This window comes from Leptospira kanakyensis (assembly GCF_004769235.1).
GTDB lineage: Bacteria > Spirochaetota > Leptospiria > Leptospirales > Leptospiraceae > Leptospira_A > Leptospira_A kanakyensis.
The window spans coordinates 1-115,343 of the sequence record NZ_RQFG01000001.1 but is presented as its reverse complement, the minus strand read 5'-3'; the positions used below and the strand labels follow the sequence as shown (position 1 = coordinate 115,343).

At 39.0% G+C, this 115,343-nt stretch carries 100 protein-coding genes, 1 tRNA gene, 1 other RNA gene and 2 pseudogenes (1 of these 104 running past the window's edge); 45 read left to right on the top strand and 59 right to left on the bottom strand.

Going from position 1 to position 115,343, the window contains the following annotated elements; translation table 11 throughout:
- Nucleotides 1-1,820 carry the 5' portion of an efflux RND transporter permease subunit gene (locus EHQ16_RS00520; protein ID WP_135637570.1) on the bottom strand. The gene continues 1,300 nt to the left of window position 1, outside the view, so only the first 1,820 of its 3,120 coding nucleotides appear in the window; the start codon lies at nt 1,818-1,820; the stop codon falls past the left edge of the window.
- Nucleotides 1,820-2,773: an efflux RND transporter periplasmic adaptor subunit gene (locus EHQ16_RS00515; RefSeq protein WP_135637569.1), complete on the bottom strand. Its 954-nt coding sequence runs from the start codon at nt 2,771-2,773 to the stop codon at nt 1,820-1,822. The genes EHQ16_RS00520 and EHQ16_RS00515 overlap by 1 nt, the downstream gene beginning before the upstream one ends.
- A gap of 141 nt (nt 2,774-2,914) precedes the next feature.
- Here EHQ16_RS00515 and EHQ16_RS00510 point away from each other — a divergent pair, with 141 nt between their 5' ends.
- The 7 genes from EHQ16_RS00510 to EHQ16_RS00480 all read left to right on the top strand — a co-directional run bounded on the left by EHQ16_RS00510 (nt 2,915) and on the right by EHQ16_RS00480 (nt 9,307).
- Entirely contained in the window at nt 2,915-4,027 is a 1,113-nt protein-coding gene (locus tag EHQ16_RS00510) for an MBL fold metallo-hydrolase (RefSeq protein ID WP_135637568.1), read from the top strand.
- Nucleotides 4,028-4,266: 239 nt separating this feature from the next.
- On the top strand, nt 4,267-5,295 hold the full coding sequence (locus EHQ16_RS00505) for a beta propeller repeat protein (RefSeq protein ID WP_135637567.1): 1,029 nt from the start codon (nt 4,267-4,269) through the stop codon (nt 5,293-5,295).
- An 83-nt stretch (nt 5,296-5,378) separates the two neighbouring features.
- Nucleotides 5,379-6,266 (top strand): hypothetical protein, encoded by an 888-nt coding sequence (locus EHQ16_RS00500; protein WP_135637566.1) that lies wholly within the window; start codon nt 5,379-5,381, stop codon nt 6,264-6,266.
- Nucleotides 6,267-6,420: 154 nt separating this feature from the next.
- Complete coding sequence (locus EHQ16_RS00495) at nt 6,421-6,954, top strand: hypothetical protein (RefSeq protein ID WP_135637565.1); 534 nt, start codon at nt 6,421-6,423, stop codon at nt 6,952-6,954.
- Nucleotides 6,955-7,081: 127 nt separating this feature from the next.
- Nucleotides 7,082-7,570 carry a hypothetical protein gene (locus EHQ16_RS00490; RefSeq protein ID WP_135637564.1) on the top strand — a complete coding sequence of 163 codons (489 nt, stop codon included), beginning with the start codon at nt 7,082-7,084 and terminating at the stop codon, nt 7,568-7,570.
- Nucleotides 7,571-7,645: 75 nt separating this feature from the next.
- Nucleotides 7,646-8,704 (top strand): alkaline phosphatase D family protein, encoded by a 1,059-nt coding sequence (locus EHQ16_RS00485; RefSeq protein ID WP_135637563.1) that lies wholly within the window; start codon nt 7,646-7,648, stop codon nt 8,702-8,704.
- A 36-nt stretch (nt 8,705-8,740) separates the two neighbouring features.
- Nucleotides 8,741-9,307: a TetR/AcrR family transcriptional regulator gene (locus EHQ16_RS00480; protein ID WP_135637598.1), complete on the top strand. Its 567-nt coding sequence runs from the start codon at nt 8,741-8,743 to the stop codon at nt 9,305-9,307.
- Between the two features lie 77 nt (nt 9,308-9,384).
- Here the strand turns inward: EHQ16_RS00480 and EHQ16_RS00475 are convergent, their stop codons facing one another.
- From EHQ16_RS00475 to EHQ16_RS00455, 5 genes are all read right to left on the bottom strand, one after another.
- Nucleotides 9,385-10,191: a DUF4349 domain-containing protein gene (locus EHQ16_RS00475; RefSeq protein ID WP_135637562.1), complete on the bottom strand. Its 807-nt coding sequence runs from the start codon at nt 10,189-10,191 to the stop codon at nt 9,385-9,387.
- A 48-nt stretch (nt 10,192-10,239) separates the two neighbouring features.
- Nucleotides 10,240-11,988 (bottom strand): N-acyl-D-amino-acid deacylase family protein, encoded by a 1,749-nt coding sequence (locus EHQ16_RS00470; protein ID WP_135637561.1) that lies wholly within the window; start codon nt 11,986-11,988, stop codon nt 10,240-10,242.
- A 105-nt stretch (nt 11,989-12,093) separates the two neighbouring features.
- On the bottom strand, nt 12,094-13,278 hold the full coding sequence (gene leuA2 / locus EHQ16_RS00465) for a 2-isopropylmalate synthase LeuA2 (RefSeq protein ID WP_135637560.1): 1,185 nt from the start codon (nt 13,276-13,278) through the stop codon (nt 12,094-12,096).
- 192 nt (nt 13,279-13,470) lie between these two features.
- Complete coding sequence (locus tag EHQ16_RS00460) at nt 13,471-14,904, bottom strand: sodium:solute symporter (protein WP_135637559.1); 1,434 nt, start codon at nt 14,902-14,904, stop codon at nt 13,471-13,473.
- A gap of 8 nt (nt 14,905-14,912) precedes the next feature.
- A complete protein-coding gene (locus EHQ16_RS00455) occupies nt 14,913-15,512 on the bottom strand; it encodes a CBS domain-containing protein (protein ID WP_135637558.1) in 600 nt (199 codons plus the stop codon).
- A gap of 119 nt (nt 15,513-15,631) precedes the next feature.
- Between EHQ16_RS00455 and EHQ16_RS00450 the strand changes: the two genes are divergently transcribed.
- From EHQ16_RS00450 to EHQ16_RS00435, 4 genes are read left to right on the top strand one after another with little or no spacing between them, the layout of a single operon-like run.
- Nucleotides 15,632-17,533 (top strand): AMP-dependent synthetase/ligase, encoded by a 1,902-nt coding sequence (locus EHQ16_RS00450; protein ID WP_135637556.1) that lies wholly within the window; start codon nt 15,632-15,634, stop codon nt 17,531-17,533.
- On the top strand, nt 17,530-19,104 hold the full coding sequence (locus EHQ16_RS00445) for an acyl-CoA dehydrogenase family protein (RefSeq protein WP_135637554.1): 1,575 nt from the start codon (nt 17,530-17,532) through the stop codon (nt 19,102-19,104). The genes EHQ16_RS00450 and EHQ16_RS00445 overlap by 4 nt, the downstream gene beginning before the upstream one ends.
- Before the next feature lie 3 nt (nt 19,105-19,107).
- Nucleotides 19,108-20,373, top strand: coding sequence for a sensor histidine kinase (locus tag EHQ16_RS00440; protein WP_135637552.1), 1,266 nt, complete (start codon nt 19,108-19,110; stop codon nt 20,371-20,373).
- Nucleotides 20,357-20,779 carry a MaoC family dehydratase gene (locus tag EHQ16_RS00435; RefSeq protein ID WP_135637550.1) on the top strand — a complete coding sequence of 141 codons (423 nt, stop codon included), beginning with the start codon at nt 20,357-20,359 and terminating at the stop codon, nt 20,777-20,779. The genes EHQ16_RS00440 and EHQ16_RS00435 overlap by 17 nt, the downstream gene beginning before the upstream one ends.
- Here the strand turns inward: EHQ16_RS00435 and EHQ16_RS00430 are convergent.
- Nucleotides 20,763-21,128 carry a DUF1292 domain-containing protein gene (locus EHQ16_RS00430; RefSeq protein WP_135637548.1) on the bottom strand — a complete coding sequence of 122 codons (366 nt, stop codon included), beginning with the start codon at nt 21,126-21,128 and terminating at the stop codon, nt 20,763-20,765. The two genes, EHQ16_RS00435 and EHQ16_RS00430, sit on opposite strands and share 17 nt — an antisense overlap.
- Nucleotides 21,128-21,421 (bottom strand): HNH endonuclease, encoded by a 294-nt coding sequence (locus EHQ16_RS00425; RefSeq protein WP_135637546.1) that lies wholly within the window; start codon nt 21,419-21,421, stop codon nt 21,128-21,130. Before EHQ16_RS00425 ends, EHQ16_RS00430 begins: the two co-directional genes overlap by 1 nt.
- A 49-nt stretch (nt 21,422-21,470) precedes the next feature.
- Between EHQ16_RS00425 and EHQ16_RS00420 the strand changes: the two genes are divergently transcribed.
- Nucleotides 21,471-22,586 carry an acyltransferase family protein gene (locus EHQ16_RS00420; protein ID WP_135637544.1) on the top strand — a complete coding sequence of 372 codons (1,116 nt, stop codon included), beginning with the start codon at nt 21,471-21,473 and terminating at the stop codon, nt 22,584-22,586.
- Nucleotides 22,587-22,588: 2 nt separating this feature from the next.
- Here EHQ16_RS00420 and EHQ16_RS00415 read toward each other — a convergent pair whose 3' ends face one another.
- Nucleotides 22,589-23,965: a flavin monoamine oxidase family protein gene (locus EHQ16_RS00415; RefSeq protein WP_135637542.1), complete on the bottom strand. Its 1,377-nt coding sequence runs from the start codon at nt 23,963-23,965 to the stop codon at nt 22,589-22,591.
- 104 nt (nt 23,966-24,069) lie between these two features.
- Here EHQ16_RS00415 and EHQ16_RS00410 point away from each other — a divergent pair, with 104 nt between their 5' ends.
- Nucleotides 24,070-26,184, top strand: a complete 2,115-nt coding sequence (locus EHQ16_RS00410; RefSeq protein ID WP_135637541.1) for a 7TM diverse intracellular signaling domain-containing protein — start codon at nt 24,070-24,072, stop codon at nt 26,182-26,184.
- On the opposite strand, the gene EHQ16_RS00405 is transcribed toward EHQ16_RS00410, so the two are convergent.
- From EHQ16_RS00405 to EHQ16_RS00335, 15 genes are all read right to left on the bottom strand, one after another.
- Entirely contained in the window at nt 26,181-27,107 is a 927-nt protein-coding gene (locus EHQ16_RS00405; protein WP_135637539.1) for a 50S ribosomal protein L11 methyltransferase, read from the bottom strand. The two genes, EHQ16_RS00410 and EHQ16_RS00405, sit on opposite strands and share 4 nt — an antisense overlap.
- A gap of 2 nt (nt 27,108-27,109) precedes the next feature.
- Nucleotides 27,110-27,733, bottom strand: a complete 624-nt coding sequence (locus EHQ16_RS00400) for a helix-turn-helix domain-containing protein (RefSeq protein ID WP_135600852.1) — start codon at nt 27,731-27,733, stop codon at nt 27,110-27,112.
- Nucleotides 27,734-27,772: 39 nt separating this feature from the next.
- Nucleotides 27,773-28,459, bottom strand: a complete 687-nt coding sequence (rsmI, locus tag EHQ16_RS00395) for a 16S rRNA (cytidine(1402)-2'-O)-methyltransferase (protein WP_135637538.1) — start codon at nt 28,457-28,459, stop codon at nt 27,773-27,775.
- A 6-nt stretch (nt 28,460-28,465) separates the two neighbouring features.
- Nucleotides 28,466-29,293 carry an HAD family hydrolase gene (locus EHQ16_RS00390; RefSeq protein WP_135637536.1) on the bottom strand — a complete coding sequence of 276 codons (828 nt, stop codon included), beginning with the start codon at nt 29,291-29,293 and terminating at the stop codon, nt 28,466-28,468.
- A gap of 6 nt (nt 29,294-29,299) precedes the next feature.
- The gene (locus tag EHQ16_RS00385; protein ID WP_135637534.1) at nt 29,300-30,085 is read right to left on the bottom strand and encodes a M23 family metallopeptidase; all 786 of its coding nucleotides are present in this window, start codon (nt 30,083-30,085) and stop codon (nt 29,300-29,302) included.
- 253 nt (nt 30,086-30,338) lie between these two features.
- The gene (locus EHQ16_RS00380; RefSeq protein ID WP_135637533.1) at nt 30,339-31,580 is read right to left on the bottom strand and encodes a sterol desaturase family protein; all 1,242 of its coding nucleotides are present in this window, start codon (nt 31,578-31,580) and stop codon (nt 30,339-30,341) included.
- 19 nt (nt 31,581-31,599) lie between these two features.
- Complete coding sequence (gene rsmA, locus EHQ16_RS00375; RefSeq protein ID WP_135637531.1) at nt 31,600-32,475, bottom strand: 16S rRNA (adenine(1518)-N(6)/adenine(1519)-N(6))-dimethyltransferase RsmA; 876 nt, start codon at nt 32,473-32,475, stop codon at nt 31,600-31,602.
- A complete protein-coding gene (locus EHQ16_RS00370) occupies nt 32,429-34,258 on the bottom strand; it encodes a ComEC/Rec2 family competence protein (protein WP_135637529.1) in 1,830 nt (609 codons plus the stop codon). Before EHQ16_RS00370 ends, rsmA begins: the two co-directional genes overlap by 47 nt.
- A gap of 43 nt (nt 34,259-34,301) precedes the next feature.
- Nucleotides 34,302-35,270 (bottom strand): tryptophan--tRNA ligase, encoded by a 969-nt coding sequence (gene trpS / locus EHQ16_RS00365; RefSeq protein ID WP_135637527.1) that lies wholly within the window; start codon nt 35,268-35,270, stop codon nt 34,302-34,304.
- The gene (locus EHQ16_RS00360) at nt 35,267-37,240 is read right to left on the bottom strand and encodes a hypothetical protein (RefSeq protein ID WP_135637525.1); all 1,974 of its coding nucleotides are present in this window, start codon (nt 37,238-37,240) and stop codon (nt 35,267-35,269) included. The genes trpS and EHQ16_RS00360 overlap by 4 nt, the downstream gene beginning before the upstream one ends.
- Before the next feature lie 2 nt (nt 37,241-37,242).
- A complete protein-coding gene (locus EHQ16_RS00355; RefSeq protein ID WP_135637523.1) occupies nt 37,243-37,824 on the bottom strand; it encodes a LolA family protein in 582 nt (193 codons plus the stop codon).
- 22 nt (nt 37,825-37,846) lie between these two features.
- Nucleotides 37,847-38,806, bottom strand: a complete 960-nt coding sequence (locus tag EHQ16_RS00350; RefSeq protein WP_135637521.1) for an electron transfer flavoprotein subunit alpha/FixB family protein — start codon at nt 38,804-38,806, stop codon at nt 37,847-37,849.
- A gap of 10 nt (nt 38,807-38,816) precedes the next feature.
- Complete coding sequence (locus tag EHQ16_RS00345; RefSeq protein ID WP_135600841.1) at nt 38,817-39,578, bottom strand: electron transfer flavoprotein subunit beta/FixA family protein; 762 nt, start codon at nt 39,576-39,578, stop codon at nt 38,817-38,819.
- Nucleotides 39,579-39,645: 67 nt separating this feature from the next.
- On the bottom strand, nt 39,646-39,945 hold the full coding sequence (locus EHQ16_RS00340; protein ID WP_135637519.1) for an LIC10362 family protein: 300 nt from the start codon (nt 39,943-39,945) through the stop codon (nt 39,646-39,648).
- Between the two features lie 16 nt (nt 39,946-39,961).
- Complete coding sequence (locus EHQ16_RS00335) at nt 39,962-40,792, bottom strand: hypothetical protein (protein WP_244241857.1); 831 nt, start codon at nt 40,790-40,792, stop codon at nt 39,962-39,964.
- An 81-nt stretch (nt 40,793-40,873) separates the two neighbouring features.
- Between EHQ16_RS00335 and EHQ16_RS00330 the strand changes: the two genes are divergently transcribed.
- Nucleotides 40,874-42,223, top strand: a complete 1,350-nt coding sequence (locus EHQ16_RS00330; RefSeq protein ID WP_135637517.1) for an adenylate/guanylate cyclase domain-containing protein — start codon at nt 40,874-40,876, stop codon at nt 42,221-42,223.
- On the opposite strand, the gene EHQ16_RS00325 is transcribed toward EHQ16_RS00330, so the two are convergent.
- Nucleotides 42,220-43,695 carry an HD domain-containing phosphohydrolase gene (locus EHQ16_RS00325; protein ID WP_135637515.1) on the bottom strand — a complete coding sequence of 492 codons (1,476 nt, stop codon included), beginning with the start codon at nt 43,693-43,695 and terminating at the stop codon, nt 42,220-42,222. The genes EHQ16_RS00330 and EHQ16_RS00325 overlap by 4 nt on opposite strands.
- A 371-nt stretch (nt 43,696-44,066) precedes the next feature.
- Here EHQ16_RS00325 and EHQ16_RS00320 point away from each other — a divergent pair, with 371 nt between their 5' ends.
- The 3 genes from EHQ16_RS00320 to thrB are packed head-to-tail and all read left to right on the top strand — an operon-like array spanning nt 44,067 to nt 47,814.
- Nucleotides 44,067-45,251, top strand: coding sequence for an acyl-CoA dehydrogenase family protein (locus EHQ16_RS00320; RefSeq protein ID WP_135637513.1), 1,185 nt, complete (start codon nt 44,067-44,069; stop codon nt 45,249-45,251).
- 54 nt (nt 45,252-45,305) lie between these two features.
- Nucleotides 45,306-46,826, top strand: a complete 1,521-nt coding sequence (locus EHQ16_RS00315) for a phytoene desaturase family protein (RefSeq protein WP_135637511.1) — start codon at nt 45,306-45,308, stop codon at nt 46,824-46,826.
- A 34-nt stretch (nt 46,827-46,860) separates the two neighbouring features.
- Complete coding sequence (gene thrB, locus EHQ16_RS00310; protein ID WP_135637509.1) at nt 46,861-47,814, top strand: homoserine kinase; 954 nt, start codon at nt 46,861-46,863, stop codon at nt 47,812-47,814.
- 1 nt (nt 47,815) lies between these two features.
- On the opposite strand, the gene EHQ16_RS00305 is transcribed toward thrB, so the two are convergent.
- The gene (locus EHQ16_RS00305; RefSeq protein ID WP_135637507.1) at nt 47,816-48,454 is read right to left on the bottom strand and encodes a hypothetical protein; all 639 of its coding nucleotides are present in this window, start codon (nt 48,452-48,454) and stop codon (nt 47,816-47,818) included.
- Between the two features lie 2 nt (nt 48,455-48,456).
- Nucleotides 48,457-48,774, bottom strand: coding sequence for a hypothetical protein (locus EHQ16_RS00300; protein ID WP_135637505.1), 318 nt, complete (start codon nt 48,772-48,774; stop codon nt 48,457-48,459).
- A 163-nt stretch (nt 48,775-48,937) separates the two neighbouring features.
- On the opposite strand from EHQ16_RS00300, the gene EHQ16_RS00295 reads away from it, so the two are divergent.
- The 3 genes from EHQ16_RS00295 (at nt 48,938) to EHQ16_RS00285 (ending at nt 53,456) form a co-directional block, all read left to right on the top strand.
- Nucleotides 48,938-49,987 carry a DsbA family protein gene (locus tag EHQ16_RS00295; RefSeq protein ID WP_135637503.1) on the top strand — a complete coding sequence of 350 codons (1,050 nt, stop codon included), beginning with the start codon at nt 48,938-48,940 and terminating at the stop codon, nt 49,985-49,987.
- A 31-nt stretch (nt 49,988-50,018) separates the two neighbouring features.
- Nucleotides 50,019-51,002 (top strand): malate dehydrogenase, encoded by a 984-nt coding sequence (locus tag EHQ16_RS00290; protein ID WP_135637501.1) that lies wholly within the window; start codon nt 50,019-50,021, stop codon nt 51,000-51,002.
- A 351-nt stretch (nt 51,003-51,353) separates the two neighbouring features.
- A complete protein-coding gene (locus EHQ16_RS00285) occupies nt 51,354-53,456 on the top strand; it encodes a hypothetical protein (protein WP_135637499.1) in 2,103 nt (700 codons plus the stop codon).
- 60 nt (nt 53,457-53,516) lie between these two features.
- On the opposite strand, the gene EHQ16_RS00280 is transcribed toward EHQ16_RS00285, so the two are convergent.
- A complete protein-coding gene (locus tag EHQ16_RS00280) occupies nt 53,517-54,368 on the bottom strand; it encodes an alpha/beta fold hydrolase (RefSeq protein ID WP_135637497.1) in 852 nt (283 codons plus the stop codon).
- 170 nt (nt 54,369-54,538) lie between these two features.
- Here EHQ16_RS00280 and EHQ16_RS00275 point away from each other — a divergent pair, with 170 nt between their 5' ends.
- Nucleotides 54,539-54,952 carry a MarR family winged helix-turn-helix transcriptional regulator gene (locus EHQ16_RS00275; RefSeq protein WP_135637495.1) on the top strand — a complete coding sequence of 138 codons (414 nt, stop codon included), beginning with the start codon at nt 54,539-54,541 and terminating at the stop codon, nt 54,950-54,952.
- 5 nt (nt 54,953-54,957) lie between these two features.
- Here the strand turns inward: EHQ16_RS00275 and prmC are convergent, their stop codons facing one another.
- From prmC to fusA, 7 genes are all read right to left on the bottom strand, one after another.
- The gene (prmC, locus tag EHQ16_RS00270) at nt 54,958-55,842 is read right to left on the bottom strand and encodes a peptide chain release factor N(5)-glutamine methyltransferase (protein WP_135637493.1); all 885 of its coding nucleotides are present in this window, start codon (nt 55,840-55,842) and stop codon (nt 54,958-54,960) included.
- A gap of 7 nt (nt 55,843-55,849) precedes the next feature.
- Nucleotides 55,850-55,922 (bottom strand) — tRNA-Arg (locus EHQ16_RS00265).
- Between the two features lie 2 nt (nt 55,923-55,924).
- Nucleotides 55,925-56,557 carry a Crp/Fnr family transcriptional regulator gene (locus tag EHQ16_RS00260; protein ID WP_035983956.1) on the bottom strand — a complete coding sequence of 211 codons (633 nt, stop codon included), beginning with the start codon at nt 56,555-56,557 and terminating at the stop codon, nt 55,925-55,927.
- Between the two features lie 11 nt (nt 56,558-56,568).
- Nucleotides 56,569-57,621: a tetratricopeptide repeat protein gene (locus EHQ16_RS00255; RefSeq protein ID WP_135637492.1), complete on the bottom strand. Its 1,053-nt coding sequence runs from the start codon at nt 57,619-57,621 to the stop codon at nt 56,569-56,571.
- 25 nt (nt 57,622-57,646) lie between these two features.
- A complete protein-coding gene (locus tag EHQ16_RS00250) occupies nt 57,647-58,876 on the bottom strand; it encodes an amidohydrolase family protein (protein ID WP_135637490.1) in 1,230 nt (409 codons plus the stop codon).
- Complete coding sequence (locus EHQ16_RS00245; RefSeq protein ID WP_135637488.1) at nt 58,876-59,517, bottom strand: LIC_10271 family cell wall hydrolase; 642 nt, start codon at nt 59,515-59,517, stop codon at nt 58,876-58,878. The genes EHQ16_RS00250 and EHQ16_RS00245 overlap by 1 nt, the downstream gene beginning before the upstream one ends.
- 102 nt (nt 59,518-59,619) lie before the next feature.
- Nucleotides 59,620-61,737, bottom strand: a complete 2,118-nt coding sequence (gene fusA / locus EHQ16_RS00240) for an elongation factor G (protein ID WP_135637486.1) — start codon at nt 61,735-61,737, stop codon at nt 59,620-59,622.
- A 126-nt stretch (nt 61,738-61,863) separates the two neighbouring features.
- On the opposite strand from fusA, the gene EHQ16_RS00235 reads away from it, so the two are divergent.
- From EHQ16_RS00235 to EHQ16_RS00215, 5 genes are read left to right on the top strand one after another with little or no spacing between them, the layout of a single operon-like run.
- Nucleotides 61,864-63,390 (top strand): TrkH family potassium uptake protein, encoded by a 1,527-nt coding sequence (locus EHQ16_RS00235; protein ID WP_135637484.1) that lies wholly within the window; start codon nt 61,864-61,866, stop codon nt 63,388-63,390.
- 45 nt (nt 63,391-63,435) lie between these two features.
- The gene (locus EHQ16_RS00230; RefSeq protein ID WP_135637482.1) at nt 63,436-64,470 is read left to right on the top strand and encodes a hypothetical protein; all 1,035 of its coding nucleotides are present in this window, start codon (nt 63,436-63,438) and stop codon (nt 64,468-64,470) included.
- Nucleotides 64,467-65,366 (top strand): decaprenyl-phosphate phosphoribosyltransferase, encoded by a 900-nt coding sequence (locus EHQ16_RS00225; protein ID WP_135637480.1) that lies wholly within the window; start codon nt 64,467-64,469, stop codon nt 65,364-65,366. The genes EHQ16_RS00230 and EHQ16_RS00225 overlap by 4 nt, the downstream gene beginning before the upstream one ends.
- A 6-nt stretch (nt 65,367-65,372) precedes the next feature.
- Entirely contained in the window at nt 65,373-65,882 is a 510-nt protein-coding gene (locus EHQ16_RS00220) for a TlpA family protein disulfide reductase (RefSeq protein WP_135637478.1), read from the top strand.
- Nucleotides 65,883-65,899: 17 nt separating this feature from the next.
- Nucleotides 65,900-66,673, top strand: a complete 774-nt coding sequence (locus tag EHQ16_RS00215; protein WP_135637476.1) for a hypothetical protein — start codon at nt 65,900-65,902, stop codon at nt 66,671-66,673.
- 7 nt (nt 66,674-66,680) lie between these two features.
- Here the strand turns inward: EHQ16_RS00215 and EHQ16_RS00210 are convergent, their stop codons facing one another.
- The gene (locus tag EHQ16_RS00210) at nt 66,681-67,544 is read right to left on the bottom strand and encodes a hypothetical protein (protein WP_135637474.1); all 864 of its coding nucleotides are present in this window, start codon (nt 67,542-67,544) and stop codon (nt 66,681-66,683) included.
- A gap of 58 nt (nt 67,545-67,602) precedes the next feature.
- Here EHQ16_RS00210 and EHQ16_RS00205 point away from each other — a divergent pair, with 58 nt between their 5' ends.
- The 5 genes from EHQ16_RS00205 (at nt 67,603) to hemH (ending at nt 73,093) form a co-directional block, all read left to right on the top strand.
- Nucleotides 67,603-68,151, top strand: coding sequence for a polyhydroxyalkanoate synthesis regulator DNA-binding domain-containing protein (locus EHQ16_RS00205; RefSeq protein ID WP_100720313.1), 549 nt, complete (start codon nt 67,603-67,605; stop codon nt 68,149-68,151).
- 45 nt (nt 68,152-68,196) lie between these two features.
- Nucleotides 68,197-69,084 (top strand): HEAT repeat domain-containing protein, encoded by an 888-nt coding sequence (locus EHQ16_RS00200; RefSeq protein ID WP_135637472.1) that lies wholly within the window; start codon nt 68,197-68,199, stop codon nt 69,082-69,084.
- Between the two features lie 66 nt (nt 69,085-69,150).
- Nucleotides 69,151-70,065: a cysteine synthase A gene (gene cysK, locus EHQ16_RS00195; protein WP_135637470.1), complete on the top strand. Its 915-nt coding sequence runs from the start codon at nt 69,151-69,153 to the stop codon at nt 70,063-70,065.
- Between the two features lie 57 nt (nt 70,066-70,122).
- A complete protein-coding gene (gene topA, locus EHQ16_RS00190; protein WP_244241861.1) occupies nt 70,123-72,018 on the top strand; it encodes a type I DNA topoisomerase in 1,896 nt (631 codons plus the stop codon).
- A complete protein-coding gene (hemH, locus tag EHQ16_RS00185; RefSeq protein ID WP_135637466.1) occupies nt 72,008-73,093 on the top strand; it encodes a ferrochelatase in 1,086 nt (361 codons plus the stop codon). Before topA ends, hemH begins: the two co-directional genes overlap by 11 nt.
- Here hemH and EHQ16_RS00180 read toward each other — a convergent pair.
- Genes EHQ16_RS00180 through EHQ16_RS00150 form a run of 7 tightly spaced genes read right to left on the bottom strand, consistent with a single transcriptional unit; the run spans nt 73,067 to nt 81,282 of the window.
- Complete coding sequence (locus tag EHQ16_RS00180) at nt 73,067-74,278, bottom strand: protoporphyrinogen/coproporphyrinogen oxidase (protein WP_135637464.1); 1,212 nt, start codon at nt 74,276-74,278, stop codon at nt 73,067-73,069. The two genes, hemH and EHQ16_RS00180, sit on opposite strands and share 27 nt — an antisense overlap.
- Nucleotides 74,275-75,615 (bottom strand): oxygen-independent coproporphyrinogen III oxidase, encoded by a 1,341-nt coding sequence (hemN, locus tag EHQ16_RS00175; RefSeq protein ID WP_135637462.1) that lies wholly within the window; start codon nt 75,613-75,615, stop codon nt 74,275-74,277. Before hemN ends, EHQ16_RS00180 begins: the two co-directional genes overlap by 4 nt.
- Entirely contained in the window at nt 75,612-76,655 is a 1,044-nt protein-coding gene (locus EHQ16_RS00170; RefSeq protein WP_135637460.1) for a uroporphyrinogen decarboxylase family protein, read from the bottom strand. Before EHQ16_RS00170 ends, hemN begins: the two co-directional genes overlap by 4 nt.
- Nucleotides 76,655-77,935, bottom strand: coding sequence for a glutamate-1-semialdehyde 2,1-aminomutase (hemL, locus tag EHQ16_RS00165; protein ID WP_135637458.1), 1,281 nt, complete (start codon nt 77,933-77,935; stop codon nt 76,655-76,657). The genes EHQ16_RS00170 and hemL overlap by 1 nt, the downstream gene beginning before the upstream one ends.
- Nucleotides 77,932-78,885, bottom strand: a complete 954-nt coding sequence (gene hemB / locus EHQ16_RS00160) for a porphobilinogen synthase (protein ID WP_135637456.1) — start codon at nt 78,883-78,885, stop codon at nt 77,932-77,934. The genes hemL and hemB overlap by 4 nt, the downstream gene beginning before the upstream one ends.
- Nucleotides 78,882-80,417 (bottom strand): hydroxymethylbilane synthase, encoded by a 1,536-nt coding sequence (gene hemC, locus EHQ16_RS00155; RefSeq protein ID WP_135637454.1) that lies wholly within the window; start codon nt 80,415-80,417, stop codon nt 78,882-78,884. The genes hemB and hemC overlap by 4 nt, the downstream gene beginning before the upstream one ends.
- Complete coding sequence (locus tag EHQ16_RS00150) at nt 80,410-81,282, bottom strand: Rossmann-fold NAD(P)-binding domain-containing protein (protein ID WP_135637453.1); 873 nt, start codon at nt 81,280-81,282, stop codon at nt 80,410-80,412. The genes hemC and EHQ16_RS00150 overlap by 8 nt, the downstream gene beginning before the upstream one ends.
- Nucleotides 81,283-81,388: 106 nt before the next feature.
- On the opposite strand from EHQ16_RS00150, the gene msrB reads away from it, so the two are divergent.
- Nucleotides 81,389-81,769 (top strand): peptide-methionine (R)-S-oxide reductase MsrB, encoded by a 381-nt coding sequence (gene msrB / locus EHQ16_RS00145; protein ID WP_135637451.1) that lies wholly within the window; start codon nt 81,389-81,391, stop codon nt 81,767-81,769.
- Nucleotides 81,770-82,174: 405 nt separating this feature from the next.
- On the opposite strand, the gene EHQ16_RS00140 is transcribed toward msrB, so the two are convergent.
- Nucleotides 82,175-82,621 carry an LEPBI_I1174 family sigma 54-regulated protein gene (locus tag EHQ16_RS00140; protein WP_135637449.1) on the bottom strand — a complete coding sequence of 149 codons (447 nt, stop codon included), beginning with the start codon at nt 82,619-82,621 and terminating at the stop codon, nt 82,175-82,177.
- Nucleotides 82,622-82,724: 103 nt separating this feature from the next.
- On the opposite strand from EHQ16_RS00140, the gene rnpB reads away from it, so the two are divergent.
- Nucleotides 82,725-83,073, top strand: an RNA gene (gene rnpB, locus EHQ16_RS00135) — RNase P RNA component class A.
- 1,151 nt (nt 83,074-84,224) lie between these two features.
- Here the strand turns inward: rnpB and EHQ16_RS19670 are convergent.
- Nucleotides 84,225-84,614, bottom strand: a pseudogene (locus tag EHQ16_RS19670) (nuclease-related domain-containing protein); the annotation flags it as partial.
- A gap of 43 nt (nt 84,615-84,657) precedes the next feature.
- On the opposite strand from EHQ16_RS19670, the gene EHQ16_RS00125 reads away from it, so the two are divergent.
- Nucleotides 84,658-85,263: an LBF_1134 family protein gene (locus EHQ16_RS00125; RefSeq protein ID WP_208742212.1), complete on the top strand. Its 606-nt coding sequence runs from the start codon at nt 84,658-84,660 to the stop codon at nt 85,261-85,263.
- Here EHQ16_RS00125 and EHQ16_RS00120 read toward each other — a convergent pair.
- Together EHQ16_RS00120 and cobA are read right to left on the bottom strand one after the other, a co-directional pair.
- On the bottom strand, nt 85,260-85,853 hold the full coding sequence (locus EHQ16_RS00120; RefSeq protein WP_135637447.1) for a precorrin-2 dehydrogenase/sirohydrochlorin ferrochelatase family protein: 594 nt from the start codon (nt 85,851-85,853) through the stop codon (nt 85,260-85,262). The two genes, EHQ16_RS00125 and EHQ16_RS00120, sit on opposite strands and share 4 nt — an antisense overlap.
- A 1-nt stretch (nt 85,854) precedes the next feature.
- Nucleotides 85,855-86,634 (bottom strand): uroporphyrinogen-III C-methyltransferase, encoded by a 780-nt coding sequence (gene cobA / locus EHQ16_RS00115; RefSeq protein WP_135637445.1) that lies wholly within the window; start codon nt 86,632-86,634, stop codon nt 85,855-85,857.
- 165 nt (nt 86,635-86,799) lie between these two features.
- Here cobA and EHQ16_RS00110 point away from each other — a divergent pair, with 165 nt between their 5' ends.
- Both EHQ16_RS00110 and EHQ16_RS00105 read left to right on the top strand, forming a co-directional pair.
- Complete coding sequence (locus tag EHQ16_RS00110) at nt 86,800-88,566, top strand: diflavin oxidoreductase (RefSeq protein ID WP_135637443.1); 1,767 nt, start codon at nt 86,800-86,802, stop codon at nt 88,564-88,566.
- 7 nt (nt 88,567-88,573) lie between these two features.
- Nucleotides 88,574-90,241, top strand: coding sequence for an NADPH-dependent assimilatory sulfite reductase hemoprotein subunit (locus EHQ16_RS00105; RefSeq protein ID WP_135637441.1), 1,668 nt, complete (start codon nt 88,574-88,576; stop codon nt 90,239-90,241).
- Here EHQ16_RS00105 and EHQ16_RS00100 read toward each other — a convergent pair.
- The 9 genes from EHQ16_RS00100 to EHQ16_RS00060 form a co-directional block, all read right to left on the bottom strand.
- Nucleotides 90,238-91,146 carry a bile acid:sodium symporter family protein gene (locus EHQ16_RS00100; protein WP_135637439.1) on the bottom strand — a complete coding sequence of 303 codons (909 nt, stop codon included), beginning with the start codon at nt 91,144-91,146 and terminating at the stop codon, nt 90,238-90,240. The two genes, EHQ16_RS00105 and EHQ16_RS00100, sit on opposite strands and share 4 nt — an antisense overlap.
- The gene (locus EHQ16_RS00095) at nt 91,147-92,217 is read right to left on the bottom strand and encodes a TauD/TfdA family dioxygenase (protein WP_135637437.1); all 1,071 of its coding nucleotides are present in this window, start codon (nt 92,215-92,217) and stop codon (nt 91,147-91,149) included.
- 68 nt (nt 92,218-92,285) lie between these two features.
- Nucleotides 92,286-93,518, bottom strand: a complete 1,233-nt coding sequence (locus EHQ16_RS00090; protein WP_135637435.1) for a sulfate adenylyltransferase subunit 1 — start codon at nt 93,516-93,518, stop codon at nt 92,286-92,288.
- Complete coding sequence (gene cysD / locus EHQ16_RS00085; protein ID WP_135637433.1) at nt 93,518-94,426, bottom strand: sulfate adenylyltransferase subunit CysD; 909 nt, start codon at nt 94,424-94,426, stop codon at nt 93,518-93,520. The genes EHQ16_RS00090 and cysD overlap by 1 nt, the downstream gene beginning before the upstream one ends.
- A gap of 7 nt (nt 94,427-94,433) precedes the next feature.
- Nucleotides 94,434-95,159: a phosphoadenylyl-sulfate reductase gene (locus EHQ16_RS00080; RefSeq protein ID WP_135637430.1), complete on the bottom strand. Its 726-nt coding sequence runs from the start codon at nt 95,157-95,159 to the stop codon at nt 94,434-94,436.
- Between the two features lie 67 nt (nt 95,160-95,226).
- Entirely contained in the window at nt 95,227-96,291 is a 1,065-nt protein-coding gene (locus EHQ16_RS00075) for a sulfate/molybdate ABC transporter ATP-binding protein (RefSeq protein WP_135637428.1), read from the bottom strand.
- Entirely contained in the window at nt 96,281-97,096 is an 816-nt protein-coding gene (gene cysW / locus EHQ16_RS00070; protein ID WP_135637426.1) for a sulfate ABC transporter permease subunit CysW, read from the bottom strand. Before cysW ends, EHQ16_RS00075 begins: the two co-directional genes overlap by 11 nt.
- On the bottom strand, nt 97,093-97,920 hold the full coding sequence (gene cysT, locus EHQ16_RS00065) for a sulfate ABC transporter permease subunit CysT (RefSeq protein WP_135637423.1): 828 nt from the start codon (nt 97,918-97,920) through the stop codon (nt 97,093-97,095). The genes cysW and cysT overlap by 4 nt, the downstream gene beginning before the upstream one ends.
- 3 nt (nt 97,921-97,923) lie before the next feature.
- The gene (locus EHQ16_RS00060) at nt 97,924-98,961 is read right to left on the bottom strand and encodes a sulfate ABC transporter substrate-binding protein (RefSeq protein WP_135637421.1); all 1,038 of its coding nucleotides are present in this window, start codon (nt 98,959-98,961) and stop codon (nt 97,924-97,926) included.
- A gap of 179 nt (nt 98,962-99,140) precedes the next feature.
- On the opposite strand from EHQ16_RS00060, the gene EHQ16_RS00055 reads away from it, so the two are divergent.
- The 6 genes and pseudogenes from EHQ16_RS00055 (at nt 99,141) to EHQ16_RS00030 (ending at nt 108,298) form a co-directional block, all read left to right on the top strand.
- Nucleotides 99,141-100,781, top strand: coding sequence for a flagellar hook-length control protein FliK (locus EHQ16_RS00055; RefSeq protein ID WP_135637419.1), 1,641 nt, complete (start codon nt 99,141-99,143; stop codon nt 100,779-100,781).
- A gap of 45 nt (nt 100,782-100,826) precedes the next feature.
- Nucleotides 100,827-101,369: pseudogene (locus EHQ16_RS00050) on the top strand (flagellar hook capping FlgD N-terminal domain-containing protein); the annotation flags it as partial.
- Nucleotides 101,370-101,437: 68 nt separating this feature from the next.
- On the top strand, nt 101,438-102,832 hold the full coding sequence (flgE, locus tag EHQ16_RS00045; RefSeq protein ID WP_135570415.1) for a flagellar hook protein FlgE: 1,395 nt from the start codon (nt 101,438-101,440) through the stop codon (nt 102,830-102,832).
- A 97-nt stretch (nt 102,833-102,929) separates the two neighbouring features.
- Nucleotides 102,930-105,275 (top strand): tetratricopeptide repeat protein, encoded by a 2,346-nt coding sequence (locus EHQ16_RS00040; RefSeq protein ID WP_208742211.1) that lies wholly within the window; start codon nt 102,930-102,932, stop codon nt 105,273-105,275.
- Nucleotides 105,272-106,267 carry a hypothetical protein gene (locus EHQ16_RS00035; RefSeq protein WP_135637412.1) on the top strand — a complete coding sequence of 332 codons (996 nt, stop codon included), beginning with the start codon at nt 105,272-105,274 and terminating at the stop codon, nt 106,265-106,267. Before EHQ16_RS00040 ends, EHQ16_RS00035 begins: the two co-directional genes overlap by 4 nt.
- Nucleotides 106,268-106,318: 51 nt before the next feature.
- Nucleotides 106,319-108,298 (top strand): HD family phosphohydrolase, encoded by a 1,980-nt coding sequence (locus EHQ16_RS00030; RefSeq protein WP_135637410.1) that lies wholly within the window; start codon nt 106,319-106,321, stop codon nt 108,296-108,298.
- 44 nt (nt 108,299-108,342) lie between these two features.
- On the opposite strand, the gene murD is transcribed toward EHQ16_RS00030, so the two are convergent.
- On the bottom strand, nt 108,343-109,737 hold the full coding sequence (gene murD / locus EHQ16_RS00025; RefSeq protein WP_135637592.1) for a UDP-N-acetylmuramoyl-L-alanine--D-glutamate ligase: 1,395 nt from the start codon (nt 109,735-109,737) through the stop codon (nt 108,343-108,345).
- Nucleotides 109,738-109,797: 60 nt separating this feature from the next.
- Here murD and EHQ16_RS00020 point away from each other — a divergent pair, with 60 nt between their 5' ends.
- From EHQ16_RS00020 to EHQ16_RS00010, 3 genes are all read left to right on the top strand, one after another.
- The gene (locus tag EHQ16_RS00020; RefSeq protein WP_002971981.1) at nt 109,798-110,130 is read left to right on the top strand and encodes an STAS domain-containing protein; all 333 of its coding nucleotides are present in this window, start codon (nt 109,798-109,800) and stop codon (nt 110,128-110,130) included.
- A gap of 9 nt (nt 110,131-110,139) precedes the next feature.
- Nucleotides 110,140-110,898 carry a beta/alpha barrel domain-containing protein gene (locus tag EHQ16_RS00015; RefSeq protein ID WP_135637408.1) on the top strand — a complete coding sequence of 253 codons (759 nt, stop codon included), beginning with the start codon at nt 110,140-110,142 and terminating at the stop codon, nt 110,896-110,898.
- A gap of 131 nt (nt 110,899-111,029) precedes the next feature.
- Nucleotides 111,030-112,712, top strand: a complete 1,683-nt coding sequence (locus tag EHQ16_RS00010; protein WP_135637406.1) for a sensor histidine kinase — start codon at nt 111,030-111,032, stop codon at nt 112,710-112,712.
- A 29-nt stretch (nt 112,713-112,741) separates the two neighbouring features.
- Here EHQ16_RS00010 and EHQ16_RS00005 read toward each other — a convergent pair whose 3' ends face one another.
- Nucleotides 112,742-114,970 carry an ATP-binding protein gene (locus EHQ16_RS00005; RefSeq protein ID WP_135637404.1) on the bottom strand — a complete coding sequence of 743 codons (2,229 nt, stop codon included), beginning with the start codon at nt 114,968-114,970 and terminating at the stop codon, nt 112,742-112,744.
- Nucleotides 114,971-115,343: the final 373 nt, after the last annotated feature.

Genomic DNA, 115,343 nt, shown 5'->3' with positions numbered 1-115,343 from the left:
TTTCTACCCGATTGAGTGATGATTACTTTTGCTTCCGGAAATTCTCCTACAACTTCTCTTAATAAATTGGCAACGTTGGCCGTTCTGTCTAAATGAATTCCTGTGGGAAGTTTACATCGAAAGTTGATGGCTCCTTCATCCAACTCAGGTAAAAATTCTGTTCCCAGACCCCAAAATATAAAACATAATAGTACTATGACTACGATATAGATTCTAGAAATTATTTTCTGAGAGTGTTCTAAAAAGGAATGAAGAAAATCTATAAAATAGGATCTAGCATGTGTTAGAATAAAAAATTCTTTTGTTTGGCGGCGGTGTTCTTCTTGGAAAAAACGAGAAAAAATAACCGGTAAAACAGTTAATGAAAAAAGTAAGGCTCCAATTAAGGTAAAGGCCAATCCAAATGCCATTGGTTTGAATAGTTTACCCTCCACACGTTCGAATAAAAAGATGGGAAGATAAGCACAAAGAATAACGGCAATAGAAAAAAAGACTTCTTTTTCCGTATGGCCAGAGGAACGAAGGATGAGCTCATTGAGAGAAGATTTTTTTTTGGTTAATGAAGAAATCGTTATGGTGGCTATGATCCCTTCGATGATGACAATCGAACTATCAACGATAATACCAAAGTCAATGGCACCTAATGAAAGTAAGTTTGCCGGGATTTCTATCAAATGCATTAGGCAAAAAGAAAATAATAAAGAAAATGGAATCGTAAGGGCAACTGCCAGTGCCACCCTATAATTTCCTAAAAGAAAAATAAGGACAATCATTACGATTGTGATTCCTTCCGTCATGGTGCGAACCACAGTTTTTAGTGTATTTGATACAAGCTCTTCTCGATCATATAAAATCCTAATTCTGATTCCTTTGTTCTTTAAAAAACCTTCCAAACTTTTTATTTTTTCTTTTACGAGTTTGAGAACCTCCGATGGGTTTTCTCCCTTTCGCATCATGATGATGCCTTGCACACCAGAATTAACTTCTTTCCCCGATTTCAAACGATAACCAAGGATTCCTTTCGGTGGATGGGGAATGACTCTTACTTTTCCAATGTCTTTTACATAGATTGGAACATCTTTTTTTTCCGTAACAATGATGTTTTCGATGTCTTTTTCGTTTTCAATGGCACCTAAGGCTCTTACGGGAATGGCCTGGTTTCCATGTTTGAAAATATTACCACCTGTATTGGCATTGTTTTCTTCGATCGCAAATACCAAGTCTCTTAGAAAAACATTGTATTTGTCTTGGTTGATTGGATTGATTTCAATTTGGTATTCTTTGATATCACCACCAAAGGTAATGACGTCGGCAACACCTTGGATTTGTTGGATGCGGGGAGCAAGTTCCCAATCTTGAATACTCCTAAGTTCCATCGTTGGCATTCCATCACCTTCAACAGCATACCGAAGGATTTCTCCCACAGGAGAAGTTAAGGGGCCTAATTCGGGAACTTCGGTACCTTCTGGTAATTGAATGGATTTTAATCTTTCGTTTACTTGGTTCCTTGCAAAATACTCATCGGTATGATCTTTAAACGTCAAACGAATCACGGAAAGACCAAAAATACTTTGAGAGCGAGTCGTTGTAAGCCCTGGAATACCGGTTAACGCACGTTCCAAGGGAATGGAAACTAACTTTTCAACTTCAGAAGAGGCGCGACCATCAAATTTAGTAATGACTATGACTTCTGTATCGGAAACATCCGGATACGCATCTATCTTGAGATGGGTGACGGAATAAATTCCAAAAACACAAATCATTATAAATCCAAATAATACGATTGGTGAATTCTTAAGTGAAAAATTAATGAAACCCATTAGTAACCGAAACTAAGTCCTTTTAATAATGTTGATCCATGGGAAACCACTCGGTCATTCATTTTAAGTCCAGATAAAATTTGGGTGTATTCTTCTGTTTCGATTCCCGTTTCCACTTGGATCCTTTGGAAACTAGAGGAGTCAATTTGTTTGAAAATATAACTGGTATCACCAATTAAAATAATTGCTTCATTAGGAACAGAAAGTGCTTCAATATTTTCTAACTCAACCTGGCCCGTTCCAAACATTCCTGGTTTGAATTGGTTGTCCGTATTTTTTGTGATGATGATGACTTTGACGGTTCGGCTGACAGGATCAATCACATCGGAAATGGAATCAATCCGAGTTTCGAATCTATCTCCAGGGAATGCAGAAAATTTAATATATAGTCTGGATTGTAGTTTGACTCGGTTTAATTTTGTCTCAGGAATATCTCCTACAATCAAAATATTTCCTGGTTTCAGTTTGGATAATTTTTCAATTGGTATTCCTTGCATTCGTAATCGATTTAGATTTTCTTCCATCGATGCCGCCATTTGTTGCAATTGGACTTGGGCATCATTTAGTTCTTTACCGGCTGCTGCTTGGTTCTCTACCAGATACTTCAAACGCGAATAGGATTTTTTAGCCCCATAGAGAGCCGCTTTACTTTTGAGGTAATCAGAGTAGATGATTGATTGTTCTTCCGTTTCAAAATGATAGGAAAAGTTTGCTTCCTTTGAAGAAACACAAACAACGGAAATTCGAACTGGAACGGAAAGGCCGGCACCTAAGTTGCGATATTCGGCATTTGCAAGTGAAATTGTGGAAGGTAATTCCCCTTCCGATTTTTTGATGATCTCCCCATCTTGAATGGCATGGAAACTGGCGATCCGCGGTCGATTTTCTTCAGGTTTTGAATTACAGGAAAAGAAAAAAAAGAACAGAAGAAAAAATGCGAGATATTTGAGCATATCGAATCCTTTTTTCAACCTAGTGGATGGGAGGGTGAATGCAACCGGAAAAAGGTTCTGCCCTTTCTAAAAAGTTGGATTCCCTTTATATGATCCTATGAGATCAGTCTAAAGAAAGTTACACTTAGAGGTAGGAACGTTTTGAAGAAATTTACATTTATTTTATTATTATTTTTTGTCGTCACACAATTCCATTGCCGAGCCTTCGGCAAAGATCCGGATGGGGATCATTATGAAAAAATCAAAACATCTACGCATTTTGATAAGGATAGGGATCAGTTTGTCAATCGCCGGCCTGATGTGATTGAGAAAATGCGGGAAAATCAAAACTTTGTTTCGCTTCTTTTTAAGTTTCTGTTTGGAGGGGATCAACACCAAAGGCCCGATGTGCAGTTGCCAGAAGAAAAACCAGATTTTGCAGAGTTTTTGAAACCAGATGAAAGTATTAAATTCATTTGGTTTGGACATTCCACGTTCCTTGTGAACATTGAAGGTAAAATTTTATTTTTTGATCCGGTGTTTTCTGGATCCGCAGCCCCTTTTAGTTTTATGGTGAAACGATTTCAGGATGCCGTCGTGAAGTTGGAAGAATTACCAACAATTGATTATATCATCATTTCTCACGATCATTACGACCATCTTGATATGCAAACCATTGAATTTTTTAAAACAAAAAATACAAAGTTCATCACCCCACTAGGTGTCACTTCTCATATAAAAGCATGGGGTGTTCCGGAAGATCGTCTAACGGAACTTGATTGGTGGCAAACTTTGGATTTAGGAAAAATCAAAATCGTTTGTACACCTGCACAACATTTTTCGGGAAGGAGTGGGACAAATGGAAATAAAACCCTTTGGTCTTCTTGGACAGTGATGGGAGAAAAAGAAAAATTTTATTTCAGCGGTGACTCAGGTTATGATGTACACTTCAAAGACATTGGTGATAAATTTGGCCCCTTTGATCTGACCTTTATTGAAAACGGTCAATACAATCCGATGTGGGAGGCGGTGCATGTTTTACCTGAACAAACGGCAAAAGCACATTTGGATTTAAAAGGCAAAAGACTGGTTCCTGTTCACTGGGGGATGTTCGATTTGTCCTTACACAGTTGGTACGAACCTGCCGAATCTCTAGAGAAACAAGCAGAGATTTATAAGATTGATCTTCTCACACCCAAGTTTGGGCAAATTGTCAAAATTCGTGAACCCAACCTAATGGAACGTTGGTGGAAAAAATTCATCCAATCGGAATGATTCTAATCCAAATCATGTAAGAAAACACCGGTTCGTTTATTTGAGGCAATGGTTAAGGAGGTGGGAGCCCCGCCTTTTTAGCCATCTGTAGCAAAATTTTAGACAAAACAGACAAACATTTGTAGTAAAAAATGAATCTTCCCCATTTTTCCTAATTTATGTTAAATGGAAATTTGCGATTTGACACTGCATTAGAATATTCAAATAATGAACGTTAAATTTCATATTGGTGTTCTTAAATGAGAAAATTTTCCTTATCTGTTCTTTTATCAGTTTTGTTTATTTTTTCCGCAATTGGCTGTGAACCGAAGTCAGACAATAATGATTCGCTTTCTTTGCTTTTGCTCGGGGCAGCGGCAAATAACTCTGGAGAAAACTTAGCTTGTCAAAATAAAACACTGAATTGGATCATCCGAACCACTCCGGAAGCAAACCCATGGATATCCGTAACTTACGGGAGCAACCGTTTTGTGGCAATAGCTAATTCTGGAACCAATCAAGCGATGAGTTCTCCAGACGGGATCACTTGGACGGCAAGTAATGTCTCGGTTCCTGGATCTCTTGCTTCTATTACCTATGGAAACGGTCTTTTTGTGACTGTTTCTCCTTCATCAACCGATCAGGTAATGAACTCTCCCGATGGTATCACCTGGACGACTAGATCTGCTTCTGTATATCGTACTTGGTTTAGCATTACATTTGGTAATGGAATGTTTGTTGCAGGTTCGGGTTCTTCTGCGGATCCAATAATGTCTTCTCCTAATGGAATCACTTGGACGACACGTCCTGTACCAACTGCTTCAACTTTCCCAACAGTCTCTTATGGCAATGGAACTTTTGTGGCATTGTCAACGACTACGGGGAAAGTGATGACCTCTCTGGATGGAATTACTTGGACTGCCCGTGCGGATGTTGAAAATATTTCTTGGAACTCAGTTGTATATGGCAACGGCCAATTTGTGGCAGTTGCCTCAACAGCAGGAACTAATCGGGTGATGACCTCTCCTGATGGAATCACTTGGACGAGACGAACTCCTGCTGAAGGTAATAATTGGTATTCCGTTACTTATGGGAATGGACTGTTCGTGGCTGTGTCTCTAAATGGAACCAATCGGATTATGACATCAGAAGATGGAATTACTTGGAAAGGGCAAGTTGCCCCAGCGGAAAAAACATGGAGAGCCGTTACTTTCGGAAACAATCGTTTTGTGGCGTTATCTTCTGAAACTACTGGATCTTCCGCGGTAATGACTGCTGATTGTAATTGATTCCCTCTACATAAAATAAAACTTTAAGTTTTAAAACCAAGACCTATCATTTTCGACCCCTCTCTCTTGTAGAGGTGGTCAAGATGACAAAAAAAATAATTCTCTTTCTATCTTATAAGATTGGTTTGTTCGTTACATCTTTTCTTATTTTGCATAGTTGTTCGGCCAAAGATCCAAACTCAGATGGATCGTGGATGGTGAGTTTACTTGGTCTGATTTCGCCGGCCGTTGAAAGCCAGACAACAGTGGAGGAACCTGGATTAAAGCCAGCGAGTTTATATTCCGTTGATTCGGTTTCCCCAAGTGTGGTAATGGAAAATTCTAGTTTTACCATTGAAGGTAAAAATTTAGAAAACGTCACAGCAAAACAAATGTTTGGTGAATGGATTTTCAAATTATTAAAATTTACAGAAGTGACAAATACTAAAATTACAGTGTATGTGACTTTTTGTTCCGACAAACCGTTTCAGATTGTTCCATCGGGGAGCCAATCAGGAAACCAACAAATATCCATTCCCTGTCTCGGTACCTTTCGTTATATGCCTAGGTCCTTGTCATTTCTGTTAGGAATGTCCATCACACCAGTGGCTCCCAATTTTTCAGAAAATTCATTGAAGGTTTTAAAATCCTTGGGAGAAGTTGAATTTGTTTCCGAATCAAATTTTCCTGAAGGAATTTACTTGGATAAAAATTCTGGAGAAATCAAAGGAATTCCTACGGAAACAACAGGAAATGAATATCGATTTTATCCGATTCGTGCGGAGTTAAAATCTAATCCAACATTAAAGCTCCAATCTCAGGTAAAGATGATTGTTCTGACAGAAGAAGAAAAATTAAACAGAACCTGCCGTGCCTTTGTCGAAACGTCAACTTGCAGAGGCCCTTCCCCCTATAGGTGTTCGAATTCAAATATTTGTTATACGAACCAATTTGCTTGTGAGATGGATTTAGAATGTGGGTTTACAGAATGAATCCATGCGCCAGCGATTGGAGCGAAAATCCTTTTGCTTAAGCAAAAGATTGTAGCGGAAAGCGCGGTCGTTTCGAGGCGCCCAAAATTTTCATAAAATGGAACCAGACAAATGATTTGGTAACCTACTACAAAAAACGATCAGTAGGTTACCAATGTTGAATAAGTTAATTTGGATTTTTGTTCTTTCCATCTTTATGTGGAGTTGTGCAAAAGAGAAAGAAGAGGATCTCATTTCTGGGTTGAAACTCACCGGGGATAAAATGGCGGATGCCTTAGTTCTTGCCGCCCTAACGGCACCTACATGTCAGTTCCTGACAAATGAGAATGCGAATACTCCCTTTGAACTTGGTGAAGGTTCCATTTCTATTTGTAGTGTGGTTGCGGCCAGTGGTTCTTTTTCTGTTAAAACGAGTGGCTCTTACGAAGTTTCAGGGAATTCGGGAAGGCAAACCTTAACATCTAATAACTGTAATTCGAAGCAGTTTGATTTTATCGTGGCCTTCAAGGATGGGAATACGGAACTTTATTCTTCCTCAGGAGGCATGAACAAACAGATGACTTTAGAAACGGGAAAAATATATACCATTCAGTCTTCCGGGTTAGCGGATCCTAACAATTACAAGTGTTCAGGTTTGGCGGTTTCTTCACATATCAGTGCTTACCGATTGAATGTAAAAAAACTATAACTTATTTTTACCGATGGGAGCTGTATCTTTGTTTTGGATGAGGATCGGTTCCTTTTGTTTTAGGTAATTTCCGCAATTGCGGAAACCTCCCATCGCATATCTGTTAGATTTTGATTAAAATGAAAACATGAAACTTGTTTTGAGTGTCATGTTAGTTTTGTTACAATGTACGGCTGTGGATAAAAAGACCTATTTAAAAGGATTTTATGTAACCATAGACAAAAGGCCCCATGGCCAATTGGCATACGCTGAAAAATATGGATATAATTCGGAGTGTTTGGTTCTTATGGAAGGACCGGTGCCGAGTCGGATGGAACCTTGTGCGATTGGGGATAGAAGGTCAGCGAGAGATATGTATCAAGAAACGGAGGTCATGGTGACTGGAGATTTTTTTGAGACTGAATGGCCCATTGCAGGTTATAACTATGCCTTACATGTAAACAACGAATACTATCAAAGTTTTATATTATTTTCCAGTGCTTTTCATAGAAGGGGTCCTTCCCGATTTTCCCCTTTTTATTACCGAAAAGATTTTTATAGTTCGGATGTCAGGCAACACAACATCGGCTACCCTTACCGCCCATCGAATTATGGTTTTTATAGAGTAGGTCGTTAGGAGATTTCCGGTTGACGAGATAAGTAAAATTAGGAAAAATTTTAAGAATCTTTCCTGAAAACTTCTGGATTCTTTATGAAACAACCGTTCGCTTTCATTTTGTTTTTTGCCTCTATCATTTCTTTTTTCTTAAATCCATTGCCAGTTTTGGGTAAGGATTCTAATCGTTTACGGATTGGGTTCGGATCATGTTTGCATCAGGACAAAGAAAGCCCAGTTTTAAATCAGTGGAAAAAAGAATCTTTCGATCTCATCCTTCTGTTAGGTGATAATATCTATTTGGATCATTTGGTCGCCGAAGAAAAAATCCCTGCTTACAAGAAACAATTCTCTCGACCAGAATGGAAAGCCATCCGTTCTGAATCTAAAATTCTAGCCACTTGGGATGACCATGATTATGGAATCAATGACAGTGGTGCTGAGTTTGAAGATAAGGAAAAAAGTCGGGAAGTTTTTATCAAACATCTGGGTTCTCTGATGCCAAAGGGTAGGAAGTTTGGAACCAAAGAAGGAAAGGGGATTTTTCATTCTTACTTTTTAGAATTCAAAAAGAAAAAAATTCACGTTGTGATTCCTGACACTCGGTTTTTTCGATCACCTTTAAAACGAAAGTTTTGGTCTTATTTTACGGGAAAAAGCCAATACGGCCCAACATCTAACGAAGATGCGACTATGCTTGGAGAAGACCAATGGAAATGGTTAGAGGAGGAATTGAATTTACCTTCCGATTTACTAATTTTTGTTTCTAGTGTTCAAGTAATTCCCACCGAACAACCGTTTGAGAAATGGGGAAACTTCCCAAAAGAAAGGGAAAGGTTATTTCAAGTTTTGAATTCTGCCAAAACTTCTGATTTGGTGATTCTTTCTGGGGATCGCCACATCGCGGAAATATACGAATATCCATTTTCGGAAACTCGCAAATATGTTGAAATGACTTCGAGTTCTTTAAATTTACCTTTGCCTTTTTTACAATTAGAATATGATTCTGAATACAAACTTGGTTCTGCATTTCGAGAGGAAAACTACGGAACCTTGGAGATCCAAATGTTAGAAGGAAAATTGGTTTGGCGTTCTTTCATCAAAGATAAAAATGGAAATGTAGTCCTTTCTTATCCTAAAAATGATTCTAATTAATTTTTTATAAAAGGAAATTTCGGGAGTGTGTCTATTTTGAAACCCAAACAAAAAATCTTAGAAAGTTCCTTCGCTTTGTTTCGGGAAAAAGGTTTCCAAGCAACGGGCATTGCCGAGATCTTAGAAAAGGCTGGCGCCTATAAAAAAACTCTCTACGACCATTTTCCTTCAAAAGACGATATCGGTTTCGAATATCTAAATTATCTTTCCGAACAACAACGTGTTGTGATGTTGAAGGTACTTGCCAAGGCGAGTGATATGTCCGACTTCATTGAAAAGTGGGTCAACTTCATTGTTCGGAACCAAAGGAATACTTCTAGAAAGGATTGCCCCATTGCCTTATTTTCTGGTGAAATTTCTCATTTGAGCCAATTTGATTCGTACAGAAATAAAGCCGTCCATCATGTTCTGGAAACTGTAGAAACTTGTATTTTAAACTTTGCTCCTAGTTTACGTTCTGATCAAGTACGGGCTCTCAGTTATGAGTTGTATATGAGTTATCTGGGCGGACTCCGGTTGTATGCTTTAACCAAAGATCGTAAGGTCATTGAAAGAATGAAATCACAGATGATTGTATCCGCAGAACGTATCATTAAAAATTAATTTATGATACATTCTGTCCGTGGTTTCGGCTGCACTAACCCAGTTTAATCAAAACTAGGTTAGTTAAACTAAATTTCTTAGTCCGGAATTTCTGTTTTTTCCTTGGGGATTTCTTGGACAAAAAGCCAAAGGACTCCATCTTTCACTTTTCCTAAACCAATGTAGAGATAATAAAAAGGGTACCCAAGCGGTCCTGGTTTGTATTCTTTTTGGACAACAGGTTCCCATTTTTGACGAACTTGTACATGAACAGAAGATAGTTGGATTGCACTCGAAAGATATTTTAATCTTCCTTCAAATCTCTCGATGGATTCAGAAATTTTATTTAACTCGGCTTCTACTTTTAAAGTTTCTTCCAAAGTTTTTGCTGTTTTTAAAATTTCTAAAAGCCGAATTCGCATTTTAAGAGCATTTTCCATACGGATTTCTGTATCCGTATAATCTTCCGTTACATCTTGTGCGGAGACTTCTTCCGAATAATTCTGGGATTGGTTTCGTAAGGTAAATAAAAACTGTTTTAGTTTTTCTGCAGGGATTTTTAAGTTAACACTCCCGTTCGAACTGTATTGGAGCGCATAACCTCCGAACGACTCGGCAAGTTTGATTACTTCTGTAACCTTGGCTTCAATTTCTTTTGACTGCAAATTCACATTCACAGAATACACCATCATTCGTTTTAATGGTTTTGTTGTATTTTGTGAGATTTCTCCTGATGGGGCAGCCTTGGGTGCTGCAGCAACAGAAGGTGCATAACCCTCAGCTTCATCGTAAGAGAAATTTTTCTGACTTTCTCTTTTCATTCCTTTGGCAGAGGAACACTGGGTAAAACTAAAGGTTAGGCCGAGGAAAATTACGGATGTGATTAATTTTTTAGAAATTTCCATGTCGGATACTTAGACGAATTTCGTAAAGGCATCCGACAGGAAATATTTTTATCTACCGATGGTGGAGGCGAGAAAACTACCGTATCCTTTTTCTTTTCCGAGTCCCGATACTGGTTTTCCCTGATCGACTGCTAGTTTTCCATTGATAAAAACTTTTTTTACAGTGTCATCGTTACGGCGAACCCAACGTTTGAAATCTTCCATAAATGGCATAGGTGCTTCCACATCCTTTGCAAGGGAATCATCTAATTTTGTAGGATCAATAAGGACAAGGTCTGCTCTTTTTCCTTCTTTGATATAACCGGCATCAATTCCAAACCAATCTCCAATCTCTCCTGTTAGACGGTGTACTGCTCTTTCCATTGTCATAAACGGTTTTTTCTCTAGTTCCGCATCGCGTACAAGTTTTAACATACGAAGGGGAAAGTTATAATGTGCCATACCACGTAAGTGAGCGCCGGCATCAGAAAAACCGATAAGGATGTCTGGATAAGAAACTATTTTTTGTAACGGCTCTTTTCTATGGTTGGCCATTACAGTGTACCAACGCACTTTGTTTCCATGTTCGGATACAAGATCTAAAAATGCAGTTACGGAATGTACACCTTTTTCTTTGGCAACATCATCAATTGATTTTCCAATCAATGATTTGTCTGGAGCATCCACAATTTTTGTTTCTTTGAAGTTCCTATGAAAAACACGAGGTAAAAACCAATTTGTCCATTGGCGTTTGAACCACGACCGGTAAGTTGGATCTTTCATCAGTTGTTTTCTTTCTAACTCATCTTCAATATGATTGGCTTTGGCACCGGCTGCAAATTCTTCAAAGACAACCACATCCATTCCATCAGCATACAAATCAAATGGTTCCGGAAGTGCCTGAAATTTAAAATCAGATCGAAAGATTGTATTTGTGATTCTACCAATGATATTAAGAAGTTTATACAAACCTGGATCAAACTTCACATCCATAAGTGAGATCACAGTTGTTTTTAGAGGTTTACGAAAAATACCAAATGCTTCTTTTAAAAACATTAACACGTTGATTTTTGTAGAAACGTTCGGAACCCCTTGGAAAATTTTTCCTCTTTTTCTTAAGGTTTTGTTTAGGTATTCGTATTCGCTCCAATTGGCGTAAGTAGAAGGGAGTGGTCTTGATCTAAATCTAGACCCATCCATTTTATCCCATACTAAGGTATTAATCGATAAACCCATAAAACCAGCATCTAGTGCTTCTTCTAGGTGTTGGTTCATTTTCTCTAACTCTTGTTTTGTGGGGTTTTCTCCTTTTGTTAAGGAACGTTCGAGACCCATCACATGGGCACGGATAGCCGAGTGTCCCGCAAAGGACGTGACATTGGGACCGAGAGGCATTGCATTTAAGTGTTTTTTATATTCGGAGGCGGAGTTCCAATTTTTTTTACTTTCTAAAATGGATAAAACATTCTTTCGGGGAATGGCTTCCACTCGGCTGAACATATCAGCAAGGTCTGTCGGATCACCCACAGCCAAACTGAGAGAACAACTTCCGAGAGAAATGGTTGTGACACCATGGCGTACCGATTCAGAAAGATCCGGTGCCATTTCAATCTCTGCGTCATAATGAGTATGAAAGTCTATAAACCCTGGTGTAAGCCAAAGTCCTTTGGCATCGATCACAGTTTCTCCAGAATTTGGATTTAATTCTGTTTTTGAAACGGTTTGAACCTTACCGTCTTTGATTCGCACATCACCCACAAAAGATGGATTTGTACTTCCATCAAAAATTCTTGCCTGTTTGATGAGAGTGTCTGCCATAATACCTCCGGAAAAACCAAACAAAATTATGGCAGATTGACAAAGATTTGTCAATGATTCAGTAGGATTTACCCCAGAGATTCTCTGGACGAAACTCCCTCTTGTTCAGAGGGAAACTGTCATACTGCTCGCTAAATCCACTAACTCTGCTTCGGTGATTTCTCGATTGTTTTCTTTTGAGGAGATAGTTTTGGCTATTTCAAACAAACGGTGGATTTCTTCTGTAGGTATTACGATCCCTCGTTTTTCTAACAAAAACTGGATGGCTCTATGTCCAGATTGGTTCGTAAAAGAAATGGTTTCGGAATCATTTCTTCCCACAAATTCAGGAGAAAAAGTTCGGTAAGCACCTTTGGATTGTTTGATGGTCTTGGCAACTCCATCTTGGTGGATCCCTGATCTATGTGAAAAAATATCTTCACCAATGATGGGCGTTTTTTCTCCAATCGGAATTCCTGTCATCTCTGCAATTCGTTTGGCCGTTGGATAAATTCTTTCGAAGTTGATTCCTAAGTTTTCGCCATTTTGGTGTAATGCGATGACGGTTTCATATAAATTTGTGTTTCCCGCTCTTTCACCCAATCCGTTGAGCGCCACTTCAATTTGTTCTGCACCAACATACACACATTCTACGGACGTTGCCGTAGCCATTCCTAAGTCATTATGAGTGTGGACAGATACTTTGGAACGTTCTCCAATAAAATCTTTCATCTCTTTCACCATATTGACAAATATCATCGGACGGTATCTTTCGACTGTGTTGGGTAAGTTGATGATATTGGCACCTGCTTCAATCGCCGCTAAAAATGCTTCTTTGGTGAACGCAAAGTTTTCAATGGCATCTCCAAAATGTTCGCCAGAAAATTGGATCTCAACCTCAGGTCCTACAATGGATCTGGCAAAAGAAACGGAGTTATGAATCTTTTGGATGACTTCTTGTTCTGAAATTTTCAAAACATGACGGATCGAAAAATCACTGACTGGATAGACAATATGCATTCTAGGATTCTTTGCAAATTGGATGGCTTCCCAGGTTTTTCTGATTTCCGTTTCGTTGGCCCGAGAAAGTCCCGCAATGGGCATTCCCTTAGGTGCTCGTTCCGCTAAGGTTTTACTTGCGACAAACTCTGTTTCGTTGGAAGAGGGAAATCCCACTTCGATCCCGTCGACACGCAATGCGACTAACAAATCGAAGACTTCGATTTTTTCCTCCAATGTCCATGGTTTTCGTAAAGCTTGGTTTCCGTCCCTTAAGGTAACGTCTTGGATTTTGATTTGTTTTGGTTTCATGGTTCCTCCGTATCCGCTCAAACTCTCGACCGGGAGGACCAAAATAAAAAAAGCCCACTTCCCGGTTGGGAGTGGGCTTTGTCACACAGCGCTGTCTCCCTCGATCTATACTAGTTCGAGGAGGAGGAGCAACTGAATGTTAGCAGATAATTTCATTGTTAACTTTTAGACGAACTGAACCAAGAATTCCTGTCAATTTTTTTTATAAATGAATCGAGAAATTTGAACAAGGCACACAAGGGTTCCAAATCCGATGGGGATGAGAAGGGTAAAGGAAATTTTGAATCCCACCCCAATTGCTACGGTGCTAAGGATGCTCGTAAGGAAAAATCCCGAAAAAACTCTACCGGAAACGGGTAAGTCCTTGTTTGCTTTCGCCAAATAGAAAACGGCAATGGAAGGCCCGAGAGTATAGGAAAAAATAGTGAGACCCATTTCTAAAAGTCCCTTTTCCCATGTTTGGATGAGAAAGTAAGGGATGAGGCTGGAAACAAATAGAGTGATTCCGAAAAACAAGGACAAGGCTTTCGGAGAAAACCATTGGTCCATTCCCCAATCTCGTGCCCAAGTGAGGGAAAGTGAATTGATGGTGGAACTGAGTGTGGACATAGCACTGGCAAGGATGGCTGCCACAAGAATTCCGAGAATCGGTGAGGGAACTTCATTCACAATGAATTGGCTAAATACTTTGTCGGGTGCCATGGTTTGGCCTTGGTAAAAAAGATAAAGAAGAGATCCGATCAGAAGAAAAAGTATGAATTGAAAGATAACAAGGATTCCACTTCCAATCAAAATCTTTTGGCCAGAAATTAAATTTTTTGTGGCAATAACTCGTTGGACTAACATTAAATCGGTTCCATGAGATCCAATCGAGATAAAGGCTCCACCTATCAGAGCAAATACGATAAAATAACTATTGTCACCTTCGGCAAGGTAATCCAATACAAATAAATTCCATTTTCCTAAAGTTTGGAGATTTGTGATCCCTTCGCCCATAGGAATTTCTAATTTATAAATCAGTAGACCGAGTGCAAAAATCCCACCTAATATGTAGATAAACCATTGGAGCACATCCGTAAAGACAATGGCTCGAAATCCTCCCACCACAGAATAGATGATGGTGACAATACTCAGAGTTGTGAGGGCGATCATTCCTAAAACTTCCGGTGAAAGTTTTAGGCCCATCTTTTCTAAAAGAAAGGCAATAGGTAAGGAACTTATATACAATCTGATCCCATCACCAAGTAAACGAGAGATGGTAAAAACAAAAGACATGGTTTTTTGTGGAGATTTACCTAATCGGTTTCCTATATATTCATAAACAGAAATTGTATTTCCTGAAAAATAGGATGGCAACAGATACAAAGCTACCACTGTCCTTCCGATCAAATATCCAAAAGCAATTTCTAGGAACCGGTAATCTCCTTTGAAAGTTAACGACGGTATACTTAAAAATGTTAAACTCGAAGTTTCCGTTGCAACGAGAGAAAGTAATAGAAAAATCCAATGGATTTCTTTTTTCGCTAAGTAAAAATCTTCTTCTTTTTGGTTGTTCTTTGCAAAATGAAATCCAAAATAAAAAACGATAACAAAATAAAAGATAAGAACGAATAAATCCCAGATCATAAATTTCCTTACACAATGATATTCAAATTTGGATACTTGAGTAACAATCGGAGTAAATCCGATCTTGTGACGATACCAATAGGATGATTATCGTCATCTACGACAGGAATACATCCAATTCTTTCTTCCAAAAGAACTTTCGTAACTCCTCTGATTTCTGATTGCGGCGATCCAACTAATACTCGTTTGGTCATTATGTCGGAAACTGGCCAGTCTCTTTCATAGGACTTACTTTTTTCTAAAATGTCCCGGTCGGAAACAAATCCAACAAGGATTCCCTGTCCATCGGTGATGGGGAGATGGCGGATCCTTTTTTCTAACATAAAATCCAAACAACTGGCTATGGTTTCAGTAGAGGGTAGGGCGTAGGCGGGTTGTGACATGATTTCTCGGAGGAAGTAGACCGTTTTTTCGGTCGGTCCCGCTGCTTCTTTGTAAACATCCCCGGGGGAGCGGTGTAAAAAAGAGGAGGATGGCGCATTTTGGGATTCACTCCCTTCCCCAGAAACCGGAGAACTTTTGCCTCCTGGATGGATTTTATGCACCCGATCTGAGGTGGCGGGTGGTGTTGTCGGTAAAATACGCCCATCATGAATCCAAAAGAACATAATTATGCCCTACCTTTCTAAAAGTTTGTCAAAAATAAGAAAAAACTTGCAAAAAACGAACAGTGGTTTTTTATGCATCCTACATTTCCGTAAAAGTTTCCCACGAAAAGGCAAAACCTATGATCAAAAACTACGATAACCTTTACCAAGCCCTCGTCCATGTCGCCGACGCCCTTCCAAACAAAGTCTCCTTCCGGAAACGAAAATCGGCCACCGAATTTCCTGGGATCAGCTTTGGAGATTTGAAGCAGTTTGTCGACCACTTGACTCTGGGTTTGATTGATCTCGGTGTCGAGGTAGGAGACCGGATTGGATTTTTCTGTGATGCCACTGTCAACTGGCTTCGCACCGATATGGCCATTTTGGTTTCCGGTGCGGTAGTGGTGCCCCGAGGAACTGACATTGTCCGAGAGGAGATACTTTATATTTTAAACCATTCAGAAGCCAAATACCTCGTGGTACAAAAACCAAAGGATAAAAAACGGATCGATGATTTGTCGAGTGAGCTCCCTCATTTAAAACAAATTTTTATTTTGGAAACTGACCAAGGGGATTTGTATGAGGGTGAAAATTCCATTTTAGCTCTCGTGAACAAAGGTAAAGAAAGATGGAGTCGTAACGGCAAACAAACATTAGAATCAAGGATTGAACAAACAGATCCAGATGCCCTCGCCACTTTGATTTATACATCGGGAACCACGGGAAATCCTAAAGGTGTGATGTTGTCCCAAAAAGGATGGATCACAGCGATTCAAAATACCATCTCTCGATTGGATATGAATGCAAATGATAATGCAGTGAGTTTGCTTCCGCCATGGCATGCTTTCGAAAGAGCGATCGAATATGCAGGTATTTTTCTTGGAATCGATTTTTTAATCTCCAATATGTCATCACTCAAAGATGATTTAAGAGATTTCCGACCAACCATATTTCCTTCTGTACCTAGGATTTGGGAATCGGTATACAATGGAATCATTGCTAAAGTTGCAAAAGAAGGAGGGTTCAAGGAAAAATTATTCCATTTCTTTTTGAAACTAGGTTCCACTTGGGCTCATTACTATGCCATGTCTTTTGGATTTGAATTTGAAATCAAAAAACCAAATTTCTTTGTTTCACTCATCAAACGAACTTATGGATTTTTTATTTTAGTTTTGTTATCTCCATTAAAACTAATTAGTATCAAAATATTTTCTGCGATCCATAAAGCCCTGGGTGGTCGTATCAGAATTTGTATTTCTGCAGGTTCAGCTCTTCCTAGTGTAGTGGATGGATTTTTATCTGCGATTGGACTCAAAGTTCTAGAAGGGTATGGAATGACAGAAACATCTGCGGTTGTGTCTATTCGATCCAACACCAAACCAACCAAAGGAACTGTAGGAATTCCGATAGCCGGGTATCAAATTCGATTGAAAGATGATACGGGAAAGATTGTGACCGAAGTTGGTGCCAAAGGAACCTTATGGATCAAATCCAAACAAATTCTAAAAGGTTATTATAAACGACCTGAACTCAACCAAGTTGTATTTGATACGGACGGTTTTTTTGATACGGGAGATCTGATGATGATTTCTCACAGAGGTGAACTAGTGTTTGCTGGTAGATCGAAAGATACCATTGCACTTATTGGCGGGGAAAACGTGGAACCCATCCCAATCGAAGACAAACTTTTAACTTCTCCTTTCATTGACCAGGTGATGGTAGTGGGTCATGATAAAAAGACATTAGGTGCTCTGATTGTTCCCAACTTCGAAGCAGTGGAAACAAAAGTTCCAGGAATTTCCAAAGAAAAAGCAGGTGAATGGAATTCAAATCCGAAAGTTCGGGAATTATACCGAGCAGAGATTTCACGCATTATATCTAGAGAAAACGGATTCAAAGGGTTCGAAATGGTGCCAGCTAACAATTTTTATGTGGTATCTCGTCCCTTTGATCCCGATGTCGAAATGACAAGAACTTTGAAAATGAAGCGAAATGTCATTTCGGAAGTATTTTCAAAACAAATTGAAGGAATTTACCAATGATACACCCGAAACTGAATCCCTATCTGAATGAGGAGGAAAGAAGTTTTTACAATACAGTATTTCAATTTTCAGAAGATAAAGTGTTTCCCACTGCGGAAGAACGTGATGAAAAAGAAATTTGGTCAGACGAGTTGTGGAAAGAGTTTAGTAAGGCAGGCCTTACTGGACTTACGATCCCTTCGGAATATGGTGGTGAGGGCGCTAGTTGTTTACAATGTTCTATTGCAACGGATGCCTTTGCTTCTGGATCTTTAGATGGTGGGATGGGACTCTCCTGGGTTGCTCATTTAGTGATTGGAACTATGCCAATTGTTTTCCAAGGAACTAAGGAACAAAAATCCAAATACCTTCCTAAACTTTCCACAGGCGAATGGATGGCTGGTTTTGCACTGACAGAACCTGCGTCTGGTTCCGATGCTGCTTCACTTTTGACAAAGGCAGAAGAAGTGGAAGGTGGTTGGAAGTTAAACGGAACAAAGATGTACATCACCAATGGCCCCGTAGGACAAGTGTTTGTTGTCATGGCAAGGACTTCCGAAAAAGGAAGAGGGCCAATGGGCATCTCTGCCTTTATTGTAGAAAATAATACTCCTGGATTTAAAGTTAGTAAGGTTTTAAAAAAACTAGGCCATCATACCTCTATGACCGCTGAACTTGTGTTTGAAGATATGGTGGTCCCTAAAGAAAATTTACTTGGACCAATCAATACAGGTTTTATGCGAATTGGTAAAGAAACTTTGGAATGGGAAAGAACTGTTTTTGTGGCAGGTCTTGCCGGTGCTATGGAATTTTGTTTTCGTAAAGGACTTCGTTACGCCAACGAAAGAGTTCAATTTGGAAAATCGATTTCTAATTTTTATGGAATGCGTGATATCCTTGTCCGTAACTGGGTATACATTCAAGCGGCAAGAAGGCTGATTTATTGGGTTGCTGAAAGAAAGGATCGTGGTATCGCTTCTCCCTTGGAAAGTAGTTTGGGAAAACTGATTTCTTCTGAAATTGCAGAGGATGTTGCGAAAGATTCTGTCCAACTCTTTGGTGGCTATGGGTATATGAAAGAATACTCTGTGGAACGATTTTACAGAGATGTAAAACTCGGAACCATTGGTGGGGGAACAAGCGAAATCCAACGTTCTATCATTTCCTCTTTGTATCCTGGAAAAGAAAAGTTTCAAAATGAATTTTCAAAAATTACCAATGAATCGGGAATTCCGGATCAGATCCAAAACATACTTTTTGATATTATCATTTCTATGGATGCAGAAACGAATCGGAAAAAACTCCAGTCGGTAGAATTTGCTTTTGCAGACGTTTTGTCCATATTTGTGATCCTTTCTTTGTCAGAAATCGATACCCATAAATCTTCAGAATACTATTCTTTGGATGAAAAATTGATGGATCGAAAGTTACTTTCGTATTATCTTGTGGGGAAATATCTTATGTCTTTCAGTCGACTTTCAAACTATGTTCCCTCCCAGTTAGATTTATTGTGGGGTTACTATTCTCAGTTGGGTAAGTCTATCGAGGAGACCGTACATTCACGATTCCAAACTCTGCAGGAACTTTTATAGCCAATGAAAGCAGCTGGCCGAATTGCATTTTTTTATTTGTTATTCGGCTATCTCTGGATTTATTTTTCAGACTATGCAATTTCGCTTATTTTTGCATCCGTCGAAGACATTCGCGAATTCCAAAGTCTGAAAGGTTGGGGTTTTGTCACTCTCTCCGCTGCGATTATTTTTGTATTACTCGTTCGTGAGTTACGCAGGCAAAAAAGGGTACTCTTTGAAAAAATAGAATCTGATCAACTTTTCCAAGTCATTTTAGAGCGGATTGAAGACGCAGTGATCGTTTTCAATTTAGATACTTGGAAAATTGATTTTCTTAGTGAACAAGTTTCCAGACTTTTTGACATTCCTACAAAAGATATTCTCACTCATCCACAACTACTCATCGAAAGAGTCCATGAACTGGACAGAGACCGAATGACCAATATTTGGATGAACCAACTAAGGGAAAACCATACAGGGCTTTTGTATCGCATTCGAAAGTTAGATGGTCACATTAGCTGGGCGTTAGAACACCGACTTTTTATACCAAGTAATGAAGGTAGTGCAAATAAGGCAGTTGCTGTCATTACTGATATGACTAGTTATATGGAAAACCAATCCAAATTGGAACGTTCGTTGAAAGAAAACGAAACCTTACTCACGGAAGTCCATCACAGAGTAAAAAATAACTTAGCAGTTGTTATTTCCTTCCTGCAACTTCAGGTATATTCCTCTCCACCTGAAACGGCCGATATTTTGGAACAGAGTATTGTAAGAATCAAAGCGATTGCCTTGGTTCATGAAAAGTTATATAGTAGTAAAAATTTATCTGGTCTAAGTTCTGTAGATTATATCACAAGTCTTGTTGAGAACATCAAACTTATGTATATGAGGACTGATATTAATATAGAACTTCAAATCCAAAAATTGGAGTTTAACATTGTAGATGCAATTCCAATGGGACTTATGATCACCGAGATGTTGACCAATAGTTTTCGGCATGCATTTGTCGGTGGAAAACCAGATGCTTTGATCAAAATTGATTTTCTAGTTAAAGATAATTTCAATTATGAATTAAAATACAGGGACAATGGAGTGGGATTTCCTCCCGAGCTGAACTATCGAAAAGCAGAATCCATTGGTTTATCAGTTATTTTTTCGTTATGTAGTCAGATGAATGGCCGTGAGGTAGAATGTTCTTCCAAACCCAATGAAGGTGTATTCTACCACTTTGCCTTTTCACCTAAAAAAGTAATCTTAAAGGAAAATTCAAATGTACCAAAAGGGTAAAAGTTTTTTAGAAATCCAAATCGGAGATTCTGCATCCTTTACCAAAACCATTACGGAAACCGACGTGTATTTATTTGCAGGGATCAGTGGTGATTTTAATCCTCTTCATGTAGATGAAGAGTATGCAAAAACAACAAACTTTGGCACAAGGATTGCTCATGGAGGTCTTGCCGCCTCGTTACTGGCGCCGGTACTTGGGATGAAACTACCTGGGCTTGGAACGGTTGCGTTAGAAACTACAACTAAGTTTCGAAAACCAGTTTATTTTGGAGATACAATCACTTGTTTTGTGGAGGTTGTGGAAAAAGTTGAAAGATTGAAAGCTGTGAAAATGAAAATTGTTTGGACCAATCAAAAATCAGAAGTAGTGAGTAAAGGGGAAACTCTTGTCATTCCTCCCGGTTGAGAAATTGTCCAACAATCCCAATTTCATCTTCTACATATTCGCGAATTTCTTCTAACTCATCTTCATCTAGAATTTCTTCTAAAATTTCTTCCCCGGATTCATCTTGTCCAATTCGCATAACAATGTATCCGGGAACATCGGAATCAGGATCATCAATTTCTACATTGACAAACTGAAATTCAGCCTCTGTTGATGGGAGAAATACAAGATAATCATTTCCCATTTGCGAAAAGGAATAAAACACTTCCCATTGGTAGTTGTTTCCCTTTTCATCTACAAGATCGATTTCTTCTGTGACTCTTGACGGAAGAAAGTCATCTCCTTGAAATCCTAAATCCTTCATGTCCATCAGGAAAAGAACTCCTTCTCAAATGGTAGGCTGTGTTTTTTTTTGAAATTACATTCTTTGCAGGCAGGAACTAAGTTTGCTTTTACCGATTTTCCACCTCGAATCAATGGAATTAGGTGGTCCATGGTAAGTTCTTCTACTTTAAATTTTTTTCCACAATAATGACAAACCCCAGAAGAACGTTTGTTTTTCCACCAGGCACTTGATTTTAGTTCTTTTGCTTTCCTTCTTTCCCGAGCAATTTCTTCATCACTCACATCGGAAAAAAATGAATCGGAGGGACTTTCCGTCATGATTTAAAAAAATCTGTTTTTTTCTCTTCGTCAAGAAAAAGATGGAGGAATGGGAAGACTAGTCTATCTCGACAATCTGCGATCTTTTGCTCTCTTGCTGGGAATTGTGTTTCATGCGGCCATTGTGTATGCGGCGGAAATCAAATATGCCATCCAGGATACAAACAGAAGCGATATCCTTTCTTATTTTTGTTATTGGATCCATAGTTATCGGATGCCCATGTTTTATATGATTTCCGGTTTTTTTTCCGCTTTGGTTTTAGAAAAAAAAGGAACCAAGTTTTATTTGGAAGCAAGATTCAAAAGAGTTTTAATTCCTACAATTTTTGGACTTATCTTTCTCGCACCGATCCAGTATTACCTCACCGAACGGTTAAAAACTAATACATTGGAACTTCTTCCATTCCTCGATTATTTTTTTACTAAGGATCATTTCCAACATTCCCATATTTGGTTTTTGGTCGATTTGTTTTGTTTTAGCATTCTTTATACTTTGATACCAAAGTCTTTTTTTACTCTAAAGTTCTGGGCCAAAATTCCCAAAGGACTTCCCAGATATTTACTTCTCCTGGCTTTTTGTTTTCTTTTTGTTTTCTTCTCTCATTCACAGATTTCTAAAGGGGAATCTTATTACGGAATCTTTAAACTTACATTTATATTCCAGTTTTCTTTTTTTCTTATCGGTGTATTTTCCTATCATTGGAAAACCATATTAATCCAAAAGGATAACAATTCTAAAATCAAAACATTGGCCATTTTTGTTTGGGCAATCGTTGTGTATTTGTTATTTAAAGATATGGAAATTGACGATCCACTTTGGATCTATTTCCAATATGTGAATGTTTGGGTTAGGGGATTCCATATTTTTTTATGGGTTTTGTCTCCCTTTTTGTGGACTAGTTTTCTTGTTTTTATATTTCAAATTTTGGGAAACAGGGAAGGTAAACTGGGATCTTATTTGATTGAGGCCAGTCTCCCGATTTATTTAGTCCACCATCCCATCTCTCTTATGTATGCATTTTGGATACGGGATATAGAATGGGGGATATGGGTTAAGTTTTCACTCCATATTATGGTTGTGTTAGGTGGTAGTTTTTTTCTGTATGAATTTTTAATCCGAAAGATAAAACCGTTACGGATTCTTTTCGGATTAAAAACTACATAAGTTTATGTTCTGCTGATGGCTTGGATGGCGGAGGCAACAGCAGAATCCATACTTCCTGTATGGAATGCCAAATGTTCTCCTGCAAAAAATACTCTTTCGAATGGTTCGGCCCAAATATCTTTGATTCCAAAACTTCCCGGTGGAAACAAGGATACAAATCCTGGTCGGCCGGTTGTTTTTTGGAAACTATGGAAAACAAAAGGTGATTCAAGGATTAGTTCCAATTCACCTACTTCTTCCAAGGAAGATGTCATTAGATTTTTTTTCTGACGATCACTACCTTTTTCGAACAAAGAAGCTCTGTCTCCCGTGCTTATGGAAGTAACTGCTGTTACATTGTTTCCAACGGCAGATTCAGATACGTATAAGGTTTCTGCGGCAGTGTTTGTAGATAAAAAGAATTTTGACAGGGAATCTTTGGATTTGACCAAACTTAAATTTTTAGATATTTTTCCGGTTTGCATCCTAAGGGCAGAATAAATCAAATCTTTTGGCAAACCTGGCATCCATTTGATATCAAGAACGGCAGCAGAAGGTAGAGAACAAACCACCAAACTTCCTTTTACGGAACGTCCAGAAGATAGTTCTACAGTGACTTGATTTTTTTGTTGGGAAACCTTTGTGACTGTTTCTCCTAAAATGAATTCTTGGTTTTTTAGAGAATTTGATAGTTCTTTTATGATTCGTTCTGCCCCACCTCGTACTTGAAATTTTGGTTTCAAAGCGGATTGGAATGCAGAGAGGTCATCTAACACTGATTCACTCGATATTTGGTTGAGATCAGCGCCGAGGATCACTCGGTATAATTCGTTCATAGAACGAATTTCTTCCTCTGTTAAACCTTGGTAACGGGCATAGGATGAAAAATTGATTTTGTCTAATCCTTGTTTTTGTGTGTTGCCCAAAGATTTATGAAGTTCAATGACTTTGTCCAAGGTTTCGAGGGAAGAAGAAGAGATTTTTAATGAATCCGCATTTGATTTTTGGAGTGAAAATCGATCCGTAACATTGGAAGGAACTAGATCTAAACCTAGTTGTTTGACTAAACTTTTGATGTCTGATTGTCCTTCACCAATCCACTCACCACCTAAATCTTGTAAGATTCCTAGTTCTGAATTTTCATAGGTGGCAATCCGCCCACCCAATTTTTCGCCTCTTTCAATGACAGTGACCTCATACCCAGTTTGTTTCAAAAGATAGGCAGAGTAGAGTCCTGAAAGGCCGCCACCTAGGACAATGGCCTTTTTCCCACCACTAGACTTGGGTTTGGTTTCCGAACTTGTAACTGTTGTGGTTTGTCCGAATGATTTTTTAGGAAGGATTAACCCTGCCCCGAAGGTAACAGCGCTCAGCTTTTGTAGGAAGGTTTTTCGATTCATAGAACTTTCCCCTATTTTAACAATCGAAACAAAAAAGGCTAGAAAAATTAGAAAAATACAATCTAGTAACTTTGTCTTTTTAAGCGAATTGGGAGATCTATACTTTGTTTTTCCACCAAGTAAAATTTTTTTTTGTTAGCCTTATTGTATTTTTGCCGGGGGTTTTGTTTTCGGAATCCGCCATCGTACTTTCACCCCAGCTTTCTGGAAAACTCATTTGGCAAGAGGTTCTTGTTTTAGAGGACAAAGATCAGTCCCTTTCGGAAACAAGTATCACCAATGGATCCAATGATTCCCGATTTCAAAAAATCTCCTCACCCAATTTAGGGTTTTCGAAATCAACTTTTTGGGTTCGGATCCAAATCCAAAATCCCACAGAGGAACTCATCCGTTGGAATTTGGTATTTGATTTCCCTCTCCTAGATGAAATTCAAATTTTTAGTAACAACCTTCCCAAAACATTGGTTCGCACTTTAGGGGATACACATCCCTTTGGAAATCGAAATTTGGATTATAGGAATCCTGTATTTCCTTTAGAATCGACACCCGGTTCTAGTTCCGTGTATTATTTACGAATCCAATCGGAATCTACCATTCCACTAACACTTGGTATTTGGACGGAACGTGAGTTTTCTGACCAGCTAAACAAAGAACAAATGATCTTCGGTTTGTTTTATGGAATTTTATTTGTGATGGTCGCTTATAACTTTTTTATTTATATTTTTACTTATGAAAAAAGTTATCTATTTTATTTGTTTTTTATTAGTTCCATTTTCTTTTTCCATTTGATCAACAATGGTTTTGCCTTTCAGTATCTTTGGCCGAATTGGATCTTTTGGGGAAACTATTCTCTCCCATTTTTTATCTGTTTCTCTTGTATTACGGGAATCTTTTTTACCGACAACTATCTCAATTTAAAAAAACACTTACCCAATATTTCAAAAATGATGTGGATTTGGGCGGGAATTCTATTTCTCTTTTCCGGGATTTTGTTTTTCTTGCATTACCGCATTGCGATGGTGACTGCAATTTTCCTAACAGTTCCGACGGCTCTCATTATGGTATTTAGCGGTGTTTCTACTTATTTATTAAATGTCAGGACATCTCGGTATTTTTTGATCTCTTGGTCTTTTTTTCTATTAGGCGTTCTTTTGTATTCTTTAAAGAGTTTGGGTATTTTGCCAGACAACCAAATCACTCGTTGGACCATTCAAATTGGAACTGCTTTGCAGACCATCTTGTTGTCGTTAGGTCTTGCTGATAGGATCAACTTTCTAACTAGAAGCCTTCGGGACAACCTTCGGGAACTTTCTCATGCAAAATTAAAAATCGAAGAATCCGAAAAACGATTCCGGGAAATTTTTCAAGGTTCCGATGAAGTAATTCTGATGATGAACGAAAATTTTGAAGTCATCAATGCCAATAGAGCTCTGTCAAAACATATGGGGTTTCGATTGGATGATTTACGTGGTAAAAAAATCACAGACTTACTCTATATGGGTAGGGATCAAAAATCAGATTATAATGTGATGTATGTAAACGATAAACTCACAGATTTAAAAATGACAGGTTCCATCATTAATTTCAAAACAGAGTTTGGACAAAAATATGTAAAGGAACCAAAAGAAATGTATTGCCGGTTGCAGTACATTGACTTCGACGAAACGAGGGAAGTCCTTGTGACCATGTCTTCTCAATATGAAGATACCATCATCCAACTCATCGAGTCAGAAAAAATCGAACTTTCGATGAATAATTACTTACGAAATGCTGAACTTGTCTCACAAAAGATTACTTCACAACTTGCAAAATATCTATCCACTGTGGAACAAACTGAAGTTAGGTCTTCGGTGCGTGAAATTGTGATCAATGCAGTGGAACATGGAAATTTGAATATTAGTTTTGATGAAAAATCCAAGGCTCTTATCGAAGGAAATTATTTGGAGTTTTTACAAAAAAGGCAAGAAGATCCACGTTATAGCCAGAAACGAGTCAAAATCGAATATTCTTTTACCAGAGAGTATGTTGCTTATCGAATCACTGACGAAGGTCGTGGTTTTGACCATAAAAAACATATGGAAAAATCAATTGAAGAAATGAATGAAGCACACATACAACATGGGCGAGGAATTCTTATGACAAAATCTGTTTTTGACCGGATCGAATACAATGACCGCGGAAACCAAGTGAGTCTAATTAAATTTTTAAATAAAGATTAGTTTCGAACCCAGTCGAGAACCCACCATTCATTCCATTCTTTGGAGTAGAGGAGTTTTCCTGGTAAATGACTTTGTAACAAACTAAGGAACTGGTCTTTTTTTTCTGTGATGATTCCAGAAAATATAATTCTTGGGGCTTCAATTTTTGCCAGATGACGGATGTTTTGTGAAAGAACTGCAAAAGTAATATTGGCAATGGCTAAATCGTATTTTGTATCCGACAACTTGGGATTATCAATTCCGGATTCTTCCACACTGAATTGAAATCCTTTTGGATATTCGTTTTCCGTCCAATTGGACCAAGCAGCTTTTACCGCATTAGGATCAATGTCCAAAGCAAAAATTTTGGAAACACCAAACTTAGCAAGGCCGATGGATAATATTCCAGAACCTGTTCCCACATCACAAGCGGATTGAAATTGGAACTCACCTTTTGTATAAAGTTCATCCAAATACTCTAATATGAGTTTGGTGGTTTCATGATGTCCCGTTCCGAAAGCCACACCCGGATTGATGAAGAGAGGAATCCCTCCATTTGGTTTCCAAAGTTTGATTGTATCGGGTTCATTTTTTTCCCAAGTGGGAATCACCCAAAGTTTTGTCCCGATAGAAAATGGTTTATAGTATTCTTTATAAGCTTCTTCATAATCACGAGTTTCGATATTTCGGGATTCTGCATTCGAATTGTTTGGTGCGTGAATTTTTAAGAAGATAAGGATCTTTAATTCTTTATCGACTTCATCGGTTTGAAGATAGATACGAATGTTTGTATTGTCTCGGATTAGGCCCTGGTCTTTTTCTTTGGGAGCTTCCCCATCAAATAATATTTCGTAATAACCAGCACACTGGAGTGTATCCAACAGTTCATAAAAACTGTCGGATAATTCTTTGGGTAAATTGACTTTGAGTTCTCTATATTCCAATCTTAACCTATTTCGTCCGTATAATCCATAACAAGATACATTAAAGTCTCTTGGTCAGTGGGATTGGAATACTCGTGCGAAACATCTGCTTTAAAAAACACAGAATCTTTTTGGTCAAGTTCCACAACTTTTTCACCAACACGTAACCGTAGTTTGCCGGAAACAACAACCAAGTTTTCAGTGGTTCCTGTTTTATGTGGTTCGGCAACTTCATGTCCACCTGGTTTTAAAATCAGTTCATAGAATTCTGTTTTACGATTTCCAAGGAAAGGGAAAAGAGCACGGCTTGCAAAAACTTTGGAATTGGAATACAGAACTTTTGAGTTTTCTGCTTTGAGGATATGAATTCCGTCTTGGTTCTTTTCTTTTAAGAGTTCGGAAAAAGGAACATTGAGTCCGTTTGCAATTTTCCATAACACAGAAATTGTCGGAACCGATTTTCCTTGTTCGATTTGCGATAACATCGCGCGGCTCACACCACATCGGTTTGCGAGTTTGTCCAAAGAAAAACCTTTTGTATGGCGGATGAGTTTCAGATTTTCTTTGACGACATCTGTTATATAATCGCCAGATTCTGAAATCAATTGGTCTATTCCGTCACTCGGTTGCTCTACTTTACTTACCATTGTCCAAGCGTCCAATATAACAGAGGTACTGTCAAGAAACTATCGCCTCGGCCTTTCTTTTTTCTCTTCAATCACGAAGACCGGTGGGAGTTTGAGGCCTTGCGGAAATTTTTTATGAATTTCTTTGGCCGATCCTCGGAAGCTGGTTTCGTTTGCCATGGAAATTCCTAGGGCTAAAAAAATCTGACGGTCTCCGGGAAGGATTTTTGCCAAGGTTTCTAGGCAGTGTTTGGCCCGGTAAGCTGTTTCATAAAAGGCGATCGTGATCCCAAGACCTATGTATTGTTTGAGAGTTCGTTCTCTTTCCTTTTCTTCTCGGGGTAAAAATCCCAAAAAAAGGAAAGGGGAGGTGGCAAACCCAGAACTGGTTAGGGCTGCAATGAGGGCCGTTGGGCCCGGAGCCGAACGAACATCCACTCCCATCTCCCAAGCAAGGGGGACAAGCCATTTGCCCGGATCTTCCAGGCCTGGACTTCCCGAATCAGAAATGAGGCAGGTTCTTTTGGTGGTTGCCAGTTTCATTCCGATTTCATCCATTTCCTTGCGGGAAGTGTGTTCGTTCAGTAGATCAAAGGGTTTTGTAATTCCTAACTTCTTTAAAAAAGTAGAAGTAGTCCGTTGTTCTTCCCCGATGATCCAGTCGGCCTCTTCTAACAAGGTTTTGGTGCGAGGAGGGATGTCTTCATCATTCCCAATAGAGTTTGATACTAAATAGAGTCGGTTCATATCACCTCAAGCCAATACAGGAGGAAAGGTAAAGTAAGGTTGGATATAAATTCCTTTGGCGCTGCAAGCTTTGGCAAACTCAGGGTTGTCCCGGTTGATGGCCACTGCCATTTGTTTGGCACTACAAAGCATGGGATAGTCATTAAAGGAATCACCGAAGGCAAGGTCTGGATACACACCGATTCTTTCTTCGATGGCTTTTACTTTTCCTTCCCCATAAGTATAAGGTTCAATGAGTTTGTGAGAGTATTTCCCATCTTCACCTAACTCTTGTTTCATTCCAATCACTTTGGATTCTTCGACAGGAAAAAGATGAGCAATGGCAGCAATCCCTGGTTCCGGGGAAGCAGTCACAATATAAACAGTCCAATGGTGGAAGTTTAAATAAGCAATGAGGTCTTTCATTTCCACTTGAGGAAACACACCGGAATCACGATCAGGAAGGTTCACTCTTTCCCAAGTGCGTCTAGACACTTCGTAGTATTCTTTTTGGTTCATCCCTTCAAAGATAAAACTAGTCCAACGGTATCCTTTTTCAATTCCGTATTCTTTTAATTGGTAAGTGTATTCTTCCCAAACCAATCTTTCTTTTTCGGTAGGATCTAGTTTGGAATGATCTTTCCATGTTTCTTTATCGCGAAAAAAATCAGACAGGTCTTTTGGTACATAAACAAGTCCACCATGAAGTAGTTCTTCCATGATTTTTTCGCCGAAGTCGTTACGGATGAGAGTGTTATCGAAATCAAAACAGGCGATGCCTGGCGCTTTTGGTATGATGGTTGTCAGACGGTTGAAAATTTCATCCGTCCAACTGTTCTTTGTCAGGTTCGTCACTAATACTTAGTCTGCAAATCCAACGACGCTTGTGGCAACTCCTTCTTCATAGGGAGTGAGAAAGTTTTCTGGATTGAGATACACATTGTGGAATCGGACTTCAAAATGGACATGGGGGCCAGTGGACTTTCCGGTATTTCCAGAGAGAGCAATGATTTGTCCCTTACGAACGACATCTCCCGGTTTTACGAGTAACTCTTGGTTGTGTCCGTAAACTGTATGGAAGTGGTTCATGTCATGGTGGTAGATTTTGACGGCAAGGCCATAGTCACCACTCCGACCAGATTCTTCGACCACTCCGTCTGCTGCTGCAAGGACGATGGAGTTTTTAGGAATGGCGATGTCTAGACCCGTATGCCAGGTGTTCCAACGCCTTCCAATCCGAGAAGAAATCCGAGATTTGTGATTGGGAAGAACGGGCCAAATGAATTGGTCGATAGGAGATTCTACGGTTTCACGAAAGAGTTCTTTTTCTTGGAGCCCTCGCATGTATTCAGAGGAATAAGGAAAAAAGATAGGGCGTTTCAAACGTGCCAGATCGGATTCCTTTAGGTTGTTGATCTCCATTACCTCTTGGGCTAGGATTCCAAACTCAGATGCTTTCTCAAGAAGGCTTTTTTTCTCAAGCTTTAGGTCGACCCAAAGGCCCCACTGCTCGTTATAACGTTGGAAGACATGGTTGTCCAAAAATACTGGACCATTTTTTTGCTTCTGGTAGGCCGCGTATGCGGAGTAGGTCACTACAAACAGGATTAGGACTAGAATGATATAGTAACTTCGGTTTCGCTTCATCTCATTTCGCCTCAAAAACTATGGTGCAATGCCAAATTCTCACGGGGCCCCGTTCGGTCAAGGGGAACCATCGAGGAATCCGCCCCAATCATGGCATTTATGTGACATAACATTGTGGCTAGTTTTCAGGTCATTCCTTTTTCTTTTGGGGAAATGATTAGGGAACGTCGTTCAAGAGGGTTGTTTGCAAAATCCTACCAGAAAGATTCTGGTAGGAGGGTGATTTTGTTCGGTTCGGATTGTTAAATTTGGATTAGGCGGCCTGGGCTTTCTGTCCACTCGTGCGGTAGAGGTAGATTCCCGCCACAAGAAGGCAAACAATCCCAATCGCATAGTAATGCCAAGTCACGCCAAAGTAGGCAATCACTAGAAATCCAAAAAGAAGCCTTGTGATTTCCATCGCTCCAGCCCAAGACTTTCCTTCAATGAGGGCATTGATGGCGAGTAGAGACAGAGTCACCCAAACGGTCACAAGGATTTGGGAGACCAGCGCGAATTTTCCCACAAAGAGAAGGAAGGCAAAAGACAAAAGGAGGACGAGAACAAACCAAGTGGTTGTATAGGTTCTGACTTCTGGCCCAGGTTTCGGATCATACTTATGGAAAGTCGCAGGACTTACTTCCGGAATCGGTAAAAATCCGGCTGGTTTTGAACTTTCTCTTGGATACCAACCTGGCGGTTTGAAAAATACCTTAATTTTATCTAGGAAATAGGGAGCACTGGCCGCTTGTTTGATCAGTTCCCAATAGTAATGGATATTGGCATAAACCGGATTGAAACTACGAAGGGGTTTGACCGTTCCATACACACAAGGTTCTGTTTCTTCACGGAAAGTTCCAAACATCCGATCAAAAATGATAAAGATCCCACCATGGTTTTTATCTATATAGATGGGGTTGATCGCATGGTGGACGCGGTGATGAGAAGGAGTGGAAAGAAGGTATTCTCCAATCTTTCCAATTTTACCCACAGCTTTGGTATGTACCCAGAATTGGTAAATGAGGTTGATTTGTCCACTGGCCAGATACATCCAAGGATGGAATCCGATAAGAGCCAACGGAACATAGAAAATCCAAGAGACAATTCCACCGAGACCTGTTTGGCGGAGAGCCACAACTAAATTGTATTCTTCGCTGTGGTGGTGGATGACATGGCCTGCCCAAAGGATATTGACTTCGTGAGCCAACCGGTGGGACCAGTAGTAACAAAAGTCCTGGCCAACAATACAAAGAACCCAAGCCCAAGGGTTGGTGAGAGCAAATTCAAAAAAACGAAAATGTTCGTAGATATAGAAATACGCGAAGAGTCCGATCCCTTTTTGGAAAAGTCCCCAAATTTGGGAGATGATTCCTGTGCTTAGATCGGCGATGGAATCGTTCAGCCGGTAGAGGGCTTTGTTTTTGCGGTATCCGATGTAAACTTCGATTCCAATCAGAAGGAAGAATACGGGGATGGCGTACGTGACTATGGGCGGAGGTGTAAAATTCTCGAACATGGCGGAAATGATTTTGCCATCATTTTGACAAATAGTCAAGTAAATGTTGACCCAAAGTCAGAAATTGTTCACGGTTCAATTCTTCTGGTCTGGCGGTGGGTGGAATTTCTGCCGACTGGATGGCCTTCCCTAATGCTTCCCGAAACACTGGGTCTTCAGAAAAAGGAGATTCGCGAAGGCTTACCTGAATTTGTTTTCGTTTTCCCCAAAAGAGTGTGCGAAGCATCCGAGACCAGAGTTCTACTTCTCTTTCGGTTTCTAGCCGCCATTCCTTTGGTTTTGATTGGCTTTTGGGTTTCAAAAGGATGAGAGCAGAATGGATTTTGGGAATGGGAAAAAAACAGTTTTTGTGGACAGTTTTCAGATACTTCACATCGCAAAAGGCGGAGAGAAAAACAGATAAAGACGAGGTTTCTTTCACAAGGCGTTCGGCAAATTCCTTTTGCACCATAAAAATCCCGCCTTGGAAATTCCTACAATGGATGACAAGGGTATTGATGATTTCCGTTGTTAGGTGATAAGGCAAATTTCCAAATACAAAAACTTTCTCTTGGTAAATATGAAAAAGATTATCTAAAGCATCTCCCTCAAGTAACAAAGCTTTGGGAAACTTAGGTAAAATTTCATCTTTGGCCAATTGGATATAAGCATGATCGATTTCGAAGAGGTAGGTTTTTTTGTCCAAACCGAGAACGGGATAAGTTAAAGTTCCAAGACCAATTCCAATTTCTGCCAAACTTAGATCATTAGTTAACAAAGATTCTGCGGACTTGACAATAAAATCGACTATGTTCTGGTCAATGAGGAAGTTTTGTCCAAATTTCTTTTGGGCACGAATGCCTTTGGCTTCAAAGAAGGTCTGGATATTGGAGATGGTGGCGTAGGGGGATTTCAAAATGATCCTCAACGAGTATCATTTTCCAGGCAGTAGAAATCCCAAGTAGTTTTTGGTATTGGATCCATTCTTTCGCTTCCTTTTTTTTCCATGGAGGAAAGTCCAAAAGTAGGATTCCCTTCCAACCTTGGTTGGTTTGGGATTTGTCGGCCTCTCTTGTTTGTTTTAAAAATCTTTGTATGGTCTTTGGGTTTCCATCAAAACGAATGATGGAAAAAAGGGGATTCATATCTGACCCGAGAATTTCTTTTTCTTTGGGTCGGATGGGTAATTGGAATTTTTGGATCCATTCCATATCTTGGTTTGTTCCGTGCCAGAAAACGTCTGTTATTTGGTGTTTGGACATCTGGGAAAGGATTCCAGATAAACATGATTCTGATTCAAACGATATTTTTTTGGGTGGGGGAAAACCAGAAGAGGATTCTATTAGTTTTTTGGAATAACAAGTTCCAAAAATATACAAATGATCCTCCAGACGAATGGACAGATTCCCCTTTGCTAGTTTGGTTTCAAAACTGGGGATTTTTTCTCTGGGAAAGAAAAACGAAAAACCAAAAAACAAACAAGGGAGAAGATAAAGAGAAGTTTTTAAAATGGCCCAGTTTCGGATGCGGAGTTTGGGGTAAAAAGTAAAACAGAGAATGATAAAAATAGAAATCAAACAAAGTCCTTTTGGAACCACGGCCCAGGTTTGATAACCTCGCCCGTAGGTTGCCAATGCGGAAAATAGTTTTAGAAAGATAGAAAGTGCGAAAGAAGTAGGAACCCAAATCCAAGAAGAAAGTGATTCTACAAGAAATGTGGGAACAATGCTTTGTAAAAACAAACTCAAATACAGGATGGGTAAAAGGATTCCCGCAATAGGAACTAACAAAAAATTGATCCCAATCCCTCCAAAAGAAAATGATCGAAAATAAAAAACTAGGATCGGGAAACTACAGAGGGAACAAGCGAGTGTTAAATGAAGGTTTTCTTTGAATAAAGATTTTGATTTGGGGAGGAAACAAAAATCAAAACTAGGTTTGATAAAAAATATTCCAAATACAGCTCCAAAAGATAATAAAAATCCAATACTTAAAAAATCATAAAAAAGAAAAAAAGCAATGGAGGCAGAAGAAATCACAAGTAAATCTGTCGGCCCAATTTTTCTATAAAACAAGGAAGCCGTGAGAGATAAAAAAACAAATAAATAGGCACGTAAAAAAGAAACAGGAAAATCCAAAGCTGCCAGATAGAGAAAACCGATTCCTAAAGAAAGTAAAAGGGAAATCCATTTTTGTTTTGAAAAACAAAGATTTCCAAAAAACTGTAAAGAACCAATAAAAATTCCTAAATGTAGGCCGGAAGCAGCAAACAAATGTAAGATGCCTGATTCTTTTGCCATTTCTTTGAAACTCGGCGGAATTTCTTTTGTGGATCCAGTGACAAAACCCATTATGATGCGAGATTCAAATTTACTGAGTGGAGATTTTTTGATTTGGGTTTCTAAATAGGAGCGAAAGAGGGGATTAATGGTTCTTGGACGTGGACTTGCCTGTACATTGGCAAAGAACAAAAATACGAGAGAAGAAAGGATACAAAGGTAAATTCTTTTGTCTACAGTGTGGGAAGTTTTTCTTGGAAGGATGGAATAGAAGATGAGTAGGCCGAGAGAAAATAGGATGAGAAGAGAATGAAACCCTGGAAAACGGCACCCGAGTTTTTGAAAAAAAGCAGTCCCACAAATTCCCAAACAGAACCAACCGAAATCGGATCTGGGGAGTAAGTAAATCTCCGGTTTCATAACCGAAAGAGGTATTTAAAAACTGAAGTTGGTTCTTTAGAAACTAAAAAGGATAAATGCCGAGTGTTTTTCGAACGTCTTCTAATTTGGCTTCGGCAACTGCTTTTGCTTTTTCTTTTCCTTCTTTTAGAACCTCATGCACATAATCTAAGTTTTGTGCCAGTTCTTCGCGTTTTACTCGGAAAGGGGCAAAATGATTTAGAATGGAATCAAGGAGATCTTTTTTGAGATCTCCATATCCCACCCCACCTCGTTTGTATTTTTCCATTTGGGTCTCTTTTTCTTTTGGAGTGAGAAAAAGAGAATGGATTTGGAAAATAACAGAGGTTTCTAGATCTTTTGGTTCTTCCACCGCGCGCGAATCACTGACAATCGACATCACTTTCTTTTTGATTTCTTTTTCGGTTCCAAAGAAGTCGATGGTGTTTTGGTAAGACTTGGACATCTTTGCTCCATCAACTCCCGGTATTGTCGCCGTGTTTTCATCAATGTCTGGTTCTGGGATACTTAAAACCTGTCCAAACTGAGTGTTGAATCTTTCTGCGATGTCACGAGCAAATTCCAAATGTTGTTTTTGGTCTTTTCCTACGGGAACTTTTTCTGCAGAAAAAAGTAAGATATCACTTGCCATGAGTACTGGATATGTAAAAAGTCCGGCACCTGGAACAAAACCTTTTGCCACTTTGTCTTTAAAGGAATGGGCCAGTTGTAATTGAGACACTGTGATGGATTGGGATAGATACCAAGTAAGTTCTGTCACTTGGGGAACATCACTTTGAACCCAAAAAACAGATTTTTTCGGATCGACACCTAGTGCTAGTAAGTCGATCGCACATTCTAAGGTGAAGGTTTTTAATTCTTCTTTGGATCGGAATGTTGTGAGTGCATGTAAGTTTGCAATGAAAAGAAACAAATCTTCTTTGGATTGGTAGTCCAAGATTTTTTTGATCGCAGAAAAATAATTACCTAAATGAAGTTTGCCTGAGGGTTGTAATCCAGTAAGGACTCTCATGTTTCTCCTTCTGTATCGGAAAGGTCGATTGGATCTGATGTATTTTTGTTTTCGGAAGATTCTGAACTTGAACTATCACCATCAGCTTCTTTATTGAATGTAGAGTAGGTGAGCCTTTCGTATTCTTTGTTTAACTTGATGAGTTCTTGTTCGATTTTTCGATGTGCTGTGAGTTTGGATGTGGTTGCAGGATCTTTGAAGATGACTGCATAATTGTATAAATACTTTGTAAATTGAACGAAAACATCTTCCACTTTCATCCCATTGATTCTTTCTTTAGCCACAACTGATTTGTCAAAATGTGGGATGAACCTTTGGGCAATTTTTACTTCTTCGATGACTTTGTCTTTCGTAGAAACAATTTTATCGTTCACTTTCCCTTTGGCTTCTGTGGCTTTTGCCATTAAATGGTTTTCTACGATGATGTTGAGTTTTCCTGCAAAACTTCCAAAAAATTCGGATGATTCTTGTAAGGCGAGGACAATGGTTCCTGCTATTTGATCGTTTGCAGCATTTCCTGTGCTGTTGTCCATTCCATACTGTTGGAAACTATACTGGAAACTTGGGAATTTTTTATTAAAATTATCAATGGTTCGGACGAGGGAGTTAAGTTGGTCAATTTCGTTTCTAAAAAGGCCCGGTTGGATGAGGAGGAGTTCTTGGTTTTGGTTTTTATCACCAAGACGAACGTATCCTTCGATTAAGTTGATGTATACTGTTTGTAAATCTCTTAATAATAAATAAACCAGTCTATGTGGTTGTGATTTATAACTATTTTTGACGGTTTGGCTTTTTGCCGATTCTGGCATATGGTGAGCCATAAAATCATCTACAACTACATTCAAAAAATCGAAACTGATTTTCCCTTTGTCATCAATAGAAAAATAACGTGTGCGTAGATTCTGAAGTTCTTCTTTTTTAAAAGATCTTGTGTTGATATCGTCAGATAATTTAGCAACAGTGATCTCCACTTCTTTTTGGATTTCACGAGCTGCCTGGAATTTATGTTCTTGGATAGGAGGAACACGTAAATCAGTAATGATTTCTGGCCAAGTGAACATTTTTTTCTTTGCTACAATATAAAATGCAGTAATAGCATCAGATAACTTGGGTTTGGTGTTTTCTAAATTGAGAGCGTAGTTCACACCTTCCATGATTTTGCTCAGTTTTGGCGTGAGTTTGTCATCCATTTTAACAATGTCAGGAAGGTTTGAAAGGATGATGTCGTTTGCATCGTTTCTTTGAAGAAAACGAACATAAAACATCTGCATTTTGAGAGAACGTTCTAAAAAGATATCGGCGGATATTTTATCTAAGATGAGAGCATCCAGTGATGCAAATGCGTTAAAGAACTTATTAAAATTATTAATGATATTATAAACTAGTGGAGTCCAAATCCTCCAACCTTGTTGTTCGGAAACACGAAGGGCTTGGATGGTGGGAATGAGGACATCTTCCTTCATCCCCCGGAAGAGTTTTTCCACATTGTTGGAAATCGTAGGGTTCCTGCCAAAAAGTCCAATGTCAATGGTTCCTGTGTCTTTCCCAAATTTACCAATGGAGTTGTTTGGGTTTCCAGCTCCACCGCCAAATAATCCAGCAAGTAAACCGCCACCTTGTCTTTGTTCAATGGCTCTTTTTTTTGCTGGGTTTTGTTTTTGTTTGGCACTATCGACTGTGACTAAATCGCTAGAACGTTTTGGTTTTGGATCGGGAGTTTGTGTGCGAGAAATGACTTCTCTTCTTGGTTGTTCTTTTTCAGGAAGACCACGGTCTCTATTGTCTTCTTTTTTCGGTTTGTTTTTACTTTCGAAATCCTCATCCACTTTTCGGATGAGATCAATACGAATGAATACGTCGTTTGATTTTAAAATGGCCTCATCGATGAGTTGTTGGTGTTCCGGTGTCCGCGTTTTACGGTACAAGTCGGCAAAAACTCTATGTGCTTCTGTACGGGAGACCGGGGTCACAATCACTCCTTTTGGTTGAGAGGGTTCTCAACAATTTGTGAGCTTGTGGGAGGTTGGAAGTTGAACAGTCCCGTTCCAAGACCAATGTTCGTGGCAATGCCAGAGAAAGCCACTTCAGTAATTTCTTCGTCGGAACGTTTCATTTTGAGTACACGAGGAAGGTCGTTATCGGAAACAACCAAGATAATTTCATTATAACGCTTTGTATTAGAAGTAAGACGAAAAGTTCTGCCACTTACCGACACATTTTCGTATCCAGAAAGTAGTCCCCCAAGGCCTCCGGAAACACCTTTTAGATCCTGTTTTCCCGCAATCGATGAATCTGGGTTGTAAAACCACAAAATTCTACCGTTGGAGGAAATGATCCGTCCGTCACTGAAACGAGCATGGAGTTGGTTTGGGCTTTTGAAGGAAACAACACCAGTCAGTCCACCATTGATGGTAACCGAGGCGCGAAAACTTTCGAGTGAATTCATTTTGCCTATGACGGCATTCAGGCGATCTCTTCCATCCTCTGCCCAAAGGATACCCGTTTGGACAGAGAAAAGGAGAACGATCGAAAATTTGGGAAGGATATTCCTCAAAGTTTGATGGTTCGTATTGGGATTAACCCAATACTTTTTTGAACTCAGAAGTAAGTGCAGGCACTACTTCGAAAAGGTCAGCAACAACACCGTAAGTCGCTACTTTGAAAATAGGAGCATCTCCATCTTTGTTGATGGCAACGATGTATTTAGAAGATCCCATACCCGCTAAGTGTTGGATGGCTCCGGAGATACCGCAAGCAATGTAACAGTTAGGGGAGACAGTTTTTCCTGTTTGTCCTACTTGGTGTGAGTGAGAAATCCATCCTGCATCCACAGTCGCACGGGAAGCACCAAGTGCTGCGCCGAGTGTGTCAGCTAAGTCTTGGATGATTGGCCAGTTTTCTGGTCCTTTGATTCCGCGTCCGCCAGATACAATGATAGAAGCATCAGCAAGTTGTACTTTGTTTCCACCAGAAAGATCTTTAGAGAGAGACTTAGTTCTTACTTCGCCTGCTGCTGCACCAGATTTTTCTACTGCACCCGCTCCGTCTTTTGGAGTTACTTCTTGGGAGTTTGCACGTACTGTAAAGATTTGGATGTCAGAAGTTACTTTGAAATTTGCATACGCTTTTCCAGAGTAAATTGGTTTCTTTGCTACTACTTTACCACCGTCAACAGAAAGAGCCACTGCATCAGCAACGATTCCAGCATTTGCTTTGATCGCTACTCTTGCGGAGTATTCTTTTCCTTGTGCGGAGTGTGGTAGAAGAACCACTGCTGGTTTTTTCTCTTGGATGATTGCAAAAATTCCATTTGCATAACCTTCAGGAGAAAATTCACCAAGGTTTGCACCGATTACTGTATCAGCACCAACCGCTTTCAAATCACCAGCAAACGTATCAACGTTGTCAGTAATGATTACTGTATGAACTTTACCACCAATGGAGTCCGCAATTTTGCGAGCTGCAGAAGTGAGTTCTTTTGAGATTTTTTTAAGTTCGCCGTTTTTTAATTCACCAACTACTAAAACATCAGCCATGTTCGTCTCCTTAGATGACCTTCGCTTCTTCGCGAAGAGCTTTTACAAGTTGAGATGCAAAACCTGCTGCATCTGCTGCTTCCAGTTTTCGACCAGCGATACGTGGAGGAGGTGGTTCGAGAGATACAACTTCGAGTTTAGATCCAGTTGCTCCGAGTTCTTCCGGTTTTTTAACATCTACCGGTTTTTTCTTCGCAGACATGATCCCTTTCAAACTTGGGTATCTTGGTTCGTTCAATCCTTTTTGAGCAGTGACAGCTAGAGGAGCTGTAGTTTCTACGACTTCAGTTCCACCTTCGATTTCGCGAGTTGCAGTCACTTTGTTTCCGTCAAACTCAAGTTTGAGGGCCATAGCAACGTGAGGAACATTCAATCTCTCTGCAATTTGAACGACAACTTGTGAGCTGTCAGTATCGATGGATTGACGACCACCAATCACTACATCTGCATTTTCAGCTTTGATGAGGTTTGCAAGAAGTTCGGAAGTGTATGTAGAGTCGAAAGTTACGTAGTCATCCACTTTTACATGAACGGCTCTGTCTACACCCATAGCGTAGGCAGTACGAAGTGCTTCTACGGCGCGGTCTGGGCCGAGGGACACTGCGATGACTTCTCCACCGCTTTTTTCACGAATTCTAATTCCCTCTTCGATAGCAAATTCATCATAAGGAGAGATGATCCATTTTACGCCAGCTTCGTTGATCGATTTGTCGCCGACTTTGATATTGGTTTCCGTGTCCGGAACCTGTTTTACTAGAACAACAATTTTCATTCCTTAACCCCGTTTTCGTGGATTACCTTAGACCAGAAAACGGGAGCGAAGTCATAAGGGAAGTACATTATTCTCTCCAGAACGTGTATTTGCTCCAATTGTAGGCCCAAATTACCCAAAGGATGACAACAAGGACGTTGGCGTCACTCTGGAGGTAGAAGGAAAATCCTAAGGTTAGGGGATAGAGGAGGAAAAGGGAAAATCCGATGAGAAGGACTAAATGGTGAGTGGATTTCCAATCTTTTGTGGCTGTTTGGATTTGCAGGAGGAGATTTGGTTCGGGATTGGGAACTAGTTTTCGAAATCGGAAAGCATAAAGTAAGACAAATAACAAAAGGGCAAACGAATGGACGATGAGTAACCACATAAGCCCACCCTAAATTTTAAGGAAGTAGGGAGAAGAAAAAAACGATCTGGGGCAGAAAGAGCGGCAGGTACGAAAGTTCACAAAGGGACTTAAATCGAAAACCTTCCATCTTCACAAAATGACAAACACCAAGCCATAGATAGGCAGACCCCATCCCCAAAAAATAAAGCTCAGAGAGATTTCCCCAAATCCTTTGGGCCATTAGGAAACAAAACCCCATTCCCAAAAGACAAAGTACCAAAACCTTTAGTTTTTTCGGATCCAGAACTTGGGTTAGGGTGAAGGTATTTTGCACAAGATCAAATTCACGGTCTGTATTGTAGGTAAGGAGGACATTCGCAAATACATGGATAAAAAAGATCCACACCATCGGATCCCATCCACCAAACGATCCAAAGGGGGCAATCACCCCCAATACATAAAATCCAGAAACCAAAATTTCTTTGGGTATTGGCGACAAGTGGCTCACAATCAAACCAATTGAAAAAACAAAGGAGAGGAGAAGAAGGAGGTTTCCTGTGAGGAATAAAAATTCAAAATAGAATCCTACAAAAAACGAAACCAAAGTCAGAAAGATTAGAAAACTAACAATCCAATGGCGGAATCGCAAATAGAAACTCCCGCGTTCTGATAGAGTTTCCTTTTCTCGCAAAGCATCCCATAAATGGTCTGCCAAATAGAGTGCCCAAACGGAACTGGTATAAAAAATAAGGAGGGTAAACCGAATTTTTTCATTTCCATAATGAGAAAAAAAAGAAAGGTTTGCCCAAACGGAAACGAGAACATCCACCGCAAGAAAGGAAGCCAATTTACCCCATAACATCATCGTTCTGTTCTGGAACATCATTCATTGATAATCAATGGAATCTGAATTGGCAAAAAGAAAATTCCCTTGCTTCCAAAACTTTATCTGTTGGAATGTCTGGCTATGTTCGCCTCGATTGTTCGTTCCATTCGTTCTGTTTATTGTATCCGTGACCAGTTCCCTCGGTATATGTCGGAACTTCTATACCAAGAAGAACAAATGGGGGCTTTGTTTGCCGTTCGTTTTCGGTATGTGATTGGAGTGGCACTTGTTGCCAGTGCGATTGCCAATCTAAGTAATATCGATTCGATTTTTGGGTATTTGATTAACTTTGTTGGGATTACATTTTATTTTTTAAATACGTTTATCCATTATCAGATTCTGAAAAAAAGTAAGGGGCATTGGAAAACTAAGTATGATTATATCAGTTTGTTTGTTGATAACCTACTCATCACTGTAACTATTTTTAACTGGTACATTTTAAAAGGAGAGGGAAATCCAAACTTCCTAGTCAAAACTCCCTTGGTTGTATTTTATCTTTTGCCTTTGTCTTTGAGTTTGTTCCAATACCGGTTCTCTCTTGTTAATTTTTCCTTTGTTTGTTTTCTCTTCAGTTACTACGGGTTTTTGATCTATGCATTGGTCGATTCGAATGCAGTGAGTGGTATGGATTGGAATCAGTATGTCCTTGGTGACCAAATCATTTTGTCTGATGCTTCTGTGACAAAACCAACGGTCTATCTGGTTTTGGTATTTGCGATTTCTTATGCGATCTTTCGTAGCCTCCGGATGTTATTAAAATTTGCGGCCGCAGAATCACAGAAAACAACTTTATCTCGTTATTTTTCACCTGATTTGGTTTCTGAAATTGTTTCGGAACCAGAAGTCATCGCTAAAGGCAAACGCCAAAAGGTCACAATCCTATTCAGTGATATCCGTGGGTTCACTCAATTTTCAGAACCAATGGATCCTGAAGCACTATCCGTTTTTTTAACTGAATTTCGTCGCCGTATGGTGCGAGCCATTTTTAAACACAACGGTAGTTTGGATAAATTCATTGGGGACGCGGTGATGGCAACTTTTGGAACACCCACTCCTTCCGAGAGAGTTGGCGAAGATTCTGAAGATGCAGTCCTTGCCGCAAAGTCTATGTTAGAGGAACTTGATAATTGGAACCAAGAACGAATTTCTAAGGGCGAATCGGAAATCAAAATTGGAATTGGGATCCATACAGGAGAAGTGTTCTGCGGAAGCATTGGATCGGAAGAAAGAATGGAATATACAGTGATTGGAGATACTGTCAACACGGCCTCTCGTATAGAGTCTGCCTGTAAAGAATTGGGAGTTTCTTTTTTGATTTCGGAAGCGGTTTGGTTAGAGACGGGCTCGCCAAGTGGTTGGGATAAAAAAGAATCGGTCACTCTTTCTGGAAGAGAACAAAAAATTCATCTTTATGCACCAAACCTATCTTAGGAGGCCATATTAATTTTGTAAACGGCTTCGTGGAGAGCCGGGTTTAGTTCCGGGTCAATGATATAAATCACACGAGAAGTTCCTGCTTGTAAGGCTAAGTCCATGATGGCTTTTCTGCGATCAATTTTGATACTGTGTAAATCAAAGTCAGCTATTTTGAATTTGTTTCCTTTTTGGAAAATCGGATTGATGCTACAAATTCTTTGGAGTTTGGGTCTTGTTTGGTAACGACCCACTTCCAAAACGATACAAATATCAAAATGAGCACGTCTCTCTGAATCTACGGATGCTGTGATGACAAAGTCTCCAAAGTTCACAATGTTTTCATTATTGGTGAGAGAACTTCCTACATAATCTAAAAGATGTCTGATGTTTTTATTGCTATAAGAAAAAAAGGAATCATTGAGGATCATCTTTAAAGCTGTAGAAGATTTGAATGCAGGTCTCCAAGGTTGGTTGGAAGTGAGGGATGCATATTCGCTTGCTAAAGAAAGGATGGCAATGTCTTCTTCGAAACTAGCAGAGGTTACATTGTTTTCTTGTAAGTGGAGTTGGAGTTCGATGTCTTGGGTGATTCTTTCTTTTCCAACTTCTTTATTGTATTTGTCTCGGACGGACATAAGTTTCGAAAATAAAGATCTTGGATCTGGAAAGTTATTGTTCACTCCGTTCCCACGATAAGGTCTGTGATGGTTTAAAATTAAAGTGCGAACATGGGAATCAATTTCTGGAGCAGGCAGTGTCATCAAATAACTGATGATGGGGTGTTGTTGGACAACCGCATATTCTTCTTTGGTGAGTTTAGGATTGTTTTTAATGTCAAGCCTTGAGTATCCTACATCCGCCAAATAACTTGCCATCATTAGGCTTAGGTGGTCTTTTTTATTGGATTCTTCTTTTCCTTCGTTGACGATTTTTTTTGTGCGAACCTTCATTCCCATAGCAACAACTGTGCGTTTGGTCATTAGTTCCGATTCTACAGAGACTCCCGCCACTCCTAGAATTTCTAAAATATTAAAAATCCCAAGTTCGTAATCAGGATTGCTAGTGAAGTCAGTGAGAAGTTCGTTCACTGAGTTTTGTACAAAAACAGCTTGGTCAGAAGAAAAAGAAGTTTTGCGGAGGTCTTCAATGAGGGCTTGGGATTGTTTTGCAAACCTAGATGTTTTTTCGTGATCAAATAGTTTGGTTGTGCGGCCAGGTTCTAAAAAAGCGTGGTCATGAGATCCAGACTGTTTAGATTTTTTTAACTCTGAAATAAGGAAATATACCCCTTGCATTTCGAACTTTAGTAGTTTTCCGAAATCAGCTTCGGTAGGGTTCCTTTTTTTATGAATGAGGATTTGTCCGTCCTTATTGTATAGGTCGAGTGGGATATTGTTATTTTTACGGAAACTATTTAAGGATTCTTCAGTTAACTCGAATTTGGCGAGCTTATCTCGAGGTACTATATTTGTATCGTTAGTGCTCATTGTATTTCGGTTGATTCGACGAAAGATTTTTCGAATGTTTTAGTGATGTTTGAATCGATTGAATTAATTGTAAAGTATTCCTACGATTCATGGTTACTTTTTATGATATAGGAATTTCCTCATAGGATAACCACTAGTCATCAGTAGATATTCTATTGATACGTGTAGTTTTTGTTTTATCCTTATGCAACTTGTGTCAATGTTTGGTTTGTAGAATAACTCTAGTTAGTGTGTTTGGGTCTTGCTTAATATCACTAAAATTCTTTTGTTGATGAACTGTTCGTTTTTGTAGCAATTTCGCTAGGTTGGGTTGTAAAGAGGTGCGGTTTTTTCGTTTACAGGTTCAGGAAAAGTACGAAAAATTTATCTCTATGAATACGCTTTCGACAAAAAAATCATCTTTAGATTTATTCAATCCCACTGAAGACCACTTGGCGCTGCGCGAATCAGTGGCATCCTTTGCAGAAAGGGAAATGGACGAACAAGCCAAAGAAAACGATGAAAAAGAAACATTCAATACAATGTTATTCAAACGTCTTGGTTCCGAACTTGGAATTTTTGGAATCACAGTGCCTGAAGCCGATGGTGGGCATGGCCTCGATCCACTTGCCTCTGTCATCATCCATGAAGAGATGTCCCGGTTTGATCCTGGATTCACCTTATCTTATTTAGCCCACGAAGTTCTTTTTGTGAATAATTTTTTCTATAGTTCTAACCCTTCTCAAAGGAGTCGTTATTTGAGTAAGGTCATCACTGGGGAATGGATCGGTGGGATGGGAATGACAGAACCCGGTGCAGGAACTGATGTACTTGGAATGACCACTCATGCAGTGAAGAAGGGCGATCGTTATATCATCAATGGAGTGAAACAATACATCACCAACGGATCCATAGGTCAGGTTTTTGTTCTTTATACCAAGTTAGAAAAAAATGGAAAAAAGATGACCTCCTTTGTCATTGAATCGTCTTACAAAGGTTTTTCGGTCGGTAAAAAAGAAGAAAAGATGGGAATGCGTTCTTCCCCAACTACCCAACTTGTATTTGAAGATATGGAAGTCCCTGAAGAGAATTTACTTGGGATAGAAAATGGTGCTGTCACTCATATGATGAGGAATTTAGAAATTGAACGAGTGACACTGGCCGCACAATCACTTGGCATTGCCCGTCGTTGTATCGATATTATGTGTGACTATACCATTCGTCATAGAGAGGCTTTTGGTAAAAAACTAATGGAGTTTGGCCAAATCCAAAGGATGGTGGCTGAATCCTATGCGGACTACCAAGCCGCTCGTGCTTTAGTGTATCAAGTGGCAAGCGAACTGGGACCAGATGTTCGTAACTCTCTTGGGGCGGCATCCGCAAAACTAGTGGCCACACAAATGGCAGAACGAGTTTCTAGAAATGCCATCCAAGTTTTAGGTGGGTATGGGTATTGCCGCGAATACCCAGTCGAACGATTGCATAGGGATGCGATTTTACTCAGCATTGGTGGTGGAACGAACGAAGCCATGCAAAAGAACATCGCGAGTGACTTAAAAAAACTTTGGTCTGAGTGATCTAATTTCCTTAAATAGTATCTGTCCTCTAGTTGACTTCTGTCTACAAGGAGGATGGATACAAATTGGGATGTAGTGGTCATTGGTTCCGGGTTTGGTGGACTTAGTGCCGCTTTGTCCCTTTCTGAAAAAGGCAAAAGAGTTTTGGTTTTAGAAAAAGGTACGGCTCCTGGTGGTTGTGCATCTAGTTTCCGAAAAAGTGGTTATGTCTTTGAATCAGGGGCAACAACTCTCGTCGGTTTGGAACCAGGACTTCCTTTTGATAAACTCTCTACCGAATTCCAAATTCAATTTCCTCTTATCCCTCTAAAACGATCGATGGTGGTTCATTTACATGAAAAAACCATTGAACGTTATAGGGATCGCGCAGAATGGAATAAAGAGGCCAAACGTGCGTTCGGTGGTGGTTTGCGGATGGAGGTATTTTGGAAACTTTGTTATTTTGTCTCTGATTCACTTTGGAGTTTGTCAGAGAGATACAAATTTTTTCCTTTTAAAAATCTATCCGATGTATGGAAATCGATAGGTTCTTTTCGACCTTCAGACGTAATTGTTTTATTTTTTTCTTTTATCTCCTTACGTTTGGTTTTAATCTCTTTGGGTCTGACTCAGAACAAGGAATGGATTCGGTTTTTAGAAGAACAACTTTTGATCACAAGCCAAACAACATCGACAAAAATTTCCATGGCCTTTGCCTCCGTTGGTCTCACTTACCCACAATTACAAAACTATGTTGTTCGGGGAGGAATGGTAACTCTTGCGGAAACGATCCTCGGTCGAATTGAAGCCAATGGTGGAAAAATTCTTTACAAACAAGAAGTCATAGATCTGAAAAAAATCAGTGTTGCCGATGGGAATGAGGATTTGGTTTGGGAGTTAAGAACTAAAAATAGAGAGAATTTTTTATTTTATGCTCCATTGGTGGTTTCGAATCTTCCTATTTGGAACCTAACGGAGATTACTGAGGATCTGCCAAAACTAAAAAAGAAAACAACAAAGTTTGAAAAAGGAATTTGGGGTGCTTTTTCCATGGGGATTGCCATACAAACCAATCCTTCCGAAGAATGGACTAAAACAGAATGCCTTCACCACCAAATCCATTTGAAGGACGTTTTGCCATATGGAGGAGGGAATTCGCTTTTTCTTTCTCTTTCCCATCCCGAGGACCCCATTCGCTCCCCAAAAGGCATTCGTATCCTTTCGATTTCTACCCATATAGAAAATCCTGAATCTTGGATTCGGGATGTTTCTTACCCAGAAAAAAAGAAAAAAATAGAATCGATCATCATTCAAACCTTAGTAGAAAAATTCCCTTGGTTTCAAAAAAATAAAATTTTATTTTTACATTCTGCAACGCCTGTTACATGGAAAACCTGGACAGGTAGGAAATTTGGTAGGGTGGGAGGGATTCCCAATTCCTATTTTTCGAATCCATTCAAAATGCTGAGTAACCGTTCGGAAGATCCAAACTTACTTCTTACGGGAGATACTGTCTATCCAGGCCAAGGAATTCCGGCCGTAGTCCTTGGTGGCCTTCATGTTGTAGAACAATTCCTCGCAAGAAAGAGATGTTGATTTTGAAAACCGGTCGTAGAGCCTGGGCGAAACGATGATTCGCCTTCCTAAGATTCTCATCCAAGTGCCGGGAACTTCTGCCAACTTGGGGCCCGGTTTCGACCTTATGGGCCTTGCTTTGGATCTTCGTAATGAATTTGAATTTAATTTTTCTAAAGAAATTACGGAATCTAAAACTGAATTAAAAAACGGCCAGAAGTTACCGTTTTCTGTGAAAGAAGATTTAGTTTACCAAGCTTACCTTTCTTATTTTCAAAAATTTTTACCTAGTGTCAATCCACCACCTTATCATTGTAAAATGACATTGACTTTGCCTTTGAAGGGTGGGCTTGGCTCCAGCGCTTCTGCTATTGTGGCAGGACTATCTTTGGCTCGTGAAGTCCATAAAAGAATGGAACCTAATTCCCTACCTAAGGAACCTGATTTTATCCAATTCCTAGCTGAATTTGAAGGCCATCCCGACAATACCTTACCTGCATATTTAGGTGGATTTGTTTTCGCCTACTCTACGTTTGGTGAACCTTTGCGGTATTTTAGAAAAAAATTCCCTGCTTCCGTTGCCATTTATGTATTAACACCAGAATTTCATGTTTCTACAGAAGAATCTAGAAAATCACTTCCTAAATCTTATACTACAGCTGACGTTATTTTTAACTTGTCTCGGATTGGTGCATGGATGCATTTTTTAGACAAACGTAAGTTTGGTGACCTTCTCGTCGGTTTGGAAGACAAAATGCATACTCCCTATCGCATTCCAGAATCTTCTCCACTATTTGGATTGGCCGAGTCATTGAAAGAAGCAGGTATTGGTTATTGTTTGTCTGGTTCGGGCCCGAGCCTTCTGATGTTTCTCGAGAGAAAGTCAGTAAAAACAAAACAAACAGAATTGGAAGAGATGGTGAAAAAAGGAATGTTGGCTTCTGGAATTTCTTACCAGTTCCGACGAGTGAAACCAGATGGACTGGGTGTTCGCATCCAAACAAAATAGTTTAGTCTTCGTCTGCACCTTCTTCTTTTCCAAACCCATACACATCACCACGGAACCGAACCTTTCTGTTAATCCCTGGTTGGATTTTTCCCACTTCAAAGGTAAACTTCATCCTTTCTTTTCCGGATCTATTGAAATAAAAAGAAGAGGTAAGGGAGACTTCGATAAAGTTCACCATCCTTTCTTTTGCGATTTTATCAGAGATTCTGAATTCAGCAGGGTGGCCTATGATTTCATAAGATTCAAAACTTTCTTTGGATTCCATTTTCCCATAATGTTCCATTCTGGGAGGTTTGTAAAAAGTGGGCCCGTTTTTTAAAACCGTAATGGTATAATCTTCGCTATCGCGACTTTTTTTAAATTGGAAGATGAGGTGGTCTTCCGAGATGGCATTACAACGAGTGGCGAGTTGGCCAGTTTTACTTCCGACTTGAAAACTTGCAAACCGGCTCAGTTCATCCACAACAAGATCATATTTGTCTCCGGTTTGGACTGGGATGAAGCGATCGGAATCTTTCCTGGAAAGGATGGGATGGATGAATTGGTTGTACACAACTAACCCCAGTCCCAAAATGGAGATGGTTAAAACCCCGCTAAGGACTAGGATGAAGCTGTCAAGAATGGCAATGCTAAGGAACAATCTTACCTTTTTGTATCTACCTTATGGTTTTTCGGCTCCGGTAGGGGAGTTCTTGTGACAAGAGAAAGTAAATCTTTCACTTCTTCGGGAGAGATGATTTGGTTTAATTTTTCTTCCAAAGAAGCGGGAGTTGGTTTCAAAACCAAATCTTCTGGTTTTACCTTTGTCTCCTGCTCTTTCTCCACATTTTTGTTAGCCCGCGCCACTTGGGATTTTTCAGGTAAGGATTCTTTTCCATCCTCTGATTGTTTCCCCGTTTGGGTTGGGAGCGGGGGAGGAACCGTTAGGTGCGAATTTCCTTGAATGTTAATCGTGTTCATTTTTCCCAAACCTCCGTGTTCAGGATCAGCTCTTTTGAGAAAAAATTGTCTTTTCCCTCCCTCAGATTTTCGGATATTTCGCGGATGGCTTTAGCGAAAATCCTCTGTTTTTTTAGCTTTTTTCCGTTTGATTGCCCGCTTTATGGCCGGGAAGCTGGCAGGGATGGAAAATATTTTTAAAAAGTGGATGGAAAATCCCATCTCCAAAATCTTACTTGCGACCAACATCGTTTTCGCCCTTCTCTTTATCGTCAGTGTTCCTTCTTTTGTTAGGGAATACATTACCCAAGATGCAGTGAGCATCGGCGGAAAAAAATATGACCTAAGTGATGTGAAAGAAACTTCACCCATTGCTTATTCAAAATTTCAGTCAGAATACAAAAGTCTGATCAAAAACACACTTGGTGAATTTGCTCAGGACAAACTATTTGAACTGGTTGCCAAAGACAAAAACATCAAACCATCAGAAGTATTAAACCAAGGTTTTACTCCGAGAGAGCCATCAGAAGAAGAAATTCTAAATGTATACATGTCCAATAAAGAACAGTTAGGTGGTAAGTCCTTAAATGAAACTAAGGATAAAATTGTTGGATTCTTAAAAAACCAACAAGAACAAGAACATAGCCGAGCTGTTTATCGTGATATCGTCACTAAGTATCCTGTTGAATTTTTAATTAAAGAACCAGCAGCGGTTCGGGTGACAGTGGAAGAAAAAAATAATCCTTCCATCGGGCCAAAAGATGCAAAAATCACAATCATCGAATTTTCTGATTTTGAATGTCCATTTTGCAAACGAAGCCAAGACGTGAACCAAAAACTTCGCGAAAAATATAAAGGCCAAATTCGTTGGGTTTTCCGTGATTTCCCACTTCCTTTCCACCAAGATGCAATGTATGCACATATGGCTGCTAATTGTTCCATCTCAGAAGGGAAGTATTGGGATGTATTCAATACACTTTTTGAAAACAGTGGAAACTTAAGTAAAGGTAATGTAGATGCTTTAGTTTTAAAAGCAGGTATGCCTAAAGACAAATACCAAACTTGTATGAAAGATGCACCTCGTTTGAAATCAGAAATTGATGCAGACATCCAAGACGGACAAAAGGTTGGTGTGAGTGGAACTCCTGCATTTTTTATCAACGGGATCTTTGTATCGGGAGCACTTCCTTTCGAAAACTTTGATGAGATCATCCAAAAAGAATTAAAACAATAATCATAAATTATAAAATTAAAGGAAAATTTATATGAGCAAAAAAGTAAAAGTTGCTGTTACAGGTGCTGCCGGACAAATCGGATACGCACTTCTATTTCGTATCGCTTCAGGACAAATGTTTGGACCTGACACTGCAGTGGAACTCCAATTATTGGAATTGGAACAAGCCCTTCCTGCTGCCAAAGGTGTTATCATGGAATTGGATGACTGTGCTTTCCCGTTACTCGAAAAAGTATCTGTATCTTCTAACATCGATGAAGCGTTCCGTGACATCAACTGGGCACTCCTTGTTGGTTCTGTTCCAAGAAAAGCAGGAATGGAAAGGGGAGACCTTCTTAAAATCAACGGTGGAATTTTTACAACTCAAGGAAAAGCAATCGAAAAGAATGCTGCAAGTGATGTAAGAGTTCTCGTGGTTGGTAACCCATGTAATACAAATGCACTGATTGCTATGAACAATGCAAAAGGTGTTCCGTCTGACAGATGGTTTGCGATGACAGGTCTGGATGAAAACCGTGCAAAAACACAACTTGCTCAAAAAGCAGGAGTTCTTGTAAAAGATGTATCAAACGTAGCCATTTGGGGAAACCACTCCGCAACGCAATACCCAGACTTTTACAATGCAAAAATCAAAGGAAAAGTAGCAACAGAAGTGATTTCTGACCACGAATGGTTGAAAGGTGATTTTATCTCTACGGTTCAAAAACGTGGAGCAGCCATCATCGCAGCGCGCGGAGCTTCTTCTGCAGCATCTGCAGCAAACGCAGTAGTTGATACAGTGCATAACATTGTCACTCCTACAAAAGCTGGTGACTGGTTCAGTGCTGCATGTCACTCCAATGGTGAGTATGGTGTGGACAAAGGTCTTATCTTTGGATACCCACTCAAATCAGATGGAAAAAAAGTAGAGATCGTTACTGGTCTTGAAATCAATGCTTTCGGAAAGGAAAAATTTGACATCACTCACAACGAGTTAAAAGAAGAAAGAAACGAAGTCAAAGATATGTTAGGTTAACCCTAATATATACTCTTTCTAAAACTTGAAAGACCCGTTTACTGTAAGGTGGCGGGTTTTTTTATTTGCAGCTAATCGAATATTATGACATATTTATTGACTTAATTTAGTTTAGAAATTATTTCTTTGAATGTGTTTCCCTTTCATAAAATTCTTATCTTTTTATTTGTAATAATTTCTACTATATCCTGCTCGGTGCCCGAACTGAATAATGTTTGTGACGCAAAATCACGTACATTTTGGGAGACCATAATCGTTAAAGTTGCGATTGTGGATCGAAGTCCTCATTGCGGTATCAGACTTGATTTCCCGACCTCTAAACTAAATTTTCGATGGGGTACTAATGGTGATGTGAAGGTAGTAAAAGAATGGAATGGTCGTGTTTACTTTGCCGGTGATTTCACAAAGGTCGGAGTCCCTGTTGGTGGCGGGAGTTTCGTTAATTTAGATACAGGCACTATTTTCCCGACAGAAGAGTTTATGAACTTCAATGATTTAGGGGCAGTTCGCGTCACTAGTGCTGTGTTAGATGGAGTGGGTGGGATTTTTGTTTCAGGACATTTCCAAATCGCAAACACTAAAACCAGAACGTATTTGGCTCATTTCCTTTCCGATGGAAAGTTAGATCCTAATTTTAATGTCGTGATCAATGGAGTTGTGAATAAAGTTACAGTTCATGCAGGAGTTTTGTATCTTTTAGGTGATTTTACGGCTGTAAATGGAAATACGCGAAACTATTTAGCAGCTGTAGATTTGACTTCTGGCCAAGTAAATTCCTGGAATCCAAATCCAGATGTCCAACCAAATGATATTGCAATTGGTGAAGGAGTTGCTTTTGTCGTAGGTGGGTATTTTTCTTCGTTAGGTGGTCAACTCCGCCAATTTGCGGGAGCTGTTGACTTGGTTACAGGAATTGCCACAAGTTGGCAACCTTCGATTTCAGGAGCATCGATAAAAACCGTTTCTCTTTCCGGTGGGATTGTCTATATCGGAGGAAATTTTACAAGTATCAATGGAAACACTCGGAATAATTTAGGAGCGATTAATGCTTCGGATGGTCTGGATACTTCTTGGAATCCTAATGTTGATGGTGAGGTTACCAAACTATTGATTCGAGACGGAAAGGCCTATTTCGGTGGGAGTTTTACTTTAGTTGGTGGCAGTACACCTCGGAACTTTTTGGCTAGAGTTTCTTTGTCAGGTGCTGGATCCCCTGATACATGGGCTCCTGCTATTTCAAGTTTTTCTTTAAACCCTTTAGAGGATGTTTATGAAACAAATGATTCCGTGTTTTTTGTTGGAAATTTTGATTCAGTGAATGGGCAATCCAGGGCCAGTGCAGTCAAAGTAGATTCCACTTTTGGAACAGTCACTGATTCATGGAATCCAGGTTTGTACAATAATGGTTCAAATTTTTCAACAAAGTCTATATTGCCGTGGAACAACCGTTTGTTTATTGGTGGGAATTATATATTTACTAATATTGTTGATCGTAATTATTTATTCTCTGCAGATTTGAATCACCAATCGATTACCAATTTTACTCCAAATTTTAACGGACTTATCAATGATATCACCTTCCATGGAAACTATCTTTACGCATCGGGTAACTTTACTCAAGTGGGTTCCTCCACTCGGAATGGATTTGTTGAATTGGATTTTGGAACAGCACAACCAAGCAATTGGAACCCAGCGTTCGGAGCTAGTGCCGGTGAAATACAAACTTTAGCTGTGAAAGACGACGCTCTCTATGTTGGTGGTGACTTTACCACTGTAGACGCATCCAGTATCAATCGGTTGGCAAAAATAGATTTGAGTGGGACATCAAGATCTCTTCTCTGGCCCAATTTAAATTTTAATGGCTCTGTAAGAAAACTTGTCTTTAGTGAAACAGAACTCTTTGTTTCTGGCACCTTTACTACTGTATCTGGAAATACGAGAGCCGGTATGGTATGTCTTAATTTGCCAGGGGCCACTGTGACAAATTTTACTGCAAATTTTGCAGACCCGATCACAACTCCGAATAACAATCCGATTGGAATCACAACGGGTTTAGGGACTATCAAAACGATTCATATCTTTGGAGGAGCTATTTATTTTGCTGGGGAGTTTAGTTCCGTAAATGGGCAAAGCCGTTATTTGTTGGCTGGTTTTGATTTGGAACAAAAAGAACTTTTGCCATTCACAATGACAGTTCCTGGAAGTTCCGTATATGGTCTGTCAGACGACGGTAATTCCTTATATTTACTCAGTTTGAGTCAATATGATTTGAATCTTTATTTTCAAACAGCATTGGCAAAAATTGATAAAACGGGTGGAGTTGATCGTAATTTTTCCCAATTACAAAGTGGAAACTTAAGTTCGTTTTCTATGATTGGAGGAGTTCCCATTGTTGTTGGAAGTTTTTATAAATGGAACCAAGCCTTCACCCAGGGGATTTGGGTTGTGCAGTAGTTCCTAATCAATCAAAAAGAAAAAAATGAAGGAACCGAATTCGATTTTTCTAACTTATGTTTAGTCCAAACAAATTTCCAGCTGATTTAAAAATTCCTCTGGCCTTTCGAAAAAAGGCAAATGGCTCGATTCTTCCATCACAGTCATTTTGATTTCTGGAAACTCTTTTAAGATGGGATCCCAAGTGTAGTATGGTGCCACCTGATAGTCTTCCTTCCCCATACAAATCCAAGTGGGAATAGATAGTTTTTTAAAAAAATCGGAAACAGCTATATCACGAAACACTTCACCAAACAAGTAATCAAAGGCGAGTTTGTTTGTATGGATTCCTTCCCAAAACGTTCTAGAGGGAAAGGGAATTTTGTAAAACCCTTTGGCTTCCAAACTCACGCAGTAATGGATAAAAAAATCCTCAGGGGTTCTCTCTATATTTTTTTGAAACTCAGATAAATTTTTCAAATGTGCTTCTTTGCGAAGACCAGATGCATATTTTTGAAAATAAACTTCTGCTTCTAACATGGGAGTTCCATGGCTTGGGCCTGTGGAGATCATCACAAGGCTCTTGGCTTTTTCTGGATATTTGGCGGCATAACTTAGTGCCATATACCCATGTCCCGAATGGCCCACGATAGGACAGGTTGGTACTTTCAATTCCGTTTGGAGAAAAACAAAATCATCTAATAGTTTTTCCAAAAAATAATCTTCTTTTGATTCAACTTTTTTGCCTATTCGTTTGGCAAAACCTCTTTGGTCCACCACTGTGATTTGGTATTTTTCAGAGATTTCTTCCGGGATCACTCTTGGATAATACAAAGCACTCCCAATCCAAAATAGGGATGGGCCGTCAGTGTTATTTTTTGCCACTTGGAGGTTAAATCCCTCTCTTTCAATTGTTTGGTATTTCCATTCCATAACATTTCCTCAAAGGTTGCGAATATTTTCTATTTTTGTGTTTTGAATATAGTTGCAATATACAACTATATGGTTGATAATTGCAACTAAAAAAGACTTGAAAGTTTTTATAAAACTACTGGACTGTGATTGTGAAAGGGAACGGAATTGCAAACCATCTCGGAATTTATATGAGTGAAACTTTGCTGCTAATGAGGAGGTTTCTTGCGGACGAATTCGAAAAAAAAAGAATGGGGATGCGGTTTGAAGAATGGATGTCACTTCTTCCTTTGTCAGAATCGGAAAGTTTAAACCAAAAGGAATTGAGTGAACGTTTGGTAAAAGACAAAACCACTATTTCTAGACTCGTGGATGGTTGGGTCAAAAAAACTTGGGTGAAACGCGAAATCTCAGAAACTGACAAACGCCAATACAATTTACGATTTACCAAAAAGGGAAAAGAAGTTTGGGAGAAGGGACTTCCCATCATCGCATCGGCAGATCTTGTTTTTCGAAAGGATCTAACAGAAACAGACGAAAAAGAACTTTATTTATTACTTTTTAAAATCCAATCTTCAGTCCGACTTGTTGGCAAAGGGAGATAAGATGACTAGGATGCAGACGGCGTTTCGGCAAAGAGAAAACGTTCTTTCTTCGAACTGTCTAAGATTCTTTTTATAGAAACATACCCTAATTTTTTTGCGATCTCTTCCACTTCATTCATATACAAAGGATGGGTTTCCATCATTAGTTTTCCACCTGGAATTAATCTTTTAAATACTGCGGATAACAATTGTTTGTGGAAATATTCAAAATCAGAAACAAAAAGTGCCATATGTGGTTCATAGTCGAGTACATCTGGCATAATCTCAGGTTTTTCTGATTCGGGGATATAAGGTGGATTCGAAACAACCAAATCAAATTGTAAATCTTTAGGGATTAATGTGTCCAAATCAGAAACGTAAAATTTGGTTCTCTCGTTTAAGTTGTATTTTTCCGCATTACGACGACTCACGGCAATTGCTTTTTCAGAAATGTCCGAGAGAGTCACAACACTCGATGGTAGAAGTTGTGTGAGACTAAGACCAATACATCCACTCCCAGAACAAAGATCCCAAATTTGAAGTTCTTTTGATTCGACAAGGGATAGTTCTTCTTTTCTTTTCCAAAGATAGTCCACTAATTCTTCGGTTTCAGGCCTTGGAATGAGGACATCTTCCGTTACAAAATATTCAAATTTATGAAATCCCTTTTTACCAGTGATATAAGCGACAGGTTTTCTTTTGCTTCGTTCTACAATTCGTTCGCGGTAAATGTCGATTTCTTTTTGTCCCAGCGGCATTTCAAATTGAGAATAGAGTTTGATGCGGGGGAGATTTAAAAGATCAGAAAGGATCCATTCGGCATCCACACGAGGGTTTGGAATTTCCTTTTTCTCCAGAAATTCTGTGGATCGTTTTAGATAATAAAGAAGAGTTCCTGGTTGTTCCGCCATGATCTTTTGCCCCCAACAGGATTCGAACCTGTGTCCCCAGTTTAGGAAACTAGTGCTCTATCCACCTGAGCTATGGGAGCTTTTACGTAGGTTTACGTTTCTGATTCACTATCCTTTGAAAATCGGAGATATTGTGAATAACAATTTTATCTGGATAGAGATCTAGTTTGCCTGTTTTTACATACTGCATGAGGACCTTTTGGACTTCCCCTACAGGTTGGGCACACCAATTGGCAATGTCATCCACGGTGGCTGAAAGGATAATTTCGTTGTATACATCATTGTTATACTGCTTTTCGTATAACATCACAAAGACGTCGCATACTTTTCCAATGATATCATCCATAAGAAGAATCATAAGGCGGCGTTTTTGGTCATAAATCCGAAAGGAAAAAATATGAAGGAGTTTCATGGCAAGTGCTGGGTTCTTTGTCATTAACATTTCAAAGTTTGCACGGTTGAAGTTCAGGGCTTTCACTTCCGTGACAGCAATGGCGGTGGCAGAACGAGGTTGTTCCTCTAAAATGGCCATCTCTCCCAAAATATCCCCAGCTTCCAAAACATCCAAGGTTTTGATACTGGTTCCAATGGTTTTAGTAATTTTGACTTTTCCTTCTTTGATTAAATAAAAGTCATTTCCGGGTTCGTATTCACAAAACAATACTTCGTTTGGTTGGAATACTTTTCCAAATTTTCCAAACATGGCTTCTAACATTTGGTCGTTCACTATTTGCCTCCTTTGAGTTTGGATTTAGCATCTTCCGAGATACTATCATCCAAAGGTGGCATTTGTGTTACCTTTTGGAATAACTGTTTGGCTTTTTCTTTTTCCCCCGAAGCTTCTGTAGCAAGTGCTAGGTGGTAAAGGTTTTCTTTGAGTAATAAACCTTTGGGGTATTTTTTAATAAAATTAGAAAAATGAGCGATGGCTCCAGGATAGTCCTTAGCTTTGAAACTGGACTTACCCATATAGAATAATGAATTTTCCACAAACTGTTCTTCTTCTTGGGTAACAGAATCTGTTCTTTCCGAAACGGTTTTGAATAAGTCAATGGACTCTGCATATTTCCCTGCATTCATCAGTGTGGATGCTTTGTCATATTGGGAAAGGATAGAATTGGGATCAATACTCGAACCAGAGTTTTGTGCCGGAACAGCCATTGTTTTTAGCATTTCTTGGAGTTTCCCAGCTTGGGCTCCTGGTTCCGGTTTATAAACTAATTCTTGTATGGTGAGAGGGAATGGTGTTTTTTTACGAGCTAGGTCAACAAGTTGCCGGGCTCGGTCAGTGTACATTCCGTCCGGGTAATGTTGTAAATACTTTTCGAAAGCGTAGGCAGCATGTTCAAAGTTTCCATTTTTATAATAAACTTCGGCCACATTCATAAGTTCGAAGGCTGGGTTCTTCGCTTCCCCTTGTCCGAGGATTTCCCTAACCTGGCGGTGGACTTGCCGGAGTTGGCTTGAGAACACCTTTAGCATTTTGATGATGAGATGGGTTTTGTCTGAGACAAATTTTTCGAATTCTGGGACTTTGAAGACCAGAACTGTAGCGGCTCCTATGACTTGAGCAGTCTCTTCCCTGGGGTAACGACCGATGGCACTCTTAACTCCGAAAAACTCACCGAGTTTTACGTCCTCTTTCAGTTCCACACCGTTGATATTCGTGTAAGTTAGTACAACACGACCTTTTTGTAGTACAAAGATATCCTCCGCCTTGTCTTTCTCGAAGTAGACGATGGAACCTCCTTTGTAATTACGTACTATGGGACCTGACAACTCATGCCTCGCTTGCGCTTCATTTTCAAAAATTAGGTAAAAAAGCCAAACTCTTTTTATAACCGACGCTGTCAGAAACTTGTTTCAAGAGTTTTTTTGGTGAACCAGCAACCAATTTGATTTTACCATCTATCGATAATTCTTCCGTTTCTAAACCAAAATGTAAGAAGAGTGAGCGGTATTCTTCTGCGCCATAAATCGGATATCCATCAATCACAACTAGATCGATCATTTTCCAGGAAAGTTCTGAAACATTGATTTCTGATTTATTTTTATCATCGTTGATTATAAGTAAATCTGCAGAAAGACCTGGCATCAAAGCATCTGGATTTCCTAATCGGAATGCCTTCCTTGGATTTTCAGTAATCATTTTGAGTAGAGTAGATTCTGGTAATTCTTCGCCATACAATCCGAAGTAAATGGACTTAGCTGTTTTTAGCTCTTCTAAAAGATTTACAGATCCACTAGGAGAATAATCTGTCCCCAAACATACGTTAACTCCCATATCTAAAAAGAGTTTAATATTAGTAGTTTTTCCAAAGACATGAAGATTGGAAGTAGGGCACCAAACTACGGATGCACCTTTTTCTAGGATTTTTTCAACGTCCTTTTGTCCAAATGGCAAACAGTGTACGAGGACAGAGTGTCCGCCAAGTGCATCCATTTTTTCTAACAAACGAAGAGATTGTTTGGAATCATCATCTAAACCTTCCGCTAAGTGTGTGACAAAAGGAAGACCTGCATGTTCTGCCATTCTATATTCGAGTGCCGGACCCTCTCCCCAACCCAAACTATAATTTCCAATGGAATGTGCTAAAGTATAATCGGAAATGAGTTTGACGGGAAGGATTCCTCGAAATGGATTTTGTACATGGTGAGGGATGTGATCAAAAACAGTTGTGACACCAGCAAAAAGGTTTTTATAGGCCCCTAGATAATATAAAATTTCAGGATCCACTTGTTGGCGTTCAGCAAATACCCCAGAACTTTTATATAAATTGTCATAGGACAACCAGGATTTGTGTTTTTCATTCCCTCCCACTTTCGGGAGGTAACTTGCCAGTAGGTGGTCATGGGAGTTGATAAAACCGGGATAAAGTTTTTTCCCTTTTAATGAAATTGTTATAGAACCATTGTTTGGTGATAAATTTGTATCGATTTTAGAAATTTTTTCACCTTCAACAAAGAGGTCATTCGTTTCTAATTTTCCATTCCTATAAACAGAAGCTGATTGGAAAAGGATAGAGTTAACCATTAAATTCCTCCCTCCAAAATTCGTTCGGGATTTAAACTCTGTTTTTGTTTATTCACTTGGAAGTAGAGGCCTTTGTCTTTGGATAAAATTCCGAGTCGGTCTTTGGACTTTACTTCTTGGCCTTCTGTGACCTGGATTCGTTCCAAGTTTCCGTACACCGTATAGAGACCGTTTTGGTGTTCTAGAACAACAAAGTTTTCATACCCATCCATATAATCTACATGGACTACTTTCCCAGGAAGGCTTGCCCGTACAAGGGAAGAGGTTCCCCTTTGGAACTGAATCCCTTTATGAGGATCGTAAGTGAGTTCTGAAAACTTTTTTACGACTCTTTCTTTCCTCTCCAAAGGGTAAGAAGGTTTTTCTTTGATGAGTGATTCGGGGGAGGAAACAGAGATCTTTTCATTCCCTTTGGGAATTCGCAGTAGTTCTCTTTCATAGAGATTTTCTGTGGTGGTGCGGCCATTTAACTTGGCTAAGGTTTCTGCGGAGATTTTGAATTTCCGAGCAATCCCAAACCAGGAATCCCCTTTGACCACTCGGTAAGAAGTTGGGATTTCCGATTTTGGACTTTGTTTGGCGGAAACGGGAGATAAAAGAAAGAACCCTAAAAAAATTAGAAAGTATCGAAGTTTTCGCATCCGCTGTCCCTTCTAAATGTATCGACAGCTAAAAGAGAGAGGGCAATAAAAAAGGCGGGTTCCCCCGCCTTTTCCAAGATGAACTTAAGAGAAGAATGAAAATTATTCTTCGTCTTTGTTGTTCACCTTGTATTTTTTCATAAGCTCGTCCGCAACGTTTCTTGGAACTGGAGCATACTTGGAAAATTCCATAGCAAACTCTGCTTTTCCTTGAGTAGAGGAACGAAGCACAGTCGAGTAACCAAACATGTCAGCAAGAGGAACTTCTGCTTCGATCTTAGCATAACCATTTTCTTCAGTTGTGTTTAAGATCATACCACGTCTTTGGTTTACCGAAGCAAGGATTGCTCCTTGGAATTCAGTTGGGCCTTCTACTTCCACTCTCATGATTGGCTCGAGAATGATTGGAGCTGCTTTTCCAAATCCTTGGCGGAACCCGTAACGAGCACCAATTTGGAAAGCCATATCCGATGAATCCACATCATGGTAAGCACCGTCATTGATCACACAACGAACTCCAATGATAGGGAATCCAATGAGGGATCCTCTTTCTAAACAAGAACGGAAACCTTTGTCACAAGATCCGATGTATTCACGAGGGATGGAACCACCCACGATTTTATCTACGAATTCGTAGTCTTTTCCTTCTTCTTGTGGGATTGGTTCAATAAAACCAGCCACACGAGAGAACTGACCTTGACCACCCGTTTGTTTTTTATGAGTGTAATCAAATTCTGCGGACTTAGTAATCGTTTCACGGTAAGCTACTTGCGGTGCTCCTGTGACTAGATCCACTCCGTATTCCCGTTTCATACGTTCGATATAAACTTCTAGGTGGAGTTCTCCCATTCCTTTGATGATGGTTTGGCCAGACTCTTTATCGATTTCTGTTTGGAAGGTAGGATCTTCCTTAGTGAAACGGTTCAGAGCTTTCGCAAGGTTTGGAAGTTGTTTAGACTCTTTACATTCGATTGTAAGAGAGATCACCGGGTTTGGAACAAACATGGACTCCATAGTCACTTTTGCTTTTCCATCAGTGAATGTATCCCCAGAGGCACAATCAATACCGAATAGAGCAACGATATCCCCAGCTTCTGCTTTCGAAATATCTTCCATATCGTTTGAGTGCATACGAACAAGACGACCAATGTTGTGGCGTTTGTTGTTAGAAGAGTTGTAGATCGTCATACCTTTTTCAAGTCTACCTTGGTAAACACGAACGTAAGTTAACTGACCGTAACGACCATCTTCTAGTTTGAATGCGAGACAAACTAATGGTTTTTCTGGATCTGATTCTAAGTTGAATTCGTTTTCTTCGTTTCCGATTTCTTTTGCTTTGTTCTCAACATCATAAGGAGATGCAAGGTAATCAGCAACTCCATCTAGAAGTCTTTGAACACCTTTGTTTTTAAAGGCAGAACCCATAAATACAGGAACAAATTTAAGTGCAAGAACACCACGGCGAATCGCTTCTCTGATTCGTGCTTCAGTTGGTGCACCTTCTAACATCTCTTCTGTGAGTTCATCACTGAAAAGAGAAACTGCATCAAGAAGAGATTCACGTTTTTCGTTAGCTTGGTCTTTTAATTCATCAGGGATATCAGTGATTTTGATATCTTGTCCGTTTGGACCTTCGAAATAATACGCTTTCATCTCTACTAGGTCAACAATCCCTTTCAGATCGTTTTCGAGTCCGATAGGAAGTTGTACAGCATGTGCATTGAGGTGGAGTTTTTCACGAAGTTGTTCGATCACTCTCCATGGGTTCGCACCAGTTCTATCAAGTTTGTTGATAAAAGCAACACGCGGAACACTATAACGTTTCATCTGACGGTCAACTGTGATGGACTGAGACTGAACACCCGCAACCCCACAAAGAACCATAATCGCAGAGTCAAGTACACGAAGGGAACGTTCTACTTCGATCGTGAAGTCAACGTGACCCGGAGTGTCGATGATGTTGATCGTAATGTCTTTCCAAGTTGCATAAGTTGCAGCTGACTGGATAGTGATCCCTCTTTCTCTTTCAAGATCCATACTGTCCATAGTCGCACCCACACCGTCTTTACCACGTACTTCGTGGATGGCGTGAATTTTGTTCGTATAAAATAAGATACGTTCTGTAAGGGTTGTTTTCCCTGAGTCAATGTGTGCGGAAATTCCGATGTTACGGATTCTTTCCAATTTAGGGTCGCGTTTTGTTTCTGTCGCAGAGGTCATATTTTCCTCAAAAATAAGGTTAAAGTTGAATTGATTCTACCAAAATCTGAAATCGACTGCGTTTGTAAAGTACTTGGGATTTTTGGTCAAAGGGAAAATCCTGGAGAAAGTAGAGATTAGGGGAATATGCCGCTAGCGCGTTTCAATCGATTTTTTCGAACACTGTCCTTTGCCCGAGTGGTTTGTTTGGGTTTTTTTGCTGCCATTCTTGTGGGTTCCCTCGCCCTCTATATTTCGGAAGAGGGGGAACTTTCCTATGTGGATAGTTTTTACCTTTCGGCTTCCTCCATTTGTGTCACTGGACTCTCTCCCGTCCGCCTTTCGGGACTCGAACATTCCACCCATTGGATTATGCTTTTTCTCATCCAACTGGGCGGACTCGGGATCATCAGTTTTACGGTGATTGTTGGGTTTCTCATCACACAGGGGATTTCCAGGAACGCTCGTTTCAACGCCTTTGTGGGAGCGGCCATTGATACCCAAGCAGAAACAGAATCTCTTGCCACAAACGAAGTCAATCGGATGTTACTTTCGATTATCAATATATCTTTTTCATTAGAAATACTCGGAGCCATCGGGCTCTATCTACATATGCCAGAAGGAGTGGAAAGCGGAAACAGTCGTTGGTTCTTTTCTCTTTTCACTGCCATCTCTTCTTTTAATAACGCGGGTTTTTCCATCACAGATGATCTAAGTGCACTTCGATTGGATCCTTTTTCCTTATACATTGTATCGGGTCTTGTGATCTTCGGAGGGATTGGATTTCCAGTGATCATCCTTTTAGAAAAATTTCTCCTCACTGTGTTTGTGCGGATTGTTTACCGCATTGAGGTGATGGCTGAAACTTTGATGATGGAAAAAGCATTAAAAACCGGTAATGTTCCGAGGTTATTATTACTCCCGGCACAGTTTTCTGCATTTTTAGAAAACAGGTTGGGTGATTATAACAAACATTTACGTGGGGAAACCACAAGAATCCAATCCAAACTTTTAGTGTATGGTTCGTTTGCTTTATTGTTATCTGGGTTTATTGGGATTTACTTTTTAGAACGGTCGAATCCTCACACCTTTCACGAGTTAGCTTTTGTAGATAAAATATCCAATGCCTTTTTTATGTCAGTATGTTCCCGGACTGCTGGATTTTCGACAATGGATTTGGGTCATTTGAATGATGCCACTATCATCATCATTACCGTATTAATGTTCATCGGTGGTGGTCCTCAAGGTACTGCCGGTGGTATTAAAATAACCACTTTTGTACTGTTACTTGCTTATTTAAAAAATGTGATCCAACCCTCCAAACCAGTGATGTTGTTTGGGGAAATTGTATCCAAAAACTCTGTGGCCGTTGCCATCCGAGTCTACTTTTTAGCTACCATCGCCTTGGCATTTATCTTTATTTTTCTCGGGATTTTGGATCAAAACCAACATTCTCTCCATGTCATTTTTTTCGAACTCATCTCTTCCTTTTCCACAGTTGGTTATAGTTTGAACTTAACATCCCAACTGGGGGACATCGAAAAGATTTTTTACGCTGCAGTGATGTATGTGGGTAGAGTCGGGATTTTTACGGTTCTCATTGCTGCCACGGGTCACTCTGGGGTTCCTAAAATGGGAACTGTCGACGACGGTGTGAAAATCCAAGTCGGTTAGAATGGGGATAAAAATCAGTTTTAGTATTTTGAGGATAGGGAAGACTTGGTATTTGTGAATTTAAGCATTCGAGATCTATTCTTTTCCGACTGGAAGACCCCTGTTTTGTCTACGTCTGAACTTGAATTAGAGAAAACAAAAGAGTCTCAAAAAAAAGGATTATCTTTACTTGAGTCCCGATTGGAATCAATAGAGCTTCTTATGGCGAGTGACAAATGGGAGGATGCCAAACTTCTATTTCGTTACATAACATATGATCTCGTAAACTTCGAACGTGTAAGATCCAACCAAAAAGAAATTCCATTCGGAGAAAACCTCTCGCATTTTTCCATCCCGGAATCAGAGAAAAAATTCAAACCATTTCGTTTTTTAGAGTCCTTCGGAAAACTAGCAGAACTTTCAGGTAAGGAACTGGATGAATACTTTTCTTCTGCCCTTGATACCTATGAATTTCTTTTAGAAGACTCCAAAAAAGATTTTAAGACGCGTTATGCGACTCCCCTCGACCGGTTTCAGCGGATCAAACAAATCCGAATTATTTTTTTAAGTGTTATTTTTTCTCTCAGCCTTTTCGGATTTCTTTATTACCAATACAAATATCCTGTCTTAAAAGACCAAAGTATCAAAATTTTTACCTTTGTGAATAAGGATAAACCGGAAACTTCCGAAGCAAGGATGGTTTCATTGCCAGTTCTTAAAAAAGATATGGGTAATTGGGTGGAGTTCCAATTTGAACTTACCGAAGCCATGTCCAATTTTGGTGGCCTTCGGATTGATCCTCTCGAACAAAGAGGGATTCATTTTGTTTTGGATCAAATTAGGATCTTTGATTCTAAAGGTAAGGAAATCTATTTTAAAAAAATAGTTGTGAGTCCAAATTTACTCCCTGAAGATTACCAAGATTTTTTGAAAATTATAGATATCAAAACGGCTGGGAAACAAACCCCGGGTGAGATTGTGGAAATGATTACCACAGGATCTGATCCCCAAATCCAATTGGTATTTCCAACTCTAAACGATGCAAAAAAAATTCAGTTCAAAATGAAATACATTGAAGCCCATAAAGTGAAGAAAAAATGATCTACCTATATCTCAAACTAATGCGAGTTCCCCAGTGGATCAAAAACGTGATCCTATTTGCTGGTTTAATTTTTTCAAAAAAAATATTTGAACTTCCTTCGTTAACAAAGGTTTGTTTGGCCTTTCTTTGTTTTTCTCTAGTTGCTAGTTGCCAATATGTGTTTAATGACTTTTTAGACCAAAAAGAAGATGCAACTCATCCTGAGAAAAAACATAGACCTCTTGCGAGTGGGGCTTTGGACTCAGGAATAGCCCTGGCTATTACTGGTGTGATCCTTCCTGTAGCACTCATTGGTGCTTATAAACTTTCGCCTGTATTTTTTTACCTCACCATCTTTTATCTCCTTTTTAATATGTTATACAGCAAAGTTTTAAAACATATTGTGATTTTGGATGTAATGAGTATCTCCATCGGCTTTGTGTTACGTGCCATCGCTGGCGCTGTTGTCATTGGAGTGGAGTTTTCTCATTGGTTATTACTTTGTACTTTTATGTTGGCTCTGTTTTGGGGATTTTCCAAACGTAGGGGAGAGATCAATATCCTAAAAACGGATGCTGGGAAACATCGAAAAATTTTAGAAGAATATTCTATTGAGTTTTTGGATTTGATGATGGCTGTCGTTGCCACACTCACACTCGTTAGTTATGTGATGTATACCGTGAGTCCTGAAACCGCAAAAAGTTTAGGAACTCCTTATATGGTTTATACGGTTCCGATCGTCGTGTATGCGGTCTTTCGTTCCCTCTATATCATTTATATAAAGAACATGGGTCATAACCCAACCAAAGCCATTCTCACCGATGTCAGTGTCCTTATCTCTGGGTTTATCTGGTTGCTTCTCATCTTATTTTTAATGTTTGGGAACATATCAGGCCAACCACCAGTCTTACATTAAGAGACTATGAAAATTTGGAAGCAGTTACCGTATGGATGGAAGGTGGTCTCCGCCTTTGTTTTCTTTTTTTCGACCACCCTTTGTTTTGCTTATTTTAAGGGGCGAGACACAAGGCCCGGGGTTCCCATTGAGGTGCTTGCTACCACACCCACAGAAGCCAATTCTTGGAAGGGTCATCCCAAGGTGGTGTATTTTTGGGCCACTTGGTGCACCATCTGTAAGGCTTACGCACCCATATTGGATGCCAATTTAAGTTTTTTGCCAAAATCCACCATTTTCCTTTCCGTTCTGGAAGCAGAAGATTCAGAAGAAACCAAAGACATCATGACGAAACTCACTCCGGAAGCAAAACATCCAATTTATGCTGCCGACTACCGAATGTTAAAAGAATGGAGGATTTCGGCTTACCCAACGACTGTTTTTTTAAATGAAGAAGGAAAGGTTGTGTTCTCTGATACAGGAATCCTGAGCCCTATCGGGTTTTGGCTTCGTACTTTTCTTTTGCGGTTCTTCTAAACTGTCGATGATATAACATGGATTCTTCCTTCAAACCCAAACCGCTTTTGAATAAGTCGGAACTCCGACAAATCAAACGCAGTAAAACTCGGGTCGAAGGAAAAAAGGTCATCACTGATGACGTAAAAAAACTTAAATCCCTCAAAGTCACACCGGAACTCAGTTTCCAAGAATCACTAGACTACTACAAAGAACCAATTTGGATCGAATACTATATCCCCAAAGAATCTAGATTTGCTTTTGAAACTAAATATCTTTTTATCCTTCTTGTAGATCCTAAAATTACAGATGATCTGAGTGATGCCGAGAGAAAACGAGCTGCAGCCAGTCGTGAAATCGTAGATGTATTTGCTTATATGGAATCTCATCCGGAAGCCATAAGACTCATCGAAGACTCATACCATTCTACAATTTCTATGCATGAAACGATTCATCATATTTTTAAAGCCTATAAAGAAACAGGGGCAACGGAAGATTTAAAAACTGCCTGTTATTTGACAGAAGCACTTTTGAAATACGAACCAACCATTGCGGGACTTACTTACTTTAGAGATTATGTAATTTATAACTTAAACTTTTTCATTCGCACACTCAATCGTCTTAAAATCGAATTTGCATTGGAAGATGCCACTGTATCACTACTCATCAAACGTAGAAATGAACTTTGGGAGTTGGAACATCGTGAAGAAGATGAAGACTTTGATTTACTCGCAGCTCTCTTTTTTGAACAAGCCTTTCCAAACCGAGGTGCGGGAGAACTTTCGAGTGACGATATGTTACTTTTTGAATGAACTGAATTTAAGAAAACCAACGAAATAGGTTTAAAATATTTTGGATTTGTGGATGGGTTTGTATCATCTTTATATCCGTTGACTCGACAAGTGCCATTCCTATCGGGATATGTTTTTCCTGAAATGTAAACTGAAGTTTTGAAATGGGTTTCTGTGTTTCTTTCCATCCATACTCATTTTTTGATTCTTCAGTGAATGGAAAACTTTGCAGTAACACTTGCCAAAAATCTGATTTAGATACTAAAACTTCAGATATGGTTCCAATCCCTGTTTTTAAATCCCGGTAAAGATGTTCTTTCATAAAATCTTTAATTCCAAGAGATAAAAACTGTTTTTCCCTTTTTAGTTTTGTGAGCCCAGGAACGGTGACTCTTGGATCAATGACATCCCAATCCAAAATGAGGAAATGGCAAGGCCCGGTTTGGATTCTTTTTACGAGAAAATCTAAATTACCTTCGGTAAATACAGTTTGGCCCATAGCCTTTAAAAATACTGACAGGTGTTTGTCTAGGTTTTGGTCTTTTGTGTAAACAACCCAAGTCAATTTTGACAAAGGTAAGGTTTTAGATGGAAAAGTATGGATTTCTGTATATGGTTTCTCCCATAATAAGGAAACACCCATATCTTTATATTTTTCTTTTTCTGCTGTTGTAAAATTACCGCATAATATTGGTTCAATGCTCCAGTCCAATAACTCTTTTGCAATTTCTGGTGTTGGTTTGGAAAAAAGACGAAGGGAATCTGAATGGTCTTTCCAAGTTTTCTGTGTACATTCTTTTACGACGAATCCTTGTACTTGTAACCATGCGACGAGGAGGTTTTTTTCAAGCTCCGGAAGTTGTGTCAAAACAGCACCGAATAGAGAGTCCATTACGATTGTATTTTAGTTGACCCCCCAGGCTTGAAAGTCATTTTAAAAAGCATCTCCGATGAAGCTCCTTAAACGATACGCAAACCGTAGACTTTATGATCCAGAAACTAGTTCCACAATCACATTAGAAGATGTGGCTAAGATGATCATTGGGGGAGAAGAAATCAAAGTCCAAGACAATATGACAGGAGAAGACATCACTCCTAAAATTTTGGGCCAAACTTTTTTAAAGGTAAGTCTTGGACAAAGAAACGAAGATTTTTCTAACTTCATGTTAACATCTCTCATCCGTGAAACGGGTCGGGATGTTTCCGGACTTTTTGAACGTTTGATTCTCGGAGGGATTGGTGCCAACTACCTCACCTCCGAACGCCTGGAAAAAATTGTAAATTCGATGGTAGAACTTGGGGAACTCAAAGAGGCAGACTTCAGCCACTACCGAGAAGATCTATTACGCAAAATGGCCTCAAGAGCCAGTGAAAAAAAGGAACAAATCCAGAGGGATTTGGAAAAATTCAGCCAGTCTATTTTGGAAGAAAACAAGGCCACACTTGGCGATCTTTCCGAAAAATTAAAAGAAGTCGCAGAAAAATTAAAAGAAAATTAGTAGAAATCAGCTAGAATATCCGTCCCAACTGGGGGGTAGTTTAGAATGATTCGAAAGTCTATTTTCTTTTTGTATGTCCTCTTATGGCCGGCATTCATTTTTGCTGAAACAGAGGAACGTTTTTTTGAAATCCAACGAACCAGACTTTCTTCTTCAGATATATTTGAAATCCGCGATGCAATAGACAAGCTAGCCTTTGTTAAATCCAACAGGGGCATTCGGGATATTATTTCAGTTATGGAAGGTTCTCCGAATTTTCCTACAAGTCCTGGAAATGCTCCTGCTGTTAAGTTTTATGCGGCCCAGGCTCTTGCCAGAAAGGGTGAAAAGTTGGCAGTTCCTTCTTTAATCAAAACTTATCAAAAGGAATCAGCCAACATCTCAGAACACAATCCTCCTAAAGCAAGAACTTGGAAGGATGGGGTGGCAGATCGTAATTCTCTTTCCAGTCCGTATTTTTATGAAGACGGCGAAATTCCAATCACCTTGGCCTGTGGAGAAATCTTACGAGCTTTAGGTTCCTTACCTTTGACTTCTGAATCGGAATCCACAATCAAACAGGCTTTGACAAGTCCCAATTTTTATCTGCGGAGTGCGGCGGCAGATGCTCTCTATTTTTCTGGAAAACGAGAGTCACTTTCTAACTTAAACGACGCCTTAGGTAAGGAATCCGTTCCCTATACAAAAATTTCTATTTTGTCTGCGGTTGTTGGACTAGAACGATTGCCAAACCAGAATTATAAAGCTGTTTTAGAATCACTCGCAGATAAAGATCCACAAGTTCGGGCCAAAGCATCGGATGCTCTCCGAAGGTTGGACTTCCGAACCTCAGCACCTTACTTAGAGAAGGTGATTGAGTCCGAAAATGATCCTAAGGTTTTAAAACAAATGAAGTCCGATTATCAGTTTCTCGTTTCCTTTCATACTCCTTAAGTTTTCTATTTTTCATTGTGGACAAATCCGCTTTTTCTCCTAAAATGTGACAAGAGCGGAGAAATTATGAAAATAAATAGCATTCTAGAAGCCATCGGAAATACACCTCACGTAAGATTGTCACGACTTTTTGGAAACGACCATGAAGTTTATATGAAACTCGAAAGACAAAATCCAGGTGGATCCATCAAAGATCGAATTGCTCTTGCGATGATCGAAGAAGCAGAAAAATCAGGAAAATTAAAAAAGGATTCTTTCATTGTAGAACCTACTTCGGGTAACACTGGTATTGGTCTTGCTATGGTAGCAGCTGTTAAAGGATACTCCATCACTCTTGTAATGCCGGAACATATGTCTGTGGAAAGACGCCGAATTATGGCAGCTTACGGTGCTAAGTTTGAATTGACCCCTCGAGAAAAAGGGATGCCTGGTGCGATTGCAAAAGCACAAGAAATTGTTGCTGCCAATCCAAATGCTTGGATGCCACAACAGTTCGAAAACGAAGCCAACATCCAAGTTCATAGAGAAAAAACAGCAGAAGAAATTGCAAAAGATTTTCCAGATGGTTTGGACTACATCATCACTGGAGTTGGTACGGGCGGTCATATCACTGGATGTGCGGAAAACTTAAAGAAAAGATTTCCAAAACTGAAAGTATTTGCTGTGGAACCAGAAGGTTCTCCCGTTCTTAGTGGTGGTAAACCTGGCCCACACCCTCTCCAAGGAATTGGTGCGGGATTCATTCCTAAAAACTGTAAAACAGAATTACTCGATGGAATCATCACTGTTGGTAAAGACGAAGCATTCACTATGGCAGTTCTTGCAGCTAAAAAAGAAGGAATTTTTATTGGAACTTCTTCTGGTGCTAGTCTTGCTGCTGTATCGAAAAAACTAAAAGAAATTCCAGCGGGTTCTAAGGTACTTACTTTCTGTTATGATACAGGAGAAAGATACTTATCCGTTGAAGGTCTTTTTGTTTAATAGGGATTCACAATCACCAAACTTTTAATAGTCGAATCACCGACAAAAGCAACAACAATCTCGTCTTATTTAGATAAGGATTGGGTTGTTGTTGCTACCAAAGGTCATATCAAAGACCTTCCAGCCAAATCCTATGGGATCGATTTTAAGAATCAATTTGAACCTGAATACGAATGGTTAAAAGGAAAAAAAACTGTTTTTTCTGCCATCAAAACCAAAGCTAAATTAGCTTCCATCATCTATATTGCCAGTGACCCTGATAGGGAAGGGGAAATTATCGCCAAACATTGTTTTGATGAATTGGCAAAATTAAAAAAACCAATATTCCGCCTTCGTTTAAAAGAAATTTCTAAATCGGAAGTGAACCGTCAGATCAAACTCAAATCTGGTTTGGATTTTGCGGAAATTGAATCGCAAATTGCGAGAAGAATTGTAGATCGAATTTTTGGATTTGAGATTTCTCCCGATTTATGGAAACAACTAAAAATTTCTTCTTTGTCTGCAGGTCGGGTACAGTCCACTGTTTTACACTGGATTTGTGAAAGGGAAAAAGAAATTCAAAATTTTTCCAAAGAAATTTACTATCAGTTAAAACTACAGGGAAAAGTTTCTGGGGAGACTGTGGTATTAGACCACCAAACAAAAGATAAATTAGATTCTAAATCGATTCAAAAAGTCCTTACGGAAATAGAAATCCTTCCTGAACCAAATCGGTTACAAAAAATTTTATTATCCGAGATCAAAAAGAAAAATATCAAACGAAATCCTCCGCCGGCATTTTCTACCGCAAGTTTACTCGAAACTAGTTTTCGTGTTTTGGGTTTTGATTCCAAAAAAACAATGAAAATAGCCCAAACACTGTTTGAAGGGAAAAAGGTTGGTTCTGGAGAAAGGATTGGTCTTATCACTTATATGCGTACGGATAGTACACGTGTGTCCGATTCGAAACGACAGTTAGGAGAGGATTATTTAAAAAAACATTTTCCTGGTTTGGTCTTCGAAGGATCTACCACTCCTAAAAAACAGAAAAAATACTCTCAAGATGCTCACGAGGCAGTGATTCCCATTCATCCAGATTATAGTCCTGAGACCATTGGATCTTATTTGTCAAATGAAGAAAGAAGTTTGTATACTTTGATTTGGGAGCGATTTTTGACTTCTCTGATGAAGCCAGAGTTAGGTGAAGAAACAATCTATGAATTTCATAAAAACAATCATGTTTTTATCTATAAAAACGAATTCATTACTGATTTTGGGTTTAAGGCTTTTGGAAGAAGGAACCAGGAAAAAAAAACGAAAAAGTTCGATTGGAAGGTCGGAGACTCTTTTTTATACGAGTCGCACTCTATCGAAGAAAAACAAACGGAACCACCCGTTCGTTACACACAAGGCAAACTCGTACAAAAGATGGAAGATACAGGGGTGGGGCGGCCATCCACTTATGGAAGTATCATCGAAACCTTAAGAACAAGAAAATACATTGTGGAATATCATAAATCCATTGGACCAACAAACCTTGGAATGATAGTGGATGATTATCTTTTTCTTAACTTTCAAGAGATGATTGGAGAATCATTCACAAAAGACTTGGAAGACAAGTTAGACCAAATCACAGAAGATAAATCATCACGTATCAATCTGATCCAAAATTTTTATGATAGTTTGCTTGGCCTCTTACGTACACCGAGAAAAAAATATACGAATACGGAAAGAAGATATCCCCAAAATAAAGAAGAGACTCCTCCGGGTTCTTATGCAAAACCCAACCCAAATCGTTCCCCAAGGATAAAAGCCTCTACAACAAGAATTTCCATCCCTAAGGAGCAGACGGGTGTAAGAACTTGTCCAGTTTGTGCTGAAGGTGTTGTAAAAACGAAACTAGGCAAAAAAGGAAAAACCATTTATTTTTGTTCGCGTTACCCGCACTGTGACTACATCACCTATGAATCTTAAACCCCAAAAAACACTCATTCTTGTGAACTTAGGTGGCCCAAGAACCACAGATGAAATTGAAGTTTTTTTGATGGATCTATTTACAGATCCTTTTGTTTTTGATTTGCCTTTGCCTGAATTTTTGCGAATGCCGCTCGCTCGTTTCATCGCTAAAAAAAGAACTCCCAAGGTTCGGAAAACTTACGAATCAATGGGTTTTGGTGGCGGATCCCCATTGGTATCGGAAACAGAAAAACAAGCGAAGACTCTTGAACGAATCTTAAATCAAACAACGAATATCGATTGGACGATAAAAATTGCGATGACTTGCGGGTATCCACATATTCGAGATCCCGAATTTGGAAAACCAAATCCAAACACCATCTATCTTCCGTTATATCCTCAGTATTCGCGTTCAACAGTCCTTTCCACTCTCCATCATTTGGAAAAAAAGTTTAAAGAATGTCCCGTCGGAAGTGGCGGATATATTCCTACTTTTGCATCGGATCCAAAATTTCACCAAATCTCTGCTAAATTTATTTATGAATTTTTTACTGGTGGTTTGAATCCAAAAGACTTTTTACATTTTCCTAAAAACAATCCAAACACTGATTGGAAAAACTTAGATTTGGTTTTTTCAGCTCATGGGGTTCCCATGAGATTGATTCATAAGGGAGATCAGTATATGAAAGAAATTGAATCTTCTGTGTTTGGAATTACAACTGAATTAAGAAAATTAGGATTTCTAGGAAACATACATATCTCTTACCAAAGTAAGGTGGGGCCAGCCAAGTGGACTGAGCCAAGTTCTTTAACTATGATTGAATCTTTAGCAAAAGAAGGAAAATCCATCGCTGTTTATCCCATTAGTTTTGTGAGTGATCATTTGGAAACTTTGGAAGAGATTGGAGAACAATTTAAAGATCTCGCTATACAATCAGGTGCTAAAACATTTATACGAGTTCCCGCCTTTGGAACTTACCTTCCGTTTATGGAGTATCTTTCTAAAAAAGTGCTGGTTGCTGATGCGGAGATCCGGCGGTGTATCTGTCAGGAGATGGGTGGTGAATCAATCTCGACTTGTCGATTCAAATAAAGACCTAAGCCCAATGCCCTTTCTATAATTTCCGTAAAAACGGATATCGATTCCGCGAGAGATCCATTCTGATTCTAAAATGTCTAATTTTTGGTTGAAGATAAATAGTTTTCGATCATAGGCTGGAAACACTCCACTCCAAGAGGTAACATAAACAGCTACTGGTGGATCTGATTTTTTACTAACCAATTCCCTATCTTTTTCGAGAATGGATTCCCAAGTCTCTTCATTATTTTCTTTAGCCGTTTCAGGATAAATCCAAGTTTCAGAATGAAGATCTTCTTTCACTCGCCCAGGGAATAGATCCGAATTTGATAAGACTCCTAGGGCACGAATCCCTTCATTTTTGGCAAAAAGGATTCCGAAACAAGGTCTCTTTGTTAGGTGGTGTTTTCCAAACCTAGTGATCGTGGTGATGGAAAGTAAATTGGGAACTTCATAAGTTTGAATTTGGTTTCCGAGTAGAGGAATTAGATTTTTTAATGAAATACAAAATCTAATTTTGCCTTTTAGTTTTAAAATTTCATCCATTGATTCAAATCGGAAGTTGGTTTTGATTTGAATTTTTGATTCTAAATATGTAACTAAGTGACTTGCCAAATCACCCATTCCTTTCGGAAAAGATACGGTTCCGTAAGATCTTTTACCGCTTTTTTTCATTTCCTTCAAAATGGTTTTTGTTCCAGATCCATCCCATTTAGAAAAAATTGATTCTGCCTGCAGGGCCTCTAATCTTGTTCCATAAACTCCACCAATTGCTGGTTCAATGATGTTTTTTGTTACGGAAGATCCGAACATTTGGTTTGCCCAGATTTCCAAATTTTGATTTTTGTCGAATTTTATTTTTTTAAATACAATGGTAAATAATAGTTTTATGCCTGTTAGTATTGAAATTGGTAATCTGGATATTTTTTTATTTACCCAAAAGTATCTTCTTTTGGCAGCTTTGTTTGGAAAAACAGGTGTGAGCCCAATATCTTCCAACATGGATTTTATTTCATCTGTCAATAAAACACCATTGGCGGCTTGTTCAACAATACCTTCGTTTGTATCTTTTGTTCCAATCACTCCACCTAATTTTTCGGAGTGTTCGTATAAAGTAACGGAGTCACCTCGTTTGGTGTGGTGGTAGGCGAGAAACAAACCTGTGATTCCGCCTCCAATAATATGAACGTCTTCACTCATATCGCTTTTGAAAAAACAGGTTTTGTGGGTTTGTCCAATTGTAATTTTTCATCGAAGGCCATTGCTATGATTCGTAAGAAAGGTTTTCCTTTTTCTGTTACGCTGAGTATGTTGTCCTGCCAGTGGACCAATTTATCAGATTCCATTTCTTGTAAAAAGTCGATTACATGAGCTTTCATCTCACTCGGAACATTTACTTTCCAAGACGTCATGAGATCTAAAATCAAATGTTTTCGTATTTGATCGGAAGAATTTAGTTTATGTCCTCGAAGGATGGGAATGATTCCGTCTAAAATTGATTTACGGTATTTCATTTCTAATTTTTGGTTTTGAAAAAATAGATCAGGTGTTTCAGAAATAGAGGAAGATCCAAGTCCTAACATCACATCTGTTTTGGATTCACTATAACCCATAAAATTTCGATGTAGTTTGTTTGTATCAAATGCTTTCCAAAGTTTATCATGAGGAAGAGCAAAATGATCCATTCCAATTTCTCTATAACCCGCACTTTCAAGTAAAGACCTTCCGGTTTCATATAATTCTCGTTTTACGGAAGGCTCAGGTAAGTCCTTTTCTGTAAATAATCTATGAGAAGCTTTGATCCAAGGAACATGGGCATAGGAATAAAATGCGATTCGGTCTGGACGAAGTGCCAAGGTTTTTTCAATGGAATATTTCATGGAATCCAGAGTTTGTTTCGGTAGTCCATAGATAAGATCAAAATTAATGGAATCAAATCCGAGTGCCCTTGCTTCTAAAGTGATGTTTTCTGTGAGTTCAAAAGGTTGGATCCTGTTGACCAATCTTTGAACTTCTGGATCAAAATCTTGAACACCAAGACTAATCCTTCTAAATCCTAATTTTTGCAAAAGTTTGAGTTGGGATACTCGAGTTCTTCTAGGATCCACTTCTATGGAATATTGGGGATCTTCTGTCGGATTTAATTTGTTCAATATAAATTCAATGGTGGATTGTAAATTATAATCAGATAAATAGGTTGGACTTCCTCCACCTAAGTGAAGTTCGCTTAAATTTTTTCCACTTAAACTCGATACTTTTTCTGTGTATAATTGAAGTTCGTTTTTTAATGCCGTAACATAGGGTTCTTCCACTGTATGGTTTTTTGTGATCGATGTGTTACAGCCGCAAAACGTACACAGTGTCTCACAAAAAGGAATGTGGAGGTAAATTGCTAATTTGGAATCTTTTGGCGAAAGATATGTTTCCAAAGATTGGATACATTCTTCTAAAGTAGGTGAGTCTGTCCAATAGGGAACGGTTGGATAACTTGTATACCTTGGTGCAGGTATATCATATTTTTCGAGTAGATGTTTCATTCGCTGAATACCTTTCTTGTTTCATCGATCAGAAGGTGAACCGACCTTTCAGGTGTGAACTGCAGCACTCCATGCCCAAGTCCAGCAACCCATCCCTTTCTTTCTTCTGGATTTAGATCTTTAATAGGTAGTAAGTATTCCCTAATTTTTTCTTTAAGTGTTCCTTCTTCAGCAAATAGGAGTTCTTGATCAAAATTTCCTTGGATGAATCCTTTTCCTCCGAAGTTCTTTAGTGTTTCTTGAATGGAAAATCTATGATCCACCCCAAAACCAGCAAGATTTGGAATCTGATGAATTTGTTTTATTTGTGTTTCCGTAGAAGTTTTAGCATAATAACCAATTTGATTTGGAAAAAGTTTTGTTAATTCATTCATTGGATCCACTACATATCGATGGAAATTATAAGGATCTAACATTCCAGCGGCGGTATCAAAAATCATAACTACTTCTGCTCCACCTTGCAATTGTAATTCTATGTTTTGTTTCAACAGAGGAACAAGAATGGAATAAAATTGATCTACGAAGTTTTGGTTGGTTTTGATAAATGATAAATTTCCGTCATGTTTTCCGATACTCCCGTAAGTCATAAGAGTAAAAGGGCCCCCAACAAATCCGATGAGTGAAACATCCTTTGGTAAAACTTCGCGTGTTCGAAGGACTGCATCCCTTTGAAATTTCAGACCTTCGATGGCTTCATCACTAGATTTTAATTTAAGTAGGTCTTTTTCTGAGGTAAGTGAAAAGGAAAGTTTAGGGCCAGGATCGTAAGTCAAAGCCATACCCAAGGCTTCTAAGGGAAACAGTAGATCTGAGAATAAAATACTCACATCAAATCCGAATTCTTTGACAGGCCCGAGAGCCACTTCTGCCGCGAGTTCCGGTTGTTTACAAAGTTCCATAAAACTATAGGTTTCTTTGAGTTTGCGATAGTGAGAATGGTATCTACCGGCTTGGCGCATAAACCAAATCGGTGGGATGTTTTGAGGAATTAAATTTAGAGCGTTGGAAAACCTTTCATTTCTATATTGAGTTGTAATCATTATTTATCCTCTAATGCCTGTTTTGTTTTTGTTAAAGTGGCTTCTATAACTTCATCATTATGAGCTGTGGATAAAAATCCTACCTCATATCCGCTGGGAGCTAGATAAACACCTTTGTTTAAGAGTTTGTGGAAAAAAGATGCAAAATTTGATTTATGGTCACTTGGGATATTTGTAATGGTTCGAACAGGTTCTTTTGTTTTGCCTTTCAACCAAAATAGACTTCCAAACGTAACGACTTCCCAATGGGGATCACCTGAATCTTCCAGAGTTTTTAGTATACCAGAAGTTAGTTTTTTTGTTTTGGATTCGAGTTCAGGGTAAGGGTTTTCATTCCATGCTTTAGTTAATGTTTTGAGACCTGCACGCATACCAATGGGATTTGCCGATAAGGTTCCTGCCTGGTAAACAGGTCCACTTGGTGCCACCAAATCCATTAGTTCTTTTTTACCTGCATAGGCTCCTACAGGAAATCCTCCGCCAATGATTTTTCCGTAACAGACAAGGTCAGGAACAATGCCTGTAATGCCTGCCATGCCTTGGAAAGAAACTCTAAATCCAGAAATAACTTCATCAAACAAAAGTAATGTGCCAAATTTTGTTGTGAGCTCTCTACATTTTTTTAGGAACTCGATTCTTTGCGGCAAAAGTCCATAGTTTGCGGGAAGAGGTTCGATCACAAGGCAGGCGATGTTTTTTCCATGATCCCTGAATAAATTTTCTAATGCGATTTCATCATCTAACGGTAGTACGAGGGTATTTTGGATGATTTCTTGCCCAATTCCTTTGCTGTCACTAGAACTAAGACCTGCAAGGCCTGACCCCGCTTTCACAAGAAGTTGGTCGAGGTGACCATGGTAACATCCGTCAAATTTTAAAATTTTACTTCTTCCTGTTGCTGCTCTTGCCACCCGAAGGGCACTCATCACTGCTTCAGTTCCAGAGTTGACAAAACGAATTTTTTCCACCCAAGGGATACGGCTGGTAATGAATTCTGCCAACTCCAGTGAATAAGGTTCGCAGGCTCCAAAAGACCAAGCTTTCCTCACTGTTTCTTCGACAACTTCTTGGATTTCTGGATGTCTATGTCCAAAGAGGAGTGGGCCAAAACTGAGACAATAGTCGATATATTCCTTTCCTTCAACTGACTTTAAATAGGCGCCACTAGCTTCGCTAAAAAATACTGGTGTTCCTCCAACAGAAGCGAAGGAACGAACGGGACTGTGTACTCCGCCGGGAACCACATTTTTAGACCTTTGAAATAATTCTTCTGAATTCATGAATACAACCTTTGTGCAAGCCTTGCACCGTAAGTAATTAAATAAGATGAACCAGCCCTTCGGAACACATCCCAAGTTTCTTTTAGTCCATCTTCAAAATTTAAAAAACCTTCTTTGGCTAAATATACAAGACTTGCATACTCTCCACTCACTTGGTAAGCACCAGTAGGAAGTCCTGTTTTTTCTTTGATAGGACCAATGAGATCAATCGCAGTCATTCCTGGTTTTACCATGAGTAAGTCTGCACCTTCTTCTTTGTCTCGAATGGATGTATGAATTGCAGTATCTCGATCACGAACATCAAGTTGGTATCCACTTCTATCTCCAAACTGAGGAGAAGAATCAGCAGCACCGCGAAATGGGCCATAAAAATTACTTTTGAATTTTGTCGAATAACTCATGATAGGTGTCATGGGGTGACCATTGGCATCCAAAATTTTTCTATGAGAACCAACACGACCATCCATCATATCACTGGGTGCAATTCCGTCGGCACCAGCATTTGCATAAATAAGTGCAAGGTCTGACAATCGTTTTAAAGTTAAATCTAGATCAATGGTTCCTGATTGATGAAAATGACAACAATGACCGGTGGTTGTCACTGAACAGATACAAGTGTCCAACCAAAGAAACATATTTGGGAATGTTTTTTTTATGGCACTGATATTGGAATTGTAGAATTCAGTTGGAAAACTTGTATCCGACTTATCTTTCGGAACCATAAATAATAAAAATTGTGAAACACCTGCTTTTAGGTCAGATTCAATTTGGTGAAAGATAGATTTACTGGTATCGCGAAAAACATTTGGTAGTCCTTTGATTGGTTCTTTTTCTAAGATTCCTTCAGCAAGGAAAAGTGGTTGGACCATCTTGTTTACATTTAACGATCCGGTTTCTCCTAGGTTTCTTAAATACTGGTTGGAACGTAATCGAAGTGTTTGTTTTTTCATGGTTTTATATACCTTTCTACCCAAGAATCATAAGATAAAGATACAAAAACTCTTTCCTTTGCTGCTTCATCGCCAATGGTCTGTTTGATTTTTTTGAAAGTGGAACCTGGTCCTACAAAATGAATTACATCTAATAATTCGGGAAATCGTTTGGTAACTATATCAAATTCGGAGCCACTGCGCCAGTATGCTGCTTTGATATTGGTTGTATCAAAGGGAACTGGAATTTCAGGAGCAGAAACAAAATAGGTCGGGATTACTGGGTAGATACTATTATGTTTGTCTGAATCAACATGTGTGAGTTTCACAAATTTTGGTTTTCGGCCCAAAAGAAGGTCTATCAAAGGGGGTTCACTTTCGCCTAAGCCATCACAGGTGCCATTCACCCAAAAACCTCTGAGTGCGAGATCTTTCCATGTAGATAATCCGGCAGACCAAAGGATTTGATTTGTCGGATTTACCGATAAATCAAGTGGGAAAGCATAGCCACGTGAAACAAATACATCTACATCTTTGGGAATTGTATAGGTTAGTCGTTCTCGTTGCCTTGCTGCCATTTTTGCGTTTGGCGGCCAAACTTCGGATTTGTTGAAACTTAAATCTGGAATTCCAGATAATTCTTTCGAAAAAAGGGTTTTTCCATCTTCAGTTTCCCCTTTAACGAATGTTATTTTTCCATAGTCTCTTGTTAAAACGGAGACACCTATTTTTTGGTGACAACCACCACCATACTTTGATAATATTTTCCTTTCTTCATTGGCTGTCGTTTCAGCATTTGCATTGGAGATTTCTCTCAGTAACGATTCTAGGTGTTTGTCTTCTTTTCTGATTTCAGCGCAAAGAGCACCTTGTGCTGGTGCACTAGGAAAAATAGAGGATGGCATCACCATAAATAAGGAAAGGTTGATTGTTTCCCTGATGAGTTGTTTTACTTCTTTTAGTTCAGGGATTTGATTTTCTTCATCATCAAAATTTAAAATTCGATCTAAAGCTGCCTTGGCTACTAATATCCCACCGTTTTCGTGATCCAAATATTTTCGTAATCTGGTTTGAATATTTCCTCTTACAGATTCTATTTTAACCTGAAACGAATTGATAGGAGTTGGGAAATAAGATTTTACGAAGTCTTTGATGTGATGTTCTCTTCTGGGAGAAGAGGTTAGGATGGTAATGTCAGTTGGCGCTGATATCCATTTATTTCTTTTGAATAATAAAACATCTCGAACATCTTCTCTTTCTAGGATGGGCACAAGGATTGTGTCTTTACGTTCCCTCAAGTCCATATCCTTCCAAGAATGAATGACAATATCTATTTTTTGATTTAGTAAATCTTCTTGAAGGTCTTTTGTAAAAATTCCTTGTCCAGCAAATTGCCAGAGTGGTGTTTTTAAATCTTTATCACCTGCTGATTCTCGAAATACCGTTTGGAATGTTTTTGATTTATTTTTTTGTTGGAGAGCTCGTTTCACAGAGAGGATTTGAATTCGAGAAAGAAGTGAGGATCTTCCTCCGATTTTAATAATATCAGACAAGTAAATCTTCCCATCCATTCATTATGTGTATTTGTTCCTCCTCTCGTTCCCTTGTGAGTTCCGTGAGAAAGTATTGTAAATCCATCTTTACCGATTGGATTTGTTCATCCGTTTCTTGAAGATCACTTAGAATTTTTGAAAGAGGTATATAGTTTTTATATGGATTGTTACTAAAAGCAGTTTCTCTAAAATCCAAAATAAAAGAAGATTTTTCGATCATTGATTCCCAGTTAAATGGTAAAAAACTGGAAGCAATGACTATGGCTTCTTCGCCTGGTTTGTAATCTTCCCAGTGATGAGTTGTGATCGAAAATTCTTTTTGTAACTCCATCATTTTTGTTTGGTTACGACCAATGAGGCGAACTTCCTTATCTCTAGATACAAGATAGGGAAGGATGGAAGTTGCAAGTTTTCCCGTTCCTAGTAGAGTAACTGACTTATGATTTTGCAAATAAGAATCTGCAATACTACCATAAGTTTGTCTTCCAATCCCTGTTAAATATTTGGATCGTATTTGTTTGGTATGTTCTAAAATTTGATCACGTAATCTTAAGAGAGAGAGTGCAAATGTAGAGTCAGTTACTTTTTCTTCTCTAAAGCGGTCTCGGAACTGGGCTTGGATTTCCGATTCTCCAAAAAGTTTTGATCTAAGCCCGGAAACCACTTCCAAAAGAAAACGATAGGCCTCATAACCATGGAATACTTCGTATCCTTTATAAAACCTTTCGGATTCTTCAATGGGGAAAATGCGACGGTCACTAAATGCAATTGATCTTTGGCATGTTTGCCAAACCTCTAGGCATTTATCGTCTAAAGGTTTATCTATGGGATCATTTGAATGTAATAGAATCAGATTTGACCACATAATTTTATTCTATCAAATACAAAGTTCCAACTGTCACAAGATTGTCAGTCTCTAAAAAAATAAAATATGATATTGAAACTAAGTCTCAATTAATAAGGAATGGTTTATGATGAACGAAGAAAACTGGAAGGAAAAACTCACTCCCTTACAATACCAAGTCACAAGGGAAAAAGGCACCGAACGGCCGTTTACTGGTGAATATTATGAACATAAAGAAAAAGGGACTTATCTTTGTGTTTGTTGTGGAGAAGCTTTATTTTCCTCTCAAGCAAAGTATGATTCCGGGAGTGGTTGGCCTAGTTATTATGAGCCAGTAAAAAAAGAAGCGGTAGCGACAGAATCAGACCAAACACATGGAATGGTTCGGACAGAAATTCTTTGCCAAAACTGTGGAGCTCATCTTGGCCATGTTTTCCCCGATGGCCCAAGACCAACAGGTTTAAGATACTGTGTGAACTCTGCTTCATTAAAGTTTCAAAAAGAGTGAAACCGTTTTTACTCAATGAGAAGGATCTTTTGGAAATTCTATTCGATGAGAATTGGAATTTAGATTTAAATATAACCTTGAGTTTCTTCTTTCATTCACTGGAATGAGAACATGGCCTTTCGAAAGAAAGGCCTTCACTATTCGGAGTCGTTATCGAAGGTAAGCGACTTACTTTCGGTAACCATGCGAAAACTCACCCGGCTGAAAAAATAAAGTCACTTACCTTTTTCAGCGGATTTCAATCGTTACCAACTCCACCAAGTAACGTAGCAAATAAATGGCATTGTCTTACAAAGGATTTCGAAAGTTCTAATAAAAAGTAAGTCACTTACCTTTTTCAGTGGGTTTCTTGCGATACTAACTTTCTAAATAAAGTCACTTTCCCCCAACTGAAGGTGGCTTTGTTTACTCTTTCAGCCAGGATACTTCCACACAACCATCAGGCTTTCTGTTGTCTGGGACGGCGGCACGATCCAAGGCTACGGCCCCCAGATTGACTCCAATGCGGAGGGCAATTCGTTTTGCCAGATGAGAATACTGGTTGGCTTCACAACGATTCCCGAGTTTGGATTCGAGCTTTGAGATTTGTAGAAGGAGGCTGGCATTTCCTTCGGACTCTTTCATTCCGATGGCGTGTTTGAGTTGGATGGCTTTTTTTAAATCTTCCCTTGCGGAAATTAGGTCATTTGTTTCCATCTTTTGGATGGCTCTTTCTTCGAGGCCTAGAATGACAGAGGGTATCCGAGACAATCTGGTATCCTTAAGGATTTCCTCAGCGGATCCATCCAAAATCGGATCTGCATGCAAACCAAAAGAAATGATGAATATTGTAGCAATTTGGTATTTGGTCATACAATTTAAGCCTCACTGACTCTGTTCTAGATAGATTGCATATTTTGTGCCAATGGGAAGAAATACTCATGGACGATTTTTACACTCACTTTCTAATGAAAATGACTCTGGCCGAGCGATCGCCTTTTTCCTTCCCTCTGGAAGGAAAGGGGAGGAAAGTCCGGACACTAGGGGACAATCGGACCGAGTAACACTTGGGCTTTTGGATTTCAGAAATGGAATTTAAGGGACGGAAAGTGCAACAGAAAGTAAACCGCCTACCTTGGTAGGTAAGGGTGAAATGGTGGAGTAAGAGCCCACCGCTCTATTTGTAAAAATAGAGGCGGGTAAACCCTCCGATGTGCAATCTCAAGTAAACAACCGTAATGAGTTTGTCCCGCCAGGTTGTGGGTAGAGAGCATCAGATAAATGATCGCATAAAACTGAATCCGGCTTACGGGCCAGAGTCACCTTTTTTTAAAATACTTTGTATCACAGCCTCTTCGTTAGGTGGATAAAAGACACAAACTAAACTTCTGATTTTTAGGATTGTGTCCGCTAGGATGGTTCTTGTTTCCGTTTGGTCCCAATTTTCAAATCCAATAATGATTCCACAAGTTTCTTCCATTCCTAAGAATTCACTATGAGAATAGTTTCTCATTCCATTTTCATCTAGGAATTGTTTTAATCCGTTTTGTAAAATAAATTCTTCGGAATAGTAGACGACTACAATTTCATCGTTAACAACCTCTAATACTTTTTTTGCATAACCAAAACACCAGCGTATTTGATCTGTTATGTCATCATCTACTTTTATAAATTGGACATCGGAAAAATGACCTTGGACAGATGATTCTGAAAAATCCGAAAGTAAGGTATTCGCTAAGTGAACAATTTCAGGAGAATTTCTGATATTTCTTGTGATGTCCCAAATATGAACAGAAAGGGAATTCCAGTAGTTTAATAAAGGTGCCTTTGCATATTTGAATCTACGTGAAATAAAAAGAATCCAATCTTTGTTTTCCCAAAAAAACTTTGAGAGGTATAAATATATTTCATTTTCGGGAGATTGATCAATCATTTCTTCAATCCCATCGGCAATGAGAATATCGATATGATTGTGACTTAATTCATTTAAGTTTGTTATGAGTTCAATATTCTGTTTTTCAGGAATGTTGTTAAGTTCTTCTTTCCAGATTTCATATAGTGCTTTCGCACCTTGCCATAATAAAACCTTTTTCCCAAGTCTAGCATTTTGTAATGCCAACTCACCTGCGAGGATAGATTTCCCTGAACCATTACTTCCAAAAACTAAGTTATGTGGGTAACGATTGATACCTTCCACAAGTTCAAATTGTTCTTTCGTAAAAAACAGTAGATTCTCTTCTTCTTTTTCCTTTTGTGATCGAAAGGTTTGGAAGAAGTTGAGATTTTTTTTAATGATCTCATGTGCTTTGACTAAAACGGATTCTGGTAATGGTTCCCTGTTGTATTGAAAAAGTATGGACTCCAAAATAGAATTTAAATCAATTTCGTCCTGTACTTCTTTACCCCCAAATACATAGAGATGTTTGTCATTGGGTAAATGAAATTCTCTTCTTTCGTTTTTAAGAAAGAAAATGGCACTATCATAATAATCTTCAGGAAATAAATCTGTGAGTTGGTTGTGGTTCTTAAAAAACTCTCTGACCAAATCTCTTTGGGTGACCACTTGTTCGATAGGGTTAGTATAAGATTTCCCTTCTACGGGTTTCCATTCCCTTTGCCTCACGTTATAAAATTCCCATTCTCCTTTTCTTTGTCTCCACCTCCCATTTTTGAGTTCGATGGTGATCACGCCGTAAGGTGACACCACAAGGAAATCAATTTCTCGCATGGGAACATCGGGAGTGATCAAAGTGATTGAATAATAAATATTACAATTTAAGCGTATTTCCTTAGAAAAACGGCTGTAAAAATGGGATTCGAGCGAAACATCTTTCGCTTTTCCATGAAACTGTTTTGGATAAATCATTTTTTGGTTCTGTTATCTTACCACAAATGTTTCTATTGGCGATATGAAACTGATTTCAATTTCCTTTTTTTTCTGCCTAATGTTTGTCGCCTGTGCGGGCGGAAATATCAAAATAAAGATTAAACCTGATCTCTCTGGTGATTTGGTTTTGTATCAGAAAAAAATTACAAAAAGACCGTCAGGAATTTTTTTTGGGACGGGACTCGTTCCCAATGGTGAATTAGAAATCAGTATCAAAGAGAGAGCGTATCAATTTAAAAACTATACGCATATCCTTCCTCCAGGATTTCGATTGATCGAATTTACGGAAGATCAAGTTCAGGAAATCCAACTTGTGATTGATACCAGTAAATCTTCGCCCCTTTTGGTTGCTTTGGAAATCAACAAAGAAGAAATTAATTCCATTCTAAGTGAAGCAAAACTTCGAGATGATTTGCTTAGGTTCAATACACTTGTTGAGTTCATTCAGTTTGAAATTCAATTCCCATTTCCTATCAAAAAGGTAAAATTTTCGGATCCAAGAACTCCCGGAGAGTGGACGGCAAGGTTGGATAGTAATGAAAAGTTGATTGTTAATATTCCCTTACATTCAGTTTGGTCAAATGAACATCAATTAACAACGATTCAGATCTATCCTGATGCAAATTAGTGTTTGTGAAAGTATCTTGAGTTTAAGTTTTGAACAATTTCTTTTAAAACAAGTCTTCTTTCTTTATCATTAGGAAGGATTTCTTTTAAGTTTCTTCGCATTTCAAAAAGTGTTTCCATGAGTTCATGGTCTTCTTCGGGGATGATTTCTTCAAAAAGTTTGCGAAGGGTAGATGACACCCCTGCAAACTTTCCATCTGTGGAAATTGCAAATTGAACGGGACCAATGGATACGGATGAAGATGAATAAAAATCACAATTTTTTGGATCATCAACTGAATTGACCCAAATCCCTTTTTCTTTGGCGAGAGCTCTGAACTTTTGATTGATCCCTGAGTCACTTGTTCCTAAAAAAATAATATCACGATGGTTTAGATCTTCTTCTCCCACGGCACGTTCTTCTGTGGTGATGTTTGGATACTTTGCTAAAAAAGTTTTTACTTCAGCACTAAAATTGATAGCGATTACATGGATTTTAGCACCAGTAAACTCGAGACCCTTTAGTTTTTCTAAACAAGCATTCCCTCCACCAACAATCAGAATATTTTTATTTTCTAAATTGAGGAAGATGGGATATTTTTTGAAATTCATTTTAGATTAAATTTTGTGAACTATAGCCGAGTGTTTTTTTCGTACGATCGAGTAGGGGACGAATGACTTCTCCAACATAAAGAATTCCTGGGCCAGTGGATTGTTTCGGAATCTCGTTTAACGCAGTGTCTGCGAGAGTGGATGTTGTATAAATGGGATTTCCTCTTCCCACATTTTCTGCAAGAACGATGGGAGTTGTGCCGCTCATTCCCTTTTGTATAAGCGTTTCTGCAAGTTCTTTTGTTTTTTTACTTCCCATTAGAATGGCAATGGTTCCCTGGAAATTTTCCATCCCGATCCAACTGCGTTCGTCTTCTAAAATGGTATGACCATCAAGGATGATGATTTGTCTGGAAATTCCGCGAACAGTCAGCGATAAACCTAACTCGGCAACACCGGTAGTTACGGAACTCACTCCAGGAATCACCTCGAAAGAGATTCCCTCTTTTTCGAGACTTTGGATTTCTTCGGCAAGTCTTCCAAAAATAGAAGCGTCACCTCCCTTCAAACGAACCACATGTTTTCCTTGGGTGGCGAATTCTACAAGAAGGGAATTGATTTCTGATTGGGTGCGAGCGTGTTCCCCCGACCTTTTTCCTACATAAAGGATTTGTGCATCCTCAGGAAATAAGTCTAAAAAACCGGGATCAAGAAGGGCATCATAGAGAATGACGTCAGCGGATTCGATACGACTCCGTCCGCGGAGGGTCAAAAGGTCAATGGGACCGGGGCCACCGCTCACAAAACTGACAAATCCATGTTCTGTCTTATTGGAGGACATATCTGTTATACCTTGCGATATTGTCAGAAATAGTCAAGTGATTGGCTAATTATTTCTACAAAATCTCCATTTTTTTGGTTTACTTGGGGTATATCTCTGGGGAAAGATTCAATTTATCAGACTTTTTGGATGTTTTACTGGAATCCAAATCAAAAATAGGTTTTTATGCTATCCGATGAGAAACGCAATCGATTTTTACAGCTACTGAAGGAATCCACCAAAGACGAATGGGTGTGGATGTCTGGATATTTATCAGCGCTCACACAGGCAAGTATTGGAGGAAGTGTTGATGTTTCCCTCACACCTCCTGTGAGTATAGATTCGGGAACGGATCCTTTACATGGAAATTTAAAAGCCCAACCCATCCAATGCAGCGTGGTTTACGGAACAGAAACCGGGAACTCCAAGAAACTCGGAACAGAACTTGTTAAAAAACTAAAAGAGTTGGGTGTTTCTGCGAAATTAAAAAGTACAGATACTTATAAAGCAAAAGATCTCAAAGAAGAAGAATATTTATTTGTGGTAGTTTCCACTCATGGAGATGGGGAACCACCTCAAGCAGCAAAACCTTTCATTCAAATTTTGGCTGATTCAAAAGATTCATTATCTAAAGTTAAGTTCGCAGTTCTTGGGTTAGGCGATACTAGTTACCCACTTTTTTGCCAAACAGGTGAAGATGTAGATTCCATGTTGTCTAAGTTAGGTGCAGAGAGGATCCAACCATTAGGTAAATGTGATGTAGACTTTGAAGCTGTTGCCAAACCTTGGATGAGTGAACTTATTTCTAAACTCAATGCTCATTCTAAAACAGCAACTCCACAAAGCCCTAAAACAACGCAGAATCCTGCGGCAAAACCGGCATCGGGAGGTAAGGTTGTTTATGAAGGGGCGGTTGTTACAAATATCGTTTTGAATGATGTTGGTGCTAGTAAATCAACCAGACATATTGAAATCAAAACCACTGTGCCGATTGATTATCTTCCTGGGGATAGTGCAGGTTTTCTTGCCTATAACCGTGAAGATGAAGTAAATCGTATTTTATCGTTATTAAAAACAGATCGTGAAACTCGTGTTACCTATAAAGGGGAAACATGGATGGCTTATGATTTATTTCGTAAAAAAGTATCCGTTCGTTTTTTGCCAGACCGTGTGATTCAAAAATATGCAGGACTCATTGGAAAAGAATTACCTTCGGGTAAACTGGATTTGGATGTTTTGTTAACTTTAAATCCTTCCGAAAAACAACTAGAACTCCAAACTCTCGTAGATATTTTAGAACCGATTGTTCCTAGGTATTATTCCATTGCATCCAGTCCATCGGCACATGGAGAGGATGAAGTCCACCTCACTGTTGCAGAAGTGGAGATCGAAACATTTACTGGAATCAAAACCGGTTTTTGTTCTGGTTTTTTGTCAGAATTGAAAGAAGGAGAAGTGGTTCCCTTTTTCATTCAGAGAAACAATTCCTTTCGATTGCCAAGTCCTGATACAGATATCATTATGATTGGGCCTGGTACTGGGATCGCACCTTTTAGAAGTTTTTTATTTGAAAGAGAACAAAATAGTGGGAACGGCAAAAACTGGTTATTTTTTGGAGAAAGAAATTTTGTCTCCGATTTTTATTACCAAACAGAACTTTTGGAACTGATGGATACTGGCGTATTGCACAGGTTAAATGCTGCTTTTTCCAGAGATACAAAACAGAAAGTTTATGTTCAAGACCGAATGGGTGAAAACGCCGCAGAACTTTTGAAATGGATCGAAAGTGGGGCAGTGATTTATCTTTGTGGGTCGAAAGATCCAATGAGTAAGGACGTCGACCGCAAACTCATTGAAATTTTATCAGAAAGAACATTTGATACAGGAAAAGAAGCTTCTGATTATTTAAAAGAATTAGAAGAAGCCGGTCGCTACATTAAGGACGTTTACTGAGGTAATCATGGCAGAACAAAAAAAAGAAACATTAGCGGAAAAAGTAAAACGCCTTAGCCGGGGTTTAAGAGGTTCATTAGCTTTAAGTTTGAAAGATGAACACACTGGTTCACTTCGTTCTGATGACCAACTACTTCTTAAGTTTCATGGGATGTACCAACAAGACGATAGAGATCGTAGAGAAGAACGTGCTGCAAAAAAATTAGAACGTTTGTATTCCTTTATGATTCGTTTAAGAATCCCAGGTGGAATGATTGGGCCAGTGCATTGGGAAGCTTTACATAATGTTGCTGGTGAGAATTCAACAGGAACCATTAAAATCACCACTCGCCAAACAGTCCAACTCCATGGAATTTTGAAGTCTAAAATCAAACCAACCATCAAAGCATTTGATTCTGTATTTTTGGATTCCATTGCTGCTTGTGGTGATGTCAATCGTAACGTGACTTGTACATCGAACCCGGCGACAAGCCCCTTACACAAAGAAGTGTTTGGGTATGCTGGCGAAATTAGTAGGTCATTATTACCTAAAACCAGAGCCTATTATGAGATATGGCTCGATGAAAATCTTTTAGCAGAAAAAGAAGAACCAGAAGATCCTTTGTATAAAGATGTATATCTTCCTCGTAAGTTTAAAATTGCGATTGCGATTCCCCCTTATAACGACGTAGATCTTTTTACAAACGATATTGGACTCATTGCCATCATTGAAAATGGACAACTCCTTGGTTTCAATGTCGCAGTGGGTGGAGGCCTTGGAACCACCCACGGAAATCCTGATACCTACCCAAGAGTGGGAACTGTATTTGGTTTTATTCCTAAAAAAGATATCTTAAAAGTAGTTTATGAAATTGTAACTGTCCAAAGAGATTTTGGAAACAGGGAAGACCGAAAGTTATCTCGTTTGAAATATACTTTGGATCGTTTGGGTGTTGAGTTCTACAAACGAGAAGTGGAAAAACGAGTGGGGATTAGTTTTGAACCGGCAAAAGAATATCAGTTCACCCAAAGATCTGATGACTTTGGTTGGAGACAAGACGTGGCAGGTAACTGGCATTATACGGTTTTTGTAGAGAATGGTCGTGTTTGTGATGAACATGGTTATAATCTAAAAACGGCCCTCCTCGAAGTTTCGAAAACAAGACGTGCTACATTTCGTTTTACTTGTAACCAAAACTTGATTTTATCTGACATTTTTCCCAAAGATAAGGATCTCATTGAATCCATTCTTGTGAAGTTTGGTGTCCATCGTAAAACAAATGAAATTTCACAAATTCGCAAAAATTCCATCGCATGTGTGGCATTAAACACCTGTTCTTTGGCGCTTGCGGAAGCACAGAGATACCTCCCAAGTCTAATCGACAAAATTGAACCTATCCTTGGAAAACATGGACTCGCTGACGAACCAGTATCCATTCGGATGACAGGTTGTCCCAATGGATGTGCAAGGCCATACATTTCAGAGATTGGTCTTGTCGGAACCTCTTATGGAAAATACAATTTACACTTAGGTGCTGATGCGGAAGGTTACAGGCTGAATCGTAAATACAAAGAAGATTTGGATGAAGCAGCAATTTTATCTGAGTTAGATGGACTCTTTGGAAGGTTTTCGAAAGAAAGAAATACCAAAGAGTCTTTTGGAGATTACATCAATCGAATTGGAATTTTAAATTAAGATTCCAATTCTTTAGGAGTTGTTTTGTTCCAATAAGTAGCAATGGCGGCACCGGCAATCAGGTGCCAAATTCCCCACCATGCACATATCATTGCCATTCCACCAAGTCCATCAAAGAAACTAAAAACAATCGCAAGACCGAGACTTGAATTTTGAATTCCTGTTTCTATCGCTACCGTCTTTCTATCCCCAAGAGGCAATCGGAATAGTTTGGCAAAATAATATCCAAGCGAAAGTCCAGCAAGGTTCATCACAAATACAAGACCGAAGAGAAGTTGGATGTATTCTTTAAAGAACTTCCAATTGGTCGCAAGAGCACCTACGATAAAGAAAGCGAGTAGTAAAATGGAGATCCTTTGCACTGCTCGTTTCACTGTATGTGTGAGTTTAGGAAATAGTTTTTGAAAAAGAATTCCGAGTATCAGTGGAACAACGAGTAGTACAGTGATGGAAACCAAAATCTCATAGGGACTAACAGTGATCGACTTAAGATATTCTTTTGTAACAGGAAGTATATTCCCCCAAAAGAAAAATCCAATTGGTGTCAGAATAAAAGCAAATGCAGAAGAAAACGTCGTTAGACTCACTGAGAGAGCCAAATTTCCTTTTGCCAAATGTGTGAAAAAGTTGGACATATTCCCGCCAGGACATGCTGCCACAAGAACCATCCCAAGGGCAAGGCCAGGGTGTGGGTTAATCACCCAAATGATAAGAAGGGTGGCAAGAGGCAAAAGAATGTATTGGCTAAAAAGACCAACAAACGCTGGTTTTGGGTATCGTAATAAATGTTTGAAGTCTTGGAGTTTTAATTCCAGAGCAATTCCAAACATAATAAAACCAACCAGTGCATTGATTAAATATACTGAGTCTTTGTTGAAATTGAGGCGAACTGCATTGATATCCATTTAATCTGACCAACCTACTAAAATACGACGGGGACCGGTAAAGGGTAGTCTGCCATGGGAAACGGATAAGTTATCAATGATGAGAACGTCTCCTGTTTGCCAAGGAATGGCTACCAGATGTTTCCAGAAAACATTTGTTATGGATTGCATTTCTCCTGCAGAAATTTCTTCTCCATTTCCATAAGTGACATGAACGTCATGTGACTCTTGTCCGGATATCCTTTTGATTGTAGTGAGGAGTGTGAGGAGTAGTGCCACACCAAGAGAACGAAATGTTTTTTGTCTTTTGAAAATTTTCCATACTTCACTCACAGCCGCTTGGTAATGAAACGTTTGTGAATGGTTATGCCATGCCGTTGTTTTTGCTTCAGGATGGACGCGGAAACCCGATTGTTCATTGGTGATGGTCAAGGAATCAGTTCCGAACCAATCCAACTTAAATCTATTTTTATCAGAAATTTTTTTGACTTCCTCAAGGTTTGTGGTTCCAAACATCTCATCCCAACGTTTCGTTTTCCATAAAGAAAAACGTGCTGTGGTGGATGGACCATCGTAACGCCTTCGATAACGAATTCCATGTTTTTGAATTTTATCTTTGATTTTAGGATCTACATCTTTGTAAATTTCCCGAAGATCCGTGAGTGGAGTTTCTCCACCAGTTTCGGAAGCTTTTTCCGCATAAAAAAATAAAAGTTTAGGAGGGTTGTCAAGAAAACTCATCTCAGCATGTTGCATGATGGGGTAGTGGGGAGGGAGTTCACTTGCAGTAAACACATGTTTGACGACCTGGTCGCGTGGCGAGGTGCCCAAATAAAACTCACCCAACTTTTTTTCTTCCGTAGCAAATAGGATGGATTGGAAGTCGGTAGCTTGATGAACAGGGAAACCGCGAAAGAGAACGGCGCCATAGGTTTTTAAATCCTCTCGCCATTCTTTTTGGTTCTTTTGGATCCAATGGGTCAGATCTTCCAGATCCCTTTCTTCGGCAGGTTCGTAAACGATGGGAAGTTTGGTCTCCCCGATGAAGGATTTACGGATCCATTTGGTTTTTGTCGTAGTGGCCTTACTCATGCTACTGCCAGCTTAGCGAAATAGCATGATTTAAATCAAGAAAAAATCTGTTATATTGAACTAAAGTTCTACAATAACATTCCTGCCGCCACCGTCTGGTTGGTCCCTTCATCAACCAAAACAAAGCTCCCCGTCCCTCGGATTTGGGAATACGGGTCGTAAGCCACAGGTTTTGCAGTTCTGATGGTTACTTTTCCAATTTCATTTAGGCCAAGACTTGCCTGTTCCTTCTTTTCGTGGGTGCTTGTTTCCACTCGGTATTCCAAAGAACGAATGGAAGCCTTTACGGCATTGGTTGTTTGGCGGAGTAAATACTTGGAACCGGGGGTCATTACCTTTTGGTCCATCCAACAGATATGAGCTTCCAAATCTTGTGAAGTGATTGGCTCCTTACCACTGACCACTAACATATCTCCTCGACTTACATCAATTTCATCTTCCAAACGAATGGTGACAGACATGGGAGCATAGGCAGTATTAACGGAACCCGCATAGGTATCAATGGCTTTGATTTTTGATTTTAACCCACTTGGTAAAACAGTGATGGAATCTCCTACAGTGAAGTGTCCACTTCTGATTTGCCCCGCATAACCTCTGTAATCATGGTATTCTGTGGTTTGGGGACGAATCACATTTTGTACAGGAAATCTAGGTGCTGGCGAGTCTTCTTCTGTGCGGAGCTCAATTTCTTCTAAAAATCCAAGTAATGAACTTCCTTTCCACCAAGGCATGGAAGAAGATAAATCTACCACATTGTCACCGTTCAGTGCAGAAATCGGAAGGAAGTGGATGGATTTTAAATCTAGGTCTTTTGCAAATTCTAAATATTGTTTTTGGATATTTAAAAATACTTCTTCGGAAAAATCTACCAAATCCATTTTATTGATACAAACAACAACATAGGGAATTCTGAGTAGGGATACAATATAAGAGTGGCGGTAAGTTTGTTCGATCACACCTTTTCTCGCATCAATCAAAATGATCGCAAGATCAGAGTTAGAAGCTCCAGTCACCATATTTCTAGTGTACTGCACATGTCCTGGTGCATCTGCTATGATAAATTTTCTTTTCGGAGTCGAAAAATATTTATAAGCAATGTCGATAGTAATCCCTTGTTCTCTTTCCGCTTTTAATCCATCAGTGAGAAGGGCTAGGTTGATTTGTCCATTTACCTGTCCTGCTTTTTCAATGGCTTCTAATTGGTCTTGGAAAATAGATTTACTATCGTATAACAATCGTCCGATGAGAGTCGATTTCCCATCATCTACACTACCTGCAGTAATAAAACGTAAAATATCCATTAAAAATACCCACCTTTTTTTCTATCTTCCATCGCTGCTTCGGAACGTTTGTCATCCAAACGAGATCCTCTTTCGGTGGTTCTTGAAACTTGAATTTCACGAATGATATCGTCGATTGTATTGGCTTCGGATTCTACGGCCGCAGTGCATGTCATATCACCTACAGTCCGAAACCTTACGGTTCTTGTTTCTACTTTGTCTGTATTGTCTAAACTAATGAACTTCGATACCGGAAACACTAGGTCTTCTCGCCATACGATTTCTCTTTGGTGTGAAAAATAAAGCGATGGAAGTTCGATCTTTTCTTTTCGGATGTATTCCCAAACATCAAGTTCCGTCCAGTTGCTGATTGGAAATACCCTTACGTTTTCACCCACATGGATTTTACCATTATAGATATTCCAAAGTTCTGGGCGTTGGAGTTTGGGATCCCAAGATCCAAATTCATCTCTGACAGAAAATATTCTTTCTTTGGCACGAGCTTTTTCTTCATCCCGGCGAGCCCCACCAATACAAGCATCAAATTTGAACTCAGCAATGGTATCAAGGAGTGTCACTGCTTGGATGGCATTTCTGCTCGGGAACTTTCCTTTTTCTTCCACAGCTTTGCCTTGGTCGATGGAATCTTGCACGTAACGAACCACTAGTTTTTCTCCAGTTCGTTCCGCTAAGTCATCTCTAAATTTTAGCGCCTCATCAAAGTTATGCCCTGTATCAATATGAACGAGAGGGAAAGGAAATTTTCCAGGTCGAAAGGCTTTGAGTGCAAGATGTACGAGACAAATCGAATCTTTTCCTCCTGAAAATAGAAGGGCAGGTCTTTCAAATTGTGCTGCCACTTCTCTTAAAATATAGATGGCTTCCGATTCTAGTTGGTCTAGATGGGAAAGTCTATGTAAATCGGTCATGTTGGTATTATCCTTTTTTCGGTGTGAGTTTGCCGTCTACCCAATGTAGGCCGCATTCTTTTTTAGATTCTTGTTCCCACCACCATCGGCCTGCACGAAAGTCTTCTCCTGGTTCAATGGCACGGGTACAAGGTGCACAACCAATGCTTGGAAAACCTTTGTCGTGTAATAGGTTGTATGGTACATTGTGTTCTCTGATATACTTCCAAGTATCTTCAAAGGACCATAAAAGTAGTGGTTGGTATTTGATTAAATTTCTTTGGGGATCCGATTCGAAAATAGACATTTCGGTTCTAAATCCAGATTGGTCTTTTCTGAGTCCAGTCACCCAAACTTCTGTGTCTTTTAAAATGGCATCGAGAGGAACGAGTTTGCGAATCCGACAACATTCTTTTCGTAAATCTAAAGAATCATAAAATGCATTCGGCCCATTCTCTTCTACAAAACCTTGGATTTCTTTTTCGTTTGGATAAAAGGCTTCAATTTTTGCCCCATAACGAACGTTAGTTTTTTGCCAAACATCATAGGTCTCTTGGAAGAGTCGCCCCGTATCCAAAGTAGCAATCCGAATGTCGATTTGGTTTGCGAGAATCGCATGAGTGATGGCTTGGTCTTCCAATCCAAAACTGGTAGTGAACACAGCCTTGCCTGGAAAATCCAAACTAAGTTGCCTTAATCCCTGTTCTAGGGAGAGGGAGGTATAGGTTTCTGTCAAAACTTCCAAATTTCCCATTTTTTCCAATCCTACCGTCCAATGTTTTGTATATTGGACGATTTGTAAACTATATTAGCGGAAAATACTAGATAGAGAAGTCTTCTACGTATACTTTTGCTTTTTTTATCCTCAAATAGACCGTCTCGCCGGGCAAAAGGTTCAAAAGACGATAGGTTTCCTGTTCCAAAACGGATTCAATCAGAGTGCCTGTATCCACTCGTTTGAGTTCCACTCGCACATTCCTTCCCGTGGAATGGATGTATTGGATTTCCGCAGCGATCCCTTGGTCGGGTTCCCTCACAATTTCCACATCATAAGGACGAACATAGGCCACGGCTACCGATTCCTTTACATCTTGGTGTTCGGAACTATCGAGAGCCAAGTTTCCGATTTTGGTTGTCCCTTCTTCGATCCGCCCATGGAAGAGGTTCACATCTCCAAGGAAGTGGAAAACAAAAGGGGACTTAGGTTTGTTATACACCTCGTCCGGGCTTCCCACTTGTTCCAATTGGCCATGGTTTAAGATGACAATTCGATCACTCACTTCCAGAGCTTCTTCTTGGTCATGAGTTACAAAAACACTTGTTATGTGGATTTCGTCATGCAGTCTTCGCAACCAGTTCCGTAATTCCTTTCTGACTTTGGCATCAAGGGCACCGAAGGGTTCATCCAGTAATAAAAATTTTGGTTCGATGGCAAGAGCACGAGCGAGTGCCACACGTTGGCGTTGGCCGCCCGACAATTCATGTGGGTAGCGGTTGTGAAACTTTTCGAGTTGGATGAGTGTCAGTAATTTAGAAACTTTTTCCTGAATTTCTTTTTTGGAAGGTCGCAAAGCTTTTGGTCTTACTTCCAAACCAAATCCAATGTTTTCTGCAATCGTCATATGGCGAAAGAGGGCATAGTGTTGGAAAACAAATCCCACCTCTCCATTTTGAATTTTGGATTTGGAAAGATTTTCTCCGACAAACTCTACATTTCCAGAAGATGGTTCTTCGAGACCAGCAATGATGCGAAGTAAGGTGGTTTTCCCAGATCCGGAAGGACCAAGTAAGGCTACAAGTTCTCCATCTGGAATGGAGAGGTTAACCTCTTTTAGTGCGGTGAACGACCCAAAGGTTTTATTTACGTTATTAATTTCAATCGGCATTTTTCTTGCTCGCAGTTCGTTTTTCCAAAATCAATTTAAAGATGAGAGTGAGTAGAGAGAGAAACACAAGTAAGGTGGCGCACGAAAATGCACCTACAGAATCAAACTCATTGTATAACATTTCTATATGAAGAGGGAGAGTGGTTGTTTTTCCTCGGATATGGCCACTGAGTACAGAGACAGCTCCAAATTCACCCATGGCTCTGGCATTACAAAGAATGATACCGTATAACAGCCCCCATTTGATATTGGGAAGGATGACACGTCTCAGAAGTTGAAAGAAACTAGCTCCGAGTAACATCCCTGCTTCTTCTTCCTCTCGTCCTTGGCTTTGCATGAGGGGAACTAGTTCCCGAGCTACAAATGGGAAAGTAATGAAGACAGTCGCAAGGATAAGACCCGGAGTGTTAAAAACAATTTTGATTCCATGTTCGTTAAGAAAGTCGCCAAAGTAACCTTGTCTTCCAAATAACAATAAAAAGATAAGACCAGAAACTACAGGAGAAACTGCGAAGGGACTATCAATGATAGTGACTAAAATATTTTTTCCAGGAAAGTTAAATCTCGTGATCGTAAATGCTGCGGTCACACCAAAGATTGTATTTAAAATCACAGAAACAATGGAAACTTTGACCGTAAGGCCAATGGCAAAAAGTGCATATTCACCAGTAATGGATTCGATATACTTCGTATAACCTTCAGAAAATGCTTCGGAAAAGACTGTGTAGATGGGCAAAATCAGAATGATCCCAGCAAAGATATAGGCTAAAATCACGAGAAAAATGGGTATAATTTTGATTTTCATGATAATTTTTTGGAAGCCCGTTCTTGGAGTAAATTAATCAAAAACATAAATACGAAGGATGTGAGTAACATGACAAGAGCAATGGAAGTGGCTTTTTCGTATTCGTATTGTTCTAGTTTGGTGACGATCAGGAGTGGAAGGATCTCAGTTTTTCCTGGAATGTTTCCGGAAATAAAAACAACAGATCCGTATTCCCCGATACTTCGTGCAAAAGCCATTCCTGTTCCTGCGAGAAGGGAAGGCCAAAGTTCAGGAAGTAAAACTTTATAAAAAGTTTGGAATGGTGTGGCACCAAGGCAGCGTGCGCTTTCTTCTAATTCTTTAGGTAACTCTTCGATGACTGGTTGAACCGTTCTTACAACAAAAGGAAATCCAATAAAAACAAGAGCTATGACAATTCCAATCGGAGTGTAGGCAATTTTAATTCCCCACTGTTCAAAGTAGGATCCAATGATTCCATTTTGAGAATAAATTGTAGTAAGCGCAATTCCTGCAACCGCAGTGGGTAAGGTAAAAGGTAAATCGATTAAGGTATCGAGTAATTTTTTGAAAGGAAAGTTATATCTGACAAGAACCCAAGCAAATAAAAATCCCACAAAGAGATTGATCAGTGCCGAAATGAAACCCACACTGAAACTTAAAAAAAGTGCGGAACGAATTCTTTCATCTGAAAACACTTCCAGGATTCCTGAAACTCCAATCCCAAGGGAATGGAAAAAGAGTCCTAGAAGTGGAATGACGACAACCGCGGACGAATAAAAGACAGTCAGTCCTAAACTGATTCCAAAATGTAATTTTTTATACGGCCGGGTTTCTATAAGCATATTTTAAGGGGTTTTGTAGATGGCATCAAAGACACCTGCATCTGCAAAATGTTTTTTCTGAGCAGAATCCCAAGTTTCCCCTAAATCGGATAGGGAAAATAATTTAATGTTGGGAAATTCTTTTGCAGAAGATTTTGCCACGGCCTTATCTGTCGGTCTAAAAAAATGTTTAGCAATGATCGATTGTCCTTCTTTTGTATAAAGAAATTCTAAGTAGGAAGTCGCTTTTTCCAAATTGCCTTTTTCTGTAGCAGTTTTGGTAACTACAGCAACCGGAGTTTCTGCTCTGATTGATTCTGATGGATACACAACTTCTAAAGTGTTTTTACCAGATCTTTTTTCTTCATCAAGTGAAAGTTTTGCTTCGTTTTCCCAAGTGATGAGAACATCACCAATTCCTCTTTGGACAAAAGTAGTTGTAGACCCGCGAGCTCCCGTATCAAGAACCGATGTATTTTTAAAGAGAGCCTTGATAAACTCTGTTGCTTTTTCATCAGATTTGTATTTACGTTTCGCAAATCCATAAGCTGCCAAATAATTCCAACGAGCGCCACCACTTGTTTTTGGGTTAGGAGTGATGATAGAAACTCCTGGTTTTACGATATCATCCCAATCTTTGATTTTTTTAGGATTGGATTTACGAACCAAAAATACGATGGTTGAATAGTAAGGAACACTATTGTTTGGAAGTTTTTTTTGCCAATTTGCATCGATTAATCCCGATTTGGCGGAAATGCTATCAATGTCATAGGAAAGAGCAAGACTCACTACGTCTGCATCGAGCCCATCAATCACGGCCCTAGCTTGTTTTCCTGACCCACCGTGGGATTGTTGGATGGCAAACTCGCTGCCTTTTTTAGCCTTCCATTCTTTTAGGAAGGATTTGTTAATTTCTTCGTACAATTCTCTCGTCGGGTCAAAGGACACATGGAGGAAAGTGCCTTCGCTTGCGAGTGAGGTGAAACTCAATACACTAAGGAAAATGCACAATATTGCAGAAATTCTTTGTTTTTGGTTCGAAATATGGGTATTCTTTTTCATTTTTGCGCCCTTTTGTTTAATAAATCAAACTCATCCTCCAATTTAACGAATATTCGTCAAGCGAAATTTATTTCATAAAACGGGTAGTTCTTCCCTTTCCGACATAAACCGGAAAAGGAAGAAGATAATTCTCTCAAGGAAATCTGGGGAAGTTCGATCCTTAAGGGAGAAGGCACCCTATGAACGTAAAAGCCCCGAACCAAAACGTAATTCCATTCCCGCAAGTTGAAGGGAAGGCATCCAAACAGAATGGTGCAGAAAACCATTCGATGATGGCGGTTCGGGAAAGTTTTGGGGAAATTTTGGAAAGAGAATTCCAAGTGCACTCTGAGAAAAAACTAACAGGTTCCGAATATAAAACCATTGGACGAGAGAAGGAAGAAACAACGGTTCCTTCTGAAATTTCTAAACAGGACGATGTCACAAAACAAGAGTTAAGTTCTATTTCTGAATCTCAAAAAGACAATTCCATTTCCAAAGAATCAAAATCTGAAGAAGAATCAGAAGAATCCACTGAAGAAGAAGATTTAGATCGAGATGCATTGGAATATAGTCTTGGGCTTGTAACCTCCCATGCTGATTGGGATCGTTCCATGGTTTCTGCAAACCAATTGAATGAGATGGCCGTTAAGGAAAAAACAGTTCTACTTTCTTTACAAAAATCTGCGGAAAAATCTACAGCTTATTCTCCCAAAGAGGGAAGTGCCTTCATTGATGAAGCCAAAAAGCTCGCGATGAGCCTTTTCCAAACAGAGAAAGGATCCAAACCAAATGAATCTACTTCCTTCTCATCACAAAACAAATTAGAAAAAGACTCTAATTTAGTTCTTTTTCCTAAGGCAGAAAAAAAAGCCTTAGAAAATAAAAAAGGAAATGAAAAAACTGAATCCTTTGGCCTAAAAAAAGAATCCATTCACTCTGGTTCTGTTGTTTCCGATCTCGTTTTTGCCAAAGGCAAAGAAGTGAAAGTGGAAGGAAGAGAACTTTCCACCGAACATTCTGTTCGTAAAACAGATGGAAAATTAAAATCAGGAAAACAAACAAAAAACGGATCGGAAACTAGTGAGGTTTCTTCCGAACAAGAAAAATCAAATCAAACAATAAACTCGGATAAAATGATTCGTTCACTAGGAATCAAAGATAAAGAATTCCAAAAACAAGATTTGAAATCACAAACTCCTTCTGAAAAACAAAAACAGACTGAGGCATCGGTCATACCTACCATTCAAAATTCCTCTTCAGCAAAATCGGGAGAGGACGGTGGTCGCTCTTTTGAAGAGAAAGGACAAAAACAAAGTTTGCAATTTTCTTCTTTTGAATCCAGATCAATGCAAAAAACAGAAGAAATTCGTTCTGCAGAAAAAACTTCGAAACCAAAAGAAGCAGTACTTAAACAAAATATCGATGAACTGATCAAACAAGCAAGGTTTGATATTGTACAAAATGGAAAGTCCAGTGCCGAAATCGTAATGAATCCAAAAGAATACGGAAGGCTTACTTTAAAAGTCACTGTAGATGGTGAGAAAGTAGAAGGTCGCATTCTTGTTGAATCAGAAGAACTACAAAAATCCCTTCAAAACGAAATCCAAACCATAAAAGAAAACCTAAAAGAATCTGGCCTCGACTTACAGGCGCTCATCATTGATTTATGGGACGATGGAAGTGGACTGACTGATCGCAAAGAACAAAATGAACTCTACCAAACTATGGTAGAAGCGGCAAGGTTTCGTAATTCTGAAAGTTCGCTTGTAGAAGAAGGGGCGGATCTTCTTGGTGCACCAGCTTTCGAAGAAACCAAAGCATTGGAATTTTTCGCATAAATCACTAACAAATATAGAAAAATAGAGGATCCCATGCCAGACGGAATGCAAGACATATCAACACAAAATTCAGCTAGAACCAAATACTTTGAAGGGGATAGAACCTTCAATATTCGTAAACATTTGGATCAGTTAGAAAAAGAAGAAACAAGTGGTCTGAAAGGAATCGAAATTCGTGAGAAACAAAAGGAGTTGGGAAAGGATGATTTTTTAAAACTCCTTCTCACTCAACTTTCTCATCAAGATCCAACAAACCCAGTGCAAGACAAAGACTTCATCGCACAAATGGCACAGTTTTCATCTCTAGAACAGATGAAAAACATTTCTTCTGGAATTGCCAGAATGGAATCTAAACAAAGTTATTCGGTAGTAGGAAAAATTGTTTCAGGCCCAGATTTAGTTACAGGTGAAGATGTGACAGGGCTTGCGGGTGCCATTCTTTTTGATAATGAAGGAAAAACATATGTTCGTGTGAATGGAAGGATGCTCGATGTAGCAAAAATCAATTTGATTTCTGATCCATCACTTCTCAAATCCGAACCAGAATTCCAACGTCCACAGAACGCGGCAAACGTTCCGAATAATACATTAAAAAAACAAGAAGCTTATCAGGATTAATTCAAAAAGGTCGATAAAAAAAGAGAGGATATAACGTTATGATGAGATCACTTTACTCCGGAGTTTCCGGATTGAAAAACCACCAAGTAAGAATGGATGTTATTGGTAACAACATCTCCAACGTGAACACACACGGTTTTAAAACGGAGCGAGTTACCTTCCAAGATATGATCTCGCAAGAGTTACAAGGTGCGTCAGAACCAAACGAAAGGATCGGGGGAACTAACCCGAAACAAGTGGGTCTTGGTTCCCTCATCGCTGCAATTGATAAAATTATGACGCAAGGTGCTTTGCAAACCACTGGAAAGAATACTGATGTCGCCGTATCTGGTGAAGGTTTCTTTGTTGTGAAAGACGGAGACAAACAATTTTACACTCGTGCCGGTGCCTTCAACGTAGATAAAAACGGATTTTATGTAAACCCTGCCAACGGTTTGAAAGTACAAGGTTGGAATTCTCGTTTGGATGATGGTGGAAACAAATACATCAACTCCGCAGGATCTTTGGAAGACATCATGATTCCTCTTTATTCCAAAGAACCAGCTCGTGCCACTCAGAACGTAGACTTTCAATCCAACCTCAATGCTAGTGTTGCCGCAGTTCCCTCTGATGCAACAGAAGAAGACATCCAACGTTATATCAATGATCCAGATCCTCGCCAAAGAAGAGGCCATGTAACATCCATTAATGTTTATGATGAGCTTGGAAACACTCGCCAAATGGGAGTTGAGTTTTATAAAATGAGAGAAAACGTATGGAAGATGCGTTTCAAATTGGAAGATGCAAGCCAAGTCTCTGTAGACGTAAGTGGAACAGGTGGGGAAAATACAAAAGTTTCAGGAAACCAAGAACTCGAAGTATCCTTCACTCCTGATGGAAAAATCATCTCTGTCTCTGATGGAGTGGATTCACAAACGACTGGAAAACTAAAAGCCGATATTTCTTTCCGAATCCCTGGAAACCCAACGGCTCAAAAATTCAGTTTGAATTTAGGAGAAGCGGGTCTTGTGGGTGGGATCACTCAGTTCTCTTCTGACTTTACAACCAAGGCTGTGAAACAAGATGGATACCCAATGGGATATATGGAATCTTTCTCCATCGACAATACGGGAACGGTAACTGGGGTATTTTCCAATGGAGTGCGCCAACCACTCGCAAGGATTGCTCTTGCAAACTTCACGAACCCAGCCGGTCTCAATAAAGAAGGGGACACAATGTATAGTTACTCTCTGAACTCCGGGGATGCAAACATTGGGGAAGCAGGAAGCCAAGGCCGTGGAAAAATCAACGCAGGACTCCTTGAGATGTCCAACGTGGATCTTTCTGATCAGTTTACCGATATGATCGTGACCCAAAGGGGATTCCAAGCCAACTCCCGAACCATCGTGACATCTGACCAGATGATCCAGGAAGTTCTCGGTCTCAAACGATAAGATTCGATTCCTAACGGGGGAAACCCCGTTTTTTCCTTGAGTTCTGCAAAATTCTAAGAAAAATAGGTCAAACTAAACTTTTTAGAATTTGCTTAACTTGTCCCGCTTTCAAAAAAATACCCTCCTTACCTTTTCCCTTTTGGCGTTTGTCGCCTATGCTCCGTTATACTATTCGATTCGTAATGCCATCCAAAAAGAAACCTTGCCGGTGACTTACGAATCACCTGAATCAGTTTCCTTTTTTAGTTTAGGGGACTTTGAAGTTAAAGGAAAAGAATCAGATTCCAAAACTATGAATCTCTTTTCCCAGTTGATTGATTTTGAATTTCAAAAAGTCACTGGAGGAGTTTATCTTGGAAAAGAAAATTCCCTCTCACTAGCTAAAAAACTAAGGGCCAATTTTGTTTTTTTTGGATCTTTGGAATGGAAAGAGAAGGGGATTGAATTCACTCCGAAACTAAAAGCAGTGGAACAAAAATCAACTTACACGGGTCAGTTGGTATTTCTTCCATATGAAGAACGTGGGAAATTCGTTTCTGTCATTTATAACTCACTTTCTCATCTTTTGGATGAAACCATTCGATTACATCGTTTGATGAAACGTTCCCCTGAATGGAAAATTCCATCTGCCGATGAATTCCTTTCCGAATCAGAGTTTGTTCGGTTATCGGAGTATGATCCTAAGTTATCCTTAGAAGAAAAAAACTCCCTTTTAAAAACTTTGGATTTTCCTTCGGAGTATTTGCAGTTTATCAAAATAAGTGTAAGTTTAGAAAAAAGAACCGAGGAATCTTTGAAAGAAATTTGGCGTAGTGTCGGTGGGAATTCCAATTTTTCGACATATACAAGGTTCTATGTTGCAAAAAACATTTCTGAATTCTATTTCGCAAAAAAAGAATTTAGTAAAACTATAGAATACGCAAGCGCTGCACGAAAAGAAAGAGAATTTCTTAAATCCGTATTTCATAGCGATTATGCTGATACGATTTCCTTACTTGGAAAAGCGCTAGTACTCGATGGAAAAAAAGAAGAAGCTGTTTATTACTTAACCTCAGCCAAAAAACTTTATGATACTTTGGGTTTGTTACAAGATCCGTCTTCTATAGAAAATTCTTATTTTTACGGCCTCCTGCTTTATGATCTTTCTCAAGCCGAACTTGCTTCCTATGAATTATCATCCATCCAAGGACAACTGCCCAAGGGATTTGATTCCCTCTATTTGGATTTTAACTTAGCAAAGGTATATTATGATTTAGGTCGTTATGACGCGGCCCTGTCTTTGTTAGAAGACCAAAGGAAAATTATCATGAAAGAAGGATATGCAAACCATGACATAGCCTTGTATTCTTATAATTTGTATGCAGCATCTCTTTATAAATCTGGGAAATGGAGCATTGCTAAATCTGTTTGGGAATCCTTTGTCCAAGCCAAATCCATCTATGGAATAGAAGAAAAACCTTATTATCGATATGTCCTTTTTAATTTGGCTCTTCTTTCTAAACTCCGAAACAATTCAGAACAGATGGAAAGTTATTATAAACAATACACAAGGTTGTCCCCTTATGGACAAATTGTTGACTTACCAACAAACGATCGTTTTGAAATTGGAAAACCCATTTACCCTTATACTTGGGATTCCCTTAGTCCTAATTCTTTTACAGAGTTAGAAGAAAAAACGATCCGTTCTTATACCGGGCGTTATTTGTTTAATGGACAAGATGAAGAGATTCGTGCCAGAACCTATGAAAATAGATTGGAAGACACCAATTTGTTTTTAGATGATTTGTTGAATACAAAAGCATTTTTATCCAAACCAATGTCATCCTTACGCAAAACATTGTTTGGTGATCTGAAACGATTTGAAAAAGGAAACCAAATTGTATTTTTTGATATTGGTCCTGCCTTAAACCATCCCGAATATCCAGGTGTTACCTCTCTTGCCGTTGCCAAACATTTTTCAGGTATGGAAGTTGTATTATGGGAGTTACCTGGGGAAGTAGATTTGTTTTTAAAAAAAGTAAAACCTGAATTAAAAGATAGGCTTTATGCTTTTCCAAACATTCGAATTCTTTCTGCCGACGGAGTGGGTGAATTCCAAACTGTTTATTCTGATCCTAATAATTGGATCCTTCGAAATCGTCCAATTCCTAACTTAAAAGGAAAAACCATCATCATTCGTGCTGCCAACTCCATCGATATTTACGAACCTTATACAAAAATCCTCCCACATTTTCAAAACATTGGAAAGGAACTAAAGGCAAATCCTGTTCTATATTTTTTCAACCGCAGTATCCTTTTGAAACCTGCTGGAAGTGAAAAATTTATTTTAATTGGTAACCAGTCCATCAGAGGATTCCATCATAACTTCCAAAGTTTGGATCGTAATGGTGAACCTCCTTATTCCATTCTTCCGTTTACTGTCAGTGAGGAAGTTTATTTATGAATCTATTCGAAACAGAATTTCTTTTTTGTGTTTTATCTGGTTTCTTTTTGTTCCATACTCTCAGCCGAATTTCTGAAGAGGGAAAACGCAGTGATATACTTTTCCAATGGACGATGACAACTGTCTTTGGTTTCATTTTTACTGAAATCTTAAAAAAATGGGGAATCCGATCCGAACTTTGGAATACCGATTCAATATTTGTATATATCACAAAAAGTAATCTATTATTATTTCTTTCCTATTCTTCCTTGGAAGAGAAGATATTTGATTTGAGACCAGTTCGACGATTTGTAGTTTCGATCTTTCTATATTTGTTTTGGGTTTCTTTGCTTTTTGGAATTCATTTCTTTCAAACCAATATCTATGTCCAAGATAATACTTTCATTTTGCCTTTTGCCATTTCTTTGGGTGCTTTCGTTTGGATGCGAGAGATGTTTTGGAATGATACAGAAAATCGTATGCAGGTGTTAGCCTACGATAGTTCTCGTTTTGTTTATTTAAGTTTTTTACCTGCCGCTTTTCTTGTTTTATCCCCCTGGAAGGTGGACGTTCAATTTTACAACAAACTGTCTATGATCCTGATTTATGGGATGTCTTCCTTTGTTGGTTTTCTTTTGGTTTCGAAACTCAAAAAAGAAAAGTTATCTGAGGCGGCAGAAATTGGAATTTGGATTGGTGCTCTGGCATTTTCTTCCTGTTTAGGAACAGAAATCCTCGTGGTTCTGCCTTTGGCATTTTTCTCAGGAATTTTTGGGCAACTGCTTTATTCCTATCTAATTTCGCTCTCTTGGTCGGAGTCGGGTGTTCGGGGGGTGGTCTCCTTTCTTTATCCCTCTGCTCTCGGAATTTTCCTTCCCTTTCTACTGGCAGAACCAAAAGAATGGGTGCATTCACCCTATGTATTGTTAGGAGTCCAAGTTTTGTATTTTTTGAGTTTTTATTTGGCCGCTTCTCTCAGTTTTGGGATCATCCTTCTAAACAAACAAAAGTAAGATTCATTTTCAAAAAAAACAATCGACAGTCGTTTTTTTCATGTCGATAGTATGCCTGTGACCAAATCTCCGGATACACAATTCATCATCACAGATGACCCGTTTTTTGAAGGCAAAATTGCCGATTATTCCAAAAAAATCAAAGCTAAGGTTTTGACCTTAGCCGAGCTGGATCAAATTGAAACGGATTCCCATGGCCGTATCGCCAAAGTATTGTTCTATATCTCTAGGTATGAGCTAGAAACCAAACACCAAGAGATCCACCAGTTTTTAAAAAACCAACCGACCATCATGTCGAGTTTTATTGTTCGGGCACCCATTGATTATACCGGATACATTGCTTTAAACATTGAGGAAGATCTATTTTTTACGAATGTTCCTGATGATGCCCCTCTTGTTTTTTTGGTCAAAGCTCTCGCCAATGCATTTACGAGCCTACAGATGGTTGTGGACAAATTCGAACTGCAAAAACGAATCAATGTTTCCACAAATGAAATTTCCAAACTTACAAGGATTGGGATTAGTCTCGCAAATGAAAAAGATTTCACAAAATTACTTCGTGATATTTTGAATTCAGCCCGTGAAATTTCTAATTCCGATTCAGGATCTTTGTATCTGGTAGAAAAAGATGAAAGAGGGAATCCACGAAATCTTCGGTTTAAAATTTCTGCATTGGATTTGAACTCCGACGAATTTATATTACCCATCAATAAGAAGAGTATTGCGGGTTATGTAGCCTTTACTGGAAAACAACTCAACATTCCAAATGTGTACGAATTGTCCGGAAAAGAAGAATACAAGTTTAACAGTGATTTTGATAAAATGAGTAATTATTATTCAAAGTCAATGCTCGTGGTTCCGATGAAAGACCACCACGATGAAGTTGTTGGGGTCATCCAACTCATCAACCGAAAGAAAAACTTCCAAACCAAACTTACTTTAGATGAAATGAGAACCAATTCTATTTTGGAATATGATAAGTATTCGGAAGAGTTGGTAATGGCGGTGGCAGGACAAGCTGCTGTTGCCATCCAAAATAACAATTTAGTCCATGATATTGAAACCCTGTTTGAGGGATTTGTGACTGCCAGTGTTTCTGCGATTGAATCGAGGGATCCAACAACATCCGGTCACTCCTTTCGTGTCGCTCAGTACACGGTCGGACTTGCTGAGTCTGTGAATGGGATCCAAGTCGGACGATTTAAAGATGTTCATTTTAATGAATCACAAGTAAAAGAAATTCGGTATGCTTCTCTTCTACATGATTTTGGTAAGGTTGGCGTTCGGGAAAAGGTTCTTGTCAAAGCCAAAAAATTAGAAGATTACGAATTGGATTTAATTCGATGGCGTTTTCAGTTTATCTTAAAAGATGTGGAAGCGGGGCTTTCACAGAAAAAAATTGAATACTTAAAAAAACATGGTAACAACGGTTATCCGGAGTTTGAAAAATCGATCCAACTCGAATACAGTTTAGAAAAAGACAAATTAGAGGAAATGGTTCGAGTCATTTCCGAATCGAATGAACCTTCTATTTTAGAAGAAGGGAATTCAAACTTTTTAGAAGAAATTTCTAAAATGAGTTATCATACTACAGAGGGAAACCAGTTGAACTTACTGATGCCTCGTGAATTTAACTTTTTATCCATTCGTCGTGGATCTCTCGACTTTGATGAAAGACGGGAAATTGAATCTCACGTGGAACATACCTTCCAGTTTTTATCCAAAATTCCTTGGACACGGGAACTCAAAATGGTTCCGGCCATTGCTCACGGCCACCATGAGAAACTCAATGGTTCAGGATATCCTAGAGGGTTGTCTGCCGTTGAAATTCCCGTCCAAGCCAAGATGATGGCCATTGCCGATATCTTTGATGCACTCACAGACCAAGACCGTCCTTATAAAAAGGCAGTTCCTTTGGAGCGGGCTTTTGATATTTTAAAGATGGAAGTTCGAGACCAACATATCGATGGCGATCTTTTGGATATCTTTATTGGTAGTAAGGCATACGAAAGAATTTTACACAAAAGATAAACGATTTACTATCCTTAAAGAAAGATACAAATTTCTGAATTGATTCAACCAAATATTTCTTTGGTTAAATCTTCAAAATGGTTTCCTCTTTCTTCGAAGTTTTTATATAAATCAAAACTGGCACCTGCTGGTGAAAAAATCACAGATAAAGTTTTGTTTTTTGGATTCTCATTGTTTTCCAATTCTAAATCGATAGTTTGTTTTAGTTGTACTAAGAGAGAGGGAAGGTCTGGGAAATAATGGACAGGTAGTCCCACTGCATCCAATTCTAATTTCCAAACTTCAGCAGCCTTACCATAAACCCAAATCGGAGACTCTAATTCTTTCCAACGATGGATGAGTGGATCAATTGGTTCTGATTTGGGAATGCCTCCGAGTATTAAAAACAATCCATCTCCTTTTTTGAATCCAGAAATTCCCGAAAGCATGGAATGTAAATTGGTGGATTTGGAATCATTGATGAATTGAATGTTTCGATACTGATTTTGAAATCCAGAACTATCGATCTTACGAAAACGGTGAGGAAGACCCGTAAAGGATTCAAACCCATTTTGGATTTCTTTCCAATCCATTCCCATGGTTTCGCATAGGGCAATGGCAAAACATAAATTCATCAAATTGTGTTTCCCTTTGAGTGGAAACTTGGATGCATCATAAATATGATTGGGTGTATGAACCTGGTTTGGTTCTAAACTTACAAAGTAGTTTTGATTTTCACCAATCAATTTCAAATTGGGATGATCCGAAATTTTATCTTTAAGAAAATTTAAAAAGTTAGGACTGACAAAAGATTTGTGATTTGGGTCACTTAAGTTTTGAATTTTCCATTTTGCTTTTGCATAAAATTCCATTGTTTTATGTCTTTCTAAATGATCAGAGGCTAAATTTAATATTGCTGATGCCGTTAGTTTTAAGTTAGGTGAGTCATCTAATTGATAACTAGAGAGTTCCAGAACAACTAAATCCAATGGTTCCAAACAAAAAGACGTAAATGGAACTCCAATATTTCCTCCCATTTTTGAATTTGGGAATTTTGATTTTAGAATGTGATAGGTAAGGGCAGTTGTTGTGGACTTTCCATCGGTTCCTGTGATCCCAATGACAGGGCCTTTGTAAAAGGTTCGGGCCAAACCAATTTCGCTTAAGATCGGTAGTCCTTTTTTTCTCGCTTCTTCTAAGATAGGATGATCGGGAAGGATACCTGGGCTTTTGATGATACAATCAATTCCTTCTAATGTTTCCTGTGGGTGATTGTCTGACAAAACTTTTGAATACAATGAGGTGTTGGCTTTTTCCGGAAACTTGTCGGCCAATATGCATATTTTTCCTTGAGAGGTAAGTAATTTGGCAGAGGAATCACCAGAGGATCCACCTCCTAAAACAAGGAAATTTTGGAACTGGTTGAGGTCGGAACGTGTGGGAATGGATTCAGAAAACATTGATTGACAGTCCGCTAAAATACGATGATTTTGTAAAATCATATCAGGTTGGGTAAATCGGTGCTGAAACACGAAGTGAAAGACGGAAAACTGGTTGTATATCTGGAAGGTCGATTGGACGTTTCTGTGGCAAATGAAGTGGAAGAGGGCCTAATGGAACTCATCGATAATGCTGGGCATAGAAAGGTTCTCTTAAACATGAAAGATGTGGAATACATGTCTTCCTCCGGATTCCGAGCTTGTATTTCTACCCTTCGCAAACTCAATTCCAAAGAGGGTTCCCTAAAAATTTCTAATATCAAACCCGCAGTCAAACGTATCTTTGATGTCATAGAACTTACTTCTCTTTTTGATATTTATGACTCAGAAGATGCTGCCTTAAAAGCGTTTTAATCGGAGTCCTTGAATCCTGTCTTACACAAGATAGTTGAGACCAAACACGAGGAAGTTCGTTTGGCCAGGGGGAAGAACCTTCCTCCTCGAACCTTGCCCATAAGGCCCTGGGAATCCCGACTCAAAACAAATTCCATTTCCGTCATTGCCGAATGCAAAAAAGGAAGTCCTAGTTCTGGAATCCTCCGGCCAGATTATTTCCCAGTGGAAATTGCATCTATCTACGAATTTTCGGGTGCCGGTGCCATTTCCGTCCTCACAGATTCAGAGTATTTTTTTGGCTCTTTGGGTGACCTCAAAGCAGTAGCTGAGTCCGTTTCTATCCCTGTGATCAGAAAGGATTTCATCATTGATCCAATACAAATTGATGAAGCTTACGCTTATGGAGCTTCGGCGATTTTACTCATTGTGCGAATCCTATCTCCCAAAGATCTAACTTCTTTACATCGGTATGCTAAAGATTTGGGTCTTTCAATACTTGTTGAAACTCACAACCGAGAAGAAGTAAAAACGGCACTGGATGCAGGTGCCACCACAATTGGTATCAATACCAGAGATCTAGACACATTCGAAATTCATAAAAATCTAATAGAGGAAATTGCTCCTGAATTAGATGAGTCCATCATTCGTGTTGCCGAATCGGGAATAGAAAGTTACGCCGATTGGCAAAAATATAAAGGAATCGTCGATTCAATGTTAATTGGCACTTACTTTATGAAAAGTAAAGACATAAGTAGCGATTTTAAGTCTCTTTTGTCTGGAAATTAGTCTAGGATTTTTATACCTTCTAAATCCCTTGATAAGAATCCTCTTCTGTATTTGGGGTATTCCTTACATAATAGAGGAAATTCAAAGATAATTTCGCTTTTCTCTAATTGTCCTTCGTTTATTCTATCCGCATGAACTGGAAGCAATTCCTAAAGGCATTCATTTTATTTCTCCTCTATATTGGAACTGCCAAATTAGGGATGGAATACTTTGCCTTCCAACCAGTGAACCTGGCAGTCCTCTGGATCCCTTCTGGAATTGGACTCATTGGTTGTTTGTTTTTTGGATATTGGTTTTTACCAGTTGTTTGGGTTGCCAGTTTTATTGCTAACAAAGATGGTCTGATCAGTAGTCATCACAATTTAAGCCAGTTTGATTTGTATCTCAGTATTTGCCTGACAGCAGGAGTGGACACATTTCAATCTGCTTTGGCTTATACATTTTGGATTAAAAAAATTCGTAAGAGTCTTAATTCCGCAAAAGATAATTTTTATTTTGTTACTTATGTTTCCTTTCTTTCGAGTGTAATTTCCATTTTATGTTTGGGTGGAGTTCTCTATTCTTTCGGGTATTTTTATAAACTAAATAATTCTGAAATCGTTCGCACTTTGATTGTAATCATTTTTGGGGACACCATTGGGATTTTTATTACCGTTCCATTTTTTATGGCTTGGAGGAAATTCAGATTTGAGGATTTGTCCATCAAACTCATCTTATGGACAACTGCTTTTATCTTAGTACAAGCGGTTATTGTTTATCACTTTCCTTATCTTTTCTTTTTATCCTTTTTGATTTTGATTTATTTAGGTTATCGGTTTCAAATCCGAGGAGTAACCTTAGGTGTTTTTCTTTTGTATCTTTCCAGTATCCTTATGACAAGGATGGGAGTGGGGCCATTTGTATATCCAGGGGTATTTGATTCTTATATTTATTTAATTTCTTTTCTCATTCCGTTTTCAATTTTGTCTGAGTTTATCACACTGCAATACCAACGTTTGATCACTTACCGTTTTGAATTAGAAAAAAAGGTTTTTGACCGAACCAAATTACTTAGAAAACAAGTTTTTGAAAAGAACAAAGCCATTGAAGCCTTACACAATTCAGAAAAATTACTTAGTGAATCCAACAGAACCAAAGACATATTTTTTTCTATCATTGCTCATGATTTAAGAAACCCGCTGGGTGCATTCAAACAATTAACAGAACTTCTTTATGAAGATTTTGACACACATTCCAATGCAGAAAAAAAAGATACCATATTTGAAATTCAAAATTCTGCATCTATGTTGTATGGTCTTTTAGAACAACTTTTGGATTGGGCCAGGACTCAAACTGGGAATATGCCTTTCCGTCCTAAACAAATTAACCTTTTGAGTCTTGTCACAAAGATCGTTGACCAAGTAGAGTCTTTGATCAAAAAAAAATCAATTCGTATTACCTTAGATATCCCTTCCGCTTTAGCCTATGTATATGCCGATTCAGAAATGATCCAGGCTGTACTTAGAAATCTAATTACAAATTCGATTAAATTCACAAATGAAAATGGGGAAATTAAAATCATCGCTAAACAAGATGAAGATGGAGTTCGAGTGGAATGCCATGACAATGGAATAGGTATGGATAGTTCGGATTTAGAAAAATTATTTCGTGTGGATGCCCAAGTGACCAGTATTGGATTAGAAGGTGAAAAGGGAACAGGACTTGGTCTTATTCTTTGTAATGAATTTATCAAATTGCATGGTGGTGAAATCTGGGCCACAAGCGAAAAGGGGAAGGGAACGATTGTTAGTTTTCGGTTGCCAGATCCAAATTAGTTTTTTAAAATACTAAAACTGAAAACATTTTAAATTATTTCGTTTTCAGTCTCTTTGTAGGGAAGGTAAACGATAAATTTAGTGTCTTTCGGTTTAGACTTAACATCAATGATGCCATTGTGTTTTTCGATGACCTGTTTTGATATATAAAGCCCAAGTCCCGTGCCTTGTCCCACTGGTTTTGTTGTAAAAAATGGATCAAAAATCTTTCCTATAATTTCTTCGGGAATGCCTGAGCCAGAATCTTGGATGGAAACATAAGCGTAATTTTCATTTTGTAAACTTATTTGGCCTACTTCAATTTTGACTTCTCCTTTTCCATTCGTTGATTGAATGGCGTTTTGTAGTAAGTTTGCCCAAACTTGGTTTAATTCATCGGGATAACAATAGATAGGTGGGATGACGTGGAAGTTTGTTGTGATTTGAATTCCTTGTTTGATATATCCTCCTAAAATTGCGATGATGTTTTGGATGGAATCAGAAAGATGGATAGATCTTTTTTCGGCTTTGGGGTCAAAATGTGTGAAGTTTTTTAAGGCCTGGGCTATTTTGATCGCTCGGTTTGCTGCAGTTTGTATGGTGTTTGTACCTTGTAAGATACGAACTACTTTTTCTGCCAACACAAGGAGGGAATCAGATCTTTTTTCCGAAAATAAAGAAATCCATTCTTTGGGAATTTCTTTTAAACCCAAACCAATTAACAACTCGGAAACCCTTGTTGTATCATCAATTCCAAGGGCCTCTAAGTTTTGACTGATTTTTAGTTTTTGTTCTCGGTATTCTTTTCCGGACAACAGTTCTACTTGAGAAAGTGAATACTCCACAAGGGAAATTAAAATTGGATAACAATCTTTGGGAATTGGTTCATAATAAGGTAACTCCTTAAAGAAAGTTGAGATATCATCTCGGATGGAGTCACCCGTCATAATAACGGCACTAAGTGGTGAATTGATTTCATGTGCGACACTTGCTACCATGACACCTAAAGAAGATAGTTTTTCTGATTGTACTAATTGGTGTAATGCATCTTGGAATTTTAATTCCGCGGAAACAATTTCGCCAGAGATATGTTTTGATAAAAAGATAGACTGAAAAAAGACAAATAGCAGTAATCCATAGTTCAGTAACCAAGGTTCTGCTTTATGCAACAAAGATAAAACAATGTCATGACTGGCAAATCCAATCATGAGTATTATGGACAAACCCAAATAAATATACCCCGCTCGTTTGTCTCGAATGTATCTGACAATTAAATATATAGCAATGGTTAGTATTGGAATGATGATACATAAAACATAAAGATGGATAGAGCTAATTAAGTAAATGGAACCAAAAATGGCTATACTGGCTGGGATGATTAAGAGTCCAGAAGAAATGTATATTATTTTCTTTAATATATATTCTTTCGTCAAAGAAAAGATATAATTTAAGCCTAAGATCACACCAATGTATTGTGAAAGGTAATCGATTCGAAAAACTAATTCACTAGGAATGGTCTCAAAAAAAATAAAAATAGTTCTGGGTCCAGCAGTCAGAATTTGGAAAGACATAACGAAACAAAAAAGAAAAAAATACAATGACCCAATGATTTTTTTTCTGGTATAATGCATTCCCAGTTGATAGAATCCCAAAAAAATAAAACCACCCACTACGATTGCATTTGTTAATAAATCTTTTTCACGAGAAATTTTGAGTGATTCAAATCTTCCAATTGTAGGTGGAATTCGAATTCCACCGAATGGGAACAAACGGTTTTTTACAAAAACAGTGAGTTCAATTGGGTTTTGGTCAGTAGGTAACAAGGGAATGAGTTGGGGTTTGATTTCTAGGTTTGGTTCTGGATTTTCTAAAGATCCAAAAGTTCCAATTTTGATTTTGTTTTGAAAGACCTCCGCTTCAGAAAAGATTACATTGAAATCTATAGCGAGGTTTTCCTCTTCTTTGGGTTGAATGATAGTTAGATGATAACTCCCAATTCCAAATCCTTCATTCTCTTGGTTGTCATTGTGATTGTAAGAATTCCAGTTTGGTGAATCTGGAATCGAAACTAAAATAGTTTTAGTACTTTCTTGAAAGGTTAGTTCTCCGGGTGTAAATTTCCATTCTCCTTTTAATGAAAATTTAGGATATTTTGTAAAAGGAAAATTCTCGAGATTGAGAATTCCATTTTTAAATTGGGGGATATAGTTTGTATCATTCGTACAAGAATTGAAAAAGAAAAAACAAAAGAATAAGAGTGTGTTAGAAATAAATTTCATAAAATCCTTTTGTTTTCTTTACACGAGAAAGCCGGGCCATCTAAAGAATCCTATTTTTTAATTGGTCAAGTTTTATTTTAATATTCTTTTCGGTTCAATGTTTCGACCGGAAGATATCTTTTGTTTTCGATATCAAAAATGCCAAATAATCTCTGTTAAACTTTGTTTCTGCCGGTACCTGGGCAGAAACAAAGTTCGTTATTTAATGGTGAGTTTTTATTTTTTTAACTTAATCCACATATCATTCCTGGTTTGGTTTGGAAATCGCAAAGAAATTGGAGTAAAAAAAAGAAATCATTCCGGGACAATTTTTACAATAGTTGGTTGACGTGGAGTGTACATTCCCAATGATGGTGAAACGGTGATTGAGTGA

What these genes read in the sequence shown, in the direction of transcription:
- EHQ16_RS00515 (WP_135637569.1), bottom strand. Translation starts at nt 2,773, where the DNA reads ATGCTCAAATATCTCGCATTTTTTCTTCTGTTCTTTTTTTTCTTTTCC.
- EHQ16_RS00505 (WP_135637567.1), top strand. Translation starts at nt 4,267, where the DNA reads ATGAGAAAATTTTCCTTATCTGTTCTTTTATCAGTTTTGTTTATTTTT.
- EHQ16_RS00500 (WP_135637566.1), top strand. Translation starts at nt 5,379, where the DNA reads ATGACAAAAAAAATAATTCTCTTTCTATCTTATAAGATTGGTTTGTTC.
- EHQ16_RS00495 (WP_135637565.1), top strand. Translation starts at nt 6,421, where the DNA reads ATGTTGAATAAGTTAATTTGGATTTTTGTTCTTTCCATCTTTATGTGG.
- EHQ16_RS00490 (WP_135637564.1), top strand. Translation starts at nt 7,082, where the DNA reads ATGAAACTTGTTTTGAGTGTCATGTTAGTTTTGTTACAATGTACGGCT.
- EHQ16_RS00485 (WP_135637563.1), top strand. Translation starts at nt 7,646, where the DNA reads ATGAAACAACCGTTCGCTTTCATTTTGTTTTTTGCCTCTATCATTTCT.
- EHQ16_RS00475 (WP_135637562.1), bottom strand. Translation starts at nt 10,191, where the DNA reads ATGGAAATTTCTAAAAAATTAATCACATCCGTAATTTTCCTCGGCCTA.
- EHQ16_RS00470 (WP_135637561.1), bottom strand. Translation starts at nt 11,988, where the DNA reads ATGGCAGACACTCTCATCAAACAGGCAAGAATTTTTGATGGAAGTACA.
- leuA2 (WP_135637560.1), bottom strand. Translation starts at nt 13,278, where the DNA reads ATGAAACCAAAACAAATCAAAATCCAAGACGTTACCTTAAGGGACGGA.
- EHQ16_RS00460 (WP_135637559.1), bottom strand. Translation starts at nt 14,904, where the DNA reads ATGATCTGGGATTTATTCGTTCTTATCTTTTATTTTGTTATCGTTTTT.
- EHQ16_RS00455 (WP_135637558.1), bottom strand. Translation starts at nt 15,512, where the DNA reads ATGTTCTTTTGGATTCATGATGGGCGTATTTTACCGACAACACCACCC.
- EHQ16_RS00450 (WP_135637556.1), top strand. Translation starts at nt 15,632, where the DNA reads ATGATCAAAAACTACGATAACCTTTACCAAGCCCTCGTCCATGTCGCC.
- EHQ16_RS00445 (WP_135637554.1), top strand. Translation starts at nt 17,530, where the DNA reads ATGATACACCCGAAACTGAATCCCTATCTGAATGAGGAGGAAAGAAGT.
- EHQ16_RS00440 (WP_135637552.1), top strand. Translation starts at nt 19,108, where the DNA reads ATGAAAGCAGCTGGCCGAATTGCATTTTTTTATTTGTTATTCGGCTAT.
- EHQ16_RS00435 (WP_135637550.1), top strand. Translation starts at nt 20,357, where the DNA reads ATGTACCAAAAGGGTAAAAGTTTTTTAGAAATCCAAATCGGAGATTCT.
- EHQ16_RS00430 (WP_135637548.1), bottom strand. Translation starts at nt 21,128, where the DNA reads ATGGACATGAAGGATTTAGGATTTCAAGGAGATGACTTTCTTCCGTCA.
- EHQ16_RS00425 (WP_135637546.1), bottom strand. Translation starts at nt 21,421, where the DNA reads ATGACGGAAAGTCCCTCCGATTCATTTTTTTCCGATGTGAGTGATGAA.
- EHQ16_RS00420 (WP_135637544.1), top strand. Translation starts at nt 21,471, where the DNA reads ATGGGAAGACTAGTCTATCTCGACAATCTGCGATCTTTTGCTCTCTTG.
- EHQ16_RS00415 (WP_135637542.1), bottom strand. Translation starts at nt 23,965, where the DNA reads ATGAATCGAAAAACCTTCCTACAAAAGCTGAGCGCTGTTACCTTCGGG.
- EHQ16_RS00400 (WP_135600852.1), bottom strand. Translation starts at nt 27,733, where the DNA reads ATGGTAAGTAAAGTAGAGCAACCGAGTGACGGAATAGACCAATTGATT.
- rsmI (WP_135637538.1), bottom strand. Translation starts at nt 28,459, where the DNA reads ATGAACCGACTCTATTTAGTATCAAACTCTATTGGGAATGATGAAGAC.
- EHQ16_RS00385 (WP_135637534.1), bottom strand. Translation starts at nt 30,085, where the DNA reads ATGAAGCGAAACCGAAGTTACTATATCATTCTAGTCCTAATCCTGTTT.
- EHQ16_RS00380 (WP_135637533.1), bottom strand. Translation starts at nt 31,580, where the DNA reads ATGTTCGAGAATTTTACACCTCCGCCCATAGTCACGTACGCCATCCCC.
- EHQ16_RS00370 (WP_135637529.1), bottom strand. Translation starts at nt 34,258, where the DNA reads ATGAAACCGGAGATTTACTTACTCCCCAGATCCGATTTCGGTTGGTTC.
- trpS (WP_135637527.1), bottom strand. Translation starts at nt 35,270, where the DNA reads ATGAGAGTCCTTACTGGATTACAACCCTCAGGCAAACTTCATTTAGGT.
- EHQ16_RS00350 (WP_135637521.1), bottom strand. Translation starts at nt 38,806, where the DNA reads ATGGCTGATGTTTTAGTAGTTGGTGAATTAAAAAACGGCGAACTTAAA.
- EHQ16_RS00345 (WP_135600841.1), bottom strand. Translation starts at nt 39,578, where the DNA reads ATGAAAATTGTTGTTCTAGTAAAACAGGTTCCGGACACGGAAACCAAT.
- EHQ16_RS00340 (WP_135637519.1), bottom strand. Translation starts at nt 39,945, where the DNA reads ATGTGGTTACTCATCGTCCATTCGTTTGCCCTTTTGTTATTTGTCTTA.
- EHQ16_RS00335 (WP_244241857.1), bottom strand. Translation starts at nt 40,792, where the DNA reads ATGATGTTCCAGAACAGAACGATGATGTTATGGGGTAAATTGGCTTCC.
- EHQ16_RS00330 (WP_135637517.1), top strand. Translation starts at nt 40,874, where the DNA reads ATGTTCGCCTCGATTGTTCGTTCCATTCGTTCTGTTTATTGTATCCGT.
- EHQ16_RS00325 (WP_135637515.1), bottom strand. Translation starts at nt 43,695, where the DNA reads ATGAGCACTAACGATACAAATATAGTACCTCGAGATAAGCTCGCCAAA.
- EHQ16_RS00320 (WP_135637513.1), top strand. Translation starts at nt 44,067, where the DNA reads ATGAATACGCTTTCGACAAAAAAATCATCTTTAGATTTATTCAATCCC.
- EHQ16_RS00315 (WP_135637511.1), top strand. Translation starts at nt 45,306, where the DNA reads ATGGATACAAATTGGGATGTAGTGGTCATTGGTTCCGGGTTTGGTGGA.
- thrB (WP_135637509.1), top strand. Translation starts at nt 46,861, where the DNA reads ATGATTCGCCTTCCTAAGATTCTCATCCAAGTGCCGGGAACTTCTGCC.
- EHQ16_RS00300 (WP_135637505.1), bottom strand. Translation starts at nt 48,774, where the DNA reads ATGAACACGATTAACATTCAAGGAAATTCGCACCTAACGGTTCCTCCC.
- EHQ16_RS00295 (WP_135637503.1), top strand. Translation starts at nt 48,938, where the DNA reads ATGGAAAATATTTTTAAAAAGTGGATGGAAAATCCCATCTCCAAAATC.
- EHQ16_RS00290 (WP_135637501.1), top strand. Translation starts at nt 50,019, where the DNA reads ATGAGCAAAAAAGTAAAAGTTGCTGTTACAGGTGCTGCCGGACAAATC.
- EHQ16_RS00280 (WP_135637497.1), bottom strand. Translation starts at nt 54,368, where the DNA reads ATGGAATGGAAATACCAAACAATTGAAAGAGAGGGATTTAACCTCCAA.
- EHQ16_RS00275 (WP_135637495.1), top strand. Translation starts at nt 54,539, where the DNA reads ATGAGTGAAACTTTGCTGCTAATGAGGAGGTTTCTTGCGGACGAATTC.
- prmC (WP_135637493.1), bottom strand. Translation starts at nt 55,842, where the DNA reads ATGGCGGAACAACCAGGAACTCTTCTTTATTATCTAAAACGATCCACA.
- EHQ16_RS00260 (WP_035983956.1), bottom strand. Translation starts at nt 56,557, where the DNA reads ATGTTAGAAGCCATGTTTGGAAAATTTGGAAAAGTATTCCAACCAAAC.
- EHQ16_RS00250 (WP_135637490.1), bottom strand. Translation starts at nt 58,876, where the DNA reads ATGGTTAACTCTATCCTTTTCCAATCAGCTTCTGTTTATAGGAATGGA.
- EHQ16_RS00245 (WP_135637488.1), bottom strand. Translation starts at nt 59,517, where the DNA reads ATGCGAAAACTTCGATACTTTCTAATTTTTTTAGGGTTCTTTCTTTTA.
- fusA (WP_135637486.1), bottom strand. Translation starts at nt 61,737, where the DNA reads ATGACCTCTGCGACAGAAACAAAACGCGACCCTAAATTGGAAAGAATC.
- EHQ16_RS00235 (WP_135637484.1), top strand. Translation starts at nt 61,864, where the DNA reads ATGCCGCTAGCGCGTTTCAATCGATTTTTTCGAACACTGTCCTTTGCC.
- EHQ16_RS00225 (WP_135637480.1), top strand. Translation starts at nt 64,467, where the DNA reads ATGATCTACCTATATCTCAAACTAATGCGAGTTCCCCAGTGGATCAAA.
- EHQ16_RS00220 (WP_135637478.1), top strand. Translation starts at nt 65,373, where the DNA reads ATGAAAATTTGGAAGCAGTTACCGTATGGATGGAAGGTGGTCTCCGCC.
- EHQ16_RS00215 (WP_135637476.1), top strand. Translation starts at nt 65,900, where the DNA reads ATGGATTCTTCCTTCAAACCCAAACCGCTTTTGAATAAGTCGGAACTC.
- EHQ16_RS00210 (WP_135637474.1), bottom strand. Translation starts at nt 67,544, where the DNA reads ATGGACTCTCTATTCGGTGCTGTTTTGACACAACTTCCGGAGCTTGAA.
- EHQ16_RS00205 (WP_100720313.1), top strand. Translation starts at nt 67,603, where the DNA reads ATGAAGCTCCTTAAACGATACGCAAACCGTAGACTTTATGATCCAGAA.
- EHQ16_RS00200 (WP_135637472.1), top strand. Translation starts at nt 68,197, where the DNA reads ATGATTCGAAAGTCTATTTTCTTTTTGTATGTCCTCTTATGGCCGGCA.
- cysK (WP_135637470.1), top strand. Translation starts at nt 69,151, where the DNA reads ATGAAAATAAATAGCATTCTAGAAGCCATCGGAAATACACCTCACGTA.
- hemH (WP_135637466.1), top strand. Translation starts at nt 72,008, where the DNA reads ATGAATCTTAAACCCCAAAAAACACTCATTCTTGTGAACTTAGGTGGC.
- EHQ16_RS00180 (WP_135637464.1), bottom strand. Translation starts at nt 74,278, where the DNA reads ATGAGTGAAGACGTTCATATTATTGGAGGCGGAATCACAGGTTTGTTT.
- hemN (WP_135637462.1), bottom strand. Translation starts at nt 75,615, where the DNA reads ATGAAACATCTACTCGAAAAATATGATATACCTGCACCAAGGTATACA.
- EHQ16_RS00170 (WP_135637460.1), bottom strand. Translation starts at nt 76,655, where the DNA reads ATGATTACAACTCAATATAGAAATGAAAGGTTTTCCAACGCTCTAAAT.
- hemL (WP_135637458.1), bottom strand. Translation starts at nt 77,935, where the DNA reads ATGAATTCAGAAGAATTATTTCAAAGGTCTAAAAATGTGGTTCCCGGC.
- hemB (WP_135637456.1), bottom strand. Translation starts at nt 78,885, where the DNA reads ATGAAAAAACAAACACTTCGATTACGTTCCAACCAGTATTTAAGAAAC.
- EHQ16_RS00150 (WP_135637453.1), bottom strand. Translation starts at nt 81,282, where the DNA reads ATGTGGTCAAATCTGATTCTATTACATTCAAATGATCCCATAGATAAA.
- msrB (WP_135637451.1), top strand. Translation starts at nt 81,389, where the DNA reads ATGATGAACGAAGAAAACTGGAAGGAAAAACTCACTCCCTTACAATAC.
- EHQ16_RS00140 (WP_135637449.1), bottom strand. Translation starts at nt 82,621, where the DNA reads ATGACCAAATACCAAATTGCTACAATATTCATCATTTCTTTTGGTTTG.
- EHQ16_RS00125 (WP_208742212.1), top strand. Translation starts at nt 84,658, where the DNA reads ATGAAACTGATTTCAATTTCCTTTTTTTTCTGCCTAATGTTTGTCGCC.
- EHQ16_RS00120 (WP_135637447.1), bottom strand. Translation starts at nt 85,853, where the DNA reads ATGAATTTCAAAAAATATCCCATCTTCCTCAATTTAGAAAATAAAAAT.
- cobA (WP_135637445.1), bottom strand. Translation starts at nt 86,634, where the DNA reads ATGTCCTCCAATAAGACAGAACATGGATTTGTCAGTTTTGTGAGCGGT.
- EHQ16_RS00110 (WP_135637443.1), top strand. Translation starts at nt 86,800, where the DNA reads ATGCTATCCGATGAGAAACGCAATCGATTTTTACAGCTACTGAAGGAA.
- EHQ16_RS00105 (WP_135637441.1), top strand. Translation starts at nt 88,574, where the DNA reads ATGGCAGAACAAAAAAAAGAAACATTAGCGGAAAAAGTAAAACGCCTT.
- EHQ16_RS00100 (WP_135637439.1), bottom strand. Translation starts at nt 91,146, where the DNA reads ATGGATATCAATGCAGTTCGCCTCAATTTCAACAAAGACTCAGTATAT.
- EHQ16_RS00095 (WP_135637437.1), bottom strand. Translation starts at nt 92,217, where the DNA reads ATGAGTAAGGCCACTACGACAAAAACCAAATGGATCCGTAAATCCTTC.
- EHQ16_RS00090 (WP_135637435.1), bottom strand. Translation starts at nt 93,518, where the DNA reads ATGGATATTTTACGTTTTATTACTGCAGGTAGTGTAGATGATGGGAAA.
- cysD (WP_135637433.1), bottom strand. Translation starts at nt 94,426, where the DNA reads ATGACCGATTTACATAGACTTTCCCATCTAGACCAACTAGAATCGGAA.
- EHQ16_RS00080 (WP_135637430.1), bottom strand. Translation starts at nt 95,159, where the DNA reads ATGGGAAATTTGGAAGTTTTGACAGAAACCTATACCTCCCTCTCCCTA.
- EHQ16_RS00075 (WP_135637428.1), bottom strand. Translation starts at nt 96,291, where the DNA reads ATGCCGATTGAAATTAATAACGTAAATAAAACCTTTGGGTCGTTCACC.
- cysW (WP_135637426.1), bottom strand. Translation starts at nt 97,096, where the DNA reads ATGAAAATCAAAATTATACCCATTTTTCTCGTGATTTTAGCCTATATC.
- cysT (WP_135637423.1), bottom strand. Translation starts at nt 97,920, where the DNA reads ATGCTTATAGAAACCCGGCCGTATAAAAAATTACATTTTGGAATCAGT.
- EHQ16_RS00060 (WP_135637421.1), bottom strand. Translation starts at nt 98,961, where the DNA reads ATGAAAAAGAATACCCATATTTCGAACCAAAAACAAAGAATTTCTGCA.
- EHQ16_RS00055 (WP_135637419.1), top strand. Translation starts at nt 99,141, where the DNA reads ATGAACGTAAAAGCCCCGAACCAAAACGTAATTCCATTCCCGCAAGTT.
- flgE (WP_135570415.1), top strand. Translation starts at nt 101,438, where the DNA reads ATGATGAGATCACTTTACTCCGGAGTTTCCGGATTGAAAAACCACCAA.
- EHQ16_RS00035 (WP_135637412.1), top strand. Translation starts at nt 105,272, where the DNA reads ATGAATCTATTCGAAACAGAATTTCTTTTTTGTGTTTTATCTGGTTTC.
- EHQ16_RS00030 (WP_135637410.1), top strand. Translation starts at nt 106,319, where the DNA reads ATGCCTGTGACCAAATCTCCGGATACACAATTCATCATCACAGATGAC.
- murD (WP_135637592.1), bottom strand. Translation starts at nt 109,737, where the DNA reads ATGTTTTCTGAATCCATTCCCACACGTTCCGACCTCAACCAGTTCCAA.
- EHQ16_RS00010 (WP_135637406.1), top strand. Translation starts at nt 111,030, where the DNA reads ATGAACTGGAAGCAATTCCTAAAGGCATTCATTTTATTTCTCCTCTAT.
- EHQ16_RS00005 (WP_135637404.1), bottom strand. Translation starts at nt 114,970, where the DNA reads ATGAAATTTATTTCTAACACACTCTTATTCTTTTGTTTTTTCTTTTTC.